General features: G+C 68.7%; 85 protein-coding genes, 1 tRNA gene and 1 riboswitch (1 of these 87 running past the window's edge). Of the genes, 32 read left to right on the forward strand and 54 right to left on the reverse strand.

Features of this window, described 5'->3' with window-relative positions; genetic code table 11:
- Positions 1-71, forward strand: the end of a protein-coding gene (fabB, locus tag ACODSL_RS15585; protein ID WP_488901630.1) for a beta-ketoacyl-ACP synthase I. It extends 1,141 nt beyond the left edge of the window; the window shows 71 of its 1,212 coding nt (coding positions 1,142-1,212); its start codon lies off the left edge, out of view; the stop codon is at positions 69-71.
- 238 nt (positions 72-309) lie between these two features.
- Positions 310-1,128 (forward strand): enoyl-ACP reductase FabI, encoded by an 819-nt coding sequence (locus tag ACODSL_RS15590; RefSeq protein ID WP_488901631.1) that lies wholly within the window; start codon positions 310-312, stop codon positions 1,126-1,128.
- Positions 1,129-1,275: 147 nt separating this feature from the next.
- On the opposite strand, the gene ACODSL_RS15595 is transcribed toward ACODSL_RS15590, so the two are convergent.
- Genes ACODSL_RS15595 through ACODSL_RS15605 form a run of 3 tightly spaced genes read right to left on the reverse strand, consistent with a single transcriptional unit; the run spans position 1,276 to position 4,593 of the window.
- The gene (locus ACODSL_RS15595) at positions 1,276-1,881 is read right to left on the reverse strand and encodes a TetR/AcrR family transcriptional regulator (protein ID WP_488901632.1); all 606 of its coding nucleotides are present in this window, start codon (positions 1,879-1,881) and stop codon (positions 1,276-1,278) included.
- Positions 1,881-3,488 carry a DHA2 family efflux MFS transporter permease subunit gene (locus ACODSL_RS15600; protein WP_488901633.1) on the reverse strand — a complete coding sequence of 536 codons (1,608 nt, stop codon included), beginning with the start codon at positions 3,486-3,488 and terminating at the stop codon, positions 1,881-1,883. Before ACODSL_RS15600 ends, ACODSL_RS15595 begins: the two co-directional genes overlap by 1 nt.
- A gap of 4 nt (positions 3,489-3,492) precedes the next feature.
- Positions 3,493-4,593: an HlyD family secretion protein gene (locus ACODSL_RS15605; protein ID WP_488901634.1), complete on the reverse strand. Its 1,101-nt coding sequence runs from the start codon at positions 4,591-4,593 to the stop codon at positions 3,493-3,495.
- Between the two features lie 163 nt (positions 4,594-4,756).
- On the opposite strand from ACODSL_RS15605, the gene ACODSL_RS15610 reads away from it, so the two are divergent.
- Together ACODSL_RS15610 and ACODSL_RS15615 are read left to right on the forward strand one after the other, a co-directional pair.
- On the forward strand, positions 4,757-5,212 hold the full coding sequence (locus tag ACODSL_RS15610; protein WP_488901635.1) for a hypothetical protein: 456 nt from the start codon (positions 4,757-4,759) through the stop codon (positions 5,210-5,212).
- Between the two features lie 3 nt (positions 5,213-5,215).
- On the forward strand, positions 5,216-6,466 hold the full coding sequence (locus ACODSL_RS15615) for a UbiH/UbiF/VisC/COQ6 family ubiquinone biosynthesis hydroxylase (protein WP_488901636.1): 1,251 nt from the start codon (positions 5,216-5,218) through the stop codon (positions 6,464-6,466).
- Here ACODSL_RS15615 and ACODSL_RS15620 read toward each other — a convergent pair whose 3' ends face one another.
- From ACODSL_RS15620 to ACODSL_RS15635, 4 genes are all read right to left on the reverse strand, one after another.
- Positions 6,467-6,667, reverse strand: coding sequence for a Trm112 family protein (locus ACODSL_RS15620; protein ID WP_488901637.1), 201 nt, complete (start codon positions 6,665-6,667; stop codon positions 6,467-6,469). It lies immediately after the preceding gene.
- Between the two features lie 11 nt (positions 6,668-6,678).
- Positions 6,679-7,332: an LON peptidase substrate-binding domain-containing protein gene (locus ACODSL_RS15625; protein WP_488901638.1), complete on the reverse strand. Its 654-nt coding sequence runs from the start codon at positions 7,330-7,332 to the stop codon at positions 6,679-6,681.
- Between the two features lie 10 nt (positions 7,333-7,342).
- Complete coding sequence (locus tag ACODSL_RS15630; RefSeq protein WP_488901639.1) at positions 7,343-8,257, reverse strand: tetratricopeptide repeat protein; 915 nt, start codon at positions 8,255-8,257, stop codon at positions 7,343-7,345.
- A gap of 88 nt (positions 8,258-8,345) precedes the next feature.
- Positions 8,346-8,855 carry a prolyl-tRNA synthetase associated domain-containing protein gene (locus ACODSL_RS15635; RefSeq protein WP_488901640.1) on the reverse strand — a complete coding sequence of 170 codons (510 nt, stop codon included), beginning with the start codon at positions 8,853-8,855 and terminating at the stop codon, positions 8,346-8,348.
- Between the two features lie 86 nt (positions 8,856-8,941).
- Here ACODSL_RS15635 and ACODSL_RS15640 point away from each other — a divergent pair, with 86 nt between their 5' ends.
- From ACODSL_RS15640 to ACODSL_RS15655, 4 genes are all read left to right on the forward strand, one after another.
- Positions 8,942-9,685, forward strand: a complete 744-nt coding sequence (locus tag ACODSL_RS15640) for a DUF6065 family protein (RefSeq protein ID WP_488901641.1) — start codon at positions 8,942-8,944, stop codon at positions 9,683-9,685.
- A gap of 92 nt (positions 9,686-9,777) precedes the next feature.
- Positions 9,778-9,852, forward strand: a tRNA-Gly gene (locus tag ACODSL_RS15645).
- Between the two features lie 139 nt (positions 9,853-9,991).
- Complete coding sequence (locus ACODSL_RS15650) at positions 9,992-11,134, forward strand: zinc-binding dehydrogenase (RefSeq protein ID WP_488901642.1); 1,143 nt, start codon at positions 9,992-9,994, stop codon at positions 11,132-11,134.
- A 143-nt stretch (positions 11,135-11,277) separates the two neighbouring features.
- Positions 11,278-13,668: a bifunctional diguanylate cyclase/phosphodiesterase gene (locus ACODSL_RS15655; RefSeq protein ID WP_488901715.1), complete on the forward strand. Its 2,391-nt coding sequence runs from the start codon at positions 11,278-11,280 to the stop codon at positions 13,666-13,668.
- Between the two features lie 3 nt (positions 13,669-13,671).
- Here ACODSL_RS15655 and ACODSL_RS15660 read toward each other — a convergent pair whose 3' ends face one another.
- Positions 13,672-15,210 (reverse strand): helicase HerA-like domain-containing protein, encoded by a 1,539-nt coding sequence (locus ACODSL_RS15660; RefSeq protein WP_488901643.1) that lies wholly within the window; start codon positions 15,208-15,210, stop codon positions 13,672-13,674.
- Between the two features lie 120 nt (positions 15,211-15,330).
- Between ACODSL_RS15660 and ACODSL_RS15665 the strand changes: the two genes are divergently transcribed.
- Together ACODSL_RS15665 and ACODSL_RS15670 are read left to right on the forward strand one after the other, a co-directional pair.
- Positions 15,331-16,503 (forward strand): AI-2E family transporter, encoded by a 1,173-nt coding sequence (locus tag ACODSL_RS15665; protein WP_488901644.1) that lies wholly within the window; start codon positions 15,331-15,333, stop codon positions 16,501-16,503.
- A 404-nt stretch (positions 16,504-16,907) separates the two neighbouring features.
- The gene (locus tag ACODSL_RS15670; protein WP_488901645.1) at positions 16,908-21,755 is read left to right on the forward strand and encodes an NAD-glutamate dehydrogenase; all 4,848 of its coding nucleotides are present in this window, start codon (positions 16,908-16,910) and stop codon (positions 21,753-21,755) included.
- 31 nt (positions 21,756-21,786) lie between these two features.
- Here the strand turns inward: ACODSL_RS15670 and ACODSL_RS15675 are convergent, their stop codons facing one another.
- From ACODSL_RS15675 to ACODSL_RS15700, 6 genes are all read right to left on the reverse strand, one after another.
- The gene (locus ACODSL_RS15675) at positions 21,787-22,551 is read right to left on the reverse strand and encodes a dienelactone hydrolase family protein (protein WP_488901646.1); all 765 of its coding nucleotides are present in this window, start codon (positions 22,549-22,551) and stop codon (positions 21,787-21,789) included.
- Positions 22,552-22,810: 259 nt separating this feature from the next.
- The gene (purH, locus tag ACODSL_RS15680) at positions 22,811-24,394 is read right to left on the reverse strand and encodes a bifunctional phosphoribosylaminoimidazolecarboxamide formyltransferase/IMP cyclohydrolase (protein ID WP_488901647.1); all 1,584 of its coding nucleotides are present in this window, start codon (positions 24,392-24,394) and stop codon (positions 22,811-22,813) included.
- 18 nt (positions 24,395-24,412) lie between these two features.
- Positions 24,413-24,493, reverse strand: a riboswitch (ZMP/ZTP riboswitch).
- A gap of 164 nt (positions 24,494-24,657) precedes the next feature.
- The gene (locus tag ACODSL_RS15685) at positions 24,658-26,367 is read right to left on the reverse strand and encodes a heparinase II/III family protein (RefSeq protein WP_488901648.1); all 1,710 of its coding nucleotides are present in this window, start codon (positions 26,365-26,367) and stop codon (positions 24,658-24,660) included.
- A 10-nt stretch (positions 26,368-26,377) separates the two neighbouring features.
- Entirely contained in the window at positions 26,378-27,037 is a 660-nt protein-coding gene (rpe, locus tag ACODSL_RS15690) for a ribulose-phosphate 3-epimerase (protein ID WP_488901649.1), read from the reverse strand.
- Between the two features lie 41 nt (positions 27,038-27,078).
- Complete coding sequence (locus ACODSL_RS15695; protein ID WP_488901650.1) at positions 27,079-28,362, reverse strand: RsmB/NOP family class I SAM-dependent RNA methyltransferase; 1,284 nt, start codon at positions 28,360-28,362, stop codon at positions 27,079-27,081.
- A gap of 43 nt (positions 28,363-28,405) precedes the next feature.
- Complete coding sequence (locus ACODSL_RS15700; protein ID WP_488901651.1) at positions 28,406-28,783, reverse strand: hypothetical protein; 378 nt, start codon at positions 28,781-28,783, stop codon at positions 28,406-28,408.
- A 136-nt stretch (positions 28,784-28,919) separates the two neighbouring features.
- Here ACODSL_RS15700 and ACODSL_RS15705 point away from each other — a divergent pair, with 136 nt between their 5' ends.
- Together ACODSL_RS15705 and ACODSL_RS15710 are read left to right on the forward strand one after the other, a co-directional pair.
- Complete coding sequence (locus ACODSL_RS15705) at positions 28,920-29,129, forward strand: DUF1674 domain-containing protein (protein WP_488901652.1); 210 nt, start codon at positions 28,920-28,922, stop codon at positions 29,127-29,129.
- Between the two features lie 108 nt (positions 29,130-29,237).
- On the forward strand, positions 29,238-30,080 hold the full coding sequence (locus ACODSL_RS15710) for a hypothetical protein (RefSeq protein ID WP_488901653.1): 843 nt from the start codon (positions 29,238-29,240) through the stop codon (positions 30,078-30,080).
- Here the strand turns inward: ACODSL_RS15710 and pyrF are convergent.
- Positions 30,077-30,784, reverse strand: coding sequence for an orotidine-5'-phosphate decarboxylase (pyrF, locus tag ACODSL_RS15715; protein WP_488901654.1), 708 nt, complete (start codon positions 30,782-30,784; stop codon positions 30,077-30,079). The genes ACODSL_RS15710 and pyrF overlap by 4 nt on opposite strands.
- Positions 30,785-30,843: 59 nt before the next feature.
- Between pyrF and ACODSL_RS15720 the strand changes: the two genes are divergently transcribed.
- Positions 30,844-31,542, forward strand: a complete 699-nt coding sequence (locus tag ACODSL_RS15720; protein ID WP_488901655.1) for a MarC family protein — start codon at positions 30,844-30,846, stop codon at positions 31,540-31,542.
- Positions 31,543-31,575: 33 nt separating this feature from the next.
- Here the strand turns inward: ACODSL_RS15720 and ACODSL_RS15725 are convergent, their stop codons facing one another.
- From ACODSL_RS15725 to ACODSL_RS15735, 3 genes are all read right to left on the reverse strand, one after another.
- Positions 31,576-32,376, reverse strand: coding sequence for an SDR family NAD(P)-dependent oxidoreductase (locus ACODSL_RS15725; protein WP_488901656.1), 801 nt, complete (start codon positions 32,374-32,376; stop codon positions 31,576-31,578).
- A 65-nt stretch (positions 32,377-32,441) separates the two neighbouring features.
- Entirely contained in the window at positions 32,442-33,047 is a 606-nt protein-coding gene (locus ACODSL_RS15730) for a flavodoxin family protein (protein ID WP_488901657.1), read from the reverse strand.
- Positions 33,048-33,133: 86 nt separating this feature from the next.
- A complete protein-coding gene (locus tag ACODSL_RS15735; RefSeq protein WP_488901658.1) occupies positions 33,134-33,565 on the reverse strand; it encodes an Rrf2 family transcriptional regulator in 432 nt (143 codons plus the stop codon).
- A 166-nt stretch (positions 33,566-33,731) separates the two neighbouring features.
- Here ACODSL_RS15735 and ACODSL_RS15740 point away from each other — a divergent pair, with 166 nt between their 5' ends.
- Genes ACODSL_RS15740 through ACODSL_RS15750 form a run of 3 tightly spaced genes read left to right on the forward strand, consistent with a single transcriptional unit; the run spans position 33,732 to position 37,358 of the window.
- Positions 33,732-35,690 (forward strand): potassium transporter Kup, encoded by a 1,959-nt coding sequence (locus ACODSL_RS15740; protein ID WP_488901659.1) that lies wholly within the window; start codon positions 33,732-33,734, stop codon positions 35,688-35,690.
- Between the two features lie 4 nt (positions 35,691-35,694).
- Positions 35,695-36,060 (forward strand): hypothetical protein, encoded by a 366-nt coding sequence (locus ACODSL_RS15745; RefSeq protein WP_488901660.1) that lies wholly within the window; start codon positions 35,695-35,697, stop codon positions 36,058-36,060.
- 59 nt (positions 36,061-36,119) lie between these two features.
- Positions 36,120-37,358 carry an argininosuccinate synthase gene (locus ACODSL_RS15750; RefSeq protein WP_488901661.1) on the forward strand — a complete coding sequence of 413 codons (1,239 nt, stop codon included), beginning with the start codon at positions 36,120-36,122 and terminating at the stop codon, positions 37,356-37,358.
- 242 nt (positions 37,359-37,600) lie between these two features.
- Here the strand turns inward: ACODSL_RS15750 and ACODSL_RS15755 are convergent, their stop codons facing one another.
- Positions 37,601-37,807, reverse strand: coding sequence for a KTSC domain-containing protein (locus ACODSL_RS15755; RefSeq protein ID WP_488901662.1), 207 nt, complete (start codon positions 37,805-37,807; stop codon positions 37,601-37,603).
- Positions 37,808-37,941: 134 nt separating this feature from the next.
- On the opposite strand from ACODSL_RS15755, the gene ACODSL_RS15760 reads away from it, so the two are divergent.
- The 3 genes from ACODSL_RS15760 to ACODSL_RS15770 all read left to right on the forward strand — a co-directional run bounded on the left by ACODSL_RS15760 (position 37,942) and on the right by ACODSL_RS15770 (position 39,704).
- Positions 37,942-38,352, forward strand: a complete 411-nt coding sequence (locus ACODSL_RS15760) for an MAPEG family protein (protein WP_488901663.1) — start codon at positions 37,942-37,944, stop codon at positions 38,350-38,352.
- Between the two features lie 60 nt (positions 38,353-38,412).
- Positions 38,413-39,045 carry a LysE family translocator gene (locus ACODSL_RS15765; RefSeq protein WP_488901664.1) on the forward strand — a complete coding sequence of 211 codons (633 nt, stop codon included), beginning with the start codon at positions 38,413-38,415 and terminating at the stop codon, positions 39,043-39,045.
- Positions 39,046-39,128: 83 nt separating this feature from the next.
- Positions 39,129-39,704, forward strand: coding sequence for a CC0125/CC1285 family lipoprotein (locus tag ACODSL_RS15770; RefSeq protein WP_488901665.1), 576 nt, complete (start codon positions 39,129-39,131; stop codon positions 39,702-39,704).
- 65 nt (positions 39,705-39,769) lie between these two features.
- Here the strand turns inward: ACODSL_RS15770 and ACODSL_RS15775 are convergent, their stop codons facing one another.
- Positions 39,770-40,558, reverse strand: coding sequence for an SDR family NAD(P)-dependent oxidoreductase (locus ACODSL_RS15775; protein WP_488901666.1), 789 nt, complete (start codon positions 40,556-40,558; stop codon positions 39,770-39,772).
- Between the two features lie 53 nt (positions 40,559-40,611).
- Between ACODSL_RS15775 and ACODSL_RS15780 the strand changes: the two genes are divergently transcribed.
- Together ACODSL_RS15780 and ACODSL_RS15785 are read left to right on the forward strand one after the other, a co-directional pair.
- Positions 40,612-41,016, forward strand: coding sequence for a YkvA family protein (locus tag ACODSL_RS15780; protein ID WP_488901667.1), 405 nt, complete (start codon positions 40,612-40,614; stop codon positions 41,014-41,016).
- A gap of 19 nt (positions 41,017-41,035) precedes the next feature.
- Positions 41,036-41,689: a lysoplasmalogenase gene (locus ACODSL_RS15785; protein ID WP_488901668.1), complete on the forward strand. Its 654-nt coding sequence runs from the start codon at positions 41,036-41,038 to the stop codon at positions 41,687-41,689.
- Here the strand turns inward: ACODSL_RS15785 and ACODSL_RS15790 are convergent.
- The 6 genes from ACODSL_RS15790 to ACODSL_RS15815 are packed head-to-tail and all read right to left on the reverse strand — an operon-like array spanning position 41,612 to position 46,722.
- Positions 41,612-42,616, reverse strand: coding sequence for a DMT family transporter (locus ACODSL_RS15790; RefSeq protein WP_488901669.1), 1,005 nt, complete (start codon positions 42,614-42,616; stop codon positions 41,612-41,614). The genes ACODSL_RS15785 and ACODSL_RS15790 overlap by 78 nt on opposite strands.
- Positions 42,609-43,340 carry a 2OG-Fe(II) oxygenase gene (locus tag ACODSL_RS15795; RefSeq protein WP_488901670.1) on the reverse strand — a complete coding sequence of 244 codons (732 nt, stop codon included), beginning with the start codon at positions 43,338-43,340 and terminating at the stop codon, positions 42,609-42,611. Before ACODSL_RS15795 ends, ACODSL_RS15790 begins: the two co-directional genes overlap by 8 nt.
- Positions 43,337-44,059 (reverse strand): 2OG-Fe(II) oxygenase, encoded by a 723-nt coding sequence (locus ACODSL_RS15800; protein WP_488901671.1) that lies wholly within the window; start codon positions 44,057-44,059, stop codon positions 43,337-43,339. The genes ACODSL_RS15795 and ACODSL_RS15800 overlap by 4 nt, the downstream gene beginning before the upstream one ends.
- A complete protein-coding gene (locus tag ACODSL_RS15805) occupies positions 44,059-44,787 on the reverse strand; it encodes a 2OG-Fe(II) oxygenase (protein ID WP_488901672.1) in 729 nt (242 codons plus the stop codon). The genes ACODSL_RS15800 and ACODSL_RS15805 overlap by 1 nt, the downstream gene beginning before the upstream one ends.
- Positions 44,788-44,794: 7 nt before the next feature.
- Positions 44,795-45,685, reverse strand: coding sequence for an SDR family NAD(P)-dependent oxidoreductase (locus ACODSL_RS15810; protein WP_488901673.1), 891 nt, complete (start codon positions 45,683-45,685; stop codon positions 44,795-44,797).
- Positions 45,686-45,723: 38 nt separating this feature from the next.
- Positions 45,724-46,722, reverse strand: a complete 999-nt coding sequence (locus ACODSL_RS15815; protein ID WP_488901674.1) for an NADPH:quinone oxidoreductase family protein — start codon at positions 46,720-46,722, stop codon at positions 45,724-45,726.
- A gap of 79 nt (positions 46,723-46,801) precedes the next feature.
- On the opposite strand from ACODSL_RS15815, the gene ACODSL_RS15820 reads away from it, so the two are divergent.
- Entirely contained in the window at positions 46,802-47,680 is an 879-nt protein-coding gene (locus tag ACODSL_RS15820; RefSeq protein ID WP_488901675.1) for an isoaspartyl peptidase/L-asparaginase family protein, read from the forward strand.
- 25 nt (positions 47,681-47,705) lie between these two features.
- Here the strand turns inward: ACODSL_RS15820 and ACODSL_RS15825 are convergent, their stop codons facing one another.
- Together ACODSL_RS15825 and ACODSL_RS15830 are read right to left on the reverse strand one after the other, a co-directional pair.
- Complete coding sequence (locus tag ACODSL_RS15825) at positions 47,706-48,347, reverse strand: cupin domain-containing protein (protein ID WP_488901676.1); 642 nt, start codon at positions 48,345-48,347, stop codon at positions 47,706-47,708.
- 70 nt (positions 48,348-48,417) lie between these two features.
- Positions 48,418-48,975 (reverse strand): sigma-70 family RNA polymerase sigma factor, encoded by a 558-nt coding sequence (locus ACODSL_RS15830; RefSeq protein ID WP_488901716.1) that lies wholly within the window; start codon positions 48,973-48,975, stop codon positions 48,418-48,420.
- 89 nt (positions 48,976-49,064) lie between these two features.
- On the opposite strand from ACODSL_RS15830, the gene rlmN reads away from it, so the two are divergent.
- The 3 genes from rlmN to ACODSL_RS15845 all read left to right on the forward strand — a co-directional run bounded on the left by rlmN (position 49,065) and on the right by ACODSL_RS15845 (position 51,559).
- The gene (rlmN, locus tag ACODSL_RS15835; protein ID WP_488901677.1) at positions 49,065-50,222 is read left to right on the forward strand and encodes a dual-specificity RNA methyltransferase RlmN; all 1,158 of its coding nucleotides are present in this window, start codon (positions 49,065-49,067) and stop codon (positions 50,220-50,222) included.
- Between the two features lie 66 nt (positions 50,223-50,288).
- Positions 50,289-50,717 (forward strand): DUF350 domain-containing protein, encoded by a 429-nt coding sequence (locus ACODSL_RS15840; protein ID WP_488901678.1) that lies wholly within the window; start codon positions 50,289-50,291, stop codon positions 50,715-50,717.
- Positions 50,718-50,722: 5 nt separating this feature from the next.
- Positions 50,723-51,559, forward strand: a complete 837-nt coding sequence (locus ACODSL_RS15845) for a S1 family peptidase (protein WP_488901679.1) — start codon at positions 50,723-50,725, stop codon at positions 51,557-51,559.
- Here the strand turns inward: ACODSL_RS15845 and ACODSL_RS15850 are convergent.
- The 9 genes from ACODSL_RS15850 to rsmI form a co-directional block, all read right to left on the reverse strand.
- Positions 51,556-52,911: an AmpG family muropeptide MFS transporter gene (locus tag ACODSL_RS15850; protein WP_488901680.1), complete on the reverse strand. Its 1,356-nt coding sequence runs from the start codon at positions 52,909-52,911 to the stop codon at positions 51,556-51,558. The genes ACODSL_RS15845 and ACODSL_RS15850 overlap by 4 nt on opposite strands.
- A 16-nt stretch (positions 52,912-52,927) precedes the next feature.
- Complete coding sequence (locus ACODSL_RS15855; protein WP_488901681.1) at positions 52,928-54,433, reverse strand: response regulator; 1,506 nt, start codon at positions 54,431-54,433, stop codon at positions 52,928-52,930.
- Between the two features lie 34 nt (positions 54,434-54,467).
- Positions 54,468-54,845: a hypothetical protein gene (locus tag ACODSL_RS15860; RefSeq protein WP_488901682.1), complete on the reverse strand. Its 378-nt coding sequence runs from the start codon at positions 54,843-54,845 to the stop codon at positions 54,468-54,470.
- A 36-nt stretch (positions 54,846-54,881) separates the two neighbouring features.
- Positions 54,882-56,414 carry an ABC-F family ATP-binding cassette domain-containing protein gene (locus ACODSL_RS15865; protein WP_488901683.1) on the reverse strand — a complete coding sequence of 511 codons (1,533 nt, stop codon included), beginning with the start codon at positions 56,412-56,414 and terminating at the stop codon, positions 54,882-54,884.
- A 73-nt stretch (positions 56,415-56,487) separates the two neighbouring features.
- On the reverse strand, positions 56,488-58,023 hold the full coding sequence (locus ACODSL_RS15870; RefSeq protein WP_488901684.1) for a YifB family Mg chelatase-like AAA ATPase: 1,536 nt from the start codon (positions 58,021-58,023) through the stop codon (positions 56,488-56,490).
- Positions 58,024-58,148: 125 nt separating this feature from the next.
- Complete coding sequence (gene gshB, locus ACODSL_RS15875) at positions 58,149-59,099, reverse strand: glutathione synthase (protein ID WP_488901685.1); 951 nt, start codon at positions 59,097-59,099, stop codon at positions 58,149-58,151.
- Positions 59,100-59,175: 76 nt separating this feature from the next.
- Positions 59,176-59,991, reverse strand: a complete 816-nt coding sequence (locus tag ACODSL_RS15880; protein ID WP_488901686.1) for a SirB1 family protein — start codon at positions 59,989-59,991, stop codon at positions 59,176-59,178.
- A gap of 14 nt (positions 59,992-60,005) precedes the next feature.
- Entirely contained in the window at positions 60,006-60,380 is a 375-nt protein-coding gene (locus ACODSL_RS15885) for a YraN family protein (protein ID WP_488901687.1), read from the reverse strand.
- Positions 60,377-61,246 carry a 16S rRNA (cytidine(1402)-2'-O)-methyltransferase gene (gene rsmI / locus ACODSL_RS15890; RefSeq protein WP_488901688.1) on the reverse strand — a complete coding sequence of 290 codons (870 nt, stop codon included), beginning with the start codon at positions 61,244-61,246 and terminating at the stop codon, positions 60,377-60,379. The genes ACODSL_RS15885 and rsmI overlap by 4 nt, the downstream gene beginning before the upstream one ends.
- Before the next feature lie 85 nt (positions 61,247-61,331).
- Here rsmI and ACODSL_RS15895 point away from each other — a divergent pair, with 85 nt between their 5' ends.
- Positions 61,332-61,964, forward strand: a complete 633-nt coding sequence (locus tag ACODSL_RS15895) for a hypothetical protein (protein WP_488901689.1) — start codon at positions 61,332-61,334, stop codon at positions 61,962-61,964.
- Here ACODSL_RS15895 and ACODSL_RS15900 read toward each other — a convergent pair.
- Positions 61,961-63,325, reverse strand: coding sequence for a tryptophanase (locus tag ACODSL_RS15900; protein ID WP_488901690.1), 1,365 nt, complete (start codon positions 63,323-63,325; stop codon positions 61,961-61,963). The two genes, ACODSL_RS15895 and ACODSL_RS15900, sit on opposite strands and share 4 nt — an antisense overlap.
- A 76-nt stretch (positions 63,326-63,401) precedes the next feature.
- Here ACODSL_RS15900 and zapE point away from each other — a divergent pair, with 76 nt between their 5' ends.
- The 5 genes from zapE to ACODSL_RS15925 all read left to right on the forward strand — a co-directional run bounded on the left by zapE (position 63,402) and on the right by ACODSL_RS15925 (position 67,987).
- Positions 63,402-64,526 carry a cell division protein ZapE gene (gene zapE / locus ACODSL_RS15905; protein WP_488901691.1) on the forward strand — a complete coding sequence of 375 codons (1,125 nt, stop codon included), beginning with the start codon at positions 63,402-63,404 and terminating at the stop codon, positions 64,524-64,526.
- 75 nt (positions 64,527-64,601) lie between these two features.
- The gene (gene sdhC / locus ACODSL_RS15910) at positions 64,602-65,012 is read left to right on the forward strand and encodes a succinate dehydrogenase, cytochrome b556 subunit (protein WP_488901692.1); all 411 of its coding nucleotides are present in this window, start codon (positions 64,602-64,604) and stop codon (positions 65,010-65,012) included.
- A complete protein-coding gene (gene sdhD / locus ACODSL_RS15915; RefSeq protein WP_488901693.1) occupies positions 65,009-65,410 on the forward strand; it encodes a succinate dehydrogenase, hydrophobic membrane anchor protein in 402 nt (133 codons plus the stop codon). Before sdhC ends, sdhD begins: the two co-directional genes overlap by 4 nt.
- On the forward strand, positions 65,410-67,197 hold the full coding sequence (gene sdhA, locus ACODSL_RS15920) for a succinate dehydrogenase flavoprotein subunit (protein WP_488901694.1): 1,788 nt from the start codon (positions 65,410-65,412) through the stop codon (positions 67,195-67,197). Before sdhD ends, sdhA begins: the two co-directional genes overlap by 1 nt.
- Before the next feature lie 7 nt (positions 67,198-67,204).
- A complete protein-coding gene (locus tag ACODSL_RS15925) occupies positions 67,205-67,987 on the forward strand; it encodes a succinate dehydrogenase iron-sulfur subunit (protein ID WP_488901695.1) in 783 nt (260 codons plus the stop codon).
- A 12-nt stretch (positions 67,988-67,999) separates the two neighbouring features.
- Here ACODSL_RS15925 and ACODSL_RS15930 read toward each other — a convergent pair whose 3' ends face one another.
- The 6 genes from ACODSL_RS15930 to ACODSL_RS15955 form a co-directional block, all read right to left on the reverse strand.
- Positions 68,000-68,803, reverse strand: a complete 804-nt coding sequence (locus ACODSL_RS15930) for a DUF72 domain-containing protein (RefSeq protein ID WP_488901696.1) — start codon at positions 68,801-68,803, stop codon at positions 68,000-68,002.
- Positions 68,804-68,930: 127 nt separating this feature from the next.
- Positions 68,931-70,319, reverse strand: a complete 1,389-nt coding sequence (locus ACODSL_RS15935; RefSeq protein ID WP_488901697.1) for an L-serine ammonia-lyase — start codon at positions 70,317-70,319, stop codon at positions 68,931-68,933.
- Between the two features lie 19 nt (positions 70,320-70,338).
- Complete coding sequence (locus tag ACODSL_RS15940; protein WP_488901698.1) at positions 70,339-71,988, reverse strand: M28 family metallopeptidase; 1,650 nt, start codon at positions 71,986-71,988, stop codon at positions 70,339-70,341.
- Between the two features lie 76 nt (positions 71,989-72,064).
- Positions 72,065-72,796: an SDR family NAD(P)-dependent oxidoreductase gene (locus tag ACODSL_RS15945; protein ID WP_488901699.1), complete on the reverse strand. Its 732-nt coding sequence runs from the start codon at positions 72,794-72,796 to the stop codon at positions 72,065-72,067.
- A gap of 62 nt (positions 72,797-72,858) precedes the next feature.
- The gene (locus tag ACODSL_RS15950; RefSeq protein ID WP_488901700.1) at positions 72,859-74,061 is read right to left on the reverse strand and encodes an alanine racemase; all 1,203 of its coding nucleotides are present in this window, start codon (positions 74,059-74,061) and stop codon (positions 72,859-72,861) included.
- A complete protein-coding gene (locus ACODSL_RS15955) occupies positions 74,061-75,041 on the reverse strand; it encodes a threonine ammonia-lyase (RefSeq protein WP_488901701.1) in 981 nt (326 codons plus the stop codon). Before ACODSL_RS15955 ends, ACODSL_RS15950 begins: the two co-directional genes overlap by 1 nt.
- Before the next feature lie 66 nt (positions 75,042-75,107).
- On the opposite strand from ACODSL_RS15955, the gene ACODSL_RS15960 reads away from it, so the two are divergent.
- Entirely contained in the window at positions 75,108-76,328 is a 1,221-nt protein-coding gene (locus tag ACODSL_RS15960) for a M20 metallopeptidase family protein (protein ID WP_488901702.1), read from the forward strand.
- Here ACODSL_RS15960 and ACODSL_RS15965 read toward each other — a convergent pair.
- The 10 genes from ACODSL_RS15965 to ACODSL_RS16010 all read right to left on the reverse strand — a co-directional run.
- Positions 76,325-77,317, reverse strand: coding sequence for a type II secretion system F family protein (locus tag ACODSL_RS15965; protein WP_488901703.1), 993 nt, complete (start codon positions 77,315-77,317; stop codon positions 76,325-76,327). The genes ACODSL_RS15960 and ACODSL_RS15965 overlap by 4 nt on opposite strands.
- 10 nt (positions 77,318-77,327) lie before the next feature.
- Entirely contained in the window at positions 77,328-78,308 is a 981-nt protein-coding gene (locus ACODSL_RS15970) for a type II secretion system F family protein (RefSeq protein ID WP_488901704.1), read from the reverse strand.
- A gap of 3 nt (positions 78,309-78,311) precedes the next feature.
- Positions 78,312-79,841 carry a TadA family conjugal transfer-associated ATPase gene (locus tag ACODSL_RS15975; protein ID WP_488901705.1) on the reverse strand — a complete coding sequence of 510 codons (1,530 nt, stop codon included), beginning with the start codon at positions 79,839-79,841 and terminating at the stop codon, positions 78,312-78,314.
- Between the two features lie 6 nt (positions 79,842-79,847).
- Positions 79,848-81,311: a CpaE/TadZ family protein gene (locus tag ACODSL_RS15980; protein WP_488901706.1), complete on the reverse strand. Its 1,464-nt coding sequence runs from the start codon at positions 81,309-81,311 to the stop codon at positions 79,848-79,850.
- A 3-nt stretch (positions 81,312-81,314) separates the two neighbouring features.
- Complete coding sequence (locus ACODSL_RS15985) at positions 81,315-81,998, reverse strand: CpaD family pilus assembly protein (protein WP_488901707.1); 684 nt, start codon at positions 81,996-81,998, stop codon at positions 81,315-81,317.
- A gap of 4 nt (positions 81,999-82,002) precedes the next feature.
- Positions 82,003-83,484 carry a type II and III secretion system protein family protein gene (locus ACODSL_RS15990; RefSeq protein ID WP_488901708.1) on the reverse strand — a complete coding sequence of 494 codons (1,482 nt, stop codon included), beginning with the start codon at positions 83,482-83,484 and terminating at the stop codon, positions 82,003-82,005.
- Entirely contained in the window at positions 83,481-84,368 is an 888-nt protein-coding gene (gene cpaB / locus ACODSL_RS15995; protein ID WP_488901709.1) for a Flp pilus assembly protein CpaB, read from the reverse strand. The genes ACODSL_RS15990 and cpaB overlap by 4 nt, the downstream gene beginning before the upstream one ends.
- 141 nt (positions 84,369-84,509) lie before the next feature.
- Positions 84,510-85,031, reverse strand: coding sequence for an A24 family peptidase (locus ACODSL_RS16000; RefSeq protein WP_488901710.1), 522 nt, complete (start codon positions 85,029-85,031; stop codon positions 84,510-84,512).
- A gap of 133 nt (positions 85,032-85,164) precedes the next feature.
- Positions 85,165-85,329 carry a Flp family type IVb pilin gene (locus tag ACODSL_RS16005; protein ID WP_488901711.1) on the reverse strand — a complete coding sequence of 55 codons (165 nt, stop codon included), beginning with the start codon at positions 85,327-85,329 and terminating at the stop codon, positions 85,165-85,167.
- A 257-nt stretch (positions 85,330-85,586) separates the two neighbouring features.
- Positions 85,587-85,723: Flp family type IVb pilin (locus tag ACODSL_RS16010; protein WP_488901717.1), on the reverse strand; the 137-nt coding region annotated here is incomplete at its 5' end.

The raw sequence follows: 85,723 nt of genomic DNA on the forward strand, positions 1-85,723 counted from the left end.
TCGAGACCGTGATGTCCAACAGCTTCGGCTTCGGCGGCACCAACGGCTGCCTGGTGATGGCGCGGGTCTGACGCTTTTCCCCGTCATCCTCGCGCTTGTCGCGAGGACCCATGAACACCGAAGAACGTCGAGGCGCGCGGAGCAATCCGCGCCCTTTTCCGTTGGCCCATCACGCATGGGCCCTCGCGACAAGCGCGAGGGTGACGGGGGCTGGACGCTTGCCCCGAAACGCGTGTCCGTCCAGAAAGGCGCCCGACAAGCCGGTCAGAGACGCGGCGCGCGCACGACCGACCAGGACGGAGATGCCAGATGGCCGACGACTACACTTTCCCCAAGGGCGAGCTGATGAAGGGCAAGAAGGCCCTGATCACCGGGGTGGCGAACCACAATTCGATCGCCTGGGGCATCGCTTCGCAGCTGGCCGCCCAAGGCGCGGAGCTGGCCTTCGCCTACATGCCGGACATGGAACGGCGGGTGAAACCGCTGGGCGAGAGCATCGGCGTGAAAACCTTCGTGCCGATGGAAGTGACCGACGACGCCTCGATGGACGCCGCGTTCGCCCAGGTCGCAAAGGAAATGGGCACGCTCGACGCCTTCCTTCACTCGATCGCCTTCGCCAACAAGGATGAGCTGAAGGGCTCGTTCGTCGAGAACACCACCCGCGAGGGCTTCCTGCGGGCGATGAACATCTCGGCCTTCAGCTTCGTCGACTGCGCCCGACGCGCGGCCGAACTGATGCCCAACGGCGGATCGATGGTCACCATGACCTACCTGGGCGCCGAGCGGGTCATCCCGAACTACAACACCATGGGCGTGGCCAAGGCGGCGCTCGAGGCGGCCACCCGCTACATCGCCCGCGACCTCGGCCCCAAGGGCATCCGGGCCAACGCCATCTCGGCCGGGGCCATGCGCACCCTGTCGCTGGCCGGCATTTCCGGCGGCCGCGGCATGATCAGCCAGGGCCGGGCCTTCAGCGCCCTGAAGGAAGACACCTCGATGGAGGGGGTCGCCGGGGCGGCGCTGTGGCTGCTGTCGGACCTCGGCCGCTCGACCACCGGCGAAGTGGTTCACGTCGACGCCGGGTTCCACATGATCGGTCTGCCGGACGGGGAGCCTGCCGAAGGCTGATAGCCCCAAGGTTGAGGCGCTGGGCTCGCTGGCGCAGCCGTCCTTCACCTTCATCTTCAAGGCCGACCCGACCTTCGGCATCCAGATGGGCGAAGGTCTGGACAACAACTTCACCGTCGACGCGGGCAGCGACTACACGCCGACCTTCTAGGCGCCGTACGCCCTCATGAAGACGCGGGCCGCCTCGCTGGCGGACGCGTCGATCTCGTCCTCGGTCAAGTCCGGCCCGAGGTTCAGGAGCGCCTTGGTCTGCCGGTGTCCCAGCACCATGCCGCCGAAAAACTCCGCGGCCTGCAGGGGGTTTTTGACAGTCATGCGGCCGGCGCTGGTTTCAAGCTCGAGATACTCCGCCAGCTGGGCGCGTGAGTGTCGGGGGCCGGATTCGAACACCTCACGTGCGAGATCGGGCATCGCCCCGGCGCTCTGGATGGTGACGCGCATCAGCGCATAGTTCTTGCGGTTGACCACGGCCAGCAGCGTCCTGGCGTAGGCCCTCAGTGTCTCTTCAGGTCGCTCTTCGGCGCCGGGTTCGCGCAACGGCGCGGTGATCGTCGCCACTCGGCGCTCGACGAGCGCCCGCACCAGTTCAGCCTTCGAGCCGTAGTGGTTGTAGACCGTCTGTTTGGAGACCCTGGCCCGGCGGGCGATTTCCTCCATCGGAGCGGAGAGGCCGCGCTCGCCCAGGACTTCCGAGGCGGCGTCCAGGATCGCCTCGCTCTTGGCGGCGTCAATCTGGCCGATGATCCGGGGCATCAGTGCGCGGGCTCCGTCATCGACCGCCCGCCCGGCGCCGTCTTGCCGGGCTTCGCCAGCAAAGCAAGGAAGGCGGCGAGGATCGCGCACACCGCCATGAAGGCGAAGGCGTCGCCGAAGGCCAGGATCTGGGCCTTCTGCCCGATCATGAAGTGCATCGCCTTGTAGGCAGCGCCCTGCGGGTCGGTGACGCCCAACTGCTGGAAGCGCGCGGTCAGGCCCGCCAGCATCGCCTGGCCCTCGACGCTCGACCGGTCCATGCGCGAGACCATGTCGTTCATATGCACCGCGCTCTGGGTGGTCAGATTGCTGGCGATGACCGCCATGCCGATGGCGCCGGCGGTATTGCGGGACAGGTTGAGCAGGCCGGAGGCGTCCTTGATCAGGTGCAGGGGCAGGGTGCTCATGGTCATCTGGGTCGAGGCGATCATCGCCACCATGACGCCCACGCCGCGAAACGCCTGGACGGCGGCGAACTCGGCGAAGCCCCATTCGCCGTTCAGGTCGTGGCCCAGCCACATGCCCCAGGCGACCATGCCGTAACCGATGAAGATCGGAATGCGCGGATCAACCTGCCGGACCCACCGGCCGGCCAGCGGCCCGGTGATAAACATCGCGATGCCCGAGACCAGCATGGTGGTGCCGACCTCGGAGGCCGAGAAGCCGCGCACCCGGCCCAGATAGAGGGGGAGCAGGAAGGTGCCGCCATACAGGGCAAGGCCGGAGGTCGCGCCCATCACCAGGCCGAGGCTGAAGTTCCGGTCGGCCAGCGCCTTCAGCTGGATGATCGGCTGGAAGTAGGTCAGCTGCCGCCAGACGAAGATCACGCCGGTCACCGTCGCCAGCACCGCCAGCCACAGGATGGTGTCGTCCTGGAACCAGTTGTCCTTGGCCCCCTCCTCGACGACGTACTGCATGCTCATCAGGAAGACGGCCATCATGCCGAGGCCGAACCAGTCGAAGTTCTGCGCCAGCCGGCGGTCGCCCTTGTCGAAATTGCCGTAGCGTCCGACGAGGAACAGGCTGAGCAGGCCCGGGCCGACGTTGATGAAGAACAGCCAGCGCCAGTTCAGCCAGTCGGTCAGGTGCCCGCCGAGCGTCGGCCCCACGGTCGGGGCCAGGGTGACGATCATGCCGGTGACGACGTTGGCGGTGACCCGCCGCTCGGGCGGGAAGGCGCTGAAGGCCGTGGCGAAAACCGTCGGCACCATGGCGCCGCCGATGAACCCCTGCAGGGCCCGGCAGGCGATCATCATGTCGATGTTGGTCGACAGGCCGGCCAGAACGCTCATCAGCAGGAAGCCGCCGCAGCTGACCATGAACACCCTCTGGGTGCCCCAGAGCCGCGCCAGATAGGCTGACAGCGGAATCATGACCACTTCAGGGATCAGGTAGGCGGTCTGGATCCAGCTGACCTGATCGGCGCTGGCCTCGATGCCGGCCTGGATCTGCGGCAGGGACGCGGCGACGATCTGGATGTCGAGAATGGCCATGAACTGGCCGATCGCCATTCCGCCGAAGCCGAGGAACAGCATCATCCAGTTGACCGTGGGCGCTGCGGCCTCGGCGGGCGGGGAGGCCGGACCGGTGAGGGTCGCGGTGGTCATGGCGTCAGCGCGACTCCCGGGCGAGCCGCGTCGGGGCCTGGCCGGAGTCCGCGAAGCTCTGCCCGGTCTTGCCGCGCACGTCGACCTTGACCTCGACCGACAGCCCGGGCCGCAGGGCGCTGGAGAGGGGTTCCCCCGCATTCACAGCGATCCGGACCGGCACCCGCTGGGCGATTTTGGTGAAGTTGCCGACAGCGTTCTCCACCGGGATCAGCGCGAACTCGGCGCCCGTGGCGGGCGCGAAACTCTCGACGCGGCCGCGGATTGTCTGGCTGCCGAAGGCGTCGGCCCGAATTACCACCGGCTGGCCGATGCGAAGACGGGCCAGCTGGGTTTCCTTGAAGTTCGCGACGATGAACGCCCTGCCCAGCGGCACGACACTCATCAGGGTGGCGCCGGGCTGGACAAGCTGGCCCGGTCGCACCGACCGGGCGCCGATGACGCCGGCGGCAGGCGCGCGGATGACGGTGCGGTCAAGGTCGATGCGGGCCTGTTCCACGGCGGCGCGGGCGGCGGCGACCTGGGCCAGGGTCTGGGCCCTGGCAGAGCCGAGCGACTCGGCGGCGCGACGTTCGGCCTCCAGCGCGGCCTGGGCCTGGGCGACAGAGGCGGCCGACTGCGCGGCGCCGGCGCGAACGGTCGTCAGTTTCTGGTCCGAGACCCAGCCCTTGGCGGCGAGGTCGCCATAGCGCTTGAGGTCCGCGTCCATGCGGCCGGCGTCGGCGCGGGCGCTGGCGACGCCGGCGGCGCGCTGGGCGATCATCGCCTGTTCCAGAGCCGCCTTGTCATCCACGGCGCCGACGGCGGCCTGCAGGGCATTGGCGTTGGCGATGGCCTGGTCGAGCCGGGCCTGGAAGGAGGTGGGATCGATGCGGGCGATGACCTGACCGGCCTCGACATGCTGGTTGTCCGTGACCAGCACCTCGACGACATAACCGGCGACCTGCGGGCTGACCTGCACCGTGTCGGCCTGGGCGAAGGCGTTGTCGGTTTTCTCGTAGGACTGCTTGTCGACCCACCAGAAACCGGCGCCGACAAGGATCGCCACCGCGGCGACGCCGCCGACGATCATGGGAACCAGCCGGTTCCGGGGAATGGAGGACATCGTCAGCCCCTGACGTACACGGTTGAAACGGCTTTCACCGCCTCTGGAATTGGCGATAGCGCCCTGTCTCGCAGCGGGCAAGCGTTAAATGGACGCTTCCGTCCACAAATCAAGTCGCGGTCGAGCTTTCACCGACGCGCGTGTCGCGGTAAACCTTCTGGCGATGACCGACGTCACCTCCACGCCCCCGGCCCTGCGCTGGGTCGCCCTGTTCCTCGCCGCCTGCGCTGTGCTGGGGCTGTTTCTTGGCGTCCGGGACCAGATCCGGAAGAACCCTCCGGGCTGGTACACCGGCGCAGAGCAGGTCGTGGCCGCACCGCTGGCCGCGCCGGCGGACGGCGCTCGCGAGGCTGTTCCGTTCGACCCGGGTGAGTCAAAGGCCGCGGCCCCCAGGGCCGCTCCGGTGGCGCCCGCGGCGAAAGTCCCTGAGGCCGCGACAGCGCCAGCCGAAACTACGACCGCGGAAAGCCCGCCGGAAAAGGCGGTCACGACGCCGGCTGCGGCTCCCGCGCCGAAACCCAGGACCACCCCGCCGACGGCGAAGGTCTCGGGCGATCCGGTCGGCGACATCCTCGAAGGTCAGAAGCAGACCGACCCCCCCGTCACGGCGCCCTACTAGATCATGACCAGGTTCGACGCCGATGTGATCATCGCCGGGGCCGGCATGGCCGGCGCCACCCTCGCGCTGGCGCTCAAGGGCGGCGGAATAGAGCCGCTTCTCGTCGACCCGCTGCCGTTCGAGACGCAACTGGAGCCGACCTTCGACGGCCGCTCGAGCGCCATCGCCTTTTCCTGCTTTCGTCAGTGGCGAACCCTCGGCCTCGCACCGCTGCTGGAGCCCTATGCCGAGCGGATGAACGAGATCCTCGTTACCGACGGCCGCAGCCCCGGCGCGGCCTCGCCGGCCCAGACGCCCTTCTTCCTTCACTTCGACGCCAGCGAGATCGCTGACCGGGTCGAGGGTGAGCCGCTAGGCTACATGCTGGAGAACCGCAGGACGCGGGCGGCGCTGGCCGAAGGCGTCACCGCGGCCGGCATTCCGGTGCTGGCGCCTGAACGCGTCGCATCGGTGTCGGTCAAGCCGGACTGCGCCGAGGTGACCCTGGCCAGCGGCAGGGTGCTCAGAGCGCCGCTGGTGGTGGGCGCAGAGGGCCGTGGCTCGATCGTGCGCAAGGCGGCCGGCATCGACGTGACCGGCTGGGACTATCCGCAGACCGGGGTGGTCTGCACCGTCAAACTGCAGCACGGCCACGGCGGCGTCGCCCACGAATACTTCCTGCCGGGCGGCCCGTTCGCCATCCTGCCGCTGACCGATGACCGCGCCAGCCTGGTGTGGACGGAAAAGCGAAGCCGCGCCGACGCCCTCAAGGCGGCCAGTGCGGAGGCGTTCAACGCCCATCTGGTGCGCCGCTTCGGCGACTTCCTCGGCGACATCGAGGTGATGGGGCCGGTGTTCACCTACCCCCTGTCGATCGCCATCGCCGAACGCCTGTACGCGCCGCGCATCGCCCTGCTGGGCGACGCCGCCCACGGCGTGCACCCGATCGCCGGGCAAGGTCTGAACCTCGGGCTGAAGGGCGCGGCCGCGATGGCCGAGGTCATCGTCGAGGCCGCACGCCTGGGCGAGGATATCGGCTCGGAGTCGGTGCTGGAGCGGTATGCGGCCTGGCGTCGGTTCGACACCAACACCCTGGCGGCGGGCATGGACGCCTTCGTCTGGCTGTTCTCGAACGACAACCCGCTGATCCGGCTGGCCCGCGGCCTGGGGATGACGGCGGTCAACAGCATCGGCCCGGCCCGCCGGTTCTTCATGCATGAGGCTGGCGGCGCGGTCGGCGACCTGCCGCGGCTACTGCGCGGCCAGGCGCTCTAGCTACTCTTCCAGCGCCCGCGCCTCTTCCGGCAGCATGATCGGCACGCCGTCGCGGATCGGATAGGCCAGCTTGGCCGCCTTGCTGACCAGTTCGCCGTTCGCCCGGTCATAGGTCAGCGGCGTACGGGTCACCGGGCAGATGAGGATCTCCAGCAGGCGGGGATCGACATCGGTGATGGTCTGTGCGGCGGCTTCGGTCATGGCGTCAGCTTCTACTGGATCGAACGGGTTTCGTCATCGCCGCCGGCGCCGTCGATTTCCAGCAGGGCGATCAAAGCCTCGGCCCGGTCGGCGATCGTCACGGCCTCAAGCAATGCCTGCTTCTCCGCGGCGTCGAACGGCAAACCCATCGCCAGACTGTTGATCAGGGCGCCGGATGGGGCCTGGCCGGCCGTGTCCCAATCGATTCCGAGACCGCGATGGTCGAGATAGCGACCAAGGGCGCGCAGGAAGCGGGGCTTGTCGATCCCGGTCGGGTCAGCCTCCTGACGCAGATCGTCCTCGAACGGCGCAAACCGCGCGCGGACCTGGCGATAGGGCGTGGCGACCGGAAGTTCGTCGCCCAGCGCGAACCGGCACAGGCCGGTCAGGCTGATCAGGTACCGGCCGTCTGGCGTTTCGGCGAAGCTTGTGATCTTTCCCACGCAGCCGATCGGCGCGAGCGCCGGACGCTCCGGATCGCCGCCGCGCGTCTGGACCATGCCGATGAGCCGGTCGGCGGCCATCGCGTCGTCGATCATGTTGAGGTAGCGCGGCTCGAAGATGTTCAGCGGCAACTGGCCGCCGGGCAGCAACAGCGCGCCGTCGAGCGGAAACACGGCGATGGCCTGGGGCAGATCGGCAGCCTTGCGATAACCCGTGACCATCGCGGTCTCCCTAGCTGAACAGGATCGCGGACAGGCGTCGCCGACCCTGTTTGGCGACCTCCGAGTTGAAGCCCGCGGCTTCGAACACGGTCAGAAGTTGCTTGCGGGCCGCCTGGTCGTTCCAGGTCTGGTCCTTGCCGATGATCGTCAGAAGGTGGTCGGCCGCCTCGTCCAGCCGACCCTGACCGGCGAGCGCGCCGGCCAGATCGAACCGCGCCTGGTGATCGTCCGGATCGGCGGCGAGCGCCGCCTCGAACGGCGCGGTCTCGGAGGCCGCGCCTTCGGCGAGGGCGAGGGCCGCGCGCGCCGCGTCGAGGTCGGCGTTCTTCGCGCCTTCCGGCGCCATCGCCACGACTTCGGCCGCCCGTTCATAGTCGCCGCCGGCGATGTAGCAGCGGGCCAGGCCGCCGATGGCCGGCACGTTGGCCGCGTCCATCCGCAACACCGTGGCGTAGCCCTGCGCCGCGCCGCCCAGGTCGCCGAGGTCCATGGATTCCTTCGCCTGGGCGAGGACCTCGTCGATTTCCGAGGCCGGCGGCGGGCCGACCAGTTTCTCGACAAAGGCCTTCACCTGGCTGTCGGGCAGGGCGCCCATGAAGCCGTCGACCGGCTGACCGTTGACGAAGGCGTAGACGGTCGGGATCGACTTGACCTGCAGCTGGCCCGCGTAGCCGGGGTTCTTGTCGACGTCGATCTTGACCAGTCGCACGGCCCCGCCCATCGCGGTGACGGCCTTTTCCAGCGCCGGCGTCAGCTGTCGACACGGGCCGCACCAGGTCGCCCAGAAGTCGACGATGACCGGCGTGGTCCGCGAAGCCTCGATGACGTCGGTCATGAAGCTGGCGTCCGAACCGTCCTTGATGCTGTCGCCGGCCGCCGCCGCGCCGCTGGACTTGGGCGCCAGGCCCTCTCCGATCAGGGTCATCTCTTCCGTCCCGTGTGCGGGTCCGTCACCCGCGTTCAAACGCTTGTCCGACAAGATGGTCGCAGCCGCCCGCCGGTTCAATTCCACATCAGCCGCGAACGACCGCCATCGCGCCGAAATCGACAATCAGCGGCTCAATGCCCAGCGCCGCCAGGAACCGGCGGAAGCCGGCCTGCGACACGGCCGTGGTCGCGGTATTGGTCAGCGGGTGGAAGTTGACCGGATCGGCGGCCGCGAGGGCCGCGTCGAGCACGAACCGCACGCGGTGTTCCCCGTCATTGATCAGGCCGAACGCCGTCACCGAGCCCGGCGTCACGCCGAGCGTCTCCAGCATCAGGTCCGGACTGCCGAACGACAGCCGCGCGGATCCGATCACCGTATGAAGCCGCTTGAGGTCGATGGTCGTTTCACCGAGGGCCGAGATCAGCCAGAGCTGGCCTTTGGCGTCCTTCAGGAACAGGTTCTTGGTATGGCCGCCCGGGAGGGCGGCCTTGATCTCGTCGCCCTCGCCGACCCGGAACACGGCCGGATGATCGAGGGTGGTGGCGACGACGCCCTGGGCGTCCAGAAAGGCCATGAGGTCCGCGCGCGTCTTCATGGTCGTCCAGATAGCGAAACCAAGGCGCTTGCGGAACCGCCTCCCGCGGGCGACAGGTTGGCGAACGACCCATCATGGAGCCCGCCATGCTTCTGGAATGCTACCCGACAAGCCAGCGCCCGCCGGACATCGTGCCGGGACGGCCGCAGCGGGCGTGGATGGACGCCTTCGCCGAGCGCCACCCTTACCGCTGCCTGCCGCTGTCCATGGCCAACTCGTCCGGCTGGGAAATCCTCTGCCCGGTCGGTTTCACGGCCGAATGGAACGGCGGCGCGCACCAGGACTGCATCACCCTGACGCCCGATCAGCCCCATCCGGACTTCCACGATTTCGCCAAGAGCCACTTCTCGCGCGGTATCGTCACCTTCCATCCGGGTTACCTGTTCCGCACCCCGCCCGGCTGGTCGATGTGGGCCGGCGGCCCGCCCAACCACGTCAAGGACGGCATCCAGCCGCTGGCCGGCCTCGTCGAGACCGACTGGCTGCCCTTCCCCTTCACGATGAACTGGATCTTCACTCGTCCGGGCCGGGTGCGCTTCGAGCGCAGCGAGCCGTTCTGCTTCATCACCATGCTTCAGGACAAGGCGCTCGCCCAGGTTCAGCCGGTGACCCGCTCGCTGGCTTCCAACGACGACCTGCGCGCCCAGTACGACGCCTGGTTCCGTCAGCGCGAGGAGTTCAACCGCCGTCTGATGAAGCAGGATCCGGACGCCGTGCGCGACGCCTGGCAGCGCTACTATTTCAAGGGCGAGATGCCGGAACAGACCGGCGCCGCGCCGGCCAACCACGTCAACAAGCGTCGCCTGAAGGCTCCACGGCTCGGCGTGTAAATCGGCGGTCGGAGGCGCTTGCAAAGGCCTGTCCCCTCTGCCATAAGCCGCCTCTCGATTTTCGGGACGCCCTCCAAGAGCGTCCCTGGAGCGCGGGCGTAGCTCAGTGGTAGAGCACAACCTTGCCAAGGTTGGGGTCGAGAGTTCGAATCTCTTCGCCCGCTCCATTAAATCGCGAAAGACCTGAACAGGACGGCCCCGCAAGGGGCCGTTTTGCGTTTGGGGCCGTTACACAGATTGCCCCCGCGCCGCTGATGCGCTTCCTTGTCGGCGACTCCGGATCAACCGGACGCGGGAGCGAAACACATGACGGCGACATCCTGGGCCTCGGGCCTTCAGCTTCGGTCTCTGGTCAAGGCGGAAGGCGTGCTCGAGCTGTCGCTGGTGCAGACGCCGACGCCGGCGCCGGGCCCTGGCGAGGTGGTAGTGCGGGTCGAGGCCTCGCCGATCAATCCTTCGGACCTCGGCCTGCTGATCGGCCCGGCCGACATCAGCACCGCGCGGGTCACGGCCGGCGCCGACGGCCCGGTGGTGACCGCCGACATTCCCAAACGCCTGATGCGACTGGTGGCCTCGCGGGCTGACGAGAGCATGCCGGTCGGCAACGAGGGCGCGGGCGTCGTCGTGGCGGCCGGAGACTCTCCGGAGGCGCAGGCGCTGCTGGGCAAGATGGTCGCCGTGCTGGGTGGGGCGATGTACGGCCAGTACCGCACCCTGCCGGTCGCCTCCTGCATGGCGCTGCCCGACGGGACGACGGCGAGCGAGGGGGCGTCGTGCTTCGTCAATCCGCTGACCGCCCTGAGCTTCCCCGAGACGATGAGGCGCGAGGGTTTCACCGCGCTGGTGCACACGGCGGCGGCCTCGAACCTGGGCCAGATGCTCAACAAGATCTGCCTCGCCGACGGCATCGGCCTGGTCAACATCGTGCGCAATGAAGAGCAGGCGGCGTTGCTGCGCGGCCAGGGCGCGAAGGTCATCGTCAATTCCTCGGCGCCGACCTTCCTCGACGACCTCACAGCGGCGATCGTCGAGACCGGGGCCTATCTGGCGTTCGACGCCATCGGCGGCGGCAAGCTGGCCGGCCAGATCCTCAACTGCATGGAGGTCGCGGCCAACAAGACGGCCAAGGTCTACAGCCGCTACGGCTCGACCCAGATGAAGCAGGTCTATGTCTACGGCGGGCTCGACACCGGCCCGACCGAGCTGAACCGCGCCTTCGGCATGATGTGGGGTCTGGGCGGCTGGCTGCTGACGCCGTTCCTGATGAAGATCGGGCCGGCCGAGACGCAACGGCTGCGTGACCGCGTCGTGGCCGAGCTGAAGACCACCTTCGCCAGCCACTACACGCGCGAGATCTCGCTGACCGAGGCGCTCGATCCGGAGGTGATCGCCACCTACAACCGCAAGGCCACCGGCGAGAAATACCTGATCACCCCGGCCCGGGGGTAGGAAACCACCGTTTTACTGACGTCCCGGATTGAAACGCTTTTTTTGCAACTCGTTCCGTAGTCTCCCCAAGTTGGGTTCCTCAGAACGGGGATTGGGGCGTGCAGAAGATCATTTCGTGTCTCGTTGACGAGCACGACTACCGGATGTTGCTGGTCGCCGTCGTCGTGTGCCTTTGCGGCGCCCTGACCGCTTTCCGGCTGTTCTCGCGGATGAACGGGGCGAGGGGTCTGGTGCGTGGCGCCTGGCTGCTGCTGACGGCCCTGGTCGCCGGCTCGACGGTCTGGGCTACCCATTTCCTCGCCCTGCTCGCCTACGATCCCGGCCTGCGGACCGGCTTCTCGCCCACCGGCACGATGACCTCGCTGATGGTCGCGGTGCTGTTCATGGCCGCCGGGTTCTTCGCCGCGACGACCAGCCGTGACCGCGGCAACCAGCTGGCCGGCGGCCTGCTGATCGGCCTCGGCATCGGCGGCATGCACTACACCGGCATGTCGTCCTTCGTGGCGGCCGGCCATATCGAATGGGAAGCCGCGACCATCGCCGGGTCGGTGATCGTCGGCGCCATCGGCTCGATCCTCGCCCTGGTCGTCGCCGGAGACGCCCGCACCTTCCCGCGCCAGGTGGCAGCGGGCGCCATGCTGACGCTGGCCGTCTGCGCCATGCACGTCACCGGCATGGGTGCGATCACGATTACACCCGACGCCTCGATCGTCGTCCCGGACCAGCTGTTCTCCGGCGGCATCATGACCCTGGCTGTGGCGACGATCACCGGCCTGATCGTGCTGGCGGGACTCGGCGCGGTTCTCATCGAGTCCGCGACCAGCCGTTCGGCGCTGGAACGCATCCGCACGCTCGCCAATGCCGCCTATGAAGGCATCGTGGTGATCCAGAACGGCGTCATCAAGGACGCCAACGCCGCCTTCTGCGACCTCGCCGGCGCCGACATGGAGGATCTGGTCGGCCAGCCGTTCAGCGAGGGCCTTCTGACCTTTGATGACGCCCTGGGCGTACGCACTGACGCCGAACGTCGCGAAGGCCATATGCACCCGCTCAACGGCGCGCCCTCTGCCCCGGTCGAGGTGTTCGCGCGCGTCATGGACGACGGCGCCCGCTCCGAGACGCGCGGCCTGACCGTGCTGGCGATCCGCGACCTGCGCGAGCGCCGCTCGGCCGAGGAGAAGATCCGCTACCTGGCCGAACATGACGGCCTGACCGGCCTGCCCAATCGCAACGCCCTGCAGGCCCGCCTCGCCGCGGCGCTGGACCGGGTCGAGGCGTCGGGCGAGACCCTCGCCCTGGTTTGTGTCGACCTCGACCATTTCAAGGAAGCCAACGACCTGCATGGCCATGTCGCCGGCGATGCTCTGCTGATCGAAGCCGCCCGCCGGCTGCAGGCCAGCGTGTCGGCCCCGTCGTTCGCCGCCCGTCTCGGCGGCGATGAGTTCGTCGTGGTGCAGATCACCGACGAGGACCAGCCGACCGCCGCCGCCGAACTGGCCGCGCAACTGCTGGAGACCCTCAAGGAGGGCATGATCTACGAAGGCCAGGACCTGGCCATGGCCGCCAGCCTCGGCGTGTCTCTGTTCCCTGACGACGGCCGTACCGGCGAGGCCCTGCTGGCCAACGCCGACATGGCCCTCTACCGCGCCAAGGAAAACGGTCGCGGGACCTACCGCTTCTTCAAGCGCGAGATGGACGAGACCATTCGCGAGCGGCGCAACCTCGCCCGCGAGCTGCGGCAGGCGATCCTCGACGAGGACCTGGTGGTCCACTATCAGCCGCAGGCCCGGGCCAGCGACGGCGAGATTCTCGGCTTCGAGGCCCTGGTCCGCTGGCGTCACCCGGTGCGTGGCATGATCCCGCCGCTGGATTTCATCCCGCTGGCCGAGGAGACCGGCCTGATCCTGCCGCTCGGCGAATGGGTCCTGCGCAAGTCCTGCGCCGAGGCCGCCGCCTGGGACAAGCCGCTGAGCATCGCGGTCAATCTGTCGCCGCTGCAGCTGAACCAGCCGAACCTCTCCCAGCTGGTGCACGAGATCCTGATCGAGACCGGCCTTTCGCCGATGCGGCTGGAGCTGGAAGTCACCGAAAGCGCGCTGTTCAAGGACTATCAGCGCGCGCTCGACAACCTGCGCCGGCTGAAGGCCCTGGGCGTGCGCATCGCCATGGACGATTTCGGCACCGGCTTCTCCTCGCTGTCGACGCTGCAGTCCTTCCCGTTCGACAAGATCAAGGTCGACAAGAGCTTCGTCGAGAACATCTATCGCGACGAACGGGCGACCGTGATCGTCAAGGCCGTGCTGGGGCTGGGCCGCAGCCTGGACATCCCGGTCGTGGCCGAAGGGGTCGAGACCGACGAGCAGCTGCAGTTCCTGCGCGGCGAGCATTGCGCCGAGGTGCAGGGCTACGCCATCGGCCGGCCGGCTCCCGCCGATACTCTGGGCGCCTGGACCAACGAGCTGCCCGCGGTGCTGATGGCCGCCGCCAGCGTCATCCTGCAGGCGCCGGTCCGCAAACGCCGCAAGGCTGCCTGACGTCTAGCGCCGCTTCAGCCCGCCGAGCACGCCCCTGAGCAGTTCGCGGCCGACCTGGCTGGCGATTGAACGGACCAGGGTCTTGCCGAACGCTTCGCCCATGCTTTGGCGGTTCGAGGCCCGCGCCCGTGGTGCGGGCCGGTTCTCGTAGCGGTCGCGCTGCGCCTGTTCCCGCTCCCAGGCCTTCTGGTCGGCCTCGTGCTGCTTCGCGGCGGCCGTCGCCGCGGCCGCTTCCTCGGCCTGACGCGCCGCCTGACCGGCCCGGGCCTTGAGGCCCTCGAAGGCGGACTCCCGGTCGAGCAGGGTGTCGTAAAGCCCCCGCACCGGGCTGGTCGCCTGGATCGCCTGGCGTTCAGGGAGGGTCACCGGCCCCAGCCGCGAGGCCGGCGGTCGGATCTTCGTCAGCGCCGTCACCGTCGGCGCGCCGCGCTCGTCGAGCACGGAGACGAGCGCCTCGCCCACGCCGAGGTTCTGGATCGCATCAGCGGTGTCGAAGGCCGGGTTCGGGCGGAAAGAGGCGGCGGCGGCGCGGAGGCCCTTCTGCTCGGCCGGGGTATAGGCCCGCAGGGCGTGCTGGAAGCGGTTGCCCAGCTGCGCCAGCACGGTTTCGGGAATGTCGGCCGGATTCTGGGTCACGAAGAACACGCCCACACCCTTGGAGCGGATCAGGCGGACGACCTGTTCGACCTTCTCCAGCAGGGGCTTCGGCGCGTCGCGGAACAGCAGGTGGGCCTCGTCGAAGAAGAACACCAGGCGCGGCTGTTCCGGGTCGCCGATCTCGGGCAGATCCTCGAACAGCTCCGACAACAGCCAGAGCAGGAAGGTGGCGTAGAGGCGCGGGCTCTGGATCAGCCGGTCGGCGGCCAGGATGCTGACAAGGCCCCGGCCAGACCCGTCGACGCGCATCAGGTCCGACAACGCGAGCGCCGGCTCGCCGAACAGGTTGGCGCCGCCCTGGGTTTCCAGCGTCAGCAGGCCGCGTTGAATGGTCCCGACCGTGGCGGCCGAGACGTTGCCGTACTCGGCGTCGATGCTCTTCTCGTTCTCGGCGACATATTTCAGGGCCGCCTGCAGGTCCTTCAGATCGAGCAGCAGCAGCCCTTCGGCGTCGGCGACCTTGAAGACGATGTTGAGGACGCCTTCCTGGACATCGTTGAGCTCGAGCATCCGGGCCAGCAGCAGCGGCCCCATTTCCGAGACCGTGGTGCGGACGGGGTGACCCTTTTCGCCGAAAAGGTCCCAGAAGATCGTCGGCGGTGCGGCCGGCGTCAGGGTCAGGTTCATGCCCTGCGCCCTGGCCAGCATCTTCTCGTTCGGGGCGCCCGGCTGACTGATGCCCGACAGGTCACCCTTCACGTCGGCGGCGAACACAGGAACCCCGGCGTCGGACAGGGCCTGGGCAAGGATCTGGAGGGTGACGGTCTTGCCGGTGCCCGTGGCTCCGGCGACCAGGCCGTGCCGGTTGGTCCGGTCCAGCCGCATGGTCTCGGGCTTGTCGGAGAACCCGACGAACAGGGTTCCGGGATCGCTGGCGCCGTCCATTCGTCATCTCCGTGGGGTTCGGCGTGAAAACTACAGGCGCCGCCCCTGCTTCGCCAAGCAGGCGCATTGACGGAACCCGGGCGGCCCCCGAGACTCCGGCCTCAATCGAGGAGACACCCGATGGCCAGGACCCCCGCGAGGAAGACGACCGCCGCCGCGGACCCTTCCCCTCCTGATCATCCTGCCGTCGTGTCCGTGCGACCGGAGGGCATCGGCCGCAATGCGCTCGTCATCCTGGCCGTTATCGTGTCGGCGGCCGCGCTCTACTGGGCGCGCGGAATTCTGACCCCCCTCGCGCTCGCCATGTTCCTGGCGATCATGATCGACAGCTTCGCCCGCCGCCTCGAGCATCGCTGGCCCCGCCTGCCCGACAGCGTGTCGCTGCTGGTCGCCATCGTCCTGTCGCTGCTGATCTTCGGTGTGACCCTGGTCGTGGTCGCGGACCGCGCCCACGAGTTCATCGCCCAGCTTGTGGGTTACGGCCCCAAACTGGACGGCCTGCTGGCCCGCCTCGCGGCGATCGTAGGGGCCCAGGCGCCGCCACCCCTGACCCAGATGGTCGATGACCTGAACCCGACGAAATACGTCGGCCAGCTTGCCCAGGGTCTTCAGGGCGTTGTGTCCGACGCCGTGTTCGTCCTGATCTACCTGGGCTTCATCATCGCCTCGCGGCGCGGGTTCAAGCGCAAGATCGTCGCCCTGTTCCCGCACAACGCCGAGCGGGCCAATGCGATGGAGATCTTCGACCGCATCCGGTTCGGTGTGGAGCGGTATCTCTGGGTTCAGACCATAACCGGGCTGATGATCGCCGGCGGCTCGTGGCTGGCGATGCTCGTGGTCGGTCTGGACAATGCCCTGTTCTGGGCCTTCCTGATCTTTCTGGCGTCCTACATTCCGATCATCGGCGGGTTCGTCGGCATCGTCTTTCCGGCGCTGTTCGGCCTGGTCCAGTTCGACACCCTCTGGCAGGGCTTCGTGTTGCTGGGCGTGCTCTATGCCATCCAGTTCGTTGTCGGAAACATCATCACCCCGCGGATGCAGGGCGACAGCCTGAACATCGACCCGGTGGTCGTGCTTCTGGCCCTGGCGCTGTGGGGCGCGCTCTGGGGTCTGCCGGGCATGTTCCTGTCCACGCCGCTGGCGGTGATGGCGATGATCATTCTCGCGGAATTCGAGGGGTCGCGCTGGATCGCCATCCTGATGTCGGAGAACGGCGACCCCCAGGGCGTGGATGACTCGGGTCATCATCGCCGTAGCGGCAAGCACTTCGGCAAGCCGGACGGCGCCTCTTGAAACGCGAAAAAGGGCGCCTATCTCAATCCTGTCCGGTCGCACTCCCCCTGCCGCCGGACCGGTCGGCGCCCTTCCTCCCCCCCGAAAGCGGCGCCCCGGATCGAAGGTCGTCCCGCCCCTCCCCCCGGCGGCGACGACGAGAAAGCGCCGCCGGACCCCCCTCCGGCGGCGTATTCTTTTCCGGAGCCCTCACGCCGTCGCGGAAAGTTCTTCCCCAAGGCGGCGGATGGCGGTTGATCGGCGCCCCAAGCGGGCTAGGCTGACCGCGATCCGGATCGAAATTTTCCACCCGATCCGGCTTAAAAGAGGCCCAAAGTCACATCCCCGAAGCGTTTTCCGATCGCCGGACTCCTCCAGGAGCCGGAAAGGAACGTTTCGGCCGGAAAATCCTGTGGGGATACTCGATGAAGGGCGCAAGCCTTCACCCGGCCGCGCCGGGCTTTGATTCCGATACGCTCGCCGCCGCCTTCGTCGGAGCGCTGGGCCAGAAACCCGGTCCACTCAAGGACTCCGAAGCCGCCTTCATCAATCAGCTGTGGCGAGACCTGTCCGCCGAGGAGCTGCCTGGCGCGAGCCTTTCGGATCTCGCCGCAGCGTTCGCCGAACTCTGGCGCTTCAGCGCCGTGCTCACGGATGACGCTCCCGCCATTCGTCTGCGGCGCTGGACGTCCGCCGCCGGTACGGACCTGGGCCGAGACCTGCTGGAGATCGTTCAGCCCGACCGGCCCTTCCTGGTCGATTCGATCATGGGCGAGATCGCCGAGGCCGGCTTTCCAGTCCGGGCCATGTTCCATCCGCTGATCGAGCGCGACGGGAAGCGGATCTCCGCGATCCAGGTTCACCTCGACCCTGTCGGCGACGATCGCGCGGCCGCGCTGATCGAGGGCGTCCGGCTGGCTCTGGGCGATGTGCGGATGGCGGTCGCCGACTTCCCGGCGATGCTGGCGCTGATGCGCGGCGCGATCACGGAACTGGCCGGCGCGCCGTCGGCGGTTGCGGGCGACGCCCGGGCGGAAGATCTGGCGTTCCTGGAGTGGCTTGAACACGACCATTTCGTCTTCCTCGGCGCCCGGGTCTACGACTACCCCCGCACCGCGGACGGAGACTACGCCGCCGAGGAGCCCGTCTACCGGCCCGAAGACAGTCTGGGCGTCCTGCGCGATCAGGAGCGTCGCGTTCTGCGCCGCACCAGCGAGCCGGCGATCCTGTCCAAGCAGCTGCGCCGGCACCTGGAGACCGACTCGCCGCTGGTCGTGGCCAAGTCCAATCTCCGGTCGCGGGTGCACCGCCGCGGCTACATGGATTACGTCGGGGTCCGGCGGTACGGCGCGGACGGCAAGCCGTCGGGCGAGGTCCGCTTCGTGGGGCTGTTCACCGCCGAGGCCTATGACGCGCCGGCGCGCGACGTGCCGCTTATCCGCCGCAAGGTGGCCAACGTTCTGGAGCGGGCCGGCGTGTCGGCCGGCGGGCACAACGACAAGCGCCTGCGCAACATCCTCGAGACCTGGCCGCGCGACGAGCTGTTCCAGACGCCGGAGGACGAACTTCTGGTGCTGGCGCTGGGCGTGCTGCATCTGTTCGACCGCCCGCGCGTGCGGGTCTTCGCCCGCCGGGACCCGTTCGACCGCTTCATCTCGGTGCTGCTGTTCGTGCCGCGTGAACGCTACGATTCCCGCGTGCGCGAGAAGGCTGGGGCCATTCTCGCCGAGGCCTTCCAGGGTCGCATCTCGGCCTACTATCCCAGCTTCTCCGACGCGCCGCTCGCCCGGGTCCACTTCATCCTGGGCGTCGACCCCGGAAACGCGGTTGACCCCGACATCGCCCAGGTTGAGGCCGACATCGCCGAGGCCGCCCGCACCTGGGATGACCGGTTCGATACGGCGGTGCGGTCCGACCCGCCGGCCGCGGGCGTCGCCGCCACCCTGGCCCGCTGGTCTGGCGCCTTCTCCAGCGGCTATCGCGAATTCTACCCGGCCGCGGAAGCCTTGACGGACCTGGCCGAAATCGACGCCATGGGCCCTGACGAGTTTCGCACCCGGGCCTTCCGGGTGGTGGGCGATCCATCGACCCGCTTCCGCTTCAAGGTCTATCGCAAGGGCGGCGCGGCCCCGCTGGCTGATGTTATGCCGATCCTCGAACACATGGGGCTAAAAGCCCTGATCGAGGACGCCTTCGAGCTGTCGCCCCTGGTCGCCGCCGGTCAGCGCGCGCCGGTCTGGGTGCACGAGTTCCTGCTGGAAGACGAGCAGGGCGGCCACCTGGTGTTCGCCGACATCCAGGACGCTTTCGAAGCGGCCTTTACCGCCGTCTGGACCGGTCGCACGGAGAGCGATGGGTTCAATCGTCTCGTCCTGGAGCTTGGCGTGTCCTGGCGCGAGGCGGCCCTGGTTCGCGCCCTGGCCCGCTATCGCCAACAGTCGGGGCTCGATCCCAGCCAGCTGGTCCAGGAACAGGCGCTTTCGGAGCATCCGGGCGTCGCGCGGCTGATCCTCGACCTGTTCCGCATCAAGTTCGATCCCGCGATCGCTTCGGATATCAAGGCCCGCGAAGGCCAGGCCGCCGCCGTGATGGCGGAAATCACGGACGCCCTTCAGGCCGTCGACAGTCTTGACCACGACCGGGTCCTGCGCCGGCTCGCCCTGCTTGTCGGGGCGCTGAAGCGGACCAACTTCTACCAGACGGCCGAAGGCGGCGGTCCGAAGCCCTACATCAGCTTCAAGATCGCCAGTCGTGAGCTGGACGACCTGCCGGCGCCCAAGCCCTTCCGCGAGATCTTCGTCTGGGCCCCTCACGTCGAGGGCGTGCACCTGCGGTTCGGGCCGGTGGCCCGGGGCGGGCTGCGCTGGTCCGATCGGCGCGACGATTTCCGCACCGAGGTGCTGGGACTGGTCAAGGCGCAGCAGGTCAAGAACGCCGTCATCGTGCCCGTGGGGTCCAAGGGCGGCTTCTATCCCAAACAGCTGCCGCGTGGCGGGACGCCGGACGCGATCCGCGCCGAGGGCATCCATGCCTACAGGACGTTCCTGTTCGGCCTGCTCGACATCACCGACAATATCGCCGCCGACAACACCGTCGTGCGTCCGGCCGGCGTGATTGCCTATGAGGGCGATGATCCCTACCTGGTCGTCGCCGCCGACAAGGGTACGGCGACCTTCTCCGACATCGCCAACGGCGTGGCCGAATCCTACGGCTTCTGGCTGGGCGACGCCTTCGCGTCCGGCGGCTCGGCCGGCTACGACCACAAGGTCATGGGCATCACCGCCCGCGGCGCCTGGGAAGCGGTCAAGCGGCACTTCCGTGAAGCCGGCAAGGACATCCAGACCACCGACTTCACCGTCGTCGGCGTGGGAGACATGTCGGGCGACGTCTTCGGCAACGGCATGCTGCTGAGCAAGCACATCCGGCTGATCGCGGCGTTCGACCACCGACACATCTTCATCGACCCGAACCCGGACGCCGCGTCGTCCTGGGTCGAGCGCGAGCGCATGTTCGCCCTGCCGCGATCGTCGTGGGAAGACTACGACAAGAGCAAGATTTCCGTCGGTGGCGGCGTCTTCTCCCGTGCCCTGAAGACCATCGTCCTGACGCCGGAAATTCGCGCCGCGCTGGACATCAAGGCTGAGACGGTCTCGCCGGCCGAACTGATGACGGCGATCCTCAAGGCGAAGGCGGAGCTGCTCTATCTCGGCGGCATCGGCACCTATGTGAAGGCGCGCGGCGAGAGCAACGCCGAAGCCGGCGACAAGGCCAATGACGCGATCCGCGTCAACGCCGGCGATCTGCGGGTCAAGGTGGTCGGCGAGGGCGCCAACCTCGGCCTCACCCAGGCGGGCCGGATCGAGTTCGCGCGGGTCGGGGGCCGGATCAACACCGACGCCATCGACAACTCCGCCGGGGTCGACAGCTCCGACCACGAGGTCAACATCAAGATCCTCACCGGCATGGCGGAACGCGCGGGCAAGTTCGACCGGCCGGCGCGCGACAAACTGCTGGCCTCGATGACCGACGAGGTCGCCGAGCATGTGCTGGCGCACAACTACGACCAGACGCTGGCGGTTTCGCTGCTGGAGCAGGACGCGGTCGCGGAGCTCGAAAACCACGCGCGGTTCATGAGTGAGCTGGAGGGAGCCGGCCGACTGGACCGCAAGGTCGAGGGCCTGCCGGACGCGACCCAGATGCTGGAGCTGGCCGCGGCCGGCAAGGGCCTGACTCGGCCGGAACTGGCCGTGCTGCTCGCCTATGGCAAGCTCGACCTGTTCGACGGCATCGTGGCTTCAAAGGCGCCGGACGATCCTGCCCTCGAGGCGACGCTGGAGGCCTATTTTCCGAAGCCGCTGGCGGCCTACGAGGATGAAATGAAGCGTCACCGGCTGCGGCGCGAGATCATCGCGACCGTGGTCGACAACGAGCTGATCAACATCTGCGGGCCGACCTTCCCGGCCCGCCTTCGGGCGGCGGCCGGCTGCGACACCGGCGCGCTGGTGACCGGCTTCGAGGCGGCCCGGACGATCCTCCGGTTCCAGGAAAGCTGGGACGCGGTGGCGGCGCTCGACGGCAAGGTTCCCGCCGAGGGCCAGCTGGCCCTGTTCCGGGCGCTGGCGCACATCATCCGCAGCCAGACCTTCTGGCTGGCGCGGCGGGCGGGTCCCGGCGGCATCCGGGCGCTGACCGAGCGCTACGGCCCGGCCCTGACCGAGCTGCGCGGTCTGACCCCGGGCATCCTGTCGCCGTTCGAACAGAAGGCTGTCGCCCGTCGTGCGGCCCTCTTCGTCAAGGACGGCGCCCCCGAGGCTCTCGCCAACAGCATCGCGGCGATCCAGCCCCTGACCACGGCGGCCGAACTGGTCGACCTCGCCGGAGACCTCGGCTGGCCGGTGGCCGCGACCGCGCGGCTCTACCACCAGGTCGGCGCGGCGTTCAGCTTCGACCGGCTGCGGGCGGCGGCCGGCGAGAAGCGCGGCGGTGACCACTTCGAGCGGATGGCCGTGCGCCGGCTGATCGAGGACATGCTGTCCGAACAGGCGCAGGTCGCCCGCGCCGTCATGACCTTCGCGGGCACGCCGGATGCCGCGGTGGACAATGACGCCGCCAAGGGGGCGGTGACCTCCTGGGCGCAGATGCACTCCGGTCCGGGCCGCGCGGTGCGCAAGACGATCGAGGAGATCGAGCAGGCCGGCGGCGGCTGGACCTTTGCCAAGCTGACGATCGCCAACGCCGCGTTGCGGGAACTGGTGGCGGCGGCGGGGAAGTAGCGGAGCAATCCTCCCCGCTCCACGGAGAGCATCAGCTCAACGCCACCCGCAGCGCCCTCACGTAGTACTGCTCCGCCGTCGCCCGCAGATCGGGGCGAAAGCGGGCGCGGGGATCGTTGGCATCGTCGTCGTCGAACGCGTGGGTGGCGTCCGGAAAGGTCAGGACGTCGACCGACAGGCCGTCGGCCTTGAGCCGGCTCAGCGCCTTCAGCGGTCCGGCCGTTCCGACCACCTGGTCCTTGCCGCCGAGCACGGCGAACACCTTTGGTCGGGCGCTCCAGCCGCGCGCCGAGGTCAGTGAGGGGAAGCTGGCGTAGGGGTACACCAGAAACACGCCCTTCACCGCCTTTAGCAGCGCCGGGTCGGCGTCAACCAGACCGGTCATCCGCGCCGCGCCGCTCCCCTGAGCGAACCCGTCCATGATGGTCCAGCCGCCATGGCTCCAGCCGGCCGCCATCACGCGGTTCGCGTCGGCCCACGGTTGGCGCTTCAGCCAGTCGAGCACGGCATAGAGGTCGCCGGCCCGCTGGGCTCCGCGCAGGACCGTGCCGGTGCAGACGAACAGACTGCCGTCCAGCCTGGACATGTTGCGGGGCCGCAGGCTGTCGACGATGACCACCGCCACGCCGGCCTTCACCGCCGCTTCGGCGTAAGTGTTCTGGAAGGGCTGGCAGCCGGCGCAGCCGTGCATCTGGATCGTCACCGGAAACGGCCCGAACCCCATCGGCTTGAGCACGCGGACATGCCGCTCCAGATGACGGGCGCGCTCGGCGAGGGTCGAGGGTTGCAGGGCCATGGCGCGAGTATGTGAGCAATTGCTCACATGTCAAGCGGGGGCGAAGCTACCGGGCTCTATCTCACCAACCCGATGACACCTGCCCTTTGGCCTTGATGGAATGATGCGCTCCGGGCGCTGACCTTGGTCAAGGACCGCTTCGCGGCCGCACAGCGGCGGGCCCGCGGGGCCCGTCCTTGACGAAGGTCACGCCGGAGCAAAACTGGCCTTCAAGACATCAGGGCGGGTCTGCCACGGTGCTGACCTGTGGGCTGATCCCCTAGTGCCGGAACACCCGCACGCCGGTGAAGGCCATCGCGACGCCACGTTCATCGGCGGCGGCGATGACCTCGGCGTCGCGGATCGAACCGCCCGGCTGGATCACCGCCGTCGCGCCGGCCTCCGCCGCCTGGATCAGGCCGTCGGCGAACGGGAAGAAGGCTTCCGAGGCGCAGGCGCTGCCCTTCAGGTCGAGCCCGAAATCGCTGGCGCGCATGGCGGCGATGCGGGCGCTGTCCTTGCGGTTCATCTGGCCGGCGCCGACGCCCAGGGTCTGGCCGTTCCGGGCGAACACCACCGCGTTGGACTTCACGTGCTTGGCGATGGTGAAGGCGAACAGCATGTCGGCGATCTCGGTCGGCGAGGGCGCGCGTTTCGTGACGATCTTCAGGTCGCCCGGCAGGATCAGCGAGGCGTCGCGGCTCTGGACGAGGAAGCCGCCGGCGACGGAGCGGAACACCTCGCCCGGCGCGCGCGGGTCGGGCAGGGAGCCGGTGACCAGCAGGCGCAGGTTTTTCTTGGCTTCGAACACGGCGACGGCGTCGTCGTCGGCCTCGGGCGCGATGACCACCTCGGTGAAGGTCTCGCAGATGGCCTCGGCGGCCTTGCGGTCGAGCCGACGGTTGACCGCGACGATGCCGCCAAAGGCGCTGACCGGGTCACATTCCAGCGCGCGCTGGTAAGCGCTCAGCAGATCGCCACCCGTCGCGACGCCGCAGGGGTTGGCGTGCTTGACGATAACGCAGGCCGGTTCGCTGAACTCGGCAACCAGTTCGAAGGCGGCGTCTGTGTCGGCGATGTTGTTGTAGCTCAGTTCCTTGCCCTGCAGCTGGCGGGCGTTGGCCACGCCCGGCCGGGCCAGGCCGCCGGCGTAGAAGGCCGCCGACTGGTGCGGGTTCTCGCCGTAGCGCATGGTCTGGATCAGGGTCCCGGCGATGGCCTTGCGGGCCGGCGCGGTCTGGCCGAGCTGTTGCGCGAACCAGGTCGAAATGGCCGCGTCGTAGGCCGCCGTGCGGGCATAGGCGCGGGCGGCGAGGGTCTTGCGCAGGTCGAGCGTCGTGGCGCCGTCGTCCTTCAACTGGGCGAGGACGTCGGCCATATCGGCCGGATCGGTGCAGACCGCGACATAGCCGTGGTTCTTGGCCGCCGAGCGGATCATCGCCGGGCCGCCGATGTCGATGTTCTCGACGCAGGTGGCGTAGTCGCCGCCGGCCGCGACCGTGGCCTCGAACGGGTAGAGGTTGACGTACAGCAGGTCGATGCCGCCGATGCCGTGGTCGCTCATGGCCTTGGCGTGGTCGGCCGCGTCGCGCACGCCGAGCAGGCCGCCGTGGACGATCGGGTGCAGCGTCTTGACCCGGCCGTCCATCATCTCCGGAAAGCCTGTCAGCTCCGAGACGTCCTTGACCGGCAGGCCGGCCGCCGCGATCGCCGCGCGCGTGCCGCCCGTCGAGACCAGCTCTACGCCAAGATCGCTGAGCACCTTCGCCGCCTCGACCAGGCCGGTCTTGTCGGACACTGACAGCAGGGCGCGTCTGATGACGACCGTGTCGGGGGATGCGGGATAGTCTGGGGCGGCGGGCATGGTTCGGCTCCGGGATGAACGAGGAGCCCAGGCGCGCGGCATATGAGGTTCGCGCTCCCCGGTGGTCACCCACCTCCAGCGCCAGTTACGCGAACGGCCGGAAAATACGGCGAGAGGCGGGCGAGTCAATGCGTCCTTCGAGACGCTCGCTTTAAGCTCGCTCCTCAGGATGACGTTGAGGTGAGGACTTCAAAGGTGCTCGTCATGGTGAGGAGCGAGGCATCAGCCGACCCCGGACTGGATCCGGGGCTCGAACCACGTACTCACCCCTCCGCCCGCGACAGTTTCCACCGTACGCGGCCGCCCTTGTCGCCGCTGGCCTGGCCGCGAAGGACCACCTGGACGGTGCGGCGCTGCAGGCCGCCATCGATGTAGACCGAGGGTTCGACCGACACCTCGATGGCGTCATTGCGCAGCCACCAGCCTTCTTCCGACGGGCCCTTGAGCAGCACGCTCTTGTGGTCGCGGGCCAGGGAGGCGCGGGCGTCGGGGTGCAGATGAAAGCGGACGGTGAAGGGCAGGTAGCGTCGCGGACCGTCGAGCTCCTTCTCCACGACCGGCCGGAAATTGTCCTCGCCCCGCAGCTCCTCGAGCGTCCGGTCGAGGTACAGCTTACGCTCATGGATCAGTCCGAAGCGTTTGGCCCAGCCGTCGTGCGACACTTCCAGCCAGGCGGCGGCCTCGGCGTCGTGACGTTTGGCCTCGACCTTTCGCGGCGCGCCGACAAGTCGTGGGCCGAGCGCGGCGGCCGCGAAACCGCGCAGGGGCTGGCCGGCCGACATGTCGGCGATATTGGCCGTCGAGGCGGCGTCGGTCAGTCGCAGGGCATGGGAGGCGCCGGAGTCCGCCGTCCAGCCACAGCCGACGATCAACCGGTCGACCCCGCACACGATCTCCAGCGCCGCGGGCTGGGCGCAGGCGGTGACGCTCCAGCGGCCGTGCGCCGGGCGGCCGGCGTCGACCATGACCGCGATGGTCGCCGACTCGAGGCGCTCATAGCCGGCGTGCGGGGCCTTGCGACGGCTCGGAGGTTCGGTCTCTTCGTGGGCGAGGGCCGCCGCGATGCGCCGCGGGCCCGTGGCCGCGCCGCCCTGGAAGCCCGCCAGGCGATGATCCGGCATGGTGAAGAAACGTGTCGCGGCGCTGAGCCGGTCGATCGCGCGCGGCAGGTCGTCGGGGCCCGCCTGACCCCGCTGATGCAAGGCGTCGTCCAGGGTCATCAGGTCGAACAGCAGTTCGAGGCCGGCCTGGGGTGAGCGGCTGACGTGGACGCCCTCGTGCGACACCGTCGTGGCCAGGAGCGTCTTCAGCCGCGTCATGGAGAAGTCGATCAGCCGGTCTCCGGCCTCTCCGCCGAGCGTGCAGCCCGCGATGCCCGCGACCACGACCCGCTCCAGCAATCGCTCGGGAGCCTGGCCGATGCTGACCAGATGCCGGGCCTGCCGGGCGAGATCATCGAGGACCAGCGACCGCTCGGCGTCCGAGGCGGCATAGGTCAGCCGCCGAGCGGCGCAGGCGAGGTTGAAGACGCGACGCTCGATGACGTCGGGACCCCAAGAAAAGCTGTTCCATTTCCCGAAGACCCGACGCCAGTCCGTGACCAGCCTGAGGCCCAGCCTTGCGCCCGCATCGCCGGTGGCCAGAAGGTCATTCATCCAGCCCATGCGATGCAGGGCGACGGCGAAGGTCCGGGTCGGACTGCCCCGGTCGAAGGGATCCCCCTGTGGCCCGACGACCATCTCGGCGCCCGTCAGGTCGAAGAAACCGGCGACGATCCGGCGGCCACGTTCCGGCTCCACCGGCCGCAGGTCGCGCGGACTGGCGGCCATGCCGGCCGGCTTGGGGCCGGCCAGCGTCATCCGGTGGAAAGGCGTGCCGAACCACTCCCGCTCGGCCAGTCGGCGAGCGCTTTCGCCGGCGGCCTGTAGGGCCAGCGCGGCGGAGGAGGCGGAGGGCAGTTTGGGGGCGTCCATGCCGCCGGGCTCAGACGCCCTTCAGGGCGCGGATGTTGTCGGCGTAGGCGTCCGGCCCGCCCTTGAACACGGCCGAGCCGGCGACCAGCGCCGTAGCGCCGGCCGCCACGCACCGGGGCGCCGTGACGGGCGTAACGCCGCCGTCGACTTCCAGCTCGATCGGGCAGCCCGAGGCGTCGATCATCTTCCGCAGCCGCTCGATCTTCTTCAGCTGCGCCTCGATGAAGCTCTGGCCGCCGAAGCCGGGATTCACAGTCATGACCAGCAACAGGTCGATGTCCTCGAGGATCCATTCGACGGGCTCGACGGGAGTCGATGGATTGAACACCACGCCGGCCCTGCAGCCGAGTTCCCGGATCCGTTTCAGCGAGCGGTGCAAATGCGGCCCGGCTTCCGGATGGATGCTCATGATGTTGGCCCCGGCGGCGGCGAACGCCTCGAGGTAGGGGTCGGCCGGCGCGATCATCAGGTGGACGTCGAACGGGATCGTGACATGCGGGCGCAGCGCCTTCACCACGTCCGGGCCGATGGTGATGTTCGGAACGAAATGCCCGTCCATCACATCGACATGCAGCCAGTCCGCGCCGGCGGCTTCAACAGCGCGGCATTCCTCGCCCAGACGGGCGAAGTCCGACGCCAGGATGGATGGAGCGATGATGGGAACGGCCATGCCTTGGTCTAGCCGGACGGGCGCCGGGGGACAAGGACGGCTCAGTCCTTGCGAACCATCCGGGCGGCGAAGAAGCCGTCGATGCCGCCCTCGAGGTGGTGGGGCAGGATGCGCAGCCAGCCGTCGCCGCTGATACTGGCGGCAGGCGCCCCGCCTTCGCCGGGCGTGACCGGAACGGTTTCGAACTCCGGATGGCGGGTCAGGAAGCCGCGTACCTGGGCCTCGCCTTCTTCCGGCTCCAGCGAACAGACGCAATAGACCAGCCGGCCGCCGGGCCTGACCCGGGCGGCGGCGGAGTCGAGCATCCGGGCCTGAACCGTCGCCAGGCTGGCGATGTCGCCGGGCGCGGCGGCCCACAGGACGTCCGGATGGCGGCGGAAGGTGCCGGTCGCCGAGCAGGGCGCATCGAGCAGCACCGCGTCAAAGGTCCGCTTGTCGGGCCAGGAGCGGGCGTCGCCGGTGACGACTTCGGCGGTAAGGTTCAGCCGGGCGAGGTTCTCGGTGACCCGCTTCAGCCTGTCGGCGGAACGGTCCAGCGCGACCACGCCGGCGCCGGCGGCGGCCAGTTGCAGCGTCTTGCCGCCCGGCGCGGCGCACAGGTCGAGCGCGGTCTCGCCGGGTTTGACGTCGAGCAGGCGGGTCGGGATGGCCGCGCCGGCATCCTGCACCCACCAGCGACCCTCGCTGAACGCCGGCCATTCGGAAAGATCGCCGCGCCTGCGGGTGCGGATCGAACCACCGGGCAGAACCTCGCCCTCCAGCAGGACAGCGAGCGCGTCGGCGTCAGCCGGATCCTTCGCCGACAGGTCGGTGGCGGGCTCATCAGCGATCGTGGCGGCGATGGCGCGCGCCTGGTCGGGACCGTACGCCGCCTGCCAGCGGGCCATCAGCCAGGGCGGGGCGAGGGTCTCGGGATCGTCGGCGGGCCGGCCGTCGCGCTGCAGGCCGCGAAGGATGGCGTTGATCAGCCCCTTGAACGACCGTGTCGGCTTCAGCCGGTCGGCGATGGCCACGGTTGTCGAGACGGCGGCATGGTCGGGCACGTCCATCCAGAACAGCTGGGTCATGCCGAGGCGCAGCAGGGTGCGCACCCGCTCGGGCGGCTCGCGCTGAAGCTTTGGAGCCAGGGCGCGGTCGATGGTTCCAAGCCGCCGCAGGGCTGCCATGGTCAGGGCGCGGGCGAAGGCCCGGTCGCGGGGCGCGAGGCCCCGTCCGGCCGATCCAGCCAGGGCTTCATCCAGGCCGGCCCGGCGCGACAGGGCCGCCTCCAGGAACTGGGCCGCCGCCTCCCGCGCGGGGAGGCCGATGTCTTCATGCTCGCTCACCCGCGCCCCGTGCCCTTTCCCGACGCGCGACGCAAGAGCGTGGTCAGTCGGCCGTTCTGCGTCCGCTGGAGATGACGCTGATCAGGAAGCAGATCATCCCGAGGATCGCCGGGACCTCCGCTGCCATCATGACCCTGCCATCCAGCTTCGACTGCAGGACCTGGGGCAGCAGCACCGCCATGACGATCGCGCCGAGGGCGGACAGGACGAGGTTCACCCAGGCCAGAACGCCGGGGCGGGCGCCGGGAAGGGCATAGAAGCCGCCCATGATCGATAGCGTCACCCAGCCAAGCAGGTTCAGATGGGCATGGGCGGGCATCAAGGCGTGGTCATGGGTCGTCCCCATGTATGACCCCCAGACCATGCCGGCCAGGCCGCACAGCGCGGCGACGGTGAAAAAGGCGCTGGATACGCGAGGCATGTTTCAGTTCCCCCCGAAACGAAAACGTCCGCCTCAAACGGGCGGAGTGTTACGAGATCAGCGTTCTGTCAAACGATCAAGCCGCGCCCCGCGACCCAATGCTGTCATCGAGTCAGCGATCTGATAGATCGACACCATGGATACCGACCCCAAAGACGACCTCCCTCCGGGCGCGAATCCCGACGCCGTGTTGACGCCCGCGGCTCGCCGGGCGCTGGAGGAGGCCGCCGCGCGCCGCGCCGCCGCGCCGCCGGAAGACCTGCCGCCGGAGATGGGCGGGCCATCGGGTCCTGAGCCGACCCGCTACGGCGACTGGGAGCGCAAGGGCCTGGCCAGCGACTTCTAGGTCGTGGTTGGCGAACTTTAACCACGACGGCCTCGCCCCTCAGGGGCAAGCGTTCGCCGCCCCCCCTGGCCCGATCTAGGCTACCCGTTCACGGCGCTGGAGGCGGCCATGATCAGGTGGATTGTCCGGATATCGATGGCGGTGGTCAGCCTGCTCGTGCTCGCGCGCGCGGCGGCGGCCTATGAACCGCCGCCGCCTCAGCCTGCGCCCCAGGCCGCCTATGCGCCGGGCTACGGCCCTGACGCCGGCTATGTCGCGGTGGGCGAAACCGGTGCGGACGGATATGCCTACGGCGAGGCTTCGTCGGCCCAGTCCTATCCGGTCGAGCCCTATCCTGCTCCCCCGCCGACGGCCTATCCACCCCAGGACCAGGGCGGCTACGCCGTGCAGCCGGGGCCCTGTTGCGATGCCGGCGGGTACCCGCCCGCGCCGCCGCCCCAGGCCTACTATCCGCCCGCGCCAGGTCCCTGCTGCCAGCCGGCCGGCTATCCCGCGCCGGCCTGCTGCGAGCCTGGCCACTGGCCGCCGCCGATCTACCACCAGACGGCCTATCCGCAGCCCGGCGGCTATCCCTCTCCCTGCGACCGCTGCGGGGGCTACCCTGTTCCTGCGCCGCCGCCGACCTGCGGTGGCCAGTGCGGCGGCTACCCGTCGCCCTGCGCCGCCCCGCAGGACCCCCGCTATCCGCCGCCCTGCCAGCCCTATCCGCCTGGATACGGCGAGGTGCATCTGACCGACGGATTCTTCTGGGGCGCCGGCGGTGTTGGTCCCGAGATCGTCTATTCCGGTGGTGGCGGTGGTGGCGGCTACGCCTATGCCGGAGCCGGCGCGTCGTCCTCTTCCTGGGCCTCCGCCAGTTCGAGCGCCCGCGTCAGCTTCGGCGGCGGGGGCGGCGGACATCGCCCGCCGCCGCACCGTCCGCCGCCGTCACACGGCTGCGGCTGTCACTAGGCCGGCGACAGGCTACCCGCCATCTCCCCGGAGATCCGGAAGGCCGACTCGCGCGGGTCATCCGCGGCCGTAACCGGTCGGCCGACGACAAGATGGCTGGCCCCCGCCTGCAGAGCCTCGAGAGGCGTCGCCGCGCGGGCCTGGTCGTCCTTGCCGGCCCAGGCGGGCCGCACGCCGGGCGTCACCACGAGGAAGCCAGGGCCGCCGATCCGTCGCGCCAATGCCGCCTCGTGCGGGCTGGCCACGACGCCGTCGGTGCCGGCGTCGATCACCTGACGGATGCGGCGTTCCACGAGTTGCTCCACGCCCATGCCGTAGCCGATCTGCGCCAGGTCCTGGCCGTTCAGGCTGGTCAGAACCGTGACACCGAGGATCTTTGCCTGGGCATCGCCGCCGCGGCCCTTGACCGCCGCCGCCAGAACCTGCGGCTGGGCGTGGACCGTCAGCAGGTCGCAGGCGCCCGATCCGACAATGGCGGCCGTGGCCTTTTCGACCGTCGCGCCGATGTCGTGCAGTTTCCAGTCGAGGAACACCTGTCGGCCTCGCGCCTTCAGGTCCTTGGCCATGTCCATGCCGCCGACAGCCAGCATCTGCAGGCCGATCTTGTAGAAGCCGACGGCGTCGCCCAGGGTTTCGACCATAGCCTCCGCCTCGGCGCGGCTGGGCAGGTCGAGGGCGATGATCAGGCGCGGGTCGGCGGACATGCGGTCTCTCCCGCCTCTCGGGGGAGGCGCGCGGGCGTGATTTGGGCTAAGACCGCTGCATGAGCCCGTCCGAATACGCCGTCAACTTCTTCGTCGCCCTGTTCGCGCTGCTGGACCCGATCGGCAACGTGCCGGTGTTCGCGGCGGCCACCGCGGGCGCCATCGCCGCCGGCCGGCGCTGGGTGGCGGTCTATATCTCGCTGTTCGCCTTCCTGTTCATGAGCTTCTTCTTCTTCACCGGCCTGTCGCTGCTGGAGTTCTTCGGCATCTCGCTGCCGGCGTTCCGCATCGCCGGCGGGGTCATCCTGTTCCTCATGGGGCTGGAGATGGCGCGGGACGACTTCACCGCCATGTTCTCCGACGCCGCGGAGGGCGCCGAGGCCGAGGGTCCGCGCGCCTACGCCCGCCGCCGCTTCGAGCGACTGGTCGTGCCGTTCGCCATGCCCCTGCTGATCGGGCCCGGCGCGATCTCGACGGTCGTCATCTATGCCAGCGAAGCAAAGGAGATGGGCGTCCAGGGCTTCGCGGCCGGCGTCGGAGTGATCGCGGCGGTCTCGGTCCTCACCATGGTCTGCTTCTGGGCGACACCGCTGATCTCGCGCCTGCTCGGCCGGATCGGCATGACGATCATCGTGCGTGTGCTCGGCCTGATCCTCTGCGCCATGGCGGTGCAGTTCGTGATTATCGGCGTGGCCGATACCGCGCGCGGCGTGATCATCAAGAAGGACGTTTCGGCGCCCTACGCGGCGACGAAGTAGGGGCGGTGGTCACCGACCTCCGCGCCCAAGGCGTCACACCTTCCGGAAGCGGCTTCCCTGGCTGGACATCAGGGCCAGGGCCCAGTCGTCGGGGAGAATCTTGGCAATGGCCGCGATGACCTTGTTCGGCGTACCCGTGACGCAGACCGGCCGGTTGGCCTCCGCGGCCTCGTAGCCCGTGGCCGCGACCTCGTCGGCGCCAAGCCACAGCCAGTCCGGCGTCGACTGGCTGATCTGCGCGCGGGTCGCGTTGACGTCGTGGAATTCGGAAAAGGTGAAGCCGGGGCACAGCGCGGTGACATGCACGCCGGTCGCCAGGTTCTCCAGGTGGAGACTCTGGGAGAACTTGACGAGGAAACTCTTGGTCGCCGCGTACAGGGTATGGCCGGCCGACCCGGGCACCAGGCCCGCCAGCGACGCGACATTGACGATGCGGCCGAACTTCCGCTCGATCATGCCCGGCAGGATCTTGTGGGTCAGCTCGCAGACCGCCACCAGCATCACCTGCAACATCCCGCGCTGGTCCGGCCACGCAGTGTCGGCATAAGCGCCGGGCAGGCCGTAGCCGGCATTGTTGATCAGGGCGTCGACCACCCGGCCGTGCGACTCGATCTCGGCCAGCACGGCGTCGCTGGCGCCGGGCTCCGCAAGGTCGGCGGCGATCACCAGGGCCTCGACCCCGAAGCGCAGACGAATCTCGCTGGCGAGCGTCTCCAGCCGGTCGGCCCGGCGGGCGGTCAGGGCCACGTCGTAACCGTGGCTGGCGTAGATACGGGCGAAGGCGGCGCCGATGCCGGCGGAGGCGCCGGTGATCAGCGCAAGGCGGCGAGCCATGCGGGCGGACCCTTGAGGAACTGGGACCCCAAGATTGGCCCGCCCGCCGACCCGGTCAAGCGGCGTCAGGCCGCCTGATACAGTTCTACGTCTCCGCCGCGCGCCCAGCGCTGCGCCGCCCGGGCCACGCGGCGGCCGAGAAGCCGCGCCGTCTGATGTTCGCCGGCCGGCGGGGAGGAGTCCGCCGCGACGTTGTCGGCCTGGGCCGCGAGACCGAGGAAGGCGCCCACGCGGTTGACGGTATCCGGGCCGCGCTCGGCTGCGGTGACGGCGGGGGCCGCTTCGCCCTGGCCGATCCAGACCATCCCGTGCTGTGCCGCCAGCACCGACAGGCTCTGCAGCGTGTGCAGCTTGTCGCCCGAGAAGCTGTGCGAGACGGTGAAGCCTGCCGTCAGCTTGTCCTGCCAGGCCTGGGTGAACCAGGGTTTGGACGTGGCGTCGGCGAAGGCTTTGAACGGGGCGGAGACATCGCCCATGTAGGTGGGCGAGCCGAAGATCACCGCGTCCGAGCGGCCGATCTCATCGAGGAAAGGCTCGAAATCCTGAACGGCGCTCTCGATCTTCAGCAGAACCGCCTCGGCGCCGGACTGGCGCACGCCGTCGGCGATGCTGTTGGCGAGAACTTCGGTGTGGCCGTAGCCGGAGTGGAAGGCGATGGCGATGCGGGCCATGGGAGGCTCCTTTATAAGAAACTGCGTCAGTGGCAGTTACGTATGAAGGCCGGATTGTGAGAACAAGGCATCGGTCACAACATCGATTACAGTTTTTCTGCGGGCGCCTTGAGCAGATCGGCGACCGTGATTCGGGACAGCCGCTCGGAGGCCGCCGTGTCAGCCGCGGTGATCGCCGCGCTGACTGCCTCGGGGATCATCTCGCCGACCGGGCAGCCCTTGGCGCCCGGCGGCGCGACACCCAGATGCGTGCAACCCCCGACGGCCCGCAGCACGACGTCGAGGCGGATCGTCGCGGGGTCGACCCTGAGCCAGGCCCCGCCGCCGGCCCCGGCGCGGGTGTCGATCAGCCCGGCGCGCGCCAGCATCGCCGTGACCCGGCGGACCACAACGGGATTGGTCGGCATCGAGGCGGCCAGTTCGGCGCTCGAAATGGCATGCTCCGCCGACGTCGCCTCCTTGTGGGCGAGATAGGCGAGCGCGTGGGCCGCTACCGGGAATTTCTGGCTGTCTGACATGATCGGATCCGAAAGGTAGGAAAGGCGGGGCCCCGGCGCCACGAAAATCGTAGAACCGACCGGGCGGCGACGCATTGAACACCCCGCGGATTGGGTGTATCGCCCGCGCCGCACTCGCTTGGGACTTGGCGCCGGGACCTCCCCGTCGTGATCCCGGAGGGATCTTATGGCTTCCGAAGCCCCTGGCGCGACCGCCTCCTCCCCGGCGGCCCCCAACCCGACTCCAGCTCATCCCGCAGACGGCCACGGCAGCCAGAGTTTCTGGGCCCTGGCGCTCGGTTCGATCGGCGTGGTGTTCGGCGACATCGGCACCAGCCCGCTCTACGCGATGCGCGAGGCGCTGGCCCATTCGCGCAACAGCGCCTCGACCGAGCATGCGGTTCTCGGCGTTGTCTCGCTGGTGATCTGGGCCCTGTTCCTGGTCGTGACGGTCAAATACGTCTTCCTTCTGATGCGGGCGGACAACAAGGGCGAAGGCGGCACTCTGGCGCTGATGGCCCTGGCCCGCCGGACACTCACCAAGTCCACCGGCAAACGATCGGCGGCGGTATTCCTGCTTGGCGTGATCGGGGCGGCGCTGTTCTACGGCGACGGCGTCATCACCCCGGCCATCTCGGTGCTCTCGGCCATGGAAGGCCTGAAGGACGCGCCGGGCATGGGCGCCCGCGTCGACCCCTACATCCTGCCCATCTCGGCGGCGATCCTCGTCGGCCTGTTCATGGTGCAGTCGCGCGGCACCCACAAGGTGGCCGCCTTCTTCGGTCCGATCACGCTGATCTGGTTCCTGATCCTCGGCGCGCTGGGCCTCTATCACCTCGGCGAAAACCTGCGGATTTTCCAGGCCTTCAACCCGTGGTTCGGCGTCCGCTTCCTGTTCGAGAACGGTTTCCTCGGCTTCGTGATTCTCGGCAGCGTGTTCCTGGCCGTGACCGGGGCCGAAGCGCTCTATGCCGACATGGGCCATTTCGGCAAAGGGCCGATCCGCGCCTCCTGGCTGGTGGTGGTCTTCCCCTGCCTGGCGCTGAATTACCTCGGGCAGGGCGCCTTCATCCTCGCCCACCCGGCCGCCCGGCATAATCCGTTCTGGGAAATGGTGCCGCAGTTCGCCTACTGGCCCGTGCTGGTGCTCGGCGCCTGCGCCACCGTCATCGCCAGTCAGGCCGTGATCACCGGCGCCTTCTCGGTCACGCAGCAGGCCGTCCAGCTGGGCCTGCTGCCGCGCATCGACATCCGCCGCACCTCCGAGACCCAGGCCGGCCAGATCTTCGTGCCGCAGGTCAACACCATGCTGATGGTCGGCGTGCTGGTGCTGCTGTTCAGCTTCCGCAACTCGCACGCCCTCGCCTCGGCCTACGGCATCGCCGTGACCGGCTCGATGCTGGTCGACACCCTGCTGGCCTTCGTCATTGTGCGCGCGGCCTGGAAGTGGAGCTGGGCAGCGACCCTGGCGCTGCTGGTGCCGCTGGTGCTGCTGGACCTGACCTTCATCTCCTCGAACCTGTTGAAGATTCCGCAGGGCGCCTGGATGCCGCTGGTGTTCGGTGGCGTGCTGGTGCTGGTCATGTGGACCTGGAACCGCGGTTCGCAGATTCTGACCGACAAGACGCGGCGGGACTCGGTGCCGCTGACCGACCTGATCGACATCCTCAAGGCCCGGCCGCCGCACCGCGCACCCGGCACGGCCATCTTCCTGACGAGCGACCCGGACATGACCCCGGTCGCCCTGATGCACAATCTCAAGCACAACAAGGTGCTGCACGAGAAGAACGTCATCGCCACCGTGCGCACGGCCGAGACACCCCGCGTCAGCGAGGCCGACCGCGTACGCATCGAACCGGTCAATGACGACTTCAAGAAGCTGATCATCACCTACGGCTTCATGGAAACGCCGAACGTGCCCAAGGCGCTGGCGCTGCTGCGCAAGCAGCAGGGGCTGAAGTTCGACATCATGGCGACCAGCTTCTTCCTCGGCCGCCGCTCGGTGATCGCCTCGGCCCACAGCGGCATGCCGCTTTGGCAGGACAAGGTGTTCATCTTCCTGATGCGCAACGCCGCCAACCCGACGGACTTCTTCAAGATCCCGCCGGGACGTGTGGTGGAGATGGGTGCGCAGGTGACGGTCTGACGCGGTGATCCACTTCCTCTCCATCCTTGGCGACGCCTTCTGGATCATGGCCCTCGCCCTGATGTGCTCCCTGTCGTGGAGCAGCGGGAAGAAGATCCCGGCAGGAACAAAGGTCCCCGTGGCCTGGAAGGGCGCGATCGCAACCACCCGGGTCGACCGGTTTTCGGCCCTGTGGGTGGTCCCGATCCTCGCCATCGCCGCCGGCGTCTGGCTGAAGTTCGAGAGCCGCGCGCCGGGTCTCGACATCAACGGCGCCTTGATCGCGCTCGGCGTCAGGCTGACCGTCGCGCCGTTGCTGGCCGTGCTGCATCTGTCCCAGGTGCGCCGCGCCCTCGCCACCCTGGCCGCCGAGGGCCAACTCAAGGGTTGACCCCGGCCCCCCGGCGCCCTTGAACGCGCCGGAACTTGTCTCTCCCCAGGAACACCGCCGTGACCGCCAAGAAGTCCGTCAAGAAGGTCGTCCTCGCCTATTCCGGCGGCCTCGACACCTCGATCATCCTCAAGTGGCTGCAGACCGAATACGGGGCGGAGGTCATCACCTTCACCGCCGACCTCGGCCAGGGCGAGGAAATCGAGCCGGCGCGCGCCAAGGCGCTGGCCGCGGGCGTCAAGCCGGAGAACATTTTCATCGAGGACGTGCGCGAGGAGTTCGTGCGCGACTACGTCTTCCCGATGTTCCGCGCCAACACGGTCTATGAGGGCCAGTATCTGCTCGGCACCTCGATCGCCCGGCCGCTGATCGCCAAGAAACAGATCGAGATCGCCCGCAAGATGGGCGCGGACGCCGTCAGCCACGGCGCCACCGGCAAGGGCAACGACCAGGTCCGTTTCGAGCTCGGCTACTACGGCCTGGAGCCCGACATCACCGTCATCGCCCCCTGGCGCGAGTGGGACTTCAAGTCCCGCGAAGCGCTGCTGGACTTCGCCGAGAAGCACCAGATCCAGATCACCAAGGACAAACGCGGCGAGGCGCCGTTCAGCGTCGACGCCAACCTTCTGCACAGCTCGTCCGAGGGCAAGGTGCTGGAGGACCCGGCCATCGAGGCGCCCGAGTTCGTGCACATGCGCACGATCAGCCCCGAGGACGCGCCAGACAAGCCGCAGGTCTTCACCCTCGACTTCGAGAAGGGCGACCCGGTCGCCATCGACGGCGTGGCCATGTCGCCGGCGACCCTGTTGACCAAGCTGAACCAGCTGGGCCACGACAACGGCGTCGGCCGCCTCGATCTGGTCGAGAACCGCTTCGTCGGCATGAAGTCGCGTGGCGTCTACGAGACCCCGGGCGGCACCATCCTGCTGGCCGCCCACCGCGGCATCGAGTCGATCACGCTCGATCGCGGCGCCATGCACCTGAAGGACGAGTTGATGCCGAAGTACGCATCACTGGTCTACAACGGCTTCTGGTTCGCCCCCGAGCGCGAGATGCTGCAGGCGGCCATCGACTACAGCCAGGCCAAGGTCTCCGGCCAGGTGCGGGTCAAGCTCTACAAGGGCAACGTGACCATCATCGGCCGCACCAGCCCCTACAGCCTGTACGACCAGGATCTGGTGACGTTCGAGGAAGGCAAGGTGGCCTACGACCACCGAGACGCCGGCGGCTTCATCAAGCTCAACGCCCTGCGCCTGCGCGTACTGGCCAAGCGGGATCAGCGAACGGCGAAGGAGTAGGTGGCGCGGGGACATGCACTTCAGAGCGTGTCCCCGTCCGCTCGCAACACCCAGACGTCATCCTCGGGCTTGTCCCGAGGATCCATGCGCGCGGACCTTGGTCGCGGGCGTTGCGAAAGCGCGGTTGCCCGGTCGCCATGGGTGTTCATGGATCGTCGGAACAAGTCCGACGATGACGGGGTTTGGGGATGCGGATTGAGGGGGACACGGACTTAGGTACGTGTCCCCTGTCCCGTGCCGACCTAGCCGTCCAGCCGGTTGTACGGGAACCGGTCGCGGATCTGATCGATGAAGAAGCGGCCAAGGGAGTCTGCCGCGACAAAGCTGCGGTGGAGGTCGCCAGGGACCCCGACGTAGACGTACTCACCGCCGTCAACGAAGGTGACGAACAGTTTCTGCCGGTCGTCTTCGTAGCGCACGTGGCGGATGGCGGTGGAAGCGAAGGGCATGGCGGTCTCCCGTGTTCCCGGCGGTCCAGTCCGTAAAAGGGCCGGCGACCGGCAAGAGTTCCGCATTCGCGCGAAGCATGACAGGTTCCCCGCGAACGGCGCAGACCGTTCCGGGATCAGGGGAGCATCTTCACATGCAGTCACATGCTTACGTCGCCATCGTCACGCTGCTGGCGCTGCTCGTTTACTTCTGGATGGGCATGGGCGTCGCCGGCGCGCGTCGCAAGAGCGGCATTTCGGCGCCGACCATGACCGGAGATCCGCTGCTCGAACGGGCCGTTCGGGTGCAGGCGAACACGCTGGAGTGGCTGCCGATCTTCCTGCCGTCCCTGTGGCTGTTCCACCTGTTCTGGACGCCCAGTGATCCGACGGGCGTGATCGCCGCCGCCATCGGCGCGGTGTGGATTGTCGGCCGCATTCTCTACGCACTCGGCTACGTCAAGGATCCGGGCAAGCGCGAGATGGGCTTCCTGATCCAGACCCTCTCCGCCGCCGTTCTGCTGTTCGGCGCGCTCGGCAAGGCCATCCTGATCCTGCTCGCCTGATCCGACGTTCGGCGCGGGAACGGCTGGCCGAAGCAGGGCGGGGACGCTATGCCCCCGCCCATGACGTCGCCTGTTGATCCCGCCCGCTACGGCGCCTTTCTGGCCACCATGGTGCTGATGGCGATCACGCCGGGACCGGCCAACCTGTTCGCCATCGCTACCGGAATTCAGCGTGGTCGGGGCCAGGTGCTGATCGGCGTGGCCGGCATGAACGCCGCCACCCTGGTCTGGTTCACCGGCGCCGCCCTGGGGCTCAGCGCGCTGATGACCGCGTTTCCGGCGGCGTTCCGTCTGCTGGCCCTGGGCGGAGCCCTGTACGTGGCCTGGTTGGGCGTCAGCTCGATCCGCGCCGGCCTGCGCGGCGAGGGTGGCCCGGCCGAACGACCGGCTGTGCACGGCGCGCGGTCGGCCTTTTTCGACGGCTTCTCGGTGCAGATCGCCAATCCCAAGGCGCTGTTGTTCTTCACCGCCGTCCTGCCGCCGTTTCTCGATCCGGCCCGCGAACTCACGATCCAGCTGCCGCTGTACGCCGCCGCGACGATCGGCATGGATGTCGTCGCCATGAGCGCATACGGCCTCGGCGGCGCGGCGCTGGCCGGCCGGATGACCGAGCCTGGCTTCCGGCGCGGCTATGCCCTGACGGTCGGCGTGCTGCTGATCGCCGTGGCGATCCTGATCCTGACGCGCCGCTAGGCGACTCCGCGCTTGGCGCAACCGTCGGCAGGGGCCATGTGTTGTGCTCAGACAGGGACCTGTCCCGTGCTGGAGCAACGACGATGACCTTCAAGGCGGCTGCCCTCGCGGCGGCGCTGGTCGCGACGGCGGGCCTTTCGGCCTGCGCCACGGCTACCCCCTATCAGCCGAACGTGCGCGGCCAGGCCGTTTCGGGCGGCTTCTCCGAGACCCGGATCGAGGCGGACCGCTTCCGCGTGACCTTCGCCGGCAACAGCCTCACCTCGCGTGAGACGGTGGAACGCTACCTGCTGTACCGGGCCGCGGAACTGACGCTCGATCAGGGCGGCCAGTGGTTCCAGGTGGTTGAGCGGCAGGTTGACCGCAAGGCGCGGACCTATGTCGATCCTGACCCCCTGGGACCTTACGGGCGCTACGGCTACTGGCGGCCGACCTGGCGCTACTATGGCGTTGGTCCGGGTTGGCGGGCCTGGGACCCCTGGTACGGCGATCCCTTCTGGGCTGATCGCATCGATGTCCGGACGGTCGAACGGTTCGAGGCGACGGCCGAGGTGCTGATCGGCCACGGGGCCAGGCCCGAGAACGACCCGCGCGCCTTCGACGCTCGAGAGGTGACGACCAACCTCGGGCCATCCATCGTCCGGCCGCCGGCGGAATGACGGGCAGAAAAAAGGGCGGCCTCCGTTCGGAAGCCGCCCCGTTTTCAGGTCTGATGGCGCGCGGTTTAGCGCGGGGCCATCCGGATCGAGCCGTCCAGACGGACGTCTTCGCCGTTGAAGTAGCCGTTGCGGATCATCTCCAGCGCCAGCGAGGCGTACTCTTCCGCCTGACCGAGACGCTTGGGGAAGGGAACCTGGGCGCCCAGGGCCGCCTTGACCGCTTCCGGCGCCGCGTTCAGCAGCGGCGTGTTGAAGATGCCCGGCAGGATGGTGTTGACGCGGATGCCTTCGCTGGAAAGGTCGCGGGCGATCGGCAGGGTCATGCCGACGACGCCGCCCTTGGAGGCCGAATAGGCCGCCTGGCCGATCTGGCCGTCCTCGGCCGCCACGGAGGCGGTGTTGACGATCGCGCCGCGATCACCGTCCGGCAGCGGGTCCAGGGTCAGCATGCCGGCCGCCGACTTGGCGATGCAGCGGAAGGTGCCGACCAGGTTGATCTGGATGATCATGTCGAAATGGGCCAGCGGGAAGTGCTTGATATCGCCGGTGTTCTTGTCGCGGCTGGCCGTCTTGGCGGCGTTACCGGTGCCGGCGCAGTTGACCAGGATGCGTTCCTGGCCGTTGGCGGCGCGGGCCTTTTCGAAACCGGCGTCGACTTCGGCGTCGCTGGTCACGTTGACGGCGCAGAAGGTCACGCCCAGCTCTTTCTCGAGCGCGGCGCCGCGATCGGCCTGACGATCCAGGTCGAAGATCGCGACCTTGACGCCCTGGGCGACCAGGGCGCGGACGGTGGCTTCACCGAGGCCCGAGGCGCCGCCGGTGACGACGGCGGAAATGGAGGAATCAAGCTTCATGGACGGCTCCCCGATCCTTATGTTGAATACAGTTCGAAAAGGGGTTTAGCCCGATGAGCGCCGAATCCAAGCCGTCACCCGACGTAAACCCTGTCATTGATCCCGCGCGGGCGCTGGTTCCCGAGCTGGTGAAGGTCAATGAACGCCGCGTCGCGCGGGGATTCTGGCCCAAGATGCGACGCGTCGCCGCGCGCATTCCGTTCGCCTCGGACGCCCTGTCGATCTGGTGGTGCGCCCGGGATCCGGCGACACCTGCCGCGGCCAAAGGCATGATGTTCGCCGCGCTCGCCTATTTCGTGCTGCCGACCGACGCCATCCCGGACATTCTCGCGGGAATCGGCTTTACCGACGACGCGGCGGTGTTCGCGGCGCTGCTCGCGGTGGTGGGCAAGAACATCAAGCCGCATCACCGTGACGCCGCCCGTGCCTGGCTGACGAAGCTGGCGGCGGACGACTGACACTCTGACGGCGGGGGCCATGGAGCAGACCAACACCGTGCTGACCGGCGTGTCAGCCCTGGCGGCCCTGACCTACGGGCTGGTCATGACCGGACAGGCGCAGTCGCTGCAGCGGGCGGTGGTCAAGGTCGCGGCCGTGGGGGCCCTGGCGGTGATGGCCTTCCTGTCCGACGCGCCCTGGCTTCTGGCGGCGGGACTGTTGCTGTGCGCCGTGGGGGACGTCTTTCTCGCGGGGGATCCGGAACGCTGGCTGCCACCGGGCCTGTTCGCCTTCCTGCTCGGCCACGTCCTGCTGATCTTCCTGTTCCAGGAAACGCGCGACCCGGCCCTGGAGATGACGGCCCTGCAACTCGCCGGGGCCATCGGCGTCGGCGGCGCGGCCGTCGCCATGCTGGCCTGGCTGTGGCGCTCTCTGGGCGCCATGCGCGCGGCGGTGGCGCTCTACGTCATCGTCATCGCGGTGATGGTCGGGTCGAGCTTCCTGCTGCCCGCATTCTACTGGCCGGCCATGGTCGGCGCGGTGCTGTTCATGTCGTCCGACGCCATCCTGGCGGCCGGGCTGTTTCGGGAGCTGGTCCTGTTCGGATCGGAGAGGCTAAGCCGCTGGGCGGTCTGGTTTCTCTACTACGGCGGTCAGGCGTTGATCGCCTGGGCCTTCCTGCGCCTGCCCTGACGCGAGGCCGAGCCGGGCCTGCTTGGCGACGTACTGTTCACGAAAGGTGATGAACAGCGTCGAGGCCACGACGATGGCCGCGCCGATCGCCGTCGCCACGCCCGGCACTTCATGGAAAATGAAGAAGCCTGTCGCGGTGGTGAACACCAGCCGGCTGTAGTCGATCGGGGCCATGGCTCCGGCGTCGCCGATCTGCATGCCCTTGATGTAGCAGGCCTGGGTGATCGTCCCGAACACGCCCATGCTGGCCAGCAGAAACAGGTCGAACGGGCTTGGCCAGCGCCAGACGAAGATCGCGCCCGGGATCGAGAAGGCCAGGCCCAGCACAGCCGACCAGACCAGCAGCGTGAAGGGCGAGTGATCGCGGGTCATCACCTTCATGCCGGTGATCGTCATGGCGAACATCGCGGCCGAGGCGAGGGCGGCTATCTGCCCCAGCCCGAACCCGTGGTTGGCCGCGCCCGGTCGCAGCATGACCAGCACGCCGACAAAGCCGACCAGAGCCGCGCCGATGCGCAGGGGGCCGGTCTTCTCGCGCAGCACGAACATCGCCAGCGGCACCAGCCAAAGGGTGCGGGTGAACGACAGGGCGTTGGCCTCGGCCAGCGGCAGCTTCTGGAAGGCGTAGAAGCTGAAGATCATGCCCAGCGTGCCGACCGCCGAGCGGAACAGCAGGATGCCGGGACGGGTCGTGTGAAACGCGCCGTGCCAATCCCGCAGGATCAGCGGAGCGAGCACCAGCAAGCCGGCGGCCTGACGGTAGAAGGTCTGAAGCGCCGCCGGATAGTCGGACCCAAGGAACTTGATCAGGGTGGTCATGACCGTGAAGCCGAGCGCCGAGCCGAGCATCCACAGGGCGCCGCGGACGTTGGGCGCGAGCGTCGACCGTTCGACGAGCCCGGGGACGGGCGGGAGTTCTTCAGGCATCGCGGGCCGATCGTATCCAGCCGGTGATGGAAAGCCGGGGCTCCGAGGCGAAGCTGGCCACCTGGGTCACGGTATGGGGCGCGGGCACCCGGAACAGGTTGAGCGCATTGAAGGTCGGGACGAACCCTTCGTCGATGTGGCCGTCCTTGCCGGGAAAAACCAGCAGACCACCCCAGTCGGTCCGCCACATCGGCGTGAAGTTGAGCACGAAGGCGAACAGGCGATGCTTCCCCTCGGCGGCGTCAGTGTGGGTCGTCAGGAAGTCGCCCGGCCGGTAGCGCGTCGCCATGGCGTCGCAATAGACCGCGTCCGGCTCGCCGGTCAGCGCGCGGATGAAAGCCAGGTACGGCTCGCTGTTGATCAGGTCGTAGACGGCCTCAACGGGTGCGCAGACGCCGCCACGACGCTTCCCGGCCTCGATCTCGTCGCTCAGCCGCCAGGCGTCGAACTGGTAGAGGAACCCCGTCCGGGCCGCTTCCCGAGTGGCCGCGTCCAGCACCGCGCGATGCTCGGGTGGCATGTTGTCCCAGGCCTCGATGGTCGTATCGAGCGCCCGGCCGCCGATCTGCACGGCGCGGGTCCAGGGCGCGTCGCCGGCCAGCACCGCCCCGACCTGGTCGGCCTGACCGGTCGGAAGGATGCCGGGAATATGGATTCGGTTGTGCCGCGCGAAGGCCTTCGCGAGCGCGACGGGATCAAGCGCGGGGTTGAGCGTCAGGGTCATCGGGCGCGGACCCAGCCGGTGATCGACAGGCGGTTGGCGGCGGCGAAGCTGGCCACCTGGGTCACCGCGTGCGGCGTCGGCACCTTGAAGAGATTGAGGGCGTTGAAGGTCGGCCGATAGCCCTCGGCGACATGGTCGTCCTCGTCGAGGAATACCAGGGTCCCGCCCCAGTCAGACATCCAGGCGGGCGTGAAGTTCAGGACGTAGGCGTACAGCCGGTTCATGCCGGGGAGGTCGTCATGGTGCTGGGCCAGGAAGTCGCCCCGCCGGTAGCGGGTCGCCTGGGCGTCGCAGAAGGCGCAGCGCGGCTCGCCCGTCAGGGCCCTGATGAAGTTGAGGAACGCCTCGGTATTGAGCAGGTCGTAGACCGCCTCGATGGGGGCCAGCGCCCCGCCGACCCGACGGCCGGCCTCGATCTCGTCGCTGACCCGCCAGCTGTCGAACTGGAACTGCAGGTCGCGGGTCGAGTGCTCGGTCAGCATCCGGTTCCAGCCGCTGCGGCGGTCCGGCGTCATGGCTTCCCAGTCGGCCATCGGAACATCACCGCCGTCGCCGCCGGCGCGGACGCACTTCATCCACGGCACGGGGCCGTTGAGGGCCTGGTTCACCTGGGCCGCGCCCTGACCCCCGAGAACGCCGGGCAGATGCATCCGGCCCATGCGCCGAAACACCGGCGCGAGCGCCACAGGGTCCAGCGAAGGGTCAAGCGCGAGGGTCATCAGCGGGCTCTCACCCAGCCCGTGATCGACAGCCGCGGTCCTGAAGCGAACGGCGCGACATAGGACACGGCGTGCGGCTGCGGCGTTGAAAAGAGATTCAGGGCGTTGAAGGTCGGCGAGTAGCCCTCCGCGACATGCCCGTCTTCATCGAGGAAGTTCAGCACGCCGCCCCAGTCCGCCCGCCACTCGGGCGTGAAGTTCAGGACATAGGCGAACAGCCGCTTCTGGCCGGCCACGCTGTCGTCGTGCGCCGAGAGGAAGTCGCCCGCCCGGTAGCGCGAGACCATGGCGTCGCTCCAGGCGCAGCGGGGCTCGCCGGTCATGGTCCGCACGAAGGCGAGGAAGGGCTCGCTGTTGACGAAATCATGGACAGCTTCAAGCGGCGCGAGCGCGCCGCCGCGGCGCTTGCCGGCGAGGATGTCGTCGCTGACGCGCCAGGCGTCGAACTGGAAGCAGAACCCCGTTCTGGCCACGGCGGTCATGTCGGCGTCGAACAGCGCCCGGTTTTCCGGCGTCATCGCTTCGAAGTCCTGAAGCGACCCGTCGAGGCTGGGGCCGCTGGTCCGCCAGGTCTTGATCCAGGGCACGTCCCCGCGGATGGCCTCGCCGACCTCGGCCGCAGCCTGCGGGCTGAAGACGCCCGGCAGGTGGATGCGGCCGGATCTCGCGAAGACCGGGGCGATCCGCTTCGGATCCAGGTCCGGGTCGATGACCAGCGGGGTCTTCACAGGGCGATCAGCCTCCCGCGCGCTGGGCCGCCATGGCGGCCTGCATCTGCTGGGCCTGTTCCGGCGTGATGCCGAGCGCGGCGAGGATCGGGCTGGGGGCGGTGGGATCCCAGGAGCCCCTGCCGCCGATGGTCAGGCCGCCGTCCACGACGATGTGGGTGCCGGTGACAAACAGCGAATCATCGCTGGCGAGGTAGAGGGCCGCGCGGGCGATATCCTCGGGCAGGCCCGCCTTGGGGATCGGCTGGACCTTGGGGCCGGCTTCCTCGAAGCGGGCGGCCATCTGGTCGGCCACATCGCGCGGCAGGCCCATCGAGGCGCCGAAGATCGAGGTGGCGATCAGGCCGGGGCAGATCGCGTTGACGCGGATTTTCTTGGGCGAGAGCTCGGCCGCGGCGCACCGCGACATATGGATCACCGCGCATTTGGCCGCCGAATACGCCAGCGGGCCGAAGCCTGCCTGCAGGCCGGCGATCGAGGCTGTGTTGATGATCGAGCCGCCGCCCCGTTCGACCATCAGCGGCATGGCGTGCTTCATGCCGACAGCCGGACCGCGCACCAGCAGGGCGAAGGTCGCGTCCCAGGCTTCGACGTCGACCTCGGAGACATTGCCCGGCGCGCCGCCGTGGCCGGCGTTGTTGAACAGGATGTCCAGGCCGCCGAACTGGTCGGCAGCCATCTTCACGGCGTTTGCGATGTCCTTTTCGCTGGTCACATCGCAGTGGGCGTAGCGGATGCGGCCGTCGAACCGCTTCTCGAGCATGGCGCCCTTTTCGTCCTGCAGGTCGGCGGCGACCACGCAGGCCCCCTCCTGTGCGAACAGTTCAACCGTGCCCAGGCCAATGCCCGAAGCTCCGCCGGTGATGAGGGCGACCTTGCCCTCCAGACGACCCGCCATGCGCTACTCTTCCCTGATCCGGTTCTTGTTTTTCAGTTTCAGCCGGTGACCACGACCACCTTGCCCAGGGCCTTGCGGCTGGCGAGGTGGGCGATCGCTTCGCCGGCCCGTTCCAGCGGGAAGGTCTCCGAGACGTGCGGCTTGATCCTGCCGGCGGCGTAGAGCTCCATCAGCTCCTTGACGTTCTGCTGGTGGGCCTTGGGATCGCGGGCCACCGCGGCGCCCCAGAAGACGCCGACGATGTCGCAGGACTTCAGCAGGGTCAGGTTCAGCGGCACCGACGGGATGCCCGCAGGGAAGCCGATGACCAGGAATTTGCCGCCCCAGCCCGCCGCGCGGATGGTCGCCTCGGCATAGTCGCCGCCGACGGCGTCATAGGCCACGTCCCAGCCGTTGGGGCCGCAGGCGTCCTTGAACAGATTGGCCAGGGCCTTCTTGCCGTCCTTGTCGAACGGGCCGACCGGATAGACCACGCCGCTGTCGGCGCCGCGGGCGATGCACAGATCGACCTTTTCCTGGCTGGACGCGGCGGCGATGACTTTCGCCCCCATGGCCTTGCCCAGTTCGACGGCGGCCAGGCCCACGCCCCCGGCGGCGCCCAGCACCAGCAGGGTCTGGCCGGGCTTCAGATAGCCGCGGTCCTTCAGGCCGTAATAGGAGGTGCCGTAGGTCATCATGAAGGCGGCGCCTTCCTCGAACGACATCGAGTCGGGGATCGGCACGACGCGGGCCGCGTCCAGCGCCAGTTCCTCGGCCATACCGCCCCAGCCGGTGTTGGCGAGCACGCGCTGGCCGACCTTCAGATGGGTGACGCCTTCTCCCAGTTCCTTGACCACGCCGGCGACTTCACCGCCGGGCGCGAAGGGGCGCGAGGGCTTGAACTGGTACATGTCCTCGATGATCAGGACGTCCGGATAGTTGACGCCGCAGGCCTTGACCGACAGCACCACCTGGCCCGGACCAGCCACGGGGCTGGGCAGATCCTCGATGACCAGGGTCTCAGGTCCGCCCACGCTCTTGCTCAGCACCGCCCGCATGCCGTCTCTCCCGCTCTTTCATTGACTGGCCCGGAAGGGTATCGCGAGCCTTTCCGGCTTTATAGGCGGGAGGGACGCGTTGGCGAACAATTGTTTGAGTCTGGTGGTGCACGGCGGCGCGGGCGCGAAACGCGGCCGCGACTACAGCCGTGAGATCGCGCATATGCGCGGCGTGGTGGAGGCCGGCCGCGACCGCCTGCTGGCCGGGGCGCTTGCCCTTGACGTCGCCGAGGCGGTGACAGCCGAGCTTGAGGTCTCCGGCCTGTATGTCGCCGGTCGGGGCGCTTCGCCCAACACCATCGGCCAGTACGAGCTCGACGCCTGCCTGATGGACGGCTTCACCGGCCGGGCCGGCTCGGTCGCGGCGTTGCAGGGCTTCGAGAGTCCGGTCGGCGTGGCGCGGGCGATCATGGACTGGACGCCGCACGTCATGCTGGCCGGGGACGGCGCGGCCCGGTTCGCGGCTGACCAGAAGCTCGCCGCCATCGCCGATGACGCGGCCTGGTTCACCCATGCGGGCAAGGACGAATCCAACCATCCGCCGGGAACGCTTTCGCATGGCACGGTTGGCTGCGTTGTGCGGGACATGGAAGGGCGACTGGCCGCCGCGACCTCGACGGGCGGCGTGTTCGGCAAACTGCCCGGCCGGGTCGGCGACACGCCCCTGATCGGCGCGGGCGGCTGGGCTGACCGTGGCGTGGCGGTCTCCTGCACCGGCCAGGGCGAGTACTTCGTCCGCGTCGCCGCCGCGGCCCAGCTGGCCCACCGCGTCCGGTTCGGCGGGCAAACCCTGGCCGAGGCCGCCGACGCCGTTCTGGCCGAGATCAGGGCGCTGGGCGGTGAAGGCGGCCTGATCGCCGTGGACGCCGACGGCAACGTCGCCATGCCGTTCGTGTCCGCGGGCATGAAGCGCGCGGCCTTGCTGCCGACGGGCGAGATCGTTTCAGAGGCTTTCTAGGCCCACCGACGACTGGGGTTTGGCGCTAGAGCCCGGTCAGGCGCTGGAACAGGCCGAACGCGCCCTCAAAACGCGCACGGCCGCCGAGGCTGACGCCGAGGGCGTAGCAGACGCCTTCCCGTTCGGCGATCGGGGCATGGACGAATCCCGGCTGGGCGATGTTGACGTCGCCGGGTCCGAAGCGGTGATGGCCGTCGTGGAAGGCGCCGGTGACAACCAGCGTGTATTCCTCGCCGTCGTGATCATGCGGAGCGACGCCGTGGCCGGGCTCGATGCGCAGCAGCTCGGTCTCGCCCTCGCCGGCGATCGCCAGCTTCAGACCACGGATGCCGAAGCCGAGGAACCGCCATTTGCGGCCGGCCTCGATCGAGTCGAACACGGCTTCCCGCAGGGGGTCGGGCAGGGTCAGCAGTTCGCCGATGCCCTTTCCCGCGTTTCGGGCGGCGGCGCGTGCGTCAATCGTTTCCAGCGTCTCGATCCGCGCCAGCGCCGCGTCGGCCGCATCACTCGACATCGTCAACGGCGACTCGGTGTCCAGGAAGGCCCCGCCCAGGATGTCAGACGGCCGCGCCGGCGCCTCCGCGCCGCGCAGGACAGCCGCGGTCGCTTCCATCAGGCGCAGGCCGGCATGGCTGGCGGGATCGGGAAGGGGCGTCACGACGGTCATGCGAACAGGCAACTCCTTGAAAAGGCGCGATATGGACCTGTTTCGGCGACGGTCAAGGCGGGCGGACGACTCATCGTGCGGCCTCCAGTCGCAACCGGAGCTTCTCGAATGCCAGCCGCAGGCGGGATTTGACGGTGCCGAGCGCCAGGCCGAAGCGCTCGGCGATCTCGCTGTGGGTCAGGTCCTCGTAGAAGGCGGCGCGCACCATTTCGCGTTGTTCGGCCGGCAGGTCGGCAAGGGCGAGGGCTACCTGGGCTTCACGCTGATGCGCTTCCAGCCCTGCGTCCGGCGGTGGCAGGGCCTCCGGGCTCAGCTGCGGATCGTCCGGATCCAGCGTCGCCGTGCGCTCGCGGCGGAACAGGTCGATGCGCCGGTTGCGGGCGATGCGGAAGATCCAGGTCGAGACGCTGGCCTTGCTGGGATCAAAGCTCGCCGCCTTGCGCCAGACGGCGACCATCACGTCCTGGGCCAGGTCCTCGGCGCGGCCGGGCTCGAGTCCGAGCCGGGCCAGATAGCCCTTCACGCGCGGCGCGTAGTGATCGAACAGCGCCGCATAGGCCACGCGATCGCCCTGGCGGGCGATGCGGTCCATCAGCTCGACGAAGGGGTCGTTGTCGGTGCGGTTCACCGCCAAGGGATAGTCACGCCCGCTTCGATTGGTCCAGTGCGTGGTTTTCTGATATGGGGACTCCCCTCATTCCATCGGAAGCCTTTGTCTTGGGCGCGACCCTCAACCTTGCTCGCGCGACGCCCGCCGTCGCCGCACCCGTCAACCTCTCGGGCCTGACCCGCGAGGGGCTGGCGCGCGCCTTCGTTGAAGCCGGCGCGGTCCCGGCCGACAAGGCGAAGATGCGGGCGACCCAGGTGTTCCGCTGGATCCACCATCGCGGGGCCACCGCCTTCGACCAGATGACCGACGTGGCCAAGGACACGCGCGCCGCCCTGGCCGAACATTTCACCCTGGCCCGTCCCGAAATCGTCGAGCGCCAGGTGTCGAAGGACGGCACCCGCAAATGGCTCATCCGCACCGCGCCCGGCATCGAGATCGAGGCCGTCTACATCCCTGACGTCGGTCGTTCGGGGGCCCTGTGCGTCTCCAGCCAGGTCGGCTGCACCCTGAACTGCACCTTCTGCCACACCGGCACCCAGGCCCTGGTGCGCAATCTGACGGCGGCCGAGATCGTCGCCCAGGTGCAGGTCTGCAAGGACGACCTTGAGGAATGGCCGTCGGACCGCGAGGACCGCCGCCTCAGCAACATCGTCTTCATGGGCATGGGCGAGCCGCTGTACAACCTCGACAACGTCGCCGACGCCATCGACATCATCAGCGACAACGAGGGGATCGCCATCTCCCGTCGGCGCATCACCGTTTCGACCAGCGGTGTGACACCCGAGCTCAAGGCGCTCGGCGAGCGGACACAGGCCATGCTGGCCATCAGTCTGCACGCCACCAACGATCCGCTGCGCGACGTCCTGGTGCCGATCAATCGAAAGTACGACATCGCCAACCTGATGGAGGCGATTCGGGTCTATCCGGGGATCAGCAACGCCCGCCGGGTCACGTTCGAATACGTCATGCTCAAGGGCGTCAACGATACGCCTGAAGAGGCGCTGGCGCTGGTCAGGCTGCTGAAGGGCATTCCGGCCAAGATCAACCTGATCCCGTTCAATCCCTGGCCCGGAACGGACTACGAATGCTCCGACTGGGCGACGATCGAACGGTTCGCCGCGATCCTCAACAAGGCCGGTTATTCCAGCCCGATCCGCACCCCGCGCGGTCGCGACATCCTCGCCGCCTGCGGCCAGCTGAAGTCCGAGAGCGAGAAGGTTCGCGCGTCGGTCCGTCGCAAGGCGGAAGCGCTCGCGTCAGGCTAGAAGCTTGCATGGGATGGCGCCGGTCGTGCTAACCCTTTCGCACGCTGTTCCCTGATGGACTGATCGATGCCGCCGCAACTCCAGTCGATGGAAATCCAGGCCTTCTCGACGGGCTTTGTCACCACGCTCGGCCACGCCGGCCTGACGCTGGTTCTGCTGCTGTTCGGGGCCTTCCTCTATGTCATGCTGACGCCGCATCGCGAGATCGCCCTGATCCGCGACGGTAACAGCGCCGCGGCCCTGTCCCTGGGCGGCGTGCTGGTCGGTCTTGCCCTGCCGCTGGCCTCGTCGCTGAGCGCCTCGGTCTCGCCGCTCGAAATCGGCATCTGGGGCGTGGCCACGATCGGCGTGCAGCTGCTGGTGTTCAAGATCATCGACTGGTTCCTGCATGGCCTGCCGCAACGCATCCAGGACGGCGAGATGTCGGCCGCGCTGCTGCTCGTCGGCGCGAAGCTGGCCAGCGCCCTGATCCTCGCCGCCGCCCTGGCCGGCTAGACCCGGTGCACCTGCCTCGTCTCCCGGACTGGCTGGTCTACCTGGCCATCGTGACGGCCCTGGTTTTCGCGTCCATGGGTCGCCGCGAACGTGCAGACGCTCCGCCGCCGCCGCCGCCCATGGCGGGCGAGGACGCCATTCCGCTCGGCCCCTCCTCGCCATTTGACCCGGCCGTCGTGGTTGACGTTCCCGGCGAGCAGAAGCCCGGCACCGGCACGGCGTTTTCCATTGCCGACACCGGCGTCTGGATGACGGCCCGACATGTCGTCGATGGCTGCACCCGCATCGCGCTGGTTGTGGCCGAGGGGCGCGGCGTGGCGGCCAAGGCCGTGATCGACCCGACCGGCGAGGCGGCCATCCTGACCACGGTGGGCGGCGCCCCGGCCCTGCCGATCGCGCCGTCCGCGGCCCGCCCGCGCCCGGGCGCGCTCGGCTTCCACCCCGGCTTCCCGCAGGGCCAGCCCGGCGAAGCTGTGTCCCGTCTCCTGGGTCGCGAAAACCTCGTCGTCCGGGGGCGCGGCGCCCGGACCGAACCGGTTCTGGCCTGGGCCGAGATCGGCCGCACCGGCAGCCTGAAGGGCACGCTGGCGGGGCTGTCCGGCGCGCCGGTTCTCGATTCCGCCGGCCGGGTCATCGGGGTCACGGTCGCGGAGGCGCCGCGCCGGGGCCGGATCTACACCACCACGCCGGAGACCGTGCAGCGGGCGCTGGCCACAGGTCGCCATCGTCCCTCGAACTATGCCCTCGGCGAGCCGATCAACGTCGAGAACTACGGCCGTGTCGCCGACGGCCTGCGCCGAGACCTGCGCGTCGCCCAGGTGGTCTGTCTGGCGACGAGCTAGGCAGCGGGCGCGATCGCGGGCGGCGCTTTTGGCGTCCGGGCGGCGATCAGGATACACAGCAACAGCGCCGGCACGCCGATCAGACCGCAGCCGATGAAGTACAGGCCATAGCCGGCCATGACGCCGTGACTCGCCTGAAGCCCCTCGACGACCACGCCGGAGAAGCCCTTCAGGATCTTGCCGACCCAAGTGTAGCTGGAGCTGAGCAGCGCGTACTGCGTGGCCGTGAAGCCGATGCTGGTCAGGCTGGACATGTAGGTCACCAGCAGGACGCCGGCGGCGCCGACGCCCAGATTGTCGAAGAACATCACCGCCGCGAACAGGCGCTGATCGGGGCCATAGAAGGCCAGGAGAGAGAAGGACGACACCGCTAGGCCCTGCAGCACCGCGCCGGCGATCAGGCCGCGCATCCGCCCGAGCCAGGCCGCCAGAACGCCGCCGACGGTGATGCCGGCGAGCGTGCCGGCCAGACCCGCCGACAGGCGGATCTCGCCGACAAAGGCCTTCTCGAACCCGAGGTCGTGGTAGAACGGCGTGGCCATGGGCCCCATGACGAACTCGGGCAGTCGATAGAGGGTGATCATCAGCAGCATGACCAGGGCGAACCAGCCGTAGGTCTTGAAGAAGCTGATGAACGGCCCCGCCACGGCAGAGCCCAGCCCACCAAGGGTCAGCAGGGACTTGGAGTTGGCCATCGCGGCCTCGGCCCGCGCCGGCTCCTTGAGCAGGAAGGTCGACAGGATGCCGACGCCCATGAGGATGGCCATCAGGCTGTAGGAGGCGGGCCAGCCCATGTATTGGGCGACGATCAGGATCAGGGCGTCGCTGGCCAGCACGGCCAGCCGGTAGCCGAGCTGGAAGGCCCCTGTGACCAGGCCCAATTCCTCCTCATCGTCAGCCACCTCGATGCGCAGGGCGTCGACGGCGATGTCCTGGGTCGCTGAGGCGAACGCCACCACCAGCGCGGCCGCGCCGATCGCTGCCAGCCCTCCGGCGGGCCCGATCATCGCCATGGCGAACAGGGCCAGGCCCAACACCACCTGGGTCAGCAGTAGCCATCCCCGGCGGCGGCCGAGCTTGCCGAAGCCTGGCGGCGTCACCCGGTCGACCATCGGCGACCAGAGGAACTTCCACGAATAGGCCAGGCCGACCCAGGAGATAAAGCCGATGGCCTTGAGGCTCGTGCCTTCGTCCTTGAGCCAGTAGCCGAGGGTCGCGCCCGTCAGCATGAACGGCAGGCCCGAGGAGAAGCCGAGGCCGAGCATGAGCGCGACCTTGGGCCGCCTCAGGCTCTTGATCACATCACCGATGCCGTGTTTCCGGGCCGGCTTGGCCGCGTCGCTCTGGCTCATAGGATCAGCCCCCAAATCAGGAGGCGAGCCTGCCCTCTCCGGTCGCGCCCGTCCAGCCGACCCAACGGGTCAGGACCGCGCGCAGGGCGGTTTCCGTTAGCGGCTTGACGAGGAAGTCGTCCATCCCGGCTCCCAGGGCGGCCCGGCGGTCATCCTCGAACGCGTCCGCGGTCAGGGCGACGATCGGTGTCGACACGCCCCGGGCGCGCAGTTCGCGGGCCGCCTCGACACCGGACATGTCCGGCATGCGCAGGTCCATCAGGATCAGGTCGTAGCTGGCGGCTGCCGCAGCGGCGAGCGCCTCCTGGCCGCTGGCCGCGCGGTCGGTCTCGGCGCCTTCGCGTTTGAGCAGGGTGCGGGCCAGCAGGGCGTTGATCGGATTGTCCTCGACCAGCAGGACACGCGCGCCGGGCGCCGTGGCGGCGGCGATCCGCTCGTCTTCCGGATGGGGCGCGGCCTTTGCCGATTCTCCCCGGGCGGCCAGGACGCGGGCGGCCAGCGAATCGGCCCGCAGCGGCTTGATCAGGTATCCGGCGAAGCCCGCCGTCCGGCTGCGGGGGATGCGGGCCCGTTCGTCCGGTCGCAGCAGGACCACGCAGTTGCGGCCTTCAGGCGCCTTCAGCGTCCGCCGACCCCTGGCCAGCAGGTTGTCGATCAGAAGCACGGCGTCGGACGGCGCGAGCAGCAGCAGGTCTTCGATGCTGTCGGCGGTCACGGCCTCGCCGCCGAGGCCGACGATCTGACGTCGGGCCGCTTCCTGCACCACGGGATTGGGCGAGGCCACGCCGACCACATAGCCCTTGAGGGGGCGTTCTTTCGCGACCCGACCCGCCGACGGGAAGGCCGCCTCGACCCAGAACTCGGCTCCGCCGCCCTTAGCTTCACCGACGCCGACGTATCCACTCATGGCATTGGTCAGGCGGGTGACGATGGCCAGGCCGAGACCGGCTCCGCCAAGCACGGCGCCGTGCGAGGGATCGGCGTGGACGAAAGGCTCGAAAATGCGCTGGCGGGCGGCCTCCGGGACGCCCGGACCGGTGTCGCTGACGATCAGCCGCAGGCGGTCCTCGCCGCCCCGCTCGGCGGTCAGCAGCACCCCGCCGCTTTCCGTGAACTTGACCGCGTTGCCGGTGAAATTGAGCAGGATCTGACGCAGGCGACCCTCGTCGGCCATCACCCGCGGCAGGTCGGGGGCGCAGGCCCAGGCGATCTCGACACCCTTCTCATGGGCGCGCGGGCTCATCAGTTCGGCGGTCTGGCGCAGCAGGCCGGCGATGTCGGTCGGGGCCGGGTGCAGCTCGATCTTGCCGGCGCCAAGCCGGGCCAGGTCGAGCACGTCGTTGACCAGCGCCAGCAGGTGGTCGCCGCTTTCGCGCAGGGCCGCGACATAGGATTTCTGTTCCGCCGTCAGCCGCGTTCCGTCCAGCAGCCGCGCCATGCCCAGCACGCCGTTGAGGGGCGTGCGGAATTCGTGGCTCAGGGTCGCCAGCTGTTCGGGCGTGATCGCGCGCTCATCCGTCATGCCGCCAGTCTAGCGGCCGCGGCTTAACGGGGGGTCAAACGGCGGGCTTCGGCGTCCGGACGAGGAAAACCACGAACAGGAGGGCGAACAGCAGATCGCCGAGCGTCAGCTGGAAGGCGCTCATCGGCGCCTTGCCGGCCTGGACCTGCAGCCAGACCATCAGCGGCAGGGGCGCCTTGCCCAGCAGACCGAGCAAGACGATGGCCCGGTTGCGCGGCGGGTCGCGGGCGACCATCGCGTAGCCGACGCCGAACACGCTGATCAGCAGGGCCGAGGTCTGCACCGACATGAGGTCTGTCGGCACGGGCTGTTTCAGCGCGGCGTAGAAGGCGGCCGGGGCCAGCAGCAGCGGCAGGCCGACGAGGAAGTTGAACGCCGCCGCCAGGGCGAACACGATCTTCCAGACGCGCATCACTGTCTCCCCCGCTTCGACCCGGCGCAGCCTAGCTCAGGCCTGGGCGTCGAAGAAGGCGTCCGGACTCTCCACCTCGACCAGCTTGCCCCGGCGGATCTCGAGGAAGCGCGTCGCCGCCGTGCGGGTGAAGTAGCGATCGTGCGAGACGAACAGGCAGGAGACCTCGGCGTCTTCCAGTTCCGCTTCCAGCGCCTCCTGGCCCTCGATGTCGAGGTGGTTGGTCGGTTCGTCGAGCAGGTAGAGGTTCGGCCGCTCCAGCTTGAGCCGCAGGAACATCAGCCGCGACCGTTCGCCGTGGCTGAGCAGGGCGATGGGGTCGCCGATGCGCACGAACGGGAAGCCGGCCTGGGCCAGCAGCCGCGTGGCCTCCTTCTCTGTCGCGTCGTGCGCCCCGGCGACATAGTCGAGCAGGCTGGATTTCAGCGGCAGGGCGCGCATCGACTGGTCGAACCAGGCCAGCCGCGTGGCCGGGTTGAAGCGCACGGCGGCCTGGCCGTCATAGTGCTCAAGGTCCGGATCGAAGGCCTTGGCCAGCACCGACAGCAGGGTCGACTTGCCCGCGCCGTTGGCCCCCAGGATGGCGATGCGGTCGCCGGCCGCAACGGTCAGCTTGTCGATGGTCAGCAGGGTGCGGGCCTCGTCCGGCGTCTTCACCGTCAGGCCCATCAGGCGCAGGGCGACCTTGGCCTCGATCTCGCCGTCGGACAGCTCCAGCCGCCGGTCGCGGGCGACGAAGGTCTGGGTGCGGTCGGCCTCGAGCCGGGCGATGCGGGTCTCGATCGCCGCCTTGCGCTTGTTCAGCTCCGGGTTCTTGACCGCCCAGACCTTGTAGCGGGCCGCGGCGGCCTCCAGCCGTTTGACCTCCTTCTCCTCCAGCCTGCGGTGGGCGGCGGCGGTGGCGTCGCGGCGCAGCAGTTCCTCGCGGGCGACGGAGAAGCGCGATTTGAACGCATGCATGCCGTCTGAGCGCAGGAACAGGGTCCGCTCGGTCACCCGGTCGAGAAACTCCCGGTCGTGGCTGACGATCAGCATCGGCAGGGCGAAGGCCTCGGTCAGCCAGCGCTCGAGAATGTTGATGTTGGCCAGATCGAGGTGGTTGGTCGGCTCATCGAGCACGAGCATGTCCGGCTCCTCCAGCCGCGCCGCGCCGGCGATCAGCAGCAGCCGCTGCCAGCCGCCGGACAGGTCGCCGAACCTTTGCTCCGCCGTCTCGTAGCTGACGCCGATCTCGTCGAGCAGCACGTCGATGCGCCAGTCGTCGTCGCCCGCGCCGATCTTCTCCAGCGACAGCCGCAGCACGTCGCGCACGGTCAGGTCGGCGAAGGCTTCGGGCGTGTCCTGCGGCAGGGCGCCGACGCGCAGACCGCGCGACTTCAGCACCTGGCCCCTGTCCAGTTCCAGTTCGCCGGCGAGGCATTTCAGAAGGGTCGACTTGCCGGCTCCGTTCTCGCCGACCAGGGCCGTCCGGGCGTCGTCGAGGAGGAAGGATACGCCCTCGAACACGGGCTTGGCCCCGTGGTGAAAACTCGCCTGTTCCATGCCGAGCACGGCCTGCCGCGGCGCCATGACGTATCAACCCTCTTTGCCCCCGATGGGCGCCCCTTGGGTAGCTCACAGCGTCGGCGCACGCCACAGGATGTCAGGATCCGGCGTTGGCTCCGGCCTCCGCGCCGACCCGACGATAGATCAGCGCCTCCGCGACATGGATGCGACCGACACTGTCGGCGCCCTCAAGGTCGGCGATGGTCCGGGCCAGGCGGATCGCCCGGGTCCAGCCGCGCGCGGTAAGGTGGCCGGCCTCGGCGGCCCTCGCCATCAGGGCTCGTGCCGGATCATTGAGCGCGGCGGCGCGGGTCAGGAAATCGCCGTCCGCCCGGGCGTTCAGGGTCGGCGCCTCAGGGCTGTCGGCCTCGGCGCGGGCAGTCTGGATCGCGCGGGCCCGGGCCACGCGGGCGGCCACCTCTGCGGAGCCCTCGGCCGGCGGCGGCAGGGCCAGATCGGCGGCGGCGACGGGCGGGACGTCGACCTGCAGATCGATGCGGTCGATCAGCGGGCCGGACACCCGGCCCTGGTAGTCGCGCTGGCATCGGGGGGCCTTGCCGCACCAGCCCTTGCCCGCGCCGCCATGGCCGCAGCGGCAGGGGTTCTGGGCCGCGATCAGCTGCACGCGGGCGGGATAGCGGATGTGGGCGTTGGCCCGGGCGACCATCACCTCGCCGGTCTCCAGCGGCGCGCGCAGGGAATCGAGCGCCTGGGCGCTGAACTCCGGGAGCTCGTCGAGGAACAGCACGCCGTTGTGGGCGAGCGAGACCTCCCCTGGTTTGGCCTTCAGCCCGCCGCCGGTCAACGCGGCCATGCTGGCCGAATGGTGCGGACTGCGGAAAGGCCGCGTGCGGGTCAGCGCGCCTCGCGCGATCAGCCCGGCCACCGAATGGACCATCGAGGTCTCCAGCAGCTCGGCGGCCGACAGGGGCGGCAGGATACCCGGCAGCCGCTGGGCCAGCATCGACTTGCCCGAACCGGGCGGGCCGCAGAACAGCAGATTGTGCCCGCCCGCCGCGGCGATCTCCAGCGCCCGCTTGGCCTGTTCCTGGCCGCGCACGTCCCGCAGATCGGGGACCTGGCCGCCGTCGATCATCGGCCCGGCCTTCGGCTCCGACAGCATCTGGGTTCCGCGGAAATGGTTGATCAGTCCGATCAGCGAGCGCGGCGCAAGCACCCGGGTCCCGCCGGCCCAGGCCGCTTCGGGTCCACAGGCCTCGGGGCAGATCAGACCGAGGTCCATCGCCCCGGCAGCCACGGCGGCGGGCAGGGTCCCGGCCACCGTCGAAATCGACCCGTCCAGCGACAGCTCGCCGACCGCGCACCAGCCGTTCAGGGCGTCCGCCGGGATCACGCCCATGGCCGCCATCACCGCCAGGGCGATCGGCAGGTCGTAGTGACTGCCTTCCTTGGGAAGGTCCGCGGGAGCGAGGTTCACGACGATGCGTTTGCCCGGCATCGCCAGTCCAAGACCGGTGAAGGCGCCCCGGACCCGCTCCCGGCTCTCGGCGACCGCCTTGTCGCCCAGACCGACGACCACCATGATCGCCTCGCCGCCGGTCAGCTGGACTTCGACGTCGACGCGCCGGGCTTCGACGCCCTGGAACGCCACGGTGACCACCCGCGCGACCATACCCTCTCCAAGCTACAGTGGCTGTGACTTATCCACAGACTCAACCATGCCGCGTGGTATGGATCAAGAACAAATATGGAACCAAGGTGGAAGCTGAAACGATTCAGTCATCTATCCGACACAACTCACTCACCGCGTCGAATGGCCTCGATACAATCGAAGAGCGCCGCGGCGGCGTCGGCCCCGCCGAACCGCTTGAGCTGCTGGGCGCCGGTCGGCGAGGTCACGTTGATCTCGGTCAGGTAGTCGCCGATCACATCGATGCCGACGAACAGTAGCCCCCGGCGTTTCAGCTCCGGCGCGATGATGGCGCAAAGTTCCAGGTCGCGTGTGGTCAGCTCGACCGCGGCGGCCCGGCCTCCGCGGGCCAGGTTCGAGCGCACCTGACCTTCGGCCGGGATGCGGTTGATGGCGCCGACCGGCTCGCCGTCGACCAGCAGGATCCGCTTGTCGCCCTTGCTGACGGCGGGGATGAACTTCTGGGCGATGACCTGGTCGCGGCCGATCAGGGCATGTAGTTCAAGCAGGGCGTCGAGATTGGGGTCGTCGGCCTTCAGCCGCACTACACCCGAGCCGCCGCCGCCGTGCAGGGGCTTGAGCACCATGTCACCGTGCCGCTCGCGGAAATCGTAGATCGCCTCGACGTCGCTGGTGATCAGGGTCGGCGGCTGGACGCCCGGGAAGTCCGTGACGAACAGCTTTTCCGGCGCGTTACGCACCTCGGTCGGGTTGTTCACCACCAGCGTCCGGGGGTGGATCTTGTCGAGGAAGTGGGTGGCCGTGATGTAGGCCATGTCGAACGGCGGGTCCTGACGCATCAGCACCACATCGACGTCGTTGATCATGTCGACGACACGGGTCTCGCCGAAGGTCACATGGTCGCCCTTGACCGCCTGCACGGTCACCGGACGGCCGCGGGCCGTGACCCGGCCCTCTTCCAGCGACAGCTTGTCGGGCGTGTAGACTAACAACGAATGCCCGCGGGCCTGCGCCTCCATCATCATCATGAAGGTGGTGTCGGTCTCGATGTTGATCCGTTCGATCGGATCCATCTGTACGGCGACCTTCAATGACATGGGAGCTCCTTGGTCAGACGGTGACGGCGAACGCTACATAGCGATGGTTTCCCGCGAGCGGGAGGGGCTGTCGCCGCTAGTTGAGCTGAAGACGCATGCGCTCACGGGCCGCGCGGGCGGCCAGGGTCGCGCCGCCGTCCAGCAACTGGGCGTGCCCGAGCGCCTGTAAAGCTCCGGCGAGCGCCCCCTGACCCTCGCGGGCGGCGGCCACATCCAGCCACGGTCGATGATCGGTCGGGTCGAGAAGGGCCCGACGCAGGGCCGAGCGCTCGGCCCTCGGCCAGTCGCCGGCCGTCTGGGCGCGGGCGAAGATGTTGTTCTGTAGCCGGATCAGCACCGCCCGGTCGCTCATCGGCGCCATCAGCAGCTCGAGCCGGCCGGCGACGTCGGGGGTCAGGCCGGCGCGAAAGGCGCGACGGGACAGCTCGGAGGGCAGCACCACCCGGCCCTCGCTGAAGGGATCCAGCGCCAGCGGTCCCTCACGCGTTTCGATACGCAGCAGGAAGTGGCCCGGAAAATCGACGCCGCGCACATCCAGATCGCAGCGTCGCGCGGCATGCAGGTAGAAGACGCCCAGCGACACGGGAATGCCCATGCGCCGACCGGCGATGGCGATCACATCGGCGTTGTCCGGATGATCGTAGGTCATCAGGTCGCCCTGCAGCCGCAGGTCGCCGGCCATGGACTCGGCAATGGCTTCCTCGGGGGATTCGCTCTGCAAGCGGCGGGCGAGATGGTCCGCGCCTTCATTGGCGACGGCGCGCGCCGCGTCCGCGTCGCGGTCCGGGTCGTCGTGCACGGCACAGGCCAGAGCGGCTTCGAACAGCGGAAACCCGTCGTCGGCCAGCTTGCCGGCTTCGGTCAGGAACTGTTCTGCGTCTTCGCGGGTCATGCGGTCCTAACGCCTCAGCCGCCCTTCCAGGCGTCGGGAATATGGCGCGGCCACCGGCCGGGGGCGAGAGCGATCAGGTCGAGGCGGATCGTCGCGCCCTTCAGGCCGGGCCGCCCCGCGGCGATCGACGCGGCGGCGCGGCGAAGGCGCTGGCGCTGGTCCGGTCGAACGGCTTCCAGCGCGGTCTCCAGCGTGGTGCGGCGCTTGACCTCCACCACGGCCAGCACGCCGGCCTTGAGTGCGAGCAGGTCGATCTCCCCCTGCGGCGAGGCCAGCCGGAATCCGAGGATGCGGTAACCCCTGAGCATCAGCAGCAGCGCCGCCAGCACCTCGCCGCGTCGCCCGCTGCGGCGGGCCAGGCTGCCGCGCCGGCTACGGACGCTGGTCACCGGCCGTCCCTCAGAGCCATCGCCCGCTTGTAGAGATCGCGCCGGTTCAGGCCGAGCGCCCGGGCGACCTCGGAGGCCGCTTCGCCGGGCGGCAGGCGGGTCAGGGCGTCGGCGAGCGCCGTGTCGGCGTCTTCGGCGGTTGAAACCTGCTCGGCGCCCGGACCGACGAGGATGACGATCTCGCCCTTCGGCCCGTCGAGCTTCGGATCAGCGGCCAGTTCGCTCAGCGTGCCGCGGACCGTGGTCTCGAACAGCTTGGTCAGCTCCCGCGCCACGGCTGCCTCGCGGTCGCGGAAGACGGCGGCCATGTCGGTCAGGCTGGCGCGAAGGCGCGGGCCGCTCTCGTAGAAGATCAGGGTGGCGTGGACGTTGGCGACCTCCGCCAGGAAGGTCCGTCGCGCCGCGCTCTTGGGCGGCGGAAAGCCGGCGAACAGGAACCGGTCGGTGGGCAGGCCCGCCAGGGTAAGGGCCGCCAGCGCCGCCGAAGGTCCGGGAATGGGGAACACGCGGTGACCGGCCGCGATCACCTCCCGGACCAGCCGGAAGCCCGGATCGGAGACCAGCGGCGTGCCCGCGTCGGACACCTGGGCCACGCTCTGCCCCTGCTCGAGCGCGGCCATGATCCTCGGCCGCGCCCGTTCGGCGGCATGCTCGTCGTAGCGCAGCATGGTCTTGCTGAGACCGTAGGCGCTAAGCAGATTGCCGGTTACCCGCGTGTCCTCGGCCAGCAACAGATCGCAGCCCGCCAGCACGTCCAGCGCCCGCAGGGTGATGTCGCGCAGATTGCCGATCGGCGTCGCCACCACATAGAGACCGGGCTCAAGCGGGACGTCGGACAACGGCGGCGGCGGCGGATGGCGGGACAAGGCGAACTCCGTGCGGAACGCGAGAGCGCCTTGCCCGCTCTCTTCAGTCAAGGGATAGAAGGCTGCCCCTCGCAAAGGAAGCGCCGTGAACAAGCTCGTCGTCTGGTTTGTGCTGATCGCCGTGGCGGTGGTTGTCGCTGTCGGGGCCTATTGGTGGCTGGACCTGCGCTGGCGGCCCAAGACCATCACCAGGAACCAGGCCGAGATCGCCGCCCTGCTCGAACAGTCCGGCTGGGTCTCGCCCGGCCTGACCGGACCGAAGCTGTACATGGTTGGTTTCCGCGCCTGCCCCAGTTGCATCGCCTTCAAGACCGACGCCTTGCCCAAACTCGTCGAGGCCGGCGTTGACACGCGGGTGATCGAGTTCGCCTGGCCCGACCGGAATGGCCAGGCGCAGTCGACGGCCGCCGAACGGTCGACGGTCGCCGAGCTGTGGATCAACCGAAGCTGGGCCCTGATGCAGAGCTGGGACGCAGCGCCGATCGAGGCCTGGACCGCCCAGGGCATCCCGCCCGCTGATGGCGACATGGCCCGCACCGCCGTGGTCGAAGCCGGCCGCGGCATGGTCGAGAAGCTGACGCCGCTGCTGAAGGCCAACGGGATCAGCTTCGGCACACCCGTCCTGATCTGGTGGTCAAAGGACGGCGTGATGCACGGCTGCGCCTGTGGCAGCCCGTCCGGCTGGCGATTCGCGCTGAAAGACCTCGGGGCGCGCTAGAGCGGCGCGAACTTCGCCGTGAAGTGACGCATCGCGGCGGGCTGCCAGGTGATGCGCATGCCCTTCAGGCTGTCCTTGCGGGCGGCGATCTCCTCGAACACCTCGACGATGTAGTCGGCGTGGCTCTGGGTGTAGACGCGGCGGGGGAAGGCCATGCGGACGAGGTCCATCGGCGCCTCGACCTCGGTTCCGTCGGGTTTCAGACCGAACATCACCGTGCCGATCTCGCAGGAACGGATGCCACCCTCGACATAGAGCGCCACCGCAAGGGCCTGGCCCGGATACTGGCTCGGCGGGATATGCGACAGGAAGTTGCGGGCGTCGATGAACACCGCGTGCCCGCCGGTCGGCCGCACCGTCGGCACCCCCATCGCCTCGAGCCGTTCGCCGATATAGGCCATGCTGCGCAGCCGGTAGCGCAGGTAGTCCTCGTCGATGATCTCGGTCAGGCCCTGGGCGATGGCGTCCAGATCGCGACCCGCGAGACCCCCGTAGGTCGGGAAGCCTTCGGTCAGGATCAGCCTGTTGCGCGCGGCCTGGGCCAGATCATCGTCGTTGAGGGCCAGCCAGCCGCCGATGTTGGCGAAGGCGTCCTTCTTGGCCGACATGGTCATGCCGTCGGCCAGGGCGAACATGTCGCGCACGATGTCCTTGATCGATCGGCCCTCCTGGCCTGGCTCGCGCATCTTGATGAAGTAGGCGTTCTCGGCGAACCGGCAGCCGTCGATGATGAAGGGCTTCTTGTGGGCATGGGCGATGCGCGCGACGGAGCGGATGTTGGCCAGACTCACCGGCTGGCCGCCGCCGGCGTTGTTGGTCACGGTCAGCATGACACAGGGGACCGCGTCGCCGTGCTCGGCGAGGAAGGCCTGCAGTCGTTCCAGGTCCATGTTGCCCTTGAACGGGTGGTCGCTGCGCGGGTCGAGACCCTCGGCGATCACCAGGTCATGACCCTCGGCGCCCGTCGATTCGATGTTGCCGCGGGTGGTGTCGAAATGGGTGTTGGACGGGATGGTCTTGCCCGGCCCGCCGAGGATCGAGAACAGGATGGCTTCCGCCGCCCGGCCCTGGTGGGTCGGGATAACATATTTGAACGGCATCAGCTCCTTCACCGCCGCCTCGAAGCGGAAGAAGGACGGACTGCCGGCGTAGCTCTCGTCGCCGGACATCAAGGCCGCCTGCTGGCGGGCGCTCATGGCCGAGGTGCCGCTGTCGGTCAGCAGGTCGATCAGCACGTCGTCGGAGTGCAGGGCGAACAGGTTGTAGTCCGCCTTTTCGATCAGTTTCAGCCGCTCTTCCCGCGTGGTCATGCGGATGGGCTCGACCGCCTTGATGCGGAAGGGTTCGATGATGGTGCGCATGGACAGGGTCTCGATGTTCGTTGAAGCGCGCGTCTCCCATTGAAGAGAGGAGGGGCGCGCGCTAACCGCTTTGGTGATGCCTTTATCCGTCCGCGCCGCCTATCGCGAGCGTCTTTCCCGGGGCGACATCAGGCCCGATGCGGCGCAGGAGCAGGCGCTGGTCGCCCTGTCGCGCCTGGAGGGCGACCTCAACGCCTTGTCCGAGCCGGGGTTCTCCTCGCTGTTCCGCAAGCCGAAAGGCGCGCGCGGGCTGTATCTCTGGGGCCCGGTCGGTCGGGGCAAGTCCATGCTGATGGACCTGTTTTTCGACTCCGCGCCGATCGCCAAAAAGCGCCGCACCCATTTTCACGTCTTCATGGCCGAGGTGCATCGCGACATCGACGCCTGGCGCAAGGGCGACGCCGCAGCCCGCAAGGCCCGCTTCGGCCAGGCGAAAGGCGATGATCCGATCCAGCCGACCGCGGAGCTGATCGCCGAATCCGCCCGGCTGCTGTGCTTCGACGAACTGCAGGTCACCGACATCGCCGACGCGATGATTCTCGGTCGGCTGTTCGAGGCCCTCTTCGCCCAGGGCGTGACCCTTGTGGCTACGTCCAACCGGCCGCCGGACGATCTCTACAACGACGGCCTCAACCGCCAGCTCTTCCTGCCCTTTATCGCGATGCTGAAGGACCGGCTGGAGGTGGTGGCTGTGCGCGGGCCGGTGGATTTCAGGCTCGACCGGCTGCGCGGGGCCCGCACCTGGCTGGCGCCCGCCGATCCCGACAATGGCCGCGAGTTCGACCGGCTTTGGGCCGACATGCTCGACGGCGCGCCCGAGACCGGCGCGACACTCGAGGTCCTCGGCCGCAAGCTGCACCTGCCAAGGGCCAGCGGCGGCCTGCTGCGCGCCAGTTTCGCCAGCCTGTGCGAACATGCGCTGGGACCGCAGGACTATCTGGCCGTCGCCGACCGCTTCCACACCGTGTTTCTGGAAGACATCCCGCGCCTCACCCCCGCCCGGCGCGATTCAGCCAAACGGTTCAACACCCTGATCGACGCGCTCTACGAGGCGGGCGCCAAGCTCGTCGCCCTGGCCGCCGTCGAGCCGACCGGCCTCTATCCGGAGGGCGACGGATCGTTCGAATTCGAGCGCACCGTGTCCCGCCTGCAGGAGATGCGCTCGGCCGACTGGCTCGAACGGGTGCGGGACGAGGGCTGAAAAACCCCTGCTCGCGTTGACACCCCCGGCTTGCGGCGTAAATAGCCGTGCAGCCTCGCAACCGCCGGGAACCAAATGACCGAAGCCTCGTCGGGGGTCCGTGAACGTCCCCTTTCGCCCCACCTGCAGGTGTGGCGCTGGCATGTGACCATGCTGGGCTCCATCCTTCATCGCGCCTGCCTCATGGGCCTCTATGTCGGCGCGCTCATTCTCGTCGCCTGGGCGGTCGCCCTGGCGTCCGGGCAGCAGAGCTACGACGGCTTCATCGCCGTCCTCGGTTCCCTGCCGGGCAAGCTGGTGCTGCTGGGCCTGACCTTCGCCCTGTTCTTCACCGTGGCCAGCAACGTCCGCCACCTGATGTGGGATACCGGCAAGGGCTTCACGCCGAAGGTCGCTGACACCATCGTCATCGCCGGCATCGTCTTCGCCCTGGTCGCCACGGCCGGTGTCTGGATCATCGCCGGCCAGACGGGAGGCCTGTCATGAGCGTCTCCAAAGCCGGCTTCCGCACACCGCTGTCGCGCGCCCGGGGTCTGGGCGCCGCCAAGCACGGCGTCGGTCACTTCATCGCCGACCGCGTTTCCGGCCTGGCCCTGATCCCGCTGTCGATCTGGGCGGCCTACGCCGGCCTCAAGGTCGCCGCCGGCGGCTACATGGCCGCTGTCGAATGGCTGGCTCAGCCGCTCAACGCGGTGTTGCTGAGCCTGTTCATCGTCGCCGGCTTCCTGCATCTGCGCCTCGCCCTGCAGGTGGTGATCGAGGACTACATCCAGGGCTTCGTGGCCAAGTCCGCGCTGCTCATCGCCAACTATCTCGTCTGCGTCCTCGGCGCCGCTCTGGGGGTCTTCGCCATCCTCAAGGTGGCCCTCCTCGGAGCCTTCTGATGCCGGCCTATGATTTCATCGACCACCGCTTCGACGTCGTGGTGGTGGGGGCCGGAGGTTCCGGTCTTCGCGCCGCGCTCGGTTGCGCCCAGGCCGGCCTGAAGACGGCCTGCATCAGCAAGGTCTTCCCGACCCGCTCGCACACCGTCGCCGCCCAGGGCGGCATCTCCGCCTCGCTGGGCAACATGGGCGAGGATGACTGGCGCTGGCACATGTACGACACCGTCAAGGGGTCGGACTGGCTGGGCGACCAGGACGCCATCGAATATCTCACCCGCAATGCGCCCGCCGCCGTGTACGAGCTCGAGCACTGGGGCGTGCCCTTCTCGCGGACGCCGGAAGGCAAGATCTACCAGCGCGCCTTCGGCGGCATGACCCGCAACTACGGCGAGGCCCCGATCCAGCGCACCTGCGCCGCGGCCGACCGCACCGGCCACGCCATGCTGCACACGATGTACGGCCAGGCGCTGTCGAAGGAGGTCGAGTTCTTCATCGAGTACTTCGCCCTCGACCTGATCATGGAAGACGGCGTCTGCATGGGCGTCACCGCCTGGAAGCTCGACGACGGCACCCTGCACCGGTTCCAGGCCCAGAAGACCGTGCTGGCCACGGGCGGCTACGGCCGCGCCTATCTGTCGGCCACCAGCGCCCACACCTGCACCGGCGACGGCGGCGGCATGGCCCTGCGCGCCGGCCTGCCGCTGCAGGACATGGAGTTCGTCCAGTTCCACCCGACCGGCATCTTCCCGGCCGGCTGCCTGATCACCGAAGGCGCCCGCGGCGAAGGCGGCTATCTGACCAATTCCGAGGGCGAGCGCTTCATGGAGCGCTATGCGCCGTCCGTGAAGGACCTGGCGCCGCGCGACATGGTCAGCCGCGCCATGACCATCGAGATCCGTGAAGGCCGCGGCGTGGGTCCGAACAAGGACCACATCTTCCTGCACCTCGATCACCTCGATCCCAAGGTGCTGCACGAGCGCCTGCCGGGTATCTCCGAGACCGCCAAGGTGTTCGCCGGCGTCGACGTGACCAAGGCCCCCATCCCCGTCCTGCCGACGGTCCACTACAATATGGGCGGCCTGCAGACGAACTATCACGGCGAGGTCGTGACCAAGAAAGGCAAGAACGCCGACGAGATCGTTCCGGGCCTGATGGCCGTGGGCGAGGCCGCCTGCGTGTCGGTGCACGGGGCCAACCGCCTCGGCTCCAACAGCCTGATCGACCTGGTGGTGTTCGGCCGCGCGGTCGGCCTGCGCTGCGCCGAGCAGCTGAAGCCCGGCGCGACCCAGCCGGAACTGAAGGCGGCCATGACCGACGGGCACGTCGCCCGGTTCGACCGCTTCCGCAACGCTTCGGGTTCCCGTCCGACTGCCGATCTGCGGCTCGAGATGCAGCGCGCCATGCAGGAAGACGCGGCCGTGTTCCGCACCGGCGAGTCGCTGAAGAGCGGCGTCGAGCGCGTCAACGCCGTGGTCGCCGCCCGCAAGGACATCGGCGTCAGCGACCGCGGCCTGGTCTGGAACAGCGATCTGATGGAGACGCTGGAGTTCGACAACCTCGTCGTCCAGGCCGCCGTCACTGTCGCCGGGGCCCTGAACCGCACCGAAAGCCGCGGCGCCCACGCCCGCGAGGACTTCCCGAACCGCGACGACGACCAGTGGATGAAGCACACCCTGGCCTGGTTCGACGACGCCTCGGGCAAGGTGAAGATCGATTACCGCCCGGTGCACAGCTACACGATGTCGAACGACATCGCCTACATCCCGCCCAAGGCGCGGGTTTACTGAGGACACGATGGTTCAGCTCGCGCTCCCCAAGAACTCCCGCGTCGGCAAGGGCCGTCACTATCCCGCGCCGAAGGGCGCCAAGCGGGTCAAGACGTTCCGTGTCTACCGCTACGATCCGGAAGGGTCCGAGAATCCTCGCTGGGACACCTATGACGTCGACGTCGACGCCTGCGGCCCGATGCTGCTGGACGTCCTCATCCACATCAAGAACACCGTCGACCCGACCCTGACTTTCCGCCGGTCCTGCCGCGAGGGCGTCTGCGGCTCCTGCGCCATGAACATCGGCGGCCGCAACACCCTGGCCTGCACCTGCGGCTGGGAAGAGGTGCCGGGCAAGGAGATCCAGATCTCGCCGCTGCCCAGCCAGCCGGTGGTCAAGGACCTGGTCCCCGACCTGACCCTGTTCTACGCCCAGTACGCCTCGATCGAGCCCTGGCTGCATACCGAGACCCCCGAACCCCGCGCCGAGTGGAAACAGTCGGTCGAGGACCGCGCCAAGCTGGACGGCCTGTACGAGTGCATCCTCTGCGCCTGCTGTTCGACCTCCTGCCCCAGCTACTGGTGGAACGGCGAGAAGTACCTCGGCCCGGCCACCCTGCTGCACGCCTACCGCTGGCTGATCGACAGCCGCGACGAGGCCACCGGCGCGCGGCTCGACGCGCTTGAGGACCCCTTCAAGCTCTATCGCTGCCACACGATCATGAACTGCGCCCAGGTCTGCCCCAAGGGGCTGAACCCGGCCAAGGCGATCGCCGAGATCAAGAAGCTGATGGTCGAACGCGTCGCCTGACGCGGCCGTCCGTCAGTCGACCCGGGACTGCAACGCCACCGCCCCGTGCGGAGCCCGCACCTTGCCTTCGTGGATGATGAAGGCGAACACGTCTCGCGGTTTCGCCGGCGGCAGAAACGCGGGATCGACCTTGGGCAGGTCTTCCGGCTCGCCGCCATTGGCCCAGGTCTTCAGCCGGCCCGCCCATGTGTCGAGATCCTTCGGCGCATAGGCCGTGTCGACGTCGTCCGAGCCAGTCTGCAGCCGGGCGTAGACGAAGTCCGACGTCACATCGGCGATCTCGGGATAGGTGGCGTGGTCGGCGTAGACGTTGGCGATGTTGTGCCTGCGCAGCAGGGCCGGGAATTCGGGCGTGCAGAAACTGTCGTGCCGCACCTCGACCGCATGGCGCAGCGGCACGCCGTCGACCGACTTCGGCAGCAGCTCCAGGAAGGCGCCGAAGTCGTCCGGGTCGAACTTCTTTGAGTTGGCGAACTGCCAGAACACCGGCCCCAGCTTGTCGCCCAGCTCGCTGATGCCCTGGTCGAAGAACCGCCCGAGGCTCTCGCCGGCCTCGGCCAGCACCTTGCGGTTGGTGGTGAAGCGGCTGCCCTTGACGGTGAACACGAACCCGTCCGGCGTCTCGTCCCCCCACTTGCGCCAGCTGTCCGGCTTGAAGGTCGAGTAGTAGGTGCCGTTGATCTCGATCGCCCGCAGCTGACGGCTCATGTAGCCGAGCTCGTCCTTCTGCTTGAGCGTGTCCGGATAGAAGACGCCTCGCCACGGCTCGAACGTCCAGCCGCCGACGCCGACGCGGATTTGGGAAGGGTTGCTCATCGGTCCTGCGTCCTTCGAGACGCCCGCTGCGCGGGCTCCTCAGGATGACGAACTTGGGTGGGCCGCACAAATGGCGTCATGGTGAGGAGCGAGGCTTCAGCTGAGCGTCTCGAACCACGCACCCTGCTCAGCATTCCACCCGGTTCACCGCCAGCCCGACCGCCAGCCCACCCAGCGAGGTTTCCTTGTAGATCTCGTTCATGTCCTCGCCGGTGCGCTTCATCGTGGCGATGACCTTGTCGAGGCTCACGCTGTGCTCCCCATCCCCCAGCAACGCCAGCCGCGCGGCGTCGATGGCCTTGATGGCGCCCATGGCGTTGCGCTCGATACAGGGAATCTGGACCAGGCCGCCGATCGGGTCGCAGGTCAGTCCCAGATTGTGCTCCATGCCGATCTCGGCGGCGTTCTCGATCTGGCTGTTGGTCCCGCCCAGCGCTGCGCACAGGCCGGCGGCGGCCATGGAACAGGCCACGCCGACCTCGCCCTGGCAACCGACCTCGGCGCCGCTGATCGAGGCGTTCTTCTTGTACAGGGCGCCGATGGCGGCGGCGGTCAGCAGGAACGTGCGGCGACCCTCGGCCGTGCCCTGGTAGAAACGGTTGTAGAACCGCAGCACCGCCGGGATCAGCCCGGCAGCGCCGTTGGTCGGGGCGGTGACCACCTTGCCGCCGGCGGCGTTCTCCTCGTTGACCGCCAGGGCCCAGAGGTTGACGAAGTCCATCGCCGCCAGCGGGTCGCTGATCTGCTTCTCGACCTTGGCCATGATAGCCCGGTGCACCTGCTGCGCCCGTCGCTTGACGTTCAGACCGCCCGGCAGGGTCCCGCCGATGCGCATGCCGCGGTCAATGCAGGCCTCCATGGCGTCGAAGATCGTATCGAGCCCAGCGGTGACCTCGGCCTCGGACCGGCGCACGCGCTCGTTGGCCATCATCGCCTCGGCGATGGTCACCCCGGCGGTCGCCGTCATGGCCAGCAGTTCGGCGCCCGACTCGTAGGGGTAGGGCACGGGCGGCCCTTCCTCATCGCCGGTGTTGCGGTGGATTTCGTCCTCGTCGCGCACGAAGCCGCCGCCGATGGAGAAGTACGAACGCTGCAGCAGTTCGGCTTCGCCCGAGAAGGCCGTGAAGGTCAGGGCGTTGGGATGCTGCGGCAGACGCTCCCGGCCGGCCCAGACGATGTCCGACGCCGGATCGAAGGCGATGCCGGGTCCATCGCCGCCCAGCACCATCCACTGCTCGGCGCGCAGGGCCGCCAGCGCCGCCTCGCCGGCGTCGGGATCGAGCGTCGCGGGCACGAAACCCATCAGCCCCAGCATCACGGCCGTGTCGGTGGCGTGCCCTTTCCCGGTCAGGGCGAGGCTCGCGTAGAGCTTGACCTCCACCCGCGAGACCGGCGCCGGAAGACGCGCCGCGCGCAGCAGCCCGACGAAGCGCACGGCGGCGCTCATCGGGCCCATGGTGTGCGAACTGGACGGCCCGATGCCGGGCTTGAACAGGTCGAAGACGCTGACGGTCATGGCCTTGCCGGGCCCGTCCCTAGTTGCGCTGGGCCGCCGTGGCGTCGCGGGTGGCCTTGAACTCGGAGCCCGCCTGCCACTCCGGCCAGCGGCTGGAGTTGGCCAGGTCGAGGCCGAGGCCATAGAGCAGGCCGATGTCCGTGGTCATGCCCGACAGGTCCCAGTCGTCCGACCATTCATCCGCCGGCTGGTGGTACATGTCCTTCACGTAGCGCTCGCCGTAGGCCTTGCCGGCGGCGACGCCGCCGTTGATCAGGTCCTCGCCCGAGCCGATCGAGATGGCCGGCACGCCGCGTTTGGCGAACGGGAAGTGGTCCGAGCGGAAGAAGTGGCCGGCTTCCGGCGCGGGGTCGGGCGTGAAGGTCCGGCCGTGGGCCTTGAGCGCCGCGACCAGATCATCCTGCAGGCTGACCTTGCCGTCACCAGACGTCGTGAAGTCCCGCGCCGGGCCGGTCGGGCTCAGGGCGTCCATGTTCAGGTCGGCGACTGTCGTGGCCAGCGGGTAGAGCGGGTTGGCGGCGTAGTATTCCGAGCCCAGCAGGCCCTTTTCCTCGGCCGTCACGGCGAGGAACACCAGCGTGCGGTCGGTGGGCGGGGCGGCGGCGTACATCCGGCCTAGCTCCAACAGGGCGGCGATGCCCGTCGCGTTGTCCACGGCGCCGTTGTAGATCGTGTCGCCCTTCGCGTCGGGCCGGCCGACGCCCAGGTGGTCCCAGTGGGCGGTGAAGAACAGGCGCTCGTCCGGGCGCGTCTTGCCGGGCAGCACGCCGACGACGTTCTTCGAGACGATCACCTGATGGTCGACACTGTAGCTGGCCGAGAAGGTCACACCCGGCAGTTCGACGGCCTTGAAGCCGCGCTTGGCGGCCTTCTTCTTCAGCGCGTCGAAGTCGAGACCGGCGCGGCGGAACAGATCGACCGCGACGTCGCGCTGCATCCAGGCTTCCAGCGGCGGGTGGCTTTTCGTCGGCTCGGCGCGGACGATGTCGAACATCACATTGGTGTTGGAGTTCTTCACCGTGGCCCAGCCATAGGAGGCGGGCCCGGTCTCATGAACGATGATCAGGCCGGCGGCGCCGAGGCGGGCGGCCTCTTCGTACTTGTAGGTCCAGCGGCCGTAGTAGGTCATGGCCTTGCCGCCGAAGTCGCCCTTGCCGGACTCGAAGTCCGGGTCGTTGATCAGGACGATGACGATCTTGCCCTTCACGTCCATGCCCGCGAAGTCGTTCCACTTGCGCTCGGGGGCGTCGACGCCGTAGCCGGCGAAGACCACCGGCGTATTGGCCAGGTTGACGCTGTCGGCGTTGGTCAGGCTGGCGCGGATGGCGATCTGCTCGCCCTGGTTCAGCGCGATCTGCTGGCCGCCCACCGAGAAGCTCGAGGTCACGGGCCCCTTCATCTCGAACCGGCCGAGCGGCACGTCCTGGGTCCAGGCGCGCTTGCCGTCCTTCAGGTCGCCGCCCGGCTGCAGGCCCGCCGCGATCATCTGGCCGATGATCCAGGCTACCGCCTTGTCACCGCCGGGGGTCGCCGGGCCGCGGCCCTCGAAGGCGTCGGACGCCAGGACTTTGATGTCGGTCGCCAGATGGGCGGGATTGACCACGGGCTCGGCGGCCAGGGCCGCAAGCGGCAACGCGGCGACGAGGGCGGCAAGCAGAAGCTTTTTCATGAAACAGCGCTCTTGGTGGCGAGGATTTTGCGGTGCGGACCCTATCGTCTGAAATCGCTCACCGCAAACCACCCATTTAGAGGGTCAGACCACCGTCGACGATTATCGTCTGACCGGTGATGTAACCGGCCAGCGGCGAGGCGAGGAACAGCGCGGCCCCGGCCATGTCGGCCGGCGTGCCCAGCCGGTGCATCGGGATGCCGCGCAGGGCGCCGGCCAACCGGTCCGGATGCTCGGTGGTGACCTTGGTCAGCTTGGTGTCGACCAGTCCCGGGGCCACGCCGTTGACGCGCACGCCGTCGGTCGCCCAGGCTTGCCCGAGCGTGCGGGTCAGGGCCACGACGCCCGCCTTGGAGGCGTTGTAGGCGGGGTTGCCGCGCGTGGCGTGGTAGGCGGACGTCGAGCTGACCGTGATGATGTTTCCGCTCGACGCCTTCAGGTCGGCGAGGAAGCGCATGGCGCAGGCCATCATGCTGTCGAGGTTGACCGAGACCACCTTGCGGAAGCCGTCCATCTCGAACTCGCCCTTGCGGTAGAGCACCGTGCCCTGGGCGAGGATCAGCACGTCCAGGCCGTCGAACGGCGAGGCCGACGCGGCGACCGCCTCGCTGTCGGACGCGTCGATGCGAGCGAAGGTCAGGCCGTTGAGGTCCGAACCGTCCTCGATCCTGTAGTCAGAGGCGTCCCGCGTACCCCAGACAGCGACGGCCGCGCCGCGCGCGCGGAAGGCTTGGGCGATGCCGTTGCCGATACCGCTGGTGCCGCCGACAACCAGCACCCGCTTGCCGCTGAAATCCAGGTCGTTCATCGCGCCGCTCCGTCGTTTTCAGCAGTCTGCACGGCTGACCCGGGGAGAGCGCAAGAGCCTGATCAGACTTCTCCGGCCCGGGAGAAGACGCCGGTGCGGCTGGTTCGCCGCGCATCAATCGCCCAGCGCTCGATGGCGCCGTCGTCAGAGACGACGTGCAGGGCGTCGTAGAGATTGATCGTCGGGTCGCAGTGGCCTGGCTGCAGCCAGACCAGACCACCCGGCTTCGGCGCGTCTTCGGGCCAGGGCGCGGCGGGGTCGGCGTCGAGCGCGTCGACGGCGTTGATGAAGTCCCCGCTCTTCAGGGCCGGCAGGCCGGACGGGTGGATGATCATGCCGTGCTCGTCGCCCATCGGTCGCCACAGCGAGCCGTCGGCGGCGCCCGCCGCGATGCGCGCGGGCGGGCCGTCGCTGGAGAAGGCCTTGAAGCCCGCGTCGATCGTGACGTGGCTCTTGTGATTGGTCGAAACCACGGCGGCGACGACGAACAGGGCCTGCTGAAAGGGCCAGCTGCCCTCGGGCCCGCCACAGGCTTCATACTCGACGTCCATGACCGCATAGGAGCCGGCCTGGATTTCGGTGAAAACGCCTGAGTCGAGATCCCAGGCATGGGTCCCGGTTCCGCCGCCGGTGACGACGCCGGGGGCGAGGTTGGCCTGTCGCAGCTGCTCGACCACACCGGCCAGGCTGGCCGTGACCGCATCGTCGGCCGCGCGCCGGGCGCCGATGTCGTCCATGTGCTGCAGATGCCCGGCATAGGCCTGCACGCCCGCGTAGTTGAGCCCTTCGGTCGCCGCCGCCAGGGCCGCCAGCGCCACCACCTTGGACGGATGGGCGCCGGTCCGGTGCGTGCCGGGGTCGATGTCGATGACGCAGTCGAGGGTCACACCCGCCGCGCGGGCCGCCGCGCCCAGCCGCTCGATCTGGCGGGCGTCGTCGACGGTCGCGCCGATGCGCGCGCCGCCCTTCGCCAGCTCCGCCAGCCGCGCCGAGCCCCAGTCGGGATGCGGCGCGGTGACCAGCACGTCACGGATGCCGCCTCTCACGAAGGCCTCGGCCTCGCCGACACTCTGGGCGCACAGGCCGACAGCGCCGCCCGCGACCTGCAGGCGCCCCAGCGTCGAGCATTTGTGGGTCTTGCCGTGCGCGCGAAGCCGGACGCCGGCCCTGTCGCAGCGGCTCTGCATGGTGGCCAGGTTGTGGTCGAGCGCCGAGCGCAGGACCACGAGCAGCGGTGTCTGGGGTGGGACGAAGCCGGGGATCATCAGAGGTCTCCCGCGAGGATGCGGCTGAACAGGGCCGGGTCGATGTTGCCGCCGGACAGGACGATGCCGACTGTCTGGCCGGACACGTCCAGCTCCCCAGCCAGAAGGGCCGCCAGTCCGACGACTCCGCCCGGCTCCACGACCAGCTTGAGCGTCGTGTAGGCATACCGGATCGCCTCGGCGACCTGGGCGTCGGTGACGGTCAGAACTCCGTCCAGCATGCGCTGGTTGATCGGGAAGGTGATCGCGCCGGGCGAGGGGCTCTGCAGGGCGTCGCAGATCGAGCGGGCCGCCGGGTCGATCGCCTCCCGCCGGCCGCTGACCATCGACCGTGCCGTGTCGTCGAAGGCGGATGGCTCGACACCATAGACCTGGGCGCCCGGCTGGAGGTGTTTCACGGCCGTGGACACGCCCGCCGCCAGACCGCCGCCGCCGACCGGCGTCAGCACCACGTCGAGGCTCGCGCCGAGCTCCTTCGCCTGTCCGACCAGTTCCAGCCCGACGGTGCCCTGGCCGGCGACGATGTCCTCGTCATCGAATGGCCAGACGATGGTCATGCCGCGCGTCGCGGAGATGTCGCGGGTGATGGCGTCGCGATCCTCGCTGTAGCGGTCGTAGTGGATCACCTCGGCGCCATAGCCGCGGGTGTTGGCCACCTTCATCGCCGGGGCGTCGGCGGGCATGACGATCACCGCCGGCGCGCCGAGCATCCGCGCCACCAGCGCCACGCCCTGGGCATGGTTTCCGGACGAACAGGCGACCACGCCGCGGGCGCGCTGCTCGGGCGATAGCTGCGAGATCTTGTTCATTGCGCCACGGAACTTGAAGGCCCCTGCGTGCTGGAGCGTCTCGGGCTTCAGCAGGATGCGGGCGCCGAGGCGCGCGTTCAGCGCCGGACTCTCGACCAGTGGAGTCCTGACGGCCAGGCCCTCAAGGCGTCCGGCGGCGGCTTCGATATCAGCGAAGGTCACGGTGCTCATGCCCCTCTCCTAGACCGATGCGACAAAAAGGGCGACGGTGAGCGCAATCACATCCGGAGTCGATTTATGAACGCCCTGACCATCGACCGCGAAGGCTGGACCGCCGCCGGCGACGCGCTGCTGCATGACGCCATCGAACTGCGCCGCGCGATCCATCGCGAACCCGAGCTGGGACTGAATCTGCCCAAGACGACGGCCAAGGTGCTGAAGGCTCTGGAAGGCCTGCCGCTGGAGATCCGACAGGGGCCGTCGACGACAGGCGTGCTGGCCATTCTGCGCGGCTCGCCCAACGGTCGCACCGTGCTGCTGCGCGGCGATATGGATGCCCTGCCGCTGACCGAGGACACGGGGCTGGACTTCTCGTCCGGCACGCCCGGCGCGATGCACGCCTGTGGTCACGACACCCATGTGGCCATGCTGGCCGGCGCGGCGCGGGCGCTGTGCGCGAAGAAGGACCAGCTGGCCGGGACGGTGATGTTCATGTTCCAGCCGGGCGAGGAGGGCCATCACGGAGCCCGCTTCATGCTCGACGACGGCCTGATCGACCCGCTGCCCGACGCGGCCTTCGCGCTGCACATCTCGCCCAACATGCCGACGGGCGTGTTCGCCGGTCGGCACGGGCCACTGCTGGCGTCGTCCGACAGCATCCGCATCAAGGTCATCGGCGCCGGGGGGCACGCCTCGATGCCGCAGGACGCCATCGACCCGATCCCTGTCGCCTGCGAGATCGTCACGGCGATGCAGACCATGATCACCCGGACCATCTCGGTGTTCGATCCGGCGGTGCTGACCATCGCCCATATCGAGGGCGGCACGACCTACAACATCATCCCCGAGTACGCCTACATGCGGGGAACGGTGCGGACCCTGTCCGAACACACCCGCGAGGCGGCCCATGAAGGGATCCGCAAGGTCGCCGAAAACATCGCCGCCGCCCACGGCTGCGTCGCCGAGGTGGAAATCGAGAAAGGCTTCCCCGTCACCGTCTGCTCCGGACGCGAGGTCGATCTGGCCGAGCGGGTGGCCCAGGATCTCTATGGCGACAGCGCCTGGATGACGATGAAGACGCCGATGATGGGCGCGGAGGACTTCTCCTACGTCCTGCAGAAGGTCCCCGGCCTGATGGCCTTCCTCGGCGCCGCGCCGACTGGCGTCGGCGGCGACTACCGCAGCTGCTGCGCCCTGCATTCGAACAGGATGACGCTGGACGAACAGGTCATGGCGCGCGGCATCGCCATGCACTGCGCCTATGCCGAGGCCGTGCTGGCCGGCGCGCTGAGCGACTAACCGCCCGAGTGCTGTTTCGCGAGGGTGTCCTGCACGGTGATGATCGCCGGGCCGAGGATCATCATGAACAGCACCGGCAGGAAGAACAGGATCATCGGCACGGTCAGCTTGGCCGGCAGGGCGGCGGCCGTCTTCTCGGCGGCTGACAGGCGCAGCTCGCGGTTTTCCTTGGACATGACCCGCAGCGCCGTGCCCAGCGGCGTGCCGTAGCGTTCGGCCTGGATCATCGCCGTGGCCACGGCCTTGATGCCCGGATGGTTGGTGCGCCGGGCCAGGCCCTCGTAGGCCTGGCGGCGCTCGGGCAGGTAGCTCAGCTCGGCGCTGACCAGCGTCAGCTCCTCGGCCAGCTCGATCGAGGTGCCGCCGATCTCCTGGCTGACCTTCTGGATCGCGGCCTCGATCGACATCCCGCTTTCAACGCAGATCAGCAGCAGGTCGAGCGAGTCGGGGAAGGCCTGGACGATCGATTCCCGGCGCTTCTGGGCCACGTTGCTGATGTAGACGTTGGGCGCGTAGTAGCCGAGCAGCAGCGCGGCGACGCAGATCGTGAACCGGCTCATGGTCGGCAGGCCGAAGTCGTTGACCACGAACAGATAGAAGGCCGCCGCCATGGCGAACACGAACGGCATGACGAAGCGGAAGAAGTAGAAGGCGCTGATCGGACGGGGCCCGCGGAAGCCGGCCTGGGCCATCTTTTCCGCGACCTTGGGGTCTTCCAGAAGCCGTGACAGCTGAAGGCGGTCGACGACCTTCTTGTACAGCCCTTCGTCGGTCTGGCGCAGGCTGCTGCCCGAGGCGCGCTTGGCCATCTCCTCCCGGGAGCGACGGCGCAGTTCCTCGCGGCGGTTGGACACCGACTTGAGCCGGCTCTCCAGGCTGGACGTGAACAGCATCGGCCGGACCAGCGTCACGATGGTGGCGAAGGCGACGATGGCCACGAACCCCGTCAGGACATTGTCGGGGTCGGTGAGAAGCTGGACGAAATCCATCGGCCCGCCCTCAGAACTTGAAGTTGATCATCTTGCGCATCACGAAGATGCCAAGACTCATCCACATCACCGCGCCCATCAGGATCAGGTGCCCGCGCGGGTCGGTGAACAGCGGCGCCATGTACTTGGGCGAAGTCACCGAGATCATCGTCACCACGCCCGGGGGCAGGCTGCCGATGATGAACGACGAGGCGATGGCTTCCGACGACAGAGCCTTGATCTTCTCGCGCATCAGCTTGCGGCCGCGCAGCACGACCGAAAGGTTGTTGAGCGCCTCGGCGAGGTTGCCGCCGGTTTTCTGCTGGATGGCCAGGACGATCGCGAAGAAGCGCAGCTCGTTGGTCGGCATTCGCTCGTACATTTTCTCCAGCGACTGATCCATCGCCATGCCCATGCCGACGTTTTCGACCAGGCGACGGAACTCGCCGGCGAGCGGCTCGGGGCATTCCTTGCCGATGATCTTCAGGCAGTCGTGGACGGGCAGGCCCGACTTGATGCCGCGCACGATGATGTCGATGGCGTCAGAGAAGGCCTCGGTGAACTTCTTCATCCGGCCCTTGGCGAGAAAGCCGACAATCCAGCGCGGCAGGCCCAGCCCGGCCGCGAAGGCCAGTCCCACCGCGATCAGCGGCGATTTGCCGAACGGCAGGGATATGGCGCCGATAACCAGGCCGAACACGGCGCTGGTGATCCAGAACTGCTTTTCGGTGAAGGCCAGCCCGGCCTGCTGCAGCCGCGCGGCGATCGACAGCGTGGCCTTCTTCTGTTGGCGATCCTGGTCCTTGAGGGTCTTGAGGATCGCCTTGCGCCGGGCTTCGGGCGTGTTGGCCGCCGCCCTGGCGTTGCGAACGCGGCTCGCCGCCGGGCCGCCGCTGACGAGCGCCTGGGCCCGCTTGGCCGCGCGGGCGTTGCCGGAATCCCCGCCGGCGAAGACGAAGCCCAGCCCGGCGATGGTCACAAAGGCCAGAACGGCGACAAGGACCATGGTCATGGTCTATTCCGCCGCATCGAGGGCTTCGGCCAGCTCACGCTCCAGGCCGTAGTAGCGGGCGCGGTCCCAGAAGCGCGGACGGGCGATGCCGGTCGAACGGAACTTGCCCAGCACCCGGCCATTGTCGTCCTCACCGGTCATTTCGTAGACGAACAGGTCCTGGGTGACGATCACGTCGCCTTCCAGTCCGACCACCTCGGTGATGTGGGTGATGCGTCGGCTGCCGTCGCGCAGGCGGGCGGCCTGGATGATCACGTCGACCGAGCCGGTGATCATCTCGCGAATGGTCTTCGAGGGCAGGCCGTAGCCGCCCATGGTGATCATCGACTCCATCCGGCTGACGGCTTCGCGGGGACTGTTGGCGTGAAGCGTGCCCATCGAGCCGTCGTGGCCGGTGTTCATCGCCTGCAGCAGGTCGAACGCCTCCGGACCACGGACTTCGCCGACGATGATCCGCTCGGGACGCATCCGCAGGCAGTTCTTGACCAGGTCGCGCATGGTGATCATGCCCTGGCCTTCAAGGTTCGGCGGCCTGGTTTCCAGACGCACCACATGCGGCTGCTGCAGCTGAAGTTCGGCCGCGTCCTCGCAGGTGATGACCCGTTCGGTCGGGTCGATGAAGGCGGTCATGGTGTTGAGCAGGGTCGTCTTGCCCGAGCCGGTGCCGCCGGAGATGACGATGTTGCAGCGGCAGGCGCCGATGACGCCCAGAACCCGCGCGCCCTCGGGGCTGATGGAATTGAAATCCACCAGGTCCTTCATCGTCAGCTTGTCTTTTTTGAACTTCCGGATCGTCAGGGTCGGCCCGTCCAGCGCCAGCGGCGGCGCGATCACGTTGACGCGCGAGCCGTCCGGCAGGCGTGCGTCGCAGATCGGCGAGCTTTCGTCGACGCGGCGGCCGACCTGGCTGACGATGCGCTGACAGATGTTCATCAGCTGGGCGTTGTCGCGGAACCGGACGTTGGTCAGCTGGACCTTGCCGCCGACTTCGATGAACACCCGGTTGGCCCCGTTGACCATCACGTCGGCGATGTCATCGCGCGAGAGAAGCGGCTCGAGCGGCCCGTAGCCCAGAACATCGTTGATGATGTCCTGAACGAGATGCTCGGTCTCGGCGACCGACATCTGCACGTTCTTGATCGCCACCAGCTCGGCGACGATGTCCTTGATTTCCTCGGCCGCGGACTTCTGGTCGAGCTGGGCCAGCTGGCTGAGGTCGATGGTGTTGAGCAGGGCGTTGAAGATCGTCGTCTTCGTCGCGTGGTAATAGTCGCTCTGCTCCCGGACGATCTGCGCCGTCGGGCCCTGGGCCGAACGCAGCTGGTCCAGACCCTTCATTTCCTTCGGCTTGGTGCGCTGGGGGCCGGCGGGGGCCGTCGCAGGATTGTGCGGCTCGTGGGCGCGAGAGGACGCCCCGCCGGCCGGCGGGGCAGCGGCGGGCTGCGGCCGCGTGGCGATCTGCGCGCCCTCGGACGCGGGCGGAGGCGCCCTCCGCTCCGGCGGTGCGCTGCCATCGGACCTTTTGCCGAACACGCTGGACTACTTCTTTCTGAACAGGCCGCCGAGAAGCGACGATTTCTGCTGGGGCGGCGGTTCGCGCCGCGCGACGAGACGGGCCAGTTGCTCGATGCCTTCCGCCGCCTTTGATTTCGGGGCGACCTCGCCGATCATCTGGCCGTGGTTGGCGGCCTGACCGAAGGCCTTGGGCTCGAAGGGCAGGACCAGTGACGGCGCGATGCCGAGCGCCTCGCCGAAGTCCTTGACCGGAATCTCCGGGCGGCCGGGCACGCCGACCTGGTTGAGCACCAGCCGGGGCGGGACGTCATTGGGGCGCGCCAGGCGGACAAGGTCGATCACGTTCTTGGCGTTACGCAGCGAAGCGAGGTCGGGGGTGGCGACAATGACCAGATCGTCCGAGCCGATCAGCATCTTGCGCTGCCAGCCGCTCCAGGTGTGCGGCAGGTCCAGCACGACGAATGGCGCGGCCGCCCGGATCTTCTGGGCGACCTCCTCGAAGGCGTCCGGATGGATGTCGAAGTCCTGATCCAGGGTCGCCGGGGCGGCGAACAGCGACAGACGGTCGGTGACGCGCGCCATCATCCGGTCCATCAGCACCGGGTCGAGGCGGTCCGGCTGGCCGAGGGCGTCGACGATGCCCTGCAGCGGGTCCTGGTTGAAGTTCAGGCCGGCGGTGCCGAACGGCAGGTCGAAGTCGGCGAGAACCGTTCCGGTCTGCATCCGCTCCGCGAGGCACCAGGCGAGGTTGTGGGCGATGGTCGAGGCGCCGACCCCGCCTCGCGCGCCGACCACGGCGATCTGACGGCCGATGAACGGCGCTGTCGGGTCGGCATAGAGGCTGGTGATCGACCGGATGATCTGCAGCGGGCTGAGCGGGGGAACCAGATACTCGCTCACGCCGCGGCGCATCAGTTCGCGATAGAGGGCGATGTCGTTGGCCGACCCGATGGTCATGACCTTGGTGCCGGGGTCACAGACCTCCGCCAGCAGATCGAGCTGCGCCAGTAGTTCCGGCGCTGGATCGAGGCTCTCGACAACGACCAGCGAAGGGGTCGGCTGGTTCTGGTACTGCGCGACGGCCGCCTGAACGCCGCCCGGGAAAATGGACGTCGCCGCGCGCGCCATCCGCCGGTCGGCGGCGGCCTGCTCGACCAGTTCAGCCGTGTCCGGCCGGGCGCAGAAGACATGAATGGAGATGCGCGGGACGCTGACGTCGCCGAGGCCGTCACCGCCCGACGAGGCGATTTCCGGCGCGTATCCGACAGCGGGGCGACCGCCCTCAACCGCGGGCATGACCGAGGGGGTCAGCTCGGCAAAGGGATCTTCCTCGCCAGTCTGGCGGGCCAGCGGGAAGCTGGCGAACGGATCGGGGCCGTCGCTGTCGGACGTCGTCTCACGCCACGGATCGCTCGTGGTCGAGGCGAAATCGTCGTCGGCGTCGAAGCCCAGATCGAAGGGGTCCTGATCGTTGAGTCCTGGCGGCATGGTCTACTGCACCGCCGTCGAAACCGCGCCGGACGCCTGTTCGTCCTTGGCCGTGGAGGTCGTTTCGCCGTTCCGGTACTTGCCGAGCACCGTCGTGCGGCGCCCGGTGTCCGCCGGATCCATCGGCCGCGCGCCGACGAGATCCCCGGGGTTGGCCACCTGCGCGGCCATGTTGGCGCTGACGGCGCAACCGAGGTTGCCATACGGCAGGTTGGAGGCCGTGTTGGTCGTCGCGGTCCAGGCGCCGCAGCGGGGCGTGACGGCCGCGTAGCGCTGGAAGCCGACGATGACCGGGGCGTTCTGGACCCCGCCGGCGTCATAGCCGACCAGTCGCACCAGTTCCGGCCGGGCGCCCTGGCTGACGAGGAAGGCGCGCGCGTCGGCGCTGACCTGATAGGCGCCGCTGTTCTGGTCGCCCGTCGGGGCGGCGACCGTGATCACGCCGCCTTCGGCGAGGGTCCAGCGGCTCTGGAATTCGACGAGGGCGCGGGCCTGGGTCCCTGAAAGACCGGTGGGGTGGGGCGCCAGGCGGATCTCGTCCGGCTGTGACACGACCTGGACCCGCGCGGACCAGGTGTCCAGCGGCATGGGCGCGACCGGTCCGGCGGCCGGGGCGGGGCCGGAGGCGCAGGCCGTCAGGGCCAGGGTGGCGAGGACGGGCGTCAGTCGGGTGCGGGATGACGTCATGGCGCTACTCGATCACATAACCAATGGGGCCCTGGTAGGCGCGCCCGGCATTGGCTCCGGGCGGGGCGCCGACGGTCTTGTTCAGCTTGCCGAACAGAATGGTGTCCGCGTCGCTGGCGAACTGCAGGCCGTCGGCCGGCGTCTGGAAGGCGCCGGGATTGTTGGGGTCGACGATGTAGGCGGTGACGATCACCACCATCTCGGTGTCTCCCGACAGGAAGTCGCGCGACCGGAACAGCGAGCCGATGATGGGCACAGAGCCCACGCCAGGCAGGGCGTCGAGGTTCTCGCGGGTGGTCTGCTGGATCAGGCCGGCGATCATCATCGACCCGCCTGAGGGCAGTTCGATCGAGGTCTCGGCCCGTCGCACCGTCAGGGCGGGGATGGTCAGGCTGGTGCCGCTCGACGAGCTGCCGAGCGTGAAGGCGCCCTGGGTGGTCAGCTCTGAAATCTCGGTCGAGATCTTCAGCGAGATGCGGCCGCCGGAGAGGACGACGGGCGTGAAGGCCAGACCGACGCCGAACGGCTTGTATTCGACGGTCACCGAGCCGTTGCTGGCGTCCTGGTTCACCGGCACGGGATACTCGCCGCCGGCGAGGAACTTGGCCGCTTCGCCGGACACGGCGGTCAGGTTCGGCTCGGCCAGGGTCCGGACCAGACCGACCCGCTCGAAGGCCCGGATCGAACCGTTGAGAATATCGGCCGGCGTGTTGGAGCCGGTGTAGTTCCCGCCGACCGTGATGCCGCCGCCGAGCGAGCCGTTGATGCTGAAGGCGGCCGTCTGGGCGAGGGTGATGGCGCCGCTGCCCTGTTGCAGGATGGCGTTCAGGTTGACGCCCAGCTGCTTGATGACGCTCCGCTGGACCTCGACGACCCGCACGCGCAGCATCACCTGGTCCTTGCCGGCGATGCTGAGCATGTTCAGCACCTGCTCGGGCTTGGACACGTAACGCAGGGCGATCTGGGCGGCCTTGTCGGCGTCGCCGGCGTTGGCGACCATGCCCGTCAGGATGACCGCGTCGCCGATGGGCTCGACCTGGACACGGGCGCCCGGCAGCACGCGGTTGATGGTCTCGGCCAGGGCCCCGAAATCGGCATCGACCCGGATGTTCAGCGACAGGATGCGACGGCCCGCGGCGTCGAACAGGACGGCGTCGGTCTGGCCGGACGACATGCCCAGCACATAGATCTGGCGCGGCGACCGCAGAACGGCGTCGGCCACGGCCGGATTGGTGATCAGGATGTCCCGGACATCCACCGGCAGATCGATGATCGCAGACTTGCCGCGGGGCAGGGCCAGGTTGCGAGCCGCGCCGCCGGCGCCCAGGTCGATGCGGACTGTGGCAGGGCCGGCGCCGACGCCGCCGGAAAGCGCCCGCGCCTGGACCGGCAGGTCCTGCGCCTGAACGGCGGGAGCCGCGGCCTGGAGAAGGGCCGCGGCGATGAGGGCGGGGGCGGCGATGCGCGTCATCCGGATCCTGGTCATCGTGACACCGTCACTTCGCTGGACTGTCCCGCCCGGAAGACCCGGACCGTTCGGCCGGGTCCGCTTGGACCGCCGCCGCCGCTTCCCGCCGGTGCGCCGGCGTCGGTGTAGGCGCGAAGGGCGAGCACGAGCGATCCGCCTTTCTTGGCTTCGGCCTGCGCCGCCGCGAGGACTTCGGAGTCTGATGCGGCCACCTCGAGGGTGGCGACGGCCCCGACGATGGTCTTGGCGTCCTTGGCCGGTTCGGCGGCCTGATCGATGGCCAGGACCCGCAGGTTGCGCAGGACGGTCCCGGTGGTGATGCCCTTGTCGCCGGCGTCGCGGCTCAGCACCACGTCGACCCGGTCACCCGGCATGATGAAGCCCCCGGCGGCGCTGTCGACGCTGACCGGCACCGCCATGGCGCGCATGCCGGGCGTCAGGACCACGGACATGAAATTCCCCTCGCCCGCCTTGACGATCTTGCGGGCGATGACCGGTTCGCCCTGTAACACCGGTTCACGGACGACGGCCCCGATGATCGACTGCATCGCGGCGCCGCCGAACAGGTTCCCGGCGGCGTCAGCCGCCTTCTTCGCCGCCCCCGCCGCGCCGGTCGGCGCGACCTGGGGCCCTGCGCCATCGGTGATGAAAGCCGCGTTGATGTTGGAGGCGGGCCATTCCTGCCAGGTCAGGTCGGCGGCCGTCAGGCGTGTTCCGACCGGCAGATCGTGCTGTGCGACCAGCACCTTGACCATCGGCGTGGCGGCGGGCGTCGCCGAGGCGGCCGTCGTCGCCGGCGCCGAGTCCGGTTTTCTGGGCGCAAAGGCGCCCCGCACGACAAACGCCAGCGCAATGGCGGCGATTGCGGCGATCACCAGGATGAACAGGCGGACGGCGCTCATGAAACTCGAAAGGCCCCGTGGAGGGGTGAAACTGTGTCAGGCCCGGCCAGTCTGGCCCGGGCGAGCGGGCGATTCGTCACCGCCCATTCTGGCGGCGGCCTACCTTCGGGTCGGCATGGTTAACGCCGACCTAAGCCGGCCTCAGGAAAGGCCGCGGGCGAGGGTCGACAGAAGGCTTTCCGGAAACGCCGCGAGTGCGCCGAAGGCGATGGCGATGCCGTAAGGTACGTTCTCGCCCGGCGTCGCCAGTCGACCGATCCACTGGGGGCCGCGGGCGGCCAGAGGGCGCACCCAGACCGACCGGAGCGCCAGCAGGGTCACCGCCAGCGCTCCGCCGGCGAGCGCCGTGACGAGGAGGTAGGGCAGCAGCGCGCCGAGGCCCATCCACAGGCCGGCCGCCGCGAACAGTTTGGCGTCGCCGCCGCCGATCCAGCCGACGGCGAACATGCCCATGCCGGCGATCAGGGTTCCGCCGCCGATCAGCAGGGCCAGGCCGATCTGTCCCGGTTCGGCGCCGAGGATCAGCGCGGTCGGCAGGAAGGCGGCGCTGAGGGCGATCGATATCCAGTTGGGAATGGTGAAGCTGACGGCGTCGCGCATGGCCCCGATGATGACCAGGGCGGGGAACGCCAGCAGCAGCGCGATCTGGATCAGGTGAATCATGGCTGTCCGCGAAAAGTCCTCGATGGGAGTCTCGCGCGCCGGAGTGAACCTTTGGTTGACGCCCGGCCAGAAAAGCAGAAGGGCCGCGGATTTCTCCGCGGCCCCCTGTTTTCGACGGTAGAGTTGACCGATGTTAGGTCAGCTTGCCGTTGATGGTCGTGAAGGCAGTGTTGAGCTTGGTGCCGAGGGTCGTCACGGCCGTGATGATCACGACGGCGATGAGGGCGACGATCAGGCCGTATTCGATAGCCGTGGCGCCGGATTCATCCTTGGCGAACTTGGTCATGAACTTCGTCATAGTGCAGCTCCTTGATGTGACCGGCCGCCGGGGCGGGTCGATTTGAATTCTTGTCTCAGGGCCAGGAAACTTCGCAGGAAGCTTGTCCGGCCTTCGAGGGTCACTATGGGCCCCGATCGTGAATCGATCATTGATACGCGAAACAAAATCCCGGACTTTTTATCGTAATATTTCAATAACTTGTTGGGCTTCCAGCAGCAGAAAGGGCCGCGGATTTCTCCGCGGCCCCCTGTCTTCGACGGTAGAGTTGACCGGTGTCAGGTCAGCTTGCCGTTGATGGTCGTGAAGGCGGTGTTGAGCTTGGTGCCGAGGGTCGTCACGGCCGTGATGATGACGACAGCGATGAGGGCGACGATCAGGCCGTATTCGATAGCCGTGGCGCCGGATTCATCCT

Source organism: Caulobacter sp. FG121, from assembly GCF_057809815.1.

Coding starts and splice junctions, on each gene's coding strand:
- ACODSL_RS15765 (WP_488901664.1), top strand. CDS start 38,413: ATGACGTCGCCTGTTGATCCCGCCCGCTACGGCGCCTTTCTGGCCACC.
- ACODSL_RS15945 (WP_488901699.1), bottom strand. CDS start 72,796: ATGAACGACCTGGATTTCAGCGGCAAGCGGGTGCTGGTTGTCGGCGGC.
- ACODSL_RS15800 (WP_488901671.1), bottom strand. CDS start 44,059: ATGACCCTCGCGCTTGACCCTTCGCTGGACCCTGTGGCGCTCGCGCCG.
- ACODSL_RS15955 (WP_488901701.1), bottom strand. CDS start 75,041: ATGAGCACCGTGACCTTCGCTGATATCGAAGCCGCCGCCGGACGCCTT.
- ACODSL_RS15655 (WP_488901715.1), top strand. CDS start 11,278: ATGTTGCTGGTCGCCGTCGTCGTGTGCCTTTGCGGCGCCCTGACCGCT.
- ACODSL_RS15600 (WP_488901633.1), bottom strand. CDS start 3,488: ATGACCACCGCGACCCTCACCGGTCCGGCCTCCCCGCCCGCCGAGGCC.
- ACODSL_RS15815 (WP_488901674.1), bottom strand. CDS start 46,722: ATGCGGGCGGTGCTGAGCAAGAGCGTGGGCGGACCTGAGACCCTGGTC.
- ACODSL_RS15720 (WP_488901655.1), top strand. CDS start 30,844: ATGAGCCCGTCCGAATACGCCGTCAACTTCTTCGTCGCCCTGTTCGCG.
- ACODSL_RS15610 (WP_488901635.1), top strand. CDS start 4,757: ATGACCGACGTCACCTCCACGCCCCCGGCCCTGCGCTGGGTCGCCCTG.
- ACODSL_RS15735 (WP_488901658.1), bottom strand. CDS start 33,565: ATGTCAGACAGCCAGAAATTCCCGGTAGCGGCCCACGCGCTCGCCTAT.
- ACODSL_RS15870 (WP_488901684.1), bottom strand. CDS start 58,023: ATGGTCGCGCGGGTGGTCACCGTGGCGTTCCAGGGCGTCGAAGCCCGG.
- ACODSL_RS15990 (WP_488901708.1), bottom strand. CDS start 83,484: ATGACCAGGATCCGGATGACGCGCATCGCCGCCCCCGCCCTCATCGCC.
- ACODSL_RS15730 (WP_488901657.1), bottom strand. CDS start 33,047: ATGGCCCGCATCGCCATCGCCTTCCACTCCGGCTACGGCCACACCGAA.
- ACODSL_RS15950 (WP_488901700.1), bottom strand. CDS start 74,061: ATGATCCCCGGCTTCGTCCCACCCCAGACACCGCTGCTCGTGGTCCTG.
- sdhC (WP_488901692.1), top strand. CDS start 64,602: ATGACCGAAGCCTCGTCGGGGGTCCGTGAACGTCCCCTTTCGCCCCAC.
- gshB (WP_488901685.1), bottom strand. CDS start 59,099: ATGTCATTGAAGGTCGCCGTACAGATGGATCCGATCGAACGGATCAAC.
- ACODSL_RS15675 (WP_488901646.1), bottom strand. CDS start 22,551: ATGGCCCTGCAACCCTCGACCCTCGCCGAGCGCGCCCGTCATCTGGAG.
- ACODSL_RS15880 (WP_488901686.1), bottom strand. CDS start 59,991: ATGACCCGCGAAGACGCAGAACAGTTCCTGACCGAAGCCGGCAAGCTG.
- ACODSL_RS16000 (WP_488901710.1), bottom strand. CDS start 85,031: ATGATTCACCTGATCCAGATCGCGCTGCTGCTGGCGTTCCCCGCCCTG.
- ACODSL_RS15665 (WP_488901644.1), top strand. CDS start 15,331: ATGGCCAGGACCCCCGCGAGGAAGACGACCGCCGCCGCGGACCCTTCC.
- ACODSL_RS15925 (WP_488901695.1), top strand. CDS start 67,205: ATGGTTCAGCTCGCGCTCCCCAAGAACTCCCGCGTCGGCAAGGGCCGT.
- ACODSL_RS16005 (WP_488901711.1), bottom strand. CDS start 85,329: ATGACGAAGTTCATGACCAAGTTCGCCAAGGATGAATCCGGCGCCACG.
- ACODSL_RS15660 (WP_488901643.1), bottom strand. CDS start 15,210: ATGGACGGCGCCAGCGATCCCGGAACCCTGTTCGTCGGGTTCTCCGAC.
- rpe (WP_488901649.1), bottom strand. CDS start 27,037: ATGGCCGTTCCCATCATCGCTCCATCCATCCTGGCGTCGGACTTCGCC.
- ACODSL_RS15780 (WP_488901667.1), top strand. CDS start 40,612: ATGAGCGCCGAATCCAAGCCGTCACCCGACGTAAACCCTGTCATTGAT.
- ACODSL_RS15630 (WP_488901639.1), bottom strand. CDS start 8,257: ATGACCCTGATCGGAGAGGGCCTGGCGCCCAAGTCCAGCGGCGCGGCG.
- ACODSL_RS15900 (WP_488901690.1), bottom strand. CDS start 63,325: ATGCGCACCATCATCGAACCCTTCCGCATCAAGGCGGTCGAGCCCATC.
- ACODSL_RS15840 (WP_488901678.1), top strand. CDS start 50,289: ATGCCGCCGCAACTCCAGTCGATGGAAATCCAGGCCTTCTCGACGGGC.
- ACODSL_RS15775 (WP_488901666.1), bottom strand. CDS start 40,558: ATGAAGCTTGATTCCTCCATTTCCGCCGTCGTCACCGGCGGCGCCTCG.
- ACODSL_RS15755 (WP_488901662.1), bottom strand. CDS start 37,807: ATGCCCTTCGCTTCCACCGCCATCCGCCACGTGCGCTACGAAGACGAC.
- ACODSL_RS15960 (WP_488901702.1), top strand. CDS start 75,108: ATGAACGCCCTGACCATCGACCGCGAAGGCTGGACCGCCGCCGGCGAC.
- ACODSL_RS15700 (WP_488901651.1), bottom strand. CDS start 28,783: ATGCCTCGCGTATCCAGCGCCTTTTTCACCGTCGCCGCGCTGTGCGGC.
- ACODSL_RS15640 (WP_488901641.1), top strand. CDS start 8,942: ATGCTTCTGGAATGCTACCCGACAAGCCAGCGCCCGCCGGACATCGTG.
- ACODSL_RS15620 (WP_488901637.1), bottom strand. CDS start 6,667: ATGACCGAAGCCGCCGCACAGACCATCACCGATGTCGATCCCCGCCTG.
- ACODSL_RS15625 (WP_488901638.1), bottom strand. CDS start 7,332: ATGGTCACGGGTTATCGCAAGGCTGCCGATCTGCCCCAGGCCATCGCC.
- sdhA (WP_488901694.1), top strand. CDS start 65,410: ATGCCGGCCTATGATTTCATCGACCACCGCTTCGACGTCGTGGTGGTG.
- ACODSL_RS15970 (WP_488901704.1), bottom strand. CDS start 78,308: ATGACCATGGTCCTTGTCGCCGTTCTGGCCTTTGTGACCATCGCCGGG.
- ACODSL_RS15785 (WP_488901668.1), top strand. CDS start 41,036: ATGGAGCAGACCAACACCGTGCTGACCGGCGTGTCAGCCCTGGCGGCC.
- zapE (WP_488901691.1), top strand. CDS start 63,402: ATGCCTTTATCCGTCCGCGCCGCCTATCGCGAGCGTCTTTCCCGGGGC.
- ACODSL_RS15590 (WP_488901631.1), top strand. CDS start 310: ATGGCCGACGACTACACTTTCCCCAAGGGCGAGCTGATGAAGGGCAAG.
- ACODSL_RS15670 (WP_488901645.1), top strand. CDS start 16,908: ATGAAGGGCGCAAGCCTTCACCCGGCCGCGCCGGGCTTTGATTCCGAT.
- cpaB (WP_488901709.1), bottom strand. CDS start 84,368: ATGAGCGCCGTCCGCCTGTTCATCCTGGTGATCGCCGCAATCGCCGCC.
- ACODSL_RS15760 (WP_488901663.1), top strand. CDS start 37,942: ATGCAGTCACATGCTTACGTCGCCATCGTCACGCTGCTGGCGCTGCTC.
- ACODSL_RS15705 (WP_488901652.1), top strand. CDS start 28,920: ATGGATACCGACCCCAAAGACGACCTCCCTCCGGGCGCGAATCCCGAC.
- ACODSL_RS15865 (WP_488901683.1), bottom strand. CDS start 56,414: ATGGCGCCGCGGCAGGCCGTGCTCGGCATGGAACAGGCGAGTTTTCAC.
- ACODSL_RS15595 (WP_488901632.1), bottom strand. CDS start 1,881: ATGCCCCGGATCATCGGCCAGATTGACGCCGCCAAGAGCGAGGCGATC.
- ACODSL_RS15860 (WP_488901682.1), bottom strand. CDS start 54,845: ATGCGCGTCTGGAAGATCGTGTTCGCCCTGGCGGCGGCGTTCAACTTC.
- ACODSL_RS15795 (WP_488901670.1), bottom strand. CDS start 43,340: ATGACCCTGACGCTCAACCCCGCGCTTGATCCCGTCGCGCTCGCGAAG.
- ACODSL_RS15850 (WP_488901680.1), bottom strand. CDS start 52,911: ATGAGCCAGAGCGACGCGGCCAAGCCGGCCCGGAAACACGGCATCGGT.
- ACODSL_RS15725 (WP_488901656.1), bottom strand. CDS start 32,376: ATGGCTCGCCGCCTTGCGCTGATCACCGGCGCCTCCGCCGGCATCGGC.
- ACODSL_RS15770 (WP_488901665.1), top strand. CDS start 39,129: ATGACCTTCAAGGCGGCTGCCCTCGCGGCGGCGCTGGTCGCGACGGCG.
- purH (WP_488901647.1), bottom strand. CDS start 24,394: ATGCCCGCCGCCCCAGACTATCCCGCATCCCCCGACACGGTCGTCATC.
- sdhD (WP_488901693.1), top strand. CDS start 65,009: ATGAGCGTCTCCAAAGCCGGCTTCCGCACACCGCTGTCGCGCGCCCGG.
- ACODSL_RS15635 (WP_488901640.1), bottom strand. CDS start 8,855: ATGAAGACGCGCGCGGACCTCATGGCCTTTCTGGACGCCCAGGGCGTC.
- ACODSL_RS15985 (WP_488901707.1), bottom strand. CDS start 81,998: ATGACGTCATCCCGCACCCGACTGACGCCCGTCCTCGCCACCCTGGCC.
- ACODSL_RS15810 (WP_488901673.1), bottom strand. CDS start 45,685: ATGGCGGGTCGTCTGGAGGGCAAGGTCGCCCTCATCACCGGCGGAGCT.
- ACODSL_RS15605 (WP_488901634.1), bottom strand. CDS start 4,593: ATGTCCTCCATTCCCCGGAACCGGCTGGTTCCCATGATCGTCGGCGGC.
- ACODSL_RS15825 (WP_488901676.1), bottom strand. CDS start 48,347: ATGACCGTCGTGACGCCCCTTCCCGATCCCGCCAGCCATGCCGGCCTG.
- ACODSL_RS15930 (WP_488901696.1), bottom strand. CDS start 68,803: ATGAGCAACCCTTCCCAAATCCGCGTCGGCGTCGGCGGCTGGACGTTC.
- ACODSL_RS15650 (WP_488901642.1), top strand. CDS start 9,992: ATGACGGCGACATCCTGGGCCTCGGGCCTTCAGCTTCGGTCTCTGGTC.
- ACODSL_RS15710 (WP_488901653.1), top strand. CDS start 29,238: ATGATCAGGTGGATTGTCCGGATATCGATGGCGGTGGTCAGCCTGCTC.
- ACODSL_RS15740 (WP_488901659.1), top strand. CDS start 33,732: ATGGCTTCCGAAGCCCCTGGCGCGACCGCCTCCTCCCCGGCGGCCCCC.
- ACODSL_RS15855 (WP_488901681.1), bottom strand. CDS start 54,433: ATGACGGATGAGCGCGCGATCACGCCCGAACAGCTGGCGACCCTGAGC.
- ACODSL_RS15935 (WP_488901697.1), bottom strand. CDS start 70,319: ATGACCGTCAGCGTCTTCGACCTGTTCAAGCCCGGCATCGGGCCGTCC.
- ACODSL_RS15615 (WP_488901636.1), top strand. CDS start 5,216: ATGACCAGGTTCGACGCCGATGTGATCATCGCCGGGGCCGGCATGGCC.
- ACODSL_RS15965 (WP_488901703.1), bottom strand. CDS start 77,317: ATGGATTTCGTCCAGCTTCTCACCGACCCCGACAATGTCCTGACGGGG.
- ACODSL_RS15980 (WP_488901706.1), bottom strand. CDS start 81,311: ATGCCGCCAGGACTCAACGATCAGGACCCCTTCGATCTGGGCTTCGAC.
- ACODSL_RS15790 (WP_488901669.1), bottom strand. CDS start 42,616: ATGCCTGAAGAACTCCCGCCCGTCCCCGGGCTCGTCGAACGGTCGACG.
- ACODSL_RS15940 (WP_488901698.1), bottom strand. CDS start 71,988: ATGAAAAAGCTTCTGCTTGCCGCCCTCGTCGCCGCGTTGCCGCTTGCG.
- pyrF (WP_488901654.1), bottom strand. CDS start 30,784: ATGTCCGCCGACCCGCGCCTGATCATCGCCCTCGACCTGCCCAGCCGC.
- ACODSL_RS15685 (WP_488901648.1), bottom strand. CDS start 26,367: ATGGACGCCCCCAAACTGCCCTCCGCCTCCTCCGCCGCGCTGGCCCTA.